The 108,516-nt window shown below is 64.4% G+C and carries 115 protein-coding genes, 1 tRNA gene and 2 pseudogenes (1 of these 118 only partly in view); 68 read left to right on the top strand and 50 right to left on the bottom strand.

The window, feature by feature from the left end; all coding sequences use genetic code 11:
• Together ACIIOY_RS09445 and ACIIOY_RS09440 are read right to left on the bottom strand one after the other, a co-directional pair.
• Positions 1-420, bottom strand: the 5' portion of a protein-coding gene (locus ACIIOY_RS09445; protein ID WP_411034397.1) for a sulfite oxidase-like oxidoreductase. Its footprint begins 231 nt before the window's first position; 420 of the gene's 651 nt are visible here — the first part of the coding sequence; its start codon is at positions 418-420; its stop codon lies beyond the left edge, outside the window.
• A 60-nt stretch (positions 421-480) separates the two neighbouring features.
• Positions 481-1,236, bottom strand: a complete 756-nt coding sequence (locus ACIIOY_RS09440; protein WP_411034396.1) for an IclR family transcriptional regulator — start codon at positions 1,234-1,236, stop codon at positions 481-483.
• Between the two features lie 140 nt (positions 1,237-1,376).
• Here ACIIOY_RS09440 and ACIIOY_RS09435 point away from each other — a divergent pair, with 140 nt between their 5' ends.
• From ACIIOY_RS09435 to ACIIOY_RS09415, 5 genes are all read left to right on the top strand, one after another.
• Entirely contained in the window at positions 1,377-2,084 is a 708-nt protein-coding gene (locus ACIIOY_RS09435) for a 3-oxoacid CoA-transferase subunit A (RefSeq protein ID WP_411034395.1), read from the top strand.
• Positions 2,081-2,770 carry a CoA transferase subunit B gene (locus ACIIOY_RS09430; protein ID WP_411034394.1) on the top strand — a complete coding sequence of 230 codons (690 nt, stop codon included), beginning with the start codon at positions 2,081-2,083 and terminating at the stop codon, positions 2,768-2,770. The genes ACIIOY_RS09435 and ACIIOY_RS09430 overlap by 4 nt, the downstream gene beginning before the upstream one ends.
• Positions 2,771-2,780: 10 nt before the next feature.
• Positions 2,781-3,986, top strand: a complete 1,206-nt coding sequence (gene pcaF, locus ACIIOY_RS09425) for a 3-oxoadipyl-CoA thiolase (protein WP_411034393.1) — start codon at positions 2,781-2,783, stop codon at positions 3,984-3,986.
• Between the two features lie 88 nt (positions 3,987-4,074).
• Entirely contained in the window at positions 4,075-4,548 is a 474-nt protein-coding gene (gene ybaK / locus ACIIOY_RS09420) for a Cys-tRNA(Pro) deacylase (RefSeq protein ID WP_411034392.1), read from the top strand.
• Positions 4,549-4,612: 64 nt separating this feature from the next.
• A complete protein-coding gene (locus ACIIOY_RS09415; RefSeq protein WP_411034391.1) occupies positions 4,613-5,866 on the top strand; it encodes an aminopeptidase in 1,254 nt (417 codons plus the stop codon).
• A gap of 32 nt (positions 5,867-5,898) precedes the next feature.
• Here the strand turns inward: ACIIOY_RS09415 and ACIIOY_RS09410 are convergent, their stop codons facing one another.
• On the bottom strand, positions 5,899-6,807 hold the full coding sequence (locus ACIIOY_RS09410; RefSeq protein WP_411034390.1) for an EamA family transporter: 909 nt from the start codon (positions 6,805-6,807) through the stop codon (positions 5,899-5,901).
• 84 nt (positions 6,808-6,891) lie between these two features.
• On the opposite strand from ACIIOY_RS09410, the gene ACIIOY_RS09405 reads away from it, so the two are divergent.
• The gene (locus tag ACIIOY_RS09405; RefSeq protein WP_411034531.1) at positions 6,892-7,374 is read left to right on the top strand and encodes a MarR family winged helix-turn-helix transcriptional regulator; all 483 of its coding nucleotides are present in this window, start codon (positions 6,892-6,894) and stop codon (positions 7,372-7,374) included.
• A gap of 42 nt (positions 7,375-7,416) precedes the next feature.
• On the opposite strand, the gene ACIIOY_RS09400 is transcribed toward ACIIOY_RS09405, so the two are convergent.
• From ACIIOY_RS09400 to ACIIOY_RS09390, 3 genes are all read right to left on the bottom strand, one after another.
• Positions 7,417-8,007, bottom strand: coding sequence for an NAD(P)H-dependent oxidoreductase (locus tag ACIIOY_RS09400; RefSeq protein ID WP_411034389.1), 591 nt, complete (start codon positions 8,005-8,007; stop codon positions 7,417-7,419).
• 7 nt (positions 8,008-8,014) lie between these two features.
• The gene (gene xseA / locus ACIIOY_RS09395) at positions 8,015-9,595 is read right to left on the bottom strand and encodes an exodeoxyribonuclease VII large subunit (protein ID WP_411034388.1); all 1,581 of its coding nucleotides are present in this window, start codon (positions 9,593-9,595) and stop codon (positions 8,015-8,017) included.
• A 70-nt stretch (positions 9,596-9,665) separates the two neighbouring features.
• Positions 9,666-11,498 (bottom strand): hypothetical protein, encoded by a 1,833-nt coding sequence (locus tag ACIIOY_RS09390; RefSeq protein WP_411034387.1) that lies wholly within the window; start codon positions 11,496-11,498, stop codon positions 9,666-9,668.
• Positions 11,499-11,610: 112 nt separating this feature from the next.
• On the opposite strand from ACIIOY_RS09390, the gene ACIIOY_RS09385 reads away from it, so the two are divergent.
• Together ACIIOY_RS09385 and ACIIOY_RS09380 are read left to right on the top strand one after the other, a co-directional pair.
• The gene (locus ACIIOY_RS09385) at positions 11,611-12,606 is read left to right on the top strand and encodes a glycosyltransferase (RefSeq protein ID WP_411034386.1); all 996 of its coding nucleotides are present in this window, start codon (positions 11,611-11,613) and stop codon (positions 12,604-12,606) included.
• A complete protein-coding gene (locus tag ACIIOY_RS09380; RefSeq protein WP_411034385.1) occupies positions 12,603-12,992 on the top strand; it encodes a GtrA family protein in 390 nt (129 codons plus the stop codon). Before ACIIOY_RS09385 ends, ACIIOY_RS09380 begins: the two co-directional genes overlap by 4 nt.
• Here the strand turns inward: ACIIOY_RS09380 and ACIIOY_RS09375 are convergent.
• Positions 12,950-13,750 carry a helix-turn-helix domain-containing protein gene (locus ACIIOY_RS09375; RefSeq protein WP_411034384.1) on the bottom strand — a complete coding sequence of 267 codons (801 nt, stop codon included), beginning with the start codon at positions 13,748-13,750 and terminating at the stop codon, positions 12,950-12,952. The genes ACIIOY_RS09380 and ACIIOY_RS09375 overlap by 43 nt on opposite strands.
• 129 nt (positions 13,751-13,879) lie before the next feature.
• Here ACIIOY_RS09375 and ACIIOY_RS09370 point away from each other — a divergent pair, with 129 nt between their 5' ends.
• From ACIIOY_RS09370 to ACIIOY_RS09360, 3 genes are all read left to right on the top strand, one after another.
• Positions 13,880-14,290: a hypothetical protein gene (locus ACIIOY_RS09370; RefSeq protein ID WP_411034383.1), complete on the top strand. Its 411-nt coding sequence runs from the start codon at positions 13,880-13,882 to the stop codon at positions 14,288-14,290.
• A 152-nt stretch (positions 14,291-14,442) separates the two neighbouring features.
• On the top strand, positions 14,443-15,468 hold the full coding sequence (locus ACIIOY_RS09365; protein ID WP_411034382.1) for a histone deacetylase family protein: 1,026 nt from the start codon (positions 14,443-14,445) through the stop codon (positions 15,466-15,468).
• Positions 15,469-15,590: 122 nt separating this feature from the next.
• Entirely contained in the window at positions 15,591-16,253 is a 663-nt protein-coding gene (locus ACIIOY_RS09360; RefSeq protein WP_411034381.1) for a YiaD family glycine zipper/OmpA-like lipoprotein, read from the top strand.
• 40 nt (positions 16,254-16,293) lie between these two features.
• On the opposite strand, the gene ACIIOY_RS09355 is transcribed toward ACIIOY_RS09360, so the two are convergent.
• Positions 16,294-17,118 (bottom strand): C40 family peptidase, encoded by an 825-nt coding sequence (locus tag ACIIOY_RS09355; RefSeq protein ID WP_411034380.1) that lies wholly within the window; start codon positions 17,116-17,118, stop codon positions 16,294-16,296.
• A 118-nt stretch (positions 17,119-17,236) separates the two neighbouring features.
• Here ACIIOY_RS09355 and mbfA point away from each other — a divergent pair, with 118 nt between their 5' ends.
• Positions 17,237-18,220: an iron exporter MbfA gene (mbfA, locus tag ACIIOY_RS09350; protein ID WP_411034379.1), complete on the top strand. Its 984-nt coding sequence runs from the start codon at positions 17,237-17,239 to the stop codon at positions 18,218-18,220.
• 235 nt (positions 18,221-18,455) lie between these two features.
• Here the strand turns inward: mbfA and pheT are convergent, their stop codons facing one another.
• The 8 genes from pheT to infC all read right to left on the bottom strand — a co-directional run bounded on the left by pheT (position 18,456) and on the right by infC (position 25,039).
• Positions 18,456-20,882 (bottom strand): phenylalanine--tRNA ligase subunit beta, encoded by a 2,427-nt coding sequence (gene pheT, locus ACIIOY_RS09345; RefSeq protein WP_411034378.1) that lies wholly within the window; start codon positions 20,880-20,882, stop codon positions 18,456-18,458.
• A 74-nt stretch (positions 20,883-20,956) separates the two neighbouring features.
• On the bottom strand, positions 20,957-21,232 hold the full coding sequence (locus ACIIOY_RS09340) for a DUF2442 domain-containing protein (RefSeq protein WP_411034377.1): 276 nt from the start codon (positions 21,230-21,232) through the stop codon (positions 20,957-20,959).
• The gene (locus ACIIOY_RS09335) at positions 21,213-21,449 is read right to left on the bottom strand and encodes a DUF4160 domain-containing protein (protein ID WP_411034376.1); all 237 of its coding nucleotides are present in this window, start codon (positions 21,447-21,449) and stop codon (positions 21,213-21,215) included. The genes ACIIOY_RS09340 and ACIIOY_RS09335 overlap by 20 nt, the downstream gene beginning before the upstream one ends.
• Positions 21,450-21,453: 4 nt before the next feature.
• On the bottom strand, positions 21,454-22,539 hold the full coding sequence (gene pheS / locus ACIIOY_RS09330) for a phenylalanine--tRNA ligase subunit alpha (protein WP_411034375.1): 1,086 nt from the start codon (positions 22,537-22,539) through the stop codon (positions 21,454-21,456).
• Entirely contained in the window at positions 22,532-23,395 is an 864-nt protein-coding gene (locus tag ACIIOY_RS09325) for a BUD32 family EKC/KEOPS complex subunit (RefSeq protein WP_411034374.1), read from the bottom strand. Before ACIIOY_RS09325 ends, pheS begins: the two co-directional genes overlap by 8 nt.
• 85 nt (positions 23,396-23,480) lie before the next feature.
• Positions 23,481-23,885, bottom strand: a complete 405-nt coding sequence (gene rplT / locus ACIIOY_RS09320) for a 50S ribosomal protein L20 (protein ID WP_411034373.1) — start codon at positions 23,883-23,885, stop codon at positions 23,481-23,483.
• 38 nt (positions 23,886-23,923) lie between these two features.
• Positions 23,924-24,127 carry a 50S ribosomal protein L35 gene (gene rpmI, locus ACIIOY_RS09315; protein WP_024270153.1) on the bottom strand — a complete coding sequence of 68 codons (204 nt, stop codon included), beginning with the start codon at positions 24,125-24,127 and terminating at the stop codon, positions 23,924-23,926.
• Positions 24,128-24,502: 375 nt separating this feature from the next.
• The gene (gene infC / locus ACIIOY_RS09310; protein WP_411034530.1) at positions 24,503-25,039 is read right to left on the bottom strand and encodes a translation initiation factor IF-3; all 537 of its coding nucleotides are present in this window, start codon (positions 25,037-25,039) and stop codon (positions 24,503-24,505) included.
• Between the two features lie 232 nt (positions 25,040-25,271).
• Here infC and ACIIOY_RS09305 point away from each other — a divergent pair, with 232 nt between their 5' ends.
• Together ACIIOY_RS09305 and ACIIOY_RS09300 are read left to right on the top strand one after the other, a co-directional pair.
• Entirely contained in the window at positions 25,272-26,090 is an 819-nt protein-coding gene (locus tag ACIIOY_RS09305; protein WP_411034372.1) for an alpha/beta hydrolase, read from the top strand.
• Positions 26,091-26,205: 115 nt separating this feature from the next.
• Entirely contained in the window at positions 26,206-26,820 is a 615-nt protein-coding gene (locus tag ACIIOY_RS09300; protein WP_411034371.1) for a transglutaminase-like cysteine peptidase, read from the top strand.
• A gap of 67 nt (positions 26,821-26,887) precedes the next feature.
• Here ACIIOY_RS09300 and lepA read toward each other — a convergent pair whose 3' ends face one another.
• Complete coding sequence (lepA, locus tag ACIIOY_RS09295) at positions 26,888-28,720, bottom strand: translation elongation factor 4 (protein ID WP_411034370.1); 1,833 nt, start codon at positions 28,718-28,720, stop codon at positions 26,888-26,890.
• Positions 28,721-28,781: 61 nt separating this feature from the next.
• Positions 28,782-30,032 carry an MFS transporter gene (locus ACIIOY_RS09290; protein WP_411034369.1) on the bottom strand — a complete coding sequence of 417 codons (1,251 nt, stop codon included), beginning with the start codon at positions 30,030-30,032 and terminating at the stop codon, positions 28,782-28,784.
• Between the two features lie 152 nt (positions 30,033-30,184).
• Here ACIIOY_RS09290 and ACIIOY_RS09285 point away from each other — a divergent pair, with 152 nt between their 5' ends.
• Positions 30,185-30,748, top strand: a complete 564-nt coding sequence (locus tag ACIIOY_RS09285; protein ID WP_411034368.1) for a helix-turn-helix domain-containing protein — start codon at positions 30,185-30,187, stop codon at positions 30,746-30,748.
• 71 nt (positions 30,749-30,819) lie between these two features.
• Positions 30,820-31,338, top strand: a complete 519-nt coding sequence (locus tag ACIIOY_RS09280; RefSeq protein ID WP_411034367.1) for a GNAT family N-acetyltransferase — start codon at positions 30,820-30,822, stop codon at positions 31,336-31,338.
• 108 nt (positions 31,339-31,446) lie between these two features.
• Here ACIIOY_RS09280 and ACIIOY_RS09275 read toward each other — a convergent pair whose 3' ends face one another.
• Positions 31,447-32,445: an aldo/keto reductase gene (locus ACIIOY_RS09275; RefSeq protein ID WP_411034366.1), complete on the bottom strand. Its 999-nt coding sequence runs from the start codon at positions 32,443-32,445 to the stop codon at positions 31,447-31,449.
• 242 nt (positions 32,446-32,687) lie between these two features.
• On the opposite strand from ACIIOY_RS09275, the pseudogene ACIIOY_RS09270 reads away from it, so the two are divergent.
• Positions 32,688-32,900 (top strand): annotated as a pseudogene (locus ACIIOY_RS09270) (LysR substrate-binding domain-containing protein); the annotation flags it as partial.
• A gap of 20 nt (positions 32,901-32,920) precedes the next feature.
• Here ACIIOY_RS09270 and ACIIOY_RS09265 read toward each other — a convergent pair.
• Positions 32,921-33,871, bottom strand: coding sequence for an aldo/keto reductase (locus ACIIOY_RS09265; RefSeq protein ID WP_411034365.1), 951 nt, complete (start codon positions 33,869-33,871; stop codon positions 32,921-32,923).
• Positions 33,872-34,029: 158 nt separating this feature from the next.
• Here ACIIOY_RS09265 and ACIIOY_RS09260 point away from each other — a divergent pair, with 158 nt between their 5' ends.
• Positions 34,030-35,016: a Gfo/Idh/MocA family protein gene (locus tag ACIIOY_RS09260; protein ID WP_411034364.1), complete on the top strand. Its 987-nt coding sequence runs from the start codon at positions 34,030-34,032 to the stop codon at positions 35,014-35,016.
• A gap of 47 nt (positions 35,017-35,063) precedes the next feature.
• On the opposite strand, the gene ACIIOY_RS09255 is transcribed toward ACIIOY_RS09260, so the two are convergent.
• On the bottom strand, positions 35,064-35,783 hold the full coding sequence (locus ACIIOY_RS09255; protein ID WP_411034363.1) for a pyridoxamine 5'-phosphate oxidase family protein: 720 nt from the start codon (positions 35,781-35,783) through the stop codon (positions 35,064-35,066).
• A gap of 111 nt (positions 35,784-35,894) precedes the next feature.
• Here ACIIOY_RS09255 and pdxR point away from each other — a divergent pair, with 111 nt between their 5' ends.
• Positions 35,895-37,247 carry a MocR-like pyridoxine biosynthesis transcription factor PdxR gene (pdxR, locus tag ACIIOY_RS09250; RefSeq protein ID WP_411034362.1) on the top strand — a complete coding sequence of 451 codons (1,353 nt, stop codon included), beginning with the start codon at positions 35,895-35,897 and terminating at the stop codon, positions 37,245-37,247.
• Between the two features lie 41 nt (positions 37,248-37,288).
• On the opposite strand, the gene ACIIOY_RS09245 is transcribed toward pdxR, so the two are convergent.
• Positions 37,289-37,717 carry an RbsD/FucU family protein gene (locus ACIIOY_RS09245; RefSeq protein ID WP_411034361.1) on the bottom strand — a complete coding sequence of 143 codons (429 nt, stop codon included), beginning with the start codon at positions 37,715-37,717 and terminating at the stop codon, positions 37,289-37,291.
• Positions 37,718-38,947 (bottom strand): ROK family transcriptional regulator, encoded by a 1,230-nt coding sequence (locus tag ACIIOY_RS09240; protein WP_411034360.1) that lies wholly within the window; start codon positions 38,945-38,947, stop codon positions 37,718-37,720.
• Positions 38,948-39,236: 289 nt separating this feature from the next.
• Between ACIIOY_RS09240 and ACIIOY_RS09235 the strand changes: the two genes are divergently transcribed.
• The 5 genes from ACIIOY_RS09235 (at position 39,237) to pyrC (ending at position 44,196) form a co-directional block, all read left to right on the top strand.
• Positions 39,237-40,262, top strand: a complete 1,026-nt coding sequence (locus ACIIOY_RS09235) for a sugar ABC transporter substrate-binding protein (protein WP_411034359.1) — start codon at positions 39,237-39,239, stop codon at positions 40,260-40,262.
• A gap of 345 nt (positions 40,263-40,607) precedes the next feature.
• Entirely contained in the window at positions 40,608-41,690 is a 1,083-nt protein-coding gene (locus ACIIOY_RS09230) for an ABC transporter permease (RefSeq protein WP_411034358.1), read from the top strand.
• Entirely contained in the window at positions 41,690-42,469 is a 780-nt protein-coding gene (locus ACIIOY_RS09225) for an ATP-binding cassette domain-containing protein (protein ID WP_411034357.1), read from the top strand. Before ACIIOY_RS09230 ends, ACIIOY_RS09225 begins: the two co-directional genes overlap by 1 nt.
• Positions 42,466-43,089 (top strand): nucleoside triphosphate hydrolase, encoded by a 624-nt coding sequence (locus ACIIOY_RS09220; protein WP_411034356.1) that lies wholly within the window; start codon positions 42,466-42,468, stop codon positions 43,087-43,089. Before ACIIOY_RS09225 ends, ACIIOY_RS09220 begins: the two co-directional genes overlap by 4 nt.
• Before the next feature lie 60 nt (positions 43,090-43,149).
• Positions 43,150-44,196: a dihydroorotase gene (pyrC, locus tag ACIIOY_RS09215; protein WP_411034355.1), complete on the top strand. Its 1,047-nt coding sequence runs from the start codon at positions 43,150-43,152 to the stop codon at positions 44,194-44,196.
• Here the strand turns inward: pyrC and ACIIOY_RS09210 are convergent.
• A complete protein-coding gene (locus ACIIOY_RS09210) occupies positions 44,193-44,954 on the bottom strand; it encodes a Crp/Fnr family transcriptional regulator (protein ID WP_411034354.1) in 762 nt (253 codons plus the stop codon). The two genes, pyrC and ACIIOY_RS09210, sit on opposite strands and share 4 nt — an antisense overlap.
• 193 nt (positions 44,955-45,147) lie before the next feature.
• Here ACIIOY_RS09210 and ACIIOY_RS09205 point away from each other — a divergent pair, with 193 nt between their 5' ends.
• The gene (locus ACIIOY_RS09205) at positions 45,148-45,546 is read left to right on the top strand and encodes a response regulator (protein ID WP_411034353.1); all 399 of its coding nucleotides are present in this window, start codon (positions 45,148-45,150) and stop codon (positions 45,544-45,546) included.
• On the opposite strand, the gene ACIIOY_RS09200 is transcribed toward ACIIOY_RS09205, so the two are convergent.
• Positions 45,537-45,986, bottom strand: a complete 450-nt coding sequence (locus ACIIOY_RS09200; protein WP_411034352.1) for a DoxX family protein — start codon at positions 45,984-45,986, stop codon at positions 45,537-45,539. The two genes, ACIIOY_RS09205 and ACIIOY_RS09200, sit on opposite strands and share 10 nt — an antisense overlap.
• A gap of 182 nt (positions 45,987-46,168) precedes the next feature.
• Here ACIIOY_RS09200 and ACIIOY_RS09195 point away from each other — a divergent pair, with 182 nt between their 5' ends.
• Positions 46,169-46,468: an Rdx family protein gene (locus ACIIOY_RS09195; protein WP_411034351.1), complete on the top strand. Its 300-nt coding sequence runs from the start codon at positions 46,169-46,171 to the stop codon at positions 46,466-46,468.
• A 58-nt stretch (positions 46,469-46,526) separates the two neighbouring features.
• Here ACIIOY_RS09195 and ACIIOY_RS09190 read toward each other — a convergent pair whose 3' ends face one another.
• Positions 46,527-46,901 (bottom strand): BA14K family protein, encoded by a 375-nt coding sequence (locus ACIIOY_RS09190; RefSeq protein ID WP_411034350.1) that lies wholly within the window; start codon positions 46,899-46,901, stop codon positions 46,527-46,529.
• Between the two features lie 150 nt (positions 46,902-47,051).
• Between ACIIOY_RS09190 and ACIIOY_RS09185 the strand changes: the two genes are divergently transcribed.
• The 4 genes from ACIIOY_RS09185 to ACIIOY_RS09170 all read left to right on the top strand — a co-directional run bounded on the left by ACIIOY_RS09185 (position 47,052) and on the right by ACIIOY_RS09170 (position 50,099).
• Entirely contained in the window at positions 47,052-48,482 is a 1,431-nt protein-coding gene (locus ACIIOY_RS09185; RefSeq protein WP_411034349.1) for a phosphohexomutase domain-containing protein, read from the top strand.
• Between the two features lie 133 nt (positions 48,483-48,615).
• A tRNA-Leu gene (locus tag ACIIOY_RS09180) sits at positions 48,616-48,700 on the top strand.
• Between the two features lie 95 nt (positions 48,701-48,795).
• Positions 48,796-49,221 carry an Arm DNA-binding domain-containing protein gene (locus ACIIOY_RS09175; protein ID WP_411034348.1) on the top strand — a complete coding sequence of 142 codons (426 nt, stop codon included), beginning with the start codon at positions 48,796-48,798 and terminating at the stop codon, positions 49,219-49,221.
• Positions 49,212-50,099 carry a tyrosine-type recombinase/integrase gene (locus ACIIOY_RS09170; protein WP_411034529.1) on the top strand — a complete coding sequence of 296 codons (888 nt, stop codon included), beginning with the start codon at positions 49,212-49,214 and terminating at the stop codon, positions 50,097-50,099. Before ACIIOY_RS09175 ends, ACIIOY_RS09170 begins: the two co-directional genes overlap by 10 nt.
• 145 nt (positions 50,100-50,244) lie before the next feature.
• On the opposite strand, the gene ACIIOY_RS09165 is transcribed toward ACIIOY_RS09170, so the two are convergent.
• The 4 genes from ACIIOY_RS09165 to ACIIOY_RS09150 form a co-directional block, all read right to left on the bottom strand.
• On the bottom strand, positions 50,245-51,120 hold the full coding sequence (locus ACIIOY_RS09165) for a phage integrase N-terminal domain-containing protein (protein ID WP_411034347.1): 876 nt from the start codon (positions 51,118-51,120) through the stop codon (positions 50,245-50,247).
• A 1,042-nt stretch (positions 51,121-52,162) separates the two neighbouring features.
• Positions 52,163-52,723: a DUF2857 domain-containing protein gene (locus ACIIOY_RS09160; protein WP_411034346.1), complete on the bottom strand. Its 561-nt coding sequence runs from the start codon at positions 52,721-52,723 to the stop codon at positions 52,163-52,165.
• Between the two features lie 12 nt (positions 52,724-52,735).
• Positions 52,736-53,062 carry a hypothetical protein gene (locus ACIIOY_RS09155; RefSeq protein ID WP_411034345.1) on the bottom strand — a complete coding sequence of 109 codons (327 nt, stop codon included), beginning with the start codon at positions 53,060-53,062 and terminating at the stop codon, positions 52,736-52,738.
• A gap of 7 nt (positions 53,063-53,069) precedes the next feature.
• Positions 53,070-54,014: an alpha/beta hydrolase family protein gene (locus ACIIOY_RS09150; protein WP_411034344.1), complete on the bottom strand. Its 945-nt coding sequence runs from the start codon at positions 54,012-54,014 to the stop codon at positions 53,070-53,072.
• Between the two features lie 128 nt (positions 54,015-54,142).
• Here ACIIOY_RS09150 and ACIIOY_RS09145 point away from each other — a divergent pair, with 128 nt between their 5' ends.
• The gene (locus tag ACIIOY_RS09145) at positions 54,143-54,511 is read left to right on the top strand and encodes a winged helix-turn-helix transcriptional regulator (protein ID WP_411034343.1); all 369 of its coding nucleotides are present in this window, start codon (positions 54,143-54,145) and stop codon (positions 54,509-54,511) included.
• A gap of 181 nt (positions 54,512-54,692) precedes the next feature.
• On the opposite strand, the gene ACIIOY_RS09140 is transcribed toward ACIIOY_RS09145, so the two are convergent.
• Complete coding sequence (locus tag ACIIOY_RS09140) at positions 54,693-55,451, bottom strand: AraC family transcriptional regulator (protein ID WP_411034342.1); 759 nt, start codon at positions 55,449-55,451, stop codon at positions 54,693-54,695.
• A 95-nt stretch (positions 55,452-55,546) separates the two neighbouring features.
• On the opposite strand from ACIIOY_RS09140, the pseudogene ACIIOY_RS09135 reads away from it, so the two are divergent.
• Both ACIIOY_RS09135 and ACIIOY_RS09130 read left to right on the top strand, forming a co-directional pair.
• Positions 55,547-55,899, top strand: a pseudogene (locus ACIIOY_RS09135) (EamA family transporter); the annotation flags it as partial.
• Positions 55,900-56,016: 117 nt separating this feature from the next.
• Entirely contained in the window at positions 56,017-56,469 is a 453-nt protein-coding gene (locus ACIIOY_RS09130) for a DMT family transporter (RefSeq protein WP_411034528.1), read from the top strand.
• 139 nt (positions 56,470-56,608) lie between these two features.
• Here ACIIOY_RS09130 and ACIIOY_RS09125 read toward each other — a convergent pair whose 3' ends face one another.
• Positions 56,609-57,520, bottom strand: coding sequence for a LysR substrate-binding domain-containing protein (locus ACIIOY_RS09125; RefSeq protein WP_411034341.1), 912 nt, complete (start codon positions 57,518-57,520; stop codon positions 56,609-56,611).
• A 217-nt stretch (positions 57,521-57,737) separates the two neighbouring features.
• Between ACIIOY_RS09125 and ACIIOY_RS09120 the strand changes: the two genes are divergently transcribed.
• A complete protein-coding gene (locus tag ACIIOY_RS09120; protein ID WP_411034340.1) occupies positions 57,738-58,556 on the top strand; it encodes an SDR family oxidoreductase in 819 nt (272 codons plus the stop codon).
• 116 nt (positions 58,557-58,672) lie between these two features.
• Here ACIIOY_RS09120 and ACIIOY_RS09115 read toward each other — a convergent pair whose 3' ends face one another.
• From ACIIOY_RS09115 to ACIIOY_RS09105, 3 genes are all read right to left on the bottom strand, one after another.
• The gene (locus ACIIOY_RS09115) at positions 58,673-59,296 is read right to left on the bottom strand and encodes a glutathione S-transferase family protein (protein ID WP_411034339.1); all 624 of its coding nucleotides are present in this window, start codon (positions 59,294-59,296) and stop codon (positions 58,673-58,675) included.
• A gap of 74 nt (positions 59,297-59,370) precedes the next feature.
• Positions 59,371-60,120, bottom strand: a complete 750-nt coding sequence (locus ACIIOY_RS09110) for an SDR family NAD(P)-dependent oxidoreductase (protein WP_411034338.1) — start codon at positions 60,118-60,120, stop codon at positions 59,371-59,373.
• A gap of 122 nt (positions 60,121-60,242) precedes the next feature.
• Positions 60,243-60,992 carry a glucose 1-dehydrogenase gene (locus ACIIOY_RS09105; protein ID WP_411034337.1) on the bottom strand — a complete coding sequence of 250 codons (750 nt, stop codon included), beginning with the start codon at positions 60,990-60,992 and terminating at the stop codon, positions 60,243-60,245.
• Positions 60,993-61,105: 113 nt separating this feature from the next.
• On the opposite strand from ACIIOY_RS09105, the gene ACIIOY_RS09100 reads away from it, so the two are divergent.
• The gene (locus ACIIOY_RS09100) at positions 61,106-61,393 is read left to right on the top strand and encodes an ArsR/SmtB family transcription factor (protein WP_411034336.1); all 288 of its coding nucleotides are present in this window, start codon (positions 61,106-61,108) and stop codon (positions 61,391-61,393) included.
• Positions 61,394-61,744: 351 nt separating this feature from the next.
• Here ACIIOY_RS09100 and ACIIOY_RS09095 read toward each other — a convergent pair whose 3' ends face one another.
• Complete coding sequence (locus ACIIOY_RS09095) at positions 61,745-62,476, bottom strand: cupin domain-containing protein (protein ID WP_411034335.1); 732 nt, start codon at positions 62,474-62,476, stop codon at positions 61,745-61,747.
• Positions 62,477-62,573: 97 nt separating this feature from the next.
• On the opposite strand from ACIIOY_RS09095, the gene ACIIOY_RS09090 reads away from it, so the two are divergent.
• From ACIIOY_RS09090 to gdhA, 4 genes are all read left to right on the top strand, one after another.
• Positions 62,574-63,326, top strand: coding sequence for an SDR family oxidoreductase (locus ACIIOY_RS09090; RefSeq protein ID WP_411034334.1), 753 nt, complete (start codon positions 62,574-62,576; stop codon positions 63,324-63,326).
• A gap of 738 nt (positions 63,327-64,064) precedes the next feature.
• On the top strand, positions 64,065-64,691 hold the full coding sequence (locus ACIIOY_RS09085; protein ID WP_411034333.1) for an endonuclease III domain-containing protein: 627 nt from the start codon (positions 64,065-64,067) through the stop codon (positions 64,689-64,691).
• Positions 64,692-64,887: 196 nt separating this feature from the next.
• Entirely contained in the window at positions 64,888-66,039 is a 1,152-nt protein-coding gene (locus tag ACIIOY_RS09080) for an HPP family protein (RefSeq protein ID WP_411034527.1), read from the top strand.
• A gap of 90 nt (positions 66,040-66,129) precedes the next feature.
• The gene (gene gdhA / locus ACIIOY_RS09075; RefSeq protein ID WP_411034332.1) at positions 66,130-67,485 is read left to right on the top strand and encodes an NADP-specific glutamate dehydrogenase; all 1,356 of its coding nucleotides are present in this window, start codon (positions 66,130-66,132) and stop codon (positions 67,483-67,485) included.
• Positions 67,486-67,500: 15 nt separating this feature from the next.
• On the opposite strand, the gene ACIIOY_RS09070 is transcribed toward gdhA, so the two are convergent.
• Positions 67,501-68,004, bottom strand: a complete 504-nt coding sequence (locus ACIIOY_RS09070; protein ID WP_411034331.1) for a GreA/GreB family elongation factor — start codon at positions 68,002-68,004, stop codon at positions 67,501-67,503.
• Between the two features lie 182 nt (positions 68,005-68,186).
• On the bottom strand, positions 68,187-68,612 hold the full coding sequence (gene rnk / locus ACIIOY_RS09065; RefSeq protein WP_411034330.1) for a nucleoside diphosphate kinase regulator: 426 nt from the start codon (positions 68,610-68,612) through the stop codon (positions 68,187-68,189).
• 342 nt (positions 68,613-68,954) lie between these two features.
• On the opposite strand from rnk, the gene ACIIOY_RS09060 reads away from it, so the two are divergent.
• The 3 genes from ACIIOY_RS09060 to ACIIOY_RS09050 all read left to right on the top strand — a co-directional run bounded on the left by ACIIOY_RS09060 (position 68,955) and on the right by ACIIOY_RS09050 (position 71,323).
• Positions 68,955-69,302, top strand: a complete 348-nt coding sequence (locus ACIIOY_RS09060; protein WP_411034329.1) for a DUF488 domain-containing protein — start codon at positions 68,955-68,957, stop codon at positions 69,300-69,302.
• A 129-nt stretch (positions 69,303-69,431) separates the two neighbouring features.
• Positions 69,432-70,598 (top strand): cystathionine gamma-synthase, encoded by a 1,167-nt coding sequence (gene metB, locus ACIIOY_RS09055; protein ID WP_411034328.1) that lies wholly within the window; start codon positions 69,432-69,434, stop codon positions 70,596-70,598.
• A 20-nt stretch (positions 70,599-70,618) separates the two neighbouring features.
• Positions 70,619-71,323: a 5-formyltetrahydrofolate cyclo-ligase gene (locus ACIIOY_RS09050; RefSeq protein ID WP_411034327.1), complete on the top strand. Its 705-nt coding sequence runs from the start codon at positions 70,619-70,621 to the stop codon at positions 71,321-71,323.
• Here the strand turns inward: ACIIOY_RS09050 and ACIIOY_RS09045 are convergent.
• From ACIIOY_RS09045 to ACIIOY_RS09035, 3 genes are all read right to left on the bottom strand, one after another.
• Positions 71,287-72,558 (bottom strand): CynX/NimT family MFS transporter, encoded by a 1,272-nt coding sequence (locus tag ACIIOY_RS09045; RefSeq protein WP_411034326.1) that lies wholly within the window; start codon positions 72,556-72,558, stop codon positions 71,287-71,289. The two genes, ACIIOY_RS09050 and ACIIOY_RS09045, sit on opposite strands and share 37 nt — an antisense overlap.
• A complete protein-coding gene (locus ACIIOY_RS09040) occupies positions 72,555-73,232 on the bottom strand; it encodes a FadR/GntR family transcriptional regulator (protein ID WP_411034325.1) in 678 nt (225 codons plus the stop codon). Before ACIIOY_RS09040 ends, ACIIOY_RS09045 begins: the two co-directional genes overlap by 4 nt.
• 116 nt (positions 73,233-73,348) lie before the next feature.
• Positions 73,349-74,380, bottom strand: coding sequence for a trans-3-hydroxy-L-proline dehydratase (locus ACIIOY_RS09035; protein WP_411034324.1), 1,032 nt, complete (start codon positions 74,378-74,380; stop codon positions 73,349-73,351).
• Between the two features lie 190 nt (positions 74,381-74,570).
• On the opposite strand from ACIIOY_RS09035, the gene ACIIOY_RS09030 reads away from it, so the two are divergent.
• The 3 genes from ACIIOY_RS09030 to ACIIOY_RS09020 all read left to right on the top strand — a co-directional run bounded on the left by ACIIOY_RS09030 (position 74,571) and on the right by ACIIOY_RS09020 (position 77,235).
• The gene (locus ACIIOY_RS09030) at positions 74,571-75,236 is read left to right on the top strand and encodes a GntR family transcriptional regulator (protein WP_411034323.1); all 666 of its coding nucleotides are present in this window, start codon (positions 74,571-74,573) and stop codon (positions 75,234-75,236) included.
• Between the two features lie 219 nt (positions 75,237-75,455).
• A complete protein-coding gene (locus ACIIOY_RS09025; RefSeq protein WP_411034322.1) occupies positions 75,456-76,154 on the top strand; it encodes a GntR family transcriptional regulator in 699 nt (232 codons plus the stop codon).
• 118 nt (positions 76,155-76,272) lie between these two features.
• Positions 76,273-77,235 (top strand): dihydrodipicolinate synthase family protein, encoded by a 963-nt coding sequence (locus tag ACIIOY_RS09020; protein WP_411034321.1) that lies wholly within the window; start codon positions 76,273-76,275, stop codon positions 77,233-77,235.
• A 110-nt stretch (positions 77,236-77,345) separates the two neighbouring features.
• Here ACIIOY_RS09020 and ACIIOY_RS09015 read toward each other — a convergent pair whose 3' ends face one another.
• A complete protein-coding gene (locus ACIIOY_RS09015) occupies positions 77,346-78,383 on the bottom strand; it encodes an Ldh family oxidoreductase (RefSeq protein ID WP_411034320.1) in 1,038 nt (345 codons plus the stop codon).
• A 147-nt stretch (positions 78,384-78,530) separates the two neighbouring features.
• Here ACIIOY_RS09015 and ACIIOY_RS09010 point away from each other — a divergent pair, with 147 nt between their 5' ends.
• The 7 genes from ACIIOY_RS09010 to lhpI all read left to right on the top strand — a co-directional run bounded on the left by ACIIOY_RS09010 (position 78,531) and on the right by lhpI (position 86,202).
• Positions 78,531-80,048 carry an aldehyde dehydrogenase (NADP(+)) gene (locus tag ACIIOY_RS09010; RefSeq protein ID WP_411034319.1) on the top strand — a complete coding sequence of 506 codons (1,518 nt, stop codon included), beginning with the start codon at positions 78,531-78,533 and terminating at the stop codon, positions 80,046-80,048.
• Positions 80,049-80,228: 180 nt separating this feature from the next.
• Entirely contained in the window at positions 80,229-81,038 is an 810-nt protein-coding gene (locus tag ACIIOY_RS09005; RefSeq protein ID WP_411034318.1) for an ABC transporter substrate-binding protein, read from the top strand.
• A gap of 68 nt (positions 81,039-81,106) precedes the next feature.
• Positions 81,107-81,772 carry an amino acid ABC transporter permease gene (locus tag ACIIOY_RS09000; protein WP_411034317.1) on the top strand — a complete coding sequence of 222 codons (666 nt, stop codon included), beginning with the start codon at positions 81,107-81,109 and terminating at the stop codon, positions 81,770-81,772.
• 12 nt (positions 81,773-81,784) lie between these two features.
• On the top strand, positions 81,785-82,438 hold the full coding sequence (locus ACIIOY_RS08995) for an amino acid ABC transporter permease (protein WP_411034316.1): 654 nt from the start codon (positions 81,785-81,787) through the stop codon (positions 82,436-82,438).
• On the top strand, positions 82,431-83,153 hold the full coding sequence (locus ACIIOY_RS08990) for an amino acid ABC transporter ATP-binding protein (protein WP_411034315.1): 723 nt from the start codon (positions 82,431-82,433) through the stop codon (positions 83,151-83,153). Before ACIIOY_RS08995 ends, ACIIOY_RS08990 begins: the two co-directional genes overlap by 8 nt.
• 7 nt (positions 83,154-83,160) lie before the next feature.
• The gene (locus tag ACIIOY_RS08985) at positions 83,161-84,411 is read left to right on the top strand and encodes an NAD(P)/FAD-dependent oxidoreductase (protein WP_411034314.1); all 1,251 of its coding nucleotides are present in this window, start codon (positions 83,161-83,163) and stop codon (positions 84,409-84,411) included.
• Positions 84,412-84,519: 108 nt separating this feature from the next.
• A complete protein-coding gene (gene lhpI, locus ACIIOY_RS08980) occupies positions 84,520-86,202 on the top strand; it encodes a cis-3-hydroxy-L-proline dehydratase (protein WP_411034313.1) in 1,683 nt (560 codons plus the stop codon).
• Positions 86,203-86,210: 8 nt separating this feature from the next.
• Here the strand turns inward: lhpI and ACIIOY_RS08975 are convergent, their stop codons facing one another.
• A complete protein-coding gene (locus ACIIOY_RS08975; RefSeq protein WP_411034312.1) occupies positions 86,211-87,380 on the bottom strand; it encodes a nucleotide sugar dehydrogenase in 1,170 nt (389 codons plus the stop codon).
• A gap of 141 nt (positions 87,381-87,521) precedes the next feature.
• Positions 87,522-87,770, bottom strand: a complete 249-nt coding sequence (locus ACIIOY_RS08970) for a hypothetical protein (RefSeq protein ID WP_411034311.1) — start codon at positions 87,768-87,770, stop codon at positions 87,522-87,524.
• A 25-nt stretch (positions 87,771-87,795) separates the two neighbouring features.
• Here ACIIOY_RS08970 and ACIIOY_RS08965 point away from each other — a divergent pair, with 25 nt between their 5' ends.
• Genes ACIIOY_RS08965 through ACIIOY_RS08955 form a run of 3 tightly spaced genes read left to right on the top strand, consistent with a single transcriptional unit; the run spans position 87,796 to position 90,678 of the window.
• Positions 87,796-88,632: a helix-turn-helix domain-containing protein gene (locus ACIIOY_RS08965; protein ID WP_411034310.1), complete on the top strand. Its 837-nt coding sequence runs from the start codon at positions 87,796-87,798 to the stop codon at positions 88,630-88,632.
• Positions 88,625-89,056, top strand: coding sequence for an HNH endonuclease (locus ACIIOY_RS08960; protein WP_411034309.1), 432 nt, complete (start codon positions 88,625-88,627; stop codon positions 89,054-89,056). The genes ACIIOY_RS08965 and ACIIOY_RS08960 overlap by 8 nt, the downstream gene beginning before the upstream one ends.
• A complete protein-coding gene (locus tag ACIIOY_RS08955) occupies positions 89,056-90,678 on the top strand; it encodes a terminase large subunit (RefSeq protein ID WP_411034308.1) in 1,623 nt (540 codons plus the stop codon). Before ACIIOY_RS08960 ends, ACIIOY_RS08955 begins: the two co-directional genes overlap by 1 nt.
• Here the strand turns inward: ACIIOY_RS08955 and ACIIOY_RS08950 are convergent.
• The 4 genes from ACIIOY_RS08950 to ACIIOY_RS08935 all read right to left on the bottom strand — a co-directional run bounded on the left by ACIIOY_RS08950 (position 90,675) and on the right by ACIIOY_RS08935 (position 92,468).
• Complete coding sequence (locus ACIIOY_RS08950; protein WP_411034307.1) at positions 90,675-91,028, bottom strand: hypothetical protein; 354 nt, start codon at positions 91,026-91,028, stop codon at positions 90,675-90,677. The two genes, ACIIOY_RS08955 and ACIIOY_RS08950, sit on opposite strands and share 4 nt — an antisense overlap.
• Positions 91,015-91,545 carry a hypothetical protein gene (locus ACIIOY_RS08945; protein WP_411034306.1) on the bottom strand — a complete coding sequence of 177 codons (531 nt, stop codon included), beginning with the start codon at positions 91,543-91,545 and terminating at the stop codon, positions 91,015-91,017. The genes ACIIOY_RS08950 and ACIIOY_RS08945 overlap by 14 nt, the downstream gene beginning before the upstream one ends.
• Before the next feature lie 56 nt (positions 91,546-91,601).
• Positions 91,602-91,841 (bottom strand): helix-turn-helix domain-containing protein, encoded by a 240-nt coding sequence (locus ACIIOY_RS08940; protein ID WP_411034305.1) that lies wholly within the window; start codon positions 91,839-91,841, stop codon positions 91,602-91,604.
• Positions 91,842-91,907: 66 nt separating this feature from the next.
• Positions 91,908-92,468, bottom strand: a complete 561-nt coding sequence (locus tag ACIIOY_RS08935; protein WP_411034537.1) for a hypothetical protein — start codon at positions 92,466-92,468, stop codon at positions 91,908-91,910.
• On the opposite strand from ACIIOY_RS08935, the gene ACIIOY_RS08930 reads away from it, so the two are divergent.
• The 13 genes from ACIIOY_RS08930 (at position 92,395) to ACIIOY_RS08870 (ending at position 107,280) form a co-directional block, all read left to right on the top strand.
• Entirely contained in the window at positions 92,395-93,054 is a 660-nt protein-coding gene (locus tag ACIIOY_RS08930; RefSeq protein WP_411034304.1) for a phage major capsid protein, read from the top strand. The two genes, ACIIOY_RS08935 and ACIIOY_RS08930, sit on opposite strands and share 74 nt — an antisense overlap.
• A 3-nt stretch (positions 93,055-93,057) precedes the next feature.
• A complete protein-coding gene (locus tag ACIIOY_RS08925; protein WP_411034303.1) occupies positions 93,058-93,333 on the top strand; it encodes a head-tail connector protein in 276 nt (91 codons plus the stop codon).
• Positions 93,330-93,866 (top strand): HK97 family phage prohead protease, encoded by a 537-nt coding sequence (locus ACIIOY_RS08920; RefSeq protein WP_411034302.1) that lies wholly within the window; start codon positions 93,330-93,332, stop codon positions 93,864-93,866. Before ACIIOY_RS08925 ends, ACIIOY_RS08920 begins: the two co-directional genes overlap by 4 nt.
• Complete coding sequence (locus ACIIOY_RS08915) at positions 93,863-95,071, top strand: phage portal protein (protein ID WP_411034301.1); 1,209 nt, start codon at positions 93,863-93,865, stop codon at positions 95,069-95,071. The genes ACIIOY_RS08920 and ACIIOY_RS08915 overlap by 4 nt, the downstream gene beginning before the upstream one ends.
• Positions 95,068-95,400: a phage head closure protein gene (locus ACIIOY_RS08910; protein ID WP_411034300.1), complete on the top strand. Its 333-nt coding sequence runs from the start codon at positions 95,068-95,070 to the stop codon at positions 95,398-95,400. The genes ACIIOY_RS08915 and ACIIOY_RS08910 overlap by 4 nt, the downstream gene beginning before the upstream one ends.
• Before the next feature lie 4 nt (positions 95,401-95,404).
• Positions 95,405-95,593: a hypothetical protein gene (locus ACIIOY_RS08905; RefSeq protein ID WP_411034299.1), complete on the top strand. Its 189-nt coding sequence runs from the start codon at positions 95,405-95,407 to the stop codon at positions 95,591-95,593.
• A 546-nt stretch (positions 95,594-96,139) separates the two neighbouring features.
• A complete protein-coding gene (locus ACIIOY_RS08900; protein ID WP_411034298.1) occupies positions 96,140-96,682 on the top strand; it encodes a tyrosine-type recombinase/integrase in 543 nt (180 codons plus the stop codon).
• A gap of 260 nt (positions 96,683-96,942) precedes the next feature.
• Positions 96,943-97,158 (top strand): helix-turn-helix transcriptional regulator, encoded by a 216-nt coding sequence (locus ACIIOY_RS08895; protein WP_411034297.1) that lies wholly within the window; start codon positions 96,943-96,945, stop codon positions 97,156-97,158.
• A gap of 174 nt (positions 97,159-97,332) precedes the next feature.
• Positions 97,333-98,193 carry a BrxR family helix-turn-helix transcriptional regulator gene (locus tag ACIIOY_RS08890; RefSeq protein WP_411034296.1) on the top strand — a complete coding sequence of 287 codons (861 nt, stop codon included), beginning with the start codon at positions 97,333-97,335 and terminating at the stop codon, positions 98,191-98,193.
• Complete coding sequence (locus tag ACIIOY_RS08885) at positions 98,177-101,449, top strand: helicase-related protein (RefSeq protein ID WP_411034295.1); 3,273 nt, start codon at positions 98,177-98,179, stop codon at positions 101,447-101,449. The genes ACIIOY_RS08890 and ACIIOY_RS08885 overlap by 17 nt, the downstream gene beginning before the upstream one ends.
• On the top strand, positions 101,446-102,198 hold the full coding sequence (locus tag ACIIOY_RS08880) for a DUF4391 domain-containing protein (RefSeq protein WP_411034294.1): 753 nt from the start codon (positions 101,446-101,448) through the stop codon (positions 102,196-102,198). The genes ACIIOY_RS08885 and ACIIOY_RS08880 overlap by 4 nt, the downstream gene beginning before the upstream one ends.
• 10 nt (positions 102,199-102,208) lie before the next feature.
• A complete protein-coding gene (locus ACIIOY_RS08875; protein ID WP_411034293.1) occupies positions 102,209-104,176 on the top strand; it encodes a site-specific DNA-methyltransferase in 1,968 nt (655 codons plus the stop codon).
• Positions 104,177-104,184: 8 nt separating this feature from the next.
• Positions 104,185-107,280 carry a type III restriction-modification system endonuclease gene (locus tag ACIIOY_RS08870; protein WP_411034292.1) on the top strand — a complete coding sequence of 1,032 codons (3,096 nt, stop codon included), beginning with the start codon at positions 104,185-104,187 and terminating at the stop codon, positions 107,278-107,280.
• A gap of 33 nt (positions 107,281-107,313) precedes the next feature.
• On the opposite strand, the gene ACIIOY_RS08865 is transcribed toward ACIIOY_RS08870, so the two are convergent.
• Together ACIIOY_RS08865 and ACIIOY_RS08860 are read right to left on the bottom strand one after the other, a co-directional pair.
• Positions 107,314-108,054, bottom strand: a complete 741-nt coding sequence (locus ACIIOY_RS08865) for a hypothetical protein (RefSeq protein ID WP_411034291.1) — start codon at positions 108,052-108,054, stop codon at positions 107,314-107,316.
• Between the two features lie 261 nt (positions 108,055-108,315).
• Positions 108,316-108,516 (bottom strand): hypothetical protein (locus ACIIOY_RS08860; RefSeq protein ID WP_411034290.1); only part of this gene is annotated, 201 nt, incomplete at its 5' end.

Genomic DNA, 108,516 nt, shown 5'->3' with positions numbered 1-108,516 from the left:
GGCGAGCGGCAGGTTGGTCGTGTAGCCGTCATAGCTCGTCAGCATCACGAAATTCGCTTGCCGGCGCGGCACGACGATCTCGATGAGGTCGCGCGCCGCCACGCCGTCCCAGCGGTTGTCGTAGCGCGACCAGGTGGTCACGCAGTGGATGTCGGAGCGTTTCTGGCTCTGCGGCAGCGCCAGGAACTCCGTCCAGCTGAACGACATCGGGTTCTCCGCGCCGCCTTTGACGTCGAGCCGCCAGCTTTCCGGCCGGATCACCGGCTGCTGGCCGAGGTCGAGCACCGGCCAGTTCTTGACGAGGTGCTGGCCGGGCGGCAGCCGGTCGGTTTGCGACCGCAACGCGCGGCCGGTCAGGAATTTTCCCTGGTCCGCCCATTGGCGCTTGGTACGGATGAGCTTGCTTTCCTCGTCGCTCATGGCGGCCTCCTGGTGCAGTGCAAAAGGTGGGGTCGCCACCCGGTCCCTGTCAAGGAGCGGTCAGGCAAGCACCTGCCTGAGCGCGGCCTGCACCTCGCGCATTGCCGGCAGGTAGCGTTCGACCATGTCGTCCGTTGCCGCATGGGCGGCCGGCGCGCCGATGTTGAGCGCGGCGACGACGCGCCCGCGGGTATTTTCCAGCGGCACGGCGATGGAGCGCAGGCCGATCTCGAGTTCCTGGTCGATCAGCCCATACCCGTTCCGCCGCACACGGGCGAATTCTTCCATCAGCGCATCCGGATCGGTCTTGGTGAAGGGCGTGTTCGCCCGCCGGTCGGAGGCTTCGACGATCGCACGGGCTTCCGCCTCGGGCAGCGCGGCGAGCAGCACGCGGCCCATCGAGGCGCAATAGGCCGGCAGCCGCGAGCCCGGCATCAGGTTGATCGACATGACGCGTTTCTGCGCGGCCCGCGCCACGTAGACGATCTCCGTCCCGTCGAGCACGGAGGCCGACGCGCTCTGCCCGACCTTCTCGGACAATTGGTCGAGATAGGGCTGCACGAGCCGGGGCAGGGGTGTGGCGGAAAGATAGGCATGGCCGAGCCGCAGGATCCTCGGGGTCAGCTCGAAGAACTTTCCGTCATAGGCGGCATAGCCGAGTTCGGCGAGCGTCAGCAGGCAGCGCCGCGCCGTCGCCCGGTCGAGGCCGGTCTCCCTCGAGACGTCCGTGATGGTGAGGCGCGGCTTTGCCTCGCCGAAAGCCTCGATGACCTTCAGCCCCTTGGCGAATCCGCCGATGAAGTCCGTTTCGCGCATCGATGCCTCCAGCCATGCGTGCGGTTCGCCGAGATGCCGCATTTTGTGCGAATATTGAACAAAAGTCAAATAACGCACAAAAGCCGTTGCCGCTTTTCCCATTCGGATTTACCTCTGTGGCCGACAACGGGAGTTTTTGCATGGACAAGACCATCGGAAGCCTTGCGGAGGCCGTCGCGGAGATTGGCGACGGTGCGGTTGTTATGATCGGCGGCTTCGGCGGCTCGGGTGCGCCGATCGAGCTGATCCACGCGCTGATCGACAAGGGTCCGAAGGACCTCACCGTCATCAACAACAATGCCGGCAACGGCCGCATCGGCATCGCCGCGATGATCGACGCCGGCATGGTCAGAAAGATGATCTGCTCCTTCCCGCGCTCCACCGATCCGCGCGCCTTCACCGACCGCTATCTCGCAGGCGAGATCGAGCTGGAGCTGGTGCCGCAGGGCACGCTCGCCGAGCGCATCCGCGCCGGCGGGGCGGGCATTCCCGCCTTCTACACCCCGACGAGCTACGGCACGGAGCTCGCCGAGGGCAAGCCGGTCGCCGAATTCGATGGCCGCATGTATGTGCAGGAGCGCTGGCTGAAGGCGGATGTCGCGCTGATCAAGGCGCATGTCGGCGATACGCACGGCAACCTCACCTACAACAAGGCTGCCCGCAATTTCAGCCCGCTGATGTGCATGGCGGCGGCGAGAACCATCGTGCAGGTCTCGAAGCTGGTGCAGCCGGGCGGCATCGACCCGGAGCATGTCGTCACCCCCGGCATCTTCGTCGACGGCGTGGTGGAAGTCGCCGATCCGAAACAGGAAGAAGACCTCATCCGCGCAGGAGTGGCCTACGCATGACCGTCGACACCAGAGAAGACATAAAACTCTCCAACGCCCAGATCGCCTGGCGCGCCGCGCAGGACATCGCCGACGGCGCCTATGTCAATCTCGGCATCGGTTTTCCGGAGATGGTCGCGCGCTACCAGCCGGAAGGCCGCGAGGCGATCTTCCACACGGAGAACGGCATCCTCGACTTCGGCGAGGCCCCGCCGGAAGGCGAGGAGGACTGGGACCTGATCAATGCCGGCAAGAAGGCCGTGACGCTGAAGCCGGGTTCGGCCTTCTTCCACCATGCCGACAGCTTTGCCATGGTGCGCGGCGGCCATCTCGACGTCGCCATCCTCGGCGCCTACCAGGTGGCGGAGAACGGCGATCTCGCCAACTGGCGCGTCGGCTCCAAGGGCGTGCCGGCCGTCGGCGGGGCGATGGACCTCGTGCACGGCGCAAGGCAGGTCGTCGTCATCACCGAGCACGTCACGAAGAAGGGCGAGCCGAAGCTGGTCGAGCGCTGCACCTTCCCGCTCACCGGCGTCGGCTGCATCACCCGCATCTATACCAGCCATGCCGTCATCGACGTTGCCGACGGCCGCTTCGTGCTGCGCGAGAAGCTGCCGGGCATGACGATCGAGGAACTGCAGGCCATGACCGGCGCGAAGCTGCATCTCGACGGCCCCGTCGCCGATCTCGTCGTGCCGGAACTTTAAAGGAAGACCCATGTCCGAAGCCTATATCTGCGACTATATCCGCACGCCCATCGGCCGCTTCGGCGGTTCGCTTTCCGCCGTGCGCGCCGACGATCTCGGCGCCATCCCGCTGAAGGCGCTGATGGCGCGGAATGCCGGCATCGACTGGGAAGCGGTCGACGACGTCGTCTATGGCTGCGCCAACCAGGCGGGCGAGGACAACCGCAATGTCGCGCGCATGTCGTCCCTCTTGGCGGGCCTGCCCGTTTCCGTATCCGGCACGACGATCAACCGGCTCTGCGGCTCCGGCATGGACGCCGTCATCGCCGCCGCCCGCGCCATCAAGGCGGGCGAGGCGGAGCTGATGATCGCCGGCGGCGTGGAGAGCATGAGCCGCGCGCCCTTCGTTCTGCCGAAGGCGGAGACGGCCTTCTCGCGCAACGCCGAGATCTACGACACGACCATCGGCTGGCGCTTCGTCAATCCGCTGATGAAGACGCAATACGGCGTCGATTCCATGCCCGAGACCGGCGAGAACGTCGCGGAAGATTTTTCCGTCTCGCGCGAGGACCAGGATGCCTTCGCCGTGCGCTCGCAGGCGAAAGCTGCCGCCGCGCAGGCGAACGGACGGCTGGCGAAGGAGATCGTGCCGGTCACCATTCCGCAGCGGAAGGGCGATCCGGTCGTGGTCGATAAGGACGAACATCCGCGTGCGACGACGATCGAAGCGCTCGCCAGGCTGCCGACGCCCTTCAAAAAGGAGGGCGGCACGGTGACGGCGGGCAATGCGTCGGGCGTCAACGACGGGGCGGCGGCGCTGATCATAGCCTCCGAAGCGGCGGTCAAAAAGTACGGCCTCACGCCCATCGCCCGCATCCTCGGCGGCGCGATGGCGGGCGTTCCGCCGCGCATCATGGGCATCGGCCCGGTCGCGGCCACCGAACGCCTGTACGCCCGCCTCGGCCTCACCCCCGCCGACTTCGACGTGATCGAGCTCAACGAGGCCTTCGCCTCCCAGGGCCTGGCGACGCTCCGGCAACTCGGCATCGCCGACGACGCCGAGCACGTCAATCCGAACGGCGGGGCGATTGCACTCGGTCACCCCCTCGGCATGTCCGGCGCCCGCATCACCGGAACCGCCGCCCTGGAGCTCAGCCTCACCGGCAAGAAGCGCTCGCTCTCCACCATGTGCATCGGTGTCGGACAGGGCATCGCCGTCGCGCTCGAACGGGCTTGAAGGCGGGAGGGCAATAAACGCGCATTGACACGTGCCCTGCCCTCCTGCACCCATGCGGGCCGTTAATCTCACTTGTCACGGCCTGCCCATGTCCAAGACTACCCGCGCCACCCAGGCCCTCGCGAAGGCCGGTGTTTCCTTCACCGTCCATGCCTACGACTACGATCCCGGCGCCGACCGCGTCGGCATCCAGGCGGCCGCGGCGCTGGGGGAGGACCCGTCGCGCGTGCTCAAGACGCTGATGGTGGAGGTGGATGGCAAGCCGGTCTGCGTCATCGTGCCCTCGGACCGCGAGGTCAGCATGAAGAAGCTGGCGAGCGCCTTCAAGGGCAAGTCGGCGAACATGATGAAGCCGGCCGATGCCGAGCGGCTGACCGGCTTCGTCGTCGGCGGCATCAGCCCCTTTGGCCAGAGGAAGCAGGTGCCGACGGCGATCGAGGAGACGGCGCTGGCGCACGAGGCGGTCTACATGAACGCCGGCCAGCGCGGGCTCCAGGTGCGCCTTTCCCCGCGCGACGCCGCGGCGGCGCTGAAGGCGACCGCCGCGCCCGTCGTCGCCTGACCTTCTCATCCGCCGTCCGGCGCACTAAGTTCGCCTTATCGTTCGCAAACCAGACAGGCATGCCATGACCCATCCAGCCAACTCCGCCTCCCCCGTCGACGCCGCAAAGCTCGACAAGCTCGCCGAAGTCGCCGTGCGCGTCGGCCTTCAGCTTCAGAAGGGGCAGGATCTCGTGATGACCGCGCCGATTGCCGCGCTCCCCCTCGCGCGCCTCATCACAAAGCACGCCTATAAGGCCGGCGCGGGCCTCGTCAGCACCTTCTATGCCGACGACGAGGCGACGCTGGCGCGCTACCACCATGCGCCGGACGAGAGCTTCGACCGGGCCGCCGGCTGGCTCTACGAGGGCATGGCCAAGGCCTATGCCAATGGCGCGGCGCGCCTTGCCATTGCCGGCGACAATCCCATGCTGCTGTCCGGCGAGGATCCGGTGAAGGTCGCCCGCGCCAACAAGGCGAACTCCACCGCCTACAAGCCGGCGCTGGAGAAGATCGCCAATTTCGATATCAACTGGAACATTGTCTCCTATCCGAATCCCTCCTGGGCAAGGCAGGTCTTCCCGAACGATCCGGAGGATACGGCGGTGGAAAAGCTTGCCAATGCCATCTTCGCCGCCTCGCGCGTCGACGTCGCCGATCCGGTCGCCGCCTGGGCGCAGCACAATGCGAACCTTGCAGCGCGCTCGGCCTGGCTGAACGGCGAGCGCTTCGCCGCCCTGCATTTCAAGGGGCCGGGCACGGACCTGACGGTCGGCCTTGCCGACGGCCACGAATGGCACGGCGGCGCCTCCGTGGCGAAGAACGGCATCACATGCAATCCCAACATCCCGACGGAAGAGGTCTTCACGACGCCCCATGCGCTGCGCGTGGACGGCCATGTCTCCTCCACCAAGCCGCTTTCCCACCAGGGCACGCTGATCGACGACATAAGGGTGCGCTTCGAGGGCGGCCGCATCGTCGAGGCGAAGGCCTCGAAGGGCGAGGCGGTCCTGAACAAGGTGCTGGATACGGACGAGGGTGCGCGCCGGCTCGGCGAGGTGGCGCTGGTGCCGCATTCCTCGCCGATCTCGGCGAGCGGCATCCTCTTCTACAACACGCTGTTCGACGAGAACGCCTCCTGCCACATCGCGCTCGGCCAGTGCTATTCCAAGTGCTTCCTCGACGGCGCGAGCCTGACGCCGGAAGAGATCCGGGCGCGGGGCGGCAACGAAAGCCTCATCCATATCGACTGGATGATCGGCTCCGACAAGGTGGACATCGACGGCATCCGCGCCGATGGAAGCCGCGTGCCGGTCATGCGCGCCGGCGAATGGGCGTGATGCCGAACAAGGCGAGGGGTAGCGGAAGGGCGTCAGCGGCAGGCTGACGGCTGAGCGCCGGAGGGCGTGGGCATGCGCGGCGTAGTCGTCGCCGGGGTCGCCTGCGCCCACTGGCTGAGCCAGACGCTGCCCAGCACCACCACCATGCCGGCGATCTGAAGCGCGCTCAGATCCTGCCCGAGCAGCGCCCAGCCGAGCACGACGGCGACGAGCGGGCTGAGGAAGCCGAGCGGCGAGATCATCGCCGGGCCGAGCCGCGACAGGCCGCGAAACCAGACGATATAGGTGAGCGCCGCGCCGATCACGCCGAGATAGACGAAGCCGAGGAGGTTGTCCGCCGTCGGCGCCGGCAGGGCCGGCTCGAAGACGAGTGCGACGGGCACGAGCAGGAGGCCGCCGGCGGTCAGCTGCCAGGCGGTGAAGGTCAGCGGCGGCACCGGCGGTTGCCAGTGGCGCGAGAGCACCGTGCCGAAGGCCATGGAGACGGCGCCGGCAAGGCCGGCCGCAATGCCGATCGGGTCGAGGCTCGCGGCAGGTGTCAGCACGAGCAGGGCCACCCCGCCGATGCCGGCAAGGCCGGCCAGGACCGAGAGCGGCCGGATCGCCGTTCCCATCACGGCGCGCGACAGGCCCAGCACGATCAGCGGCTGGACGGCGCCGACCGTTGCCGCGACGCCGCCCGGCAGGCGATAGGCGGAGACGAAGAGCATTGCCCAGAAGAACGAAAAGTTGAGCCCTCCCAGCAGGAAGGTGCGCGGCCACCAGATGCCCTCGGGCAGCCGGCGGACGAGGAGCAGCAGCAGAAGCCCGGCCGGGAGTGCGCGCAGCATGGCGACGGTCAGCGGATAGCCGGCAGGCAGGAGCTCCGTGGTGACGATATAGGTGCTGCCCCAGATGGCGGGCGCGGTGGCGGTCAGAAGAGCGTCCGAGGCGCGGGACATGATTTATCTCCATACAAAGAATCTTGAAGTCAAGATATAGCATTTTATCTTGACGTCAAGATGATCTCCGCCTTTAGTTCCGCCATGGATCACGTCGACAGAATTCTCGCCCAATGGAACCGCGAACGGCCGGACCTCGACGTCGCGCCGATGGGCCTGCTCGGGCGTCTCGCGCGGCTGCGCACGCATCTTGCCCGCGAGACCGAGAAGGGCCTGGCCGCGCACGGGCTCAATTCGGCAAGCTTCGACGTGCTGGCGACGCTGCGCCGTTCCGGCCCGCCCTACCGGCTGTCGCCGGGCGATCTGCTCGCCACCACGATGGTCAGCTCCGGCACCATGACCAACCGGCTCGACCAGCTGGAAAAGGCTGGCCTCATCGAGCGCGCGCACAATCCGGACGACCGGCGCAGCGTCATCATCGCGCTGACGCCGAAGGGCTTTGCGCTGGTGGACGAGGCGGTGAGCGCCCATGTCGAGAACCAGCACCGGCTGATCGAGGGATTGAGCGCACAGGAACGGGCGGCGCTGGACGGGCTGCTGCGCAAGTTCCTGAAGGAATTCGAGTGATCGACAGCCGATCTTGCCGAAGGGGACCTGCCGTGTTCTCCCTCAGATCCGGCCGGTGAGCCTTGCGACCCTTGCAAGATGCGCCTTGCGCTTCGCCTCGTCGATGCGGTCCATGTCGTAGAGGTTGACGAGCCTGAAATCGAGGCCCCTTGCGCAGAAGGCCGCGATGCCGCGCTTCAGCAGGCGTTTTACCGGATTGCCCATGTAGAGATGCACCACCCACCAGGGCGAACCCGTCGTGGTGAAGGCCCAGAAAAGGCGGATGTTGCCGAGCCGAGGCCGGATGCGTCCGCCGTCCGGATCGCTCTCGAAGGCGACGCCGGGTGCAAAGACCCGGTCGAAGAAACCTTTCAGGATGGCCGGGAAATTGAACCACCATTGCGGAAAGACGAGCACCAGCCCATCCGCCTGCTTCAGCCGGGAAACGAAGGGCTCCGCCTCGGACGGATCGTAGGCCGGCTCGAAATAGCGCGAGCGCTCGGAACGGCTCAGCCGCGGATCGAAGCCTTCGCGGTAGAGGTCCAGCACGTCGACCGTATGACCGTTTGCCGTGAGGGTCCCGCGCACCGTCTCGGCGACGCTTGCGGCAAAGCCTTCCTCCAGCGGGTGGGCGAGCACGACGAGGATGCGCATGGCGGCCTCAGAACAGCGAGCCCTGGCGCGGCGCGGGCTTTTCCGCTTCCGTCCTGGCTGCCTTCCTGCGCGGCGTTCCGCCGCCCGAGCCGGTGACGGCGTCCACCGTGCCGTCGGCGAATTCTATGGCGATGGTGCGGCCGGGGCCGAGCTCCGTTGCCCCCTTGACCGGCGTCCCCTCCTCGTCGCGCACCAGGGCATAGCCGCGCTTCAGCACGTTCCGGTAGGAGAGCGATTGCAACATGCGGTCCTGCGCCAGAAGCATGGCGCGCCGCCGGGAAAGGTCGCCGGCAAGCGCGCTTTCGGCCCTCAGCGCAAGACCCTTGAGCCGGTCGCGCGAGCGTTCGGTCTGCGCCTTGATGCGGGCTGGTGTCGCGCGCAGCGACACGTCGAAGGCCGAAAGGCGGGCGCCGAGCTGGTCCAGCCGGCGCTCGACGATGCGCTCGGCCCGCTGCAGGCGATCGGCGACGCGCTGGCGGCGCTCGGCGATGCGGGTAAGCAGCATGTCGGGCCGGAGATGCGCCGCCGTGCGCTCGAAGGCGCGGCGCTTGTCCGCCGTGTTCATCTGCAGGCCGCGCCCGAGGCCCGCGGCCGCCTCGTCGAAGCGGCGGCGCGGCAGGGCGAGAAGCTGGTCGAGCGAGGGCAGGGCCCGCGCGAGTGCGCGGACACCCTGCCGGCGGTTGTCCATCTGGCGGGCCGTGGCGCCGCTCAGGCGCGCGGCAAGCGAGGCGATTTCCGCGTCGAGATCGGCCTTCACCGGCACGGCCATTTCGGCCGCGCCCGTCGGCGTCGGCGCGCGCCGGTCGCTCGCGTGGTCGATCAGCGTCCAGTCCGTCTCGTGGCCGACCGCGGAGATCAGCGGGATCTGCGAGGCGGCCGCGGCGCGCACGACGATCTCGTCGTTGAAGCTCCAGAGGTCTTCGAGGCTCCCGCCGCCGCGCGCGACGATCAGCACGTCCGGCCGCGGGATCGGCCCCGCCGGATCCAGCGTATTGAAACCCTCGATGGCCGCCGCCACCTCCTGCCCGGAACCTTCGCCCTGCACCTTGACCGGCCAGACCACGACGTGAACCGGGAAACGGTCGGCGATGCGATGCAGGATGTCGCGGATGACCGCGCCGGTCGGCGAGGTGACGACGCCGATGACTTTCGGCAGGAAGGGCAGGGGCCGCTTGCGCTCCGCATCGAACAGGCCCTCGGCGGCGAGCTTGCGGCGGCGCTCTTCGAGCAGCGCCATCAGCGCGCCGGCGCCGGCCGGCTCCAGCGCCTCGATGACGATCTGGTATTTCGAGGAGCCGGGGAAGGTGGTGACCCTGCCGGTGGCGATCACCTCCATGCCCTCTTCCGGCTTGAAGCGCAGGCGCGAGAAGCTGCCCTTCCAGATCACCGCATCGAGGCGAGCCCGGTCGTCCTTCAGGCAGAAATAGGCGTGGCCGGAGGAATGCGGGCCGCGATAGCCGGAGATCTCGCCGCGCACGCGCACCTGGTCGAAGGCCTGCTCGATCGTGCGCTTGATGGAGCCGGACAGTTCCGACACCGAATATTCGGCAAGGTTCGAGGGCGAATCAGTCTCGGAAAAGAAGCTCATGGGCCAAGTGTAGTGCGTTTCCTCCCGGATGACAGGCCGCGGCAGGCGACATCCCCAGGGTCCGCTCTTCCTATTCCGGCTTCACCCGGTAGAGCCGCAGCGAGGCGTTTTCCATTCCCGCGATCGGTTCAAGATAATCCGGCACCTTGCCCTCGAGGAGGCCGGCATAAAGGCCGCCGGGTTCGGCCTCCGCGAGATCGACGGTCTGGTTGTCGTCCGGGCAGAAGGCGAGCAGCGTCACATGCGCCCCGCGCAGGAAGGCTTCCGCCTGCCGCGGATTGGAAAGGCCGATATGCAGCTCGGTCAGCATGCCGCCCTGGTTGCGGTGATAGGGCGCCGAGAGCACGCGGTGGCCGGTATGGCGGAGGATCGCCGCTCCGAGGTTGGACGGCCCGGCGACCACGCCGGCGGGCTCTGCGGCAAGCGGCATGATCGATGCCTCGGCGCTGCATGAGGGCCGCTCTGCCGCCGCGGCCGAAAGCCCGGCCTGCAGCACGTCCTGCGAGCGGCCGGGCATGAGTGCGCCGGCCAGCGCCCAGACGGCGGGCACCGAGGCGAGCGTCAGGCCGATGAAGGCAAACCCCTTCTTGAGGTTCTTCGGGTCGGCGTTGGAGGCGCGCCGGAGGTCCGCGATGGCAAGGCCGAGCGGCAGCGCGGAAAGCATGTTGGAGAAGATCGCGCCGCGGATCTGGACGAGCGAGACGGCGAAGGCCACGGCAAGCAGGGCGAGGACGACAAGGTGCGCCTCCGCCGCCTGCCGGCGCCGGATACGCCAGAGGCAGGCCAGCATGGCGATGAGGCCGGGCGCGTAGAAGCTGCCGACCGATCCCGGATCGAGCCTGAACTGCGCGACGGCCGACTGCGCCTCGATGACGCCGGCAAGCCAGAACGTCTTCAGCAGCGGATCGAGCGTGTCGAGCGGATTGGCAAGGCAGCCGGGCGCGATGACAAGGACCGATGCGGCGATGACGGCGCCCGCCCCGGCCAAGGCGGCGAGCCGGCCGCGCAGCGACCAGCCGCTCGTCAGCGAGGCCGTGAGGAACAGCGTGCCGCCGCCGAGCGTGGCGAGCGCATAGAAGCCGTAGGAAAGGCTGTCGCAGGTCACTTGCGTGTAGCGCGACGGCGCGACGGTCGCGAAAAAGGAGAGCGTGACCGTCAGCGCCAGCGAAAGGCCGAAGGCCGCGGCCGCCTCCCGGAAGGCCGGCCCGTGCCAGGCCCAGCGCAGCGCGACGACAAGGCAGACGGCGCCGATCAGCGGCGTCGTTTCCGCGCCGATGGCGATGGCGAGGCCGGCGAGCATCCCGGCGACGGCATGGTCGCGCGCCCGCATCCGAGGATCGAGCAGCATGGCCGTAATGCAGGCGACGAGCGCGAGCTGGACATTGTGGTGGTCGATGGAGCCCGGCCGGAAGCGGTTGAGCGCCACGACGAAGACGCAGGCGAGCACCAGCGTGGCATGCATCGCCATGCGCCCGCCCAGCCGGTAGGCCGCAAGGCCCATGCCGAAGAGCACGGGCACGACGAGCAGCACCGGCCATACGGCGAGCGCCAGCGCCTCGGCCTGCCTCTGTTCCGCGAACAGAGAGAAGAAGCCGATCAGGTTGGCGATCGGCAGGTCGATGAAGCGGGACCAGTGCATCGGCGTGCCGCCGGCAAGGCCGAGGCGGTATTGCGTCGTGTCGAACCAGCCCTGGCCGGCAAGAAGATCGCGCACCACCACGAGCCGCATCGTGTCGTCGTTGTCGGACCCGACATAGTCGGCCGCAAACGGCAGCGAGATGGCGAGCAGCAGCGCGATCGCGGTAAGCGCGTAGAGGGCGAGCACGCCGGGCGTCAGGCCCTTGCGGCGATCGGAGGTCTCCGGTTGTGCGAGCGGCAGTGCCGCCGGCAGGGATTTCGGCACGTTTCGCCCTTTCGTCCGCCGTTTGAAGCCAGCCGAAACCTAGCCTTAACCTTCTCAAGAAATAGTAAAACCACAGGTCGCATGCGCGGCCTGCCACGGGAGAACGCGCGCCATGACGGAAGCCTTGCTGGAAGACCTCGACATCGCCGTCCTGCTTCCCTGCTACAACGAGGCGCAGACGATCGGCGACGTCGTCACCGGGTTCCGCACGGCGCTGCCTTCGGCCCGCGTCTATGTCTATGACAACAACTCCACCGATACGACAGCCCTGCGCGCCGCGCTCGCCGGCGCGACGGTCGTGCGCGAACGCCGGCAGGGAAAGGGCAACGTGGTGCGCCGGATGTTCTCCGACATCGAGGCGGACATCTACATCATGGCCGACGGCGACGGCACCTATTCGGCCTGCGATGCGCCGGAGCTCGTCCGCACGCTGATCACCGAGGGCGCCGACATGGTGGTCGGCACGCGCCGCGGGGTGCATGCCGATGCCGGCCGCCAGGGCCACGCCTTCGGCAACCGCATCTTCAACTCGCTGTTCCGCTCGCTCTTCGGAAACGATTTCTCCGACATCTTCTCCGGCTACCGCGCCTTCTCGCGCCGGTTCGCGAAAAGCTTTCCGGCCGTCTCGGGCGGCTTCGAGATCGAGACGGAGATGTCTGTGCACGCCTCGCGGCTGCGCCTGCCCGTCGCCGAACTGGAGCTCGACTACGGCCGGCGGCCGGAGGGCTCGCACTCCAAGCTCTCGACCTTCCGCGACGGCGCGAGAATCCTCTGGATGTTCGCCATGCTGATGAAGGAAACGCGTCCCTTCACCTTCTTCGGCGCGATCAGCGGCGGCTTCATGGTCCTCAGCCTCACCTTCATGGCGCCGGTGCTCGGTGCCTATTTCCAGACCGGCCTGGTCGAGCGCATGCCGACCTGGGTCTTCTCGCTGGCGCTGATGATGATCTCGTTCCTGGTCTTCTCCGCCGGCCTGATCCTCGATTCGCTTGCCCGCGCCCGCGCCGAGCAGCTGCGCATCCATTACATGAGCCTGCCTGCGGGCCACGCCGGTCATCGCCGTGTGCGCGCGTCCGAGGAGACGGCGGTGCGCCCGCGCGCCGCATGAGGCGCGTCCTCCTCTTCGCCATCGTCGGCGGCGCCGGTTTCCTCGTCGATGCCGGCGTGCTGGCGCTCCTGCTCCGGGTCACGCCGCTCGGGCCGCTCGCCGCGCGCGTCATCGCCATCGCGGCCGCCATGCTCTTCACCTTCTGGCTGAACCGCACCTTCACCTTCGGACGAAGCGATCGCGGCCTTGCGGCGGAGGGCGCGCGTTACGGCGGGGTCGGCATCGGCGCCGCGCTCCTGAACTATGCGGTCTATTCGGCGCTGGTCCTCGCCTTCCCGACGCTCTGGCCGGTCCTCGCCGTCGCCATCGCCTCGCTGGCCGCGATGGCCTGGTCCTTCCTCGGCTATTCCCGCTTCGTCTTCGGCGCATCCGCTCCCTCGAAGTGAGCCCGCGTCCCGGCATCGGCCGGGAAGAAGCTCTCGATCAGCACGCCCTGCACCAATGCATCCTGCGCGGAACCGAAGGAGGTGAGGGTGGTGATCCAGTTGAGGCGCTTTGTGCCGATCTTCATTTCGATGGGCAGGATCGGCAGCCGGTCGGTCTCCGGGAAGGCTTCCAGCGCGGCCTTGACGTCCTCAGCCGCGGCCAGCCGCTCGATGCGCTTCAGGAGCGGGCTGCGCGGCCCCTGCAGCCAGGCCTCGGCGCGGATGCGGTGCACGAGGTCGGCGGCCGATTGCGCCCAGTTGACGACGATGGAGCGCAGCGGCGTCGGGCCGAGATAGGCATCGAGGAAATTGTCGCCCGGCGAGACCGCGATGCCCGCCATACCGGCAAGGCCGAGGAACGCCTGGTTGGCGGTCAGCACATTGTATTCGTGGTCAAAGACGACGCCGGGATAGGGATCGTGCCGGGCGAGGATGAGGCCGATCGCCTCGGCCACCGCCGGCGGAAAGGCGTCGAGGCTTGCGGCCGGCGCGGTCGCGAAGCGCGGGCGGAAACCTGCGGCGGAAAACAGCATGCCCTGGTCGCGCGCTGGAATGTCGAGCACGGCGGAAAGCCGGAGGATCATGCCTTCCGAGGGGCGCGAGCGGCCGGTTTCCAGGAACGAAAGATGGCGGGCGGAAATGCCGGCCTCGCTCGCGAGCTCCAGCTGGCTCATGCGCAGGTGGCTGCGCCATTCCTTCAGGTGTTCGCCGAATTCCATTCCTGCCTCCGTCCGTCTCTTCCGCGCAATAAACAGGAGACGCGGCATGATTTCCATTACCTCCAAGGTAGTTGGTTTGCATCGCGGTTCCCCGCAGGATCGGCTCATCGACAACGAAAGGAGCCCATCATGTTCGCCACGCTCGACCGCAACCTGCTGACGTCCGTCATGCTCGCCGACGGCATCTTCTCCCTTGTCACGGCCGCTGCCCTCTTCGGCCTGCCCGGCCCTATCGGCAGCCTCGTCGGCCCTCATGCGACGCCGGCCGTCGTCACCGGATTTGCGGCGTTCTTCGTCCTGTGGGGTGCCTTCCACCTTGCCGTCGCCCGGCAGGCGCGGCCGTCGTCCGCGGCGGTGCGCCTCGCCATCGCCGGCGATGCGCTCTGGGTCCTCGGCAGCCTTGCCCTCCTTCTCTTCGCCCGGGACGGGCTGACGCTCGCCGGCATGGGCCTCGTCGCGGTCGCTGCCGTCGCCGTTGCCGACATCCTGCTCCTCAAGCAGATCGGCCTTTGGCGGCAGCAGCGCGCCGCCCTCGCCTGAGCGGCATCCCCATCGCCCGTCCGCCTCCGCCGCAGGCGGGGGCGGAGGTCGTTTCAGGCCTCATGGCAAAGCCGCCGCCTACCCCAAGGGAGAGATTCCCCATCCATGGAAAATGCACTACCGTGGCGCCCGAACGAAAACGGGAGCCTGTCATGCGCGTTATCTTTTCCGAGGACCACAAGCTCAGGAACGCCCGCAGCGAGCTTTACGGCGGCGAACTCGTGCCGCCCTTCGAGGCGCCGTTCCGCGCGGAATGGATCCTGGCGGCGGTCAAGGATGCGGGTTTCACCGACGTGTCCGCGCCGGAGCGCCATGGCCTCGAAACCGCGCTGAAGGTGCACGACGCCGGCTACCTCGCCTTCCTCGAAACCGCCTGGGACCGGTGGAAGGCCGCCGGCTACCGGGGCGAGGCGATCGCCACCTCCTTTCCCGTGCGCCGCACCTCGCCGCGCATCCCCACCCAGATAGACGGGCTGCTCGGCTATTACTGCAACGCCGCCGAGACGGCGATCTCGCCCGGCACCTGGCAGGCGGCCGTCTCCTCCATGCAGACCGCGCTGACGGCGGCCGACATCGTGGCGGGCGGCGAGAAGGCTGCCTTCGCGCTCTGCCGCCCGCCGGGCCACCATGCCGGCATCGACAGTTTCGGCGGCTACTGCTTCATCAACAACGCGGCCGCCGCCGCCCAGCGCTTCCTCGACAAGGGCGCGAAGAAGGTCGCGGTCCTCGACGTCGACTTCCACCACGGCAACGGCACGCAGGACATCTTCTACGAACGCGGCGACGTCTTCTTCGCCTCGCTGCACGGCGATCCCGCCGAGGCCTTCCCGCATTTCCTCGGCTATGCGGAGGAGACCGGCAAGGGCGCGGGCGAGGGCACCACGCAGAACTATCCGATGCCGCCCGGCACGCCCTATCCGGTCTGGGAGGCGGCCCTTCTCGACGCGCTGAAGCGCATCTCGGCCTTCGGCGCGGAGGTGATCGTGCTGTCGCTCGGCGTCGACACGTTCGAGAAGGACCCGATCTCCTTCTTCAAGCTGACCTCGCCGGACTACATCACGATGGGACGGGCGGTCGCCGCGATCGGCCTTCCCGTGCTCGTCGTCATGGAAGGCGGCTACGGCGTGCCGGAGATCGGCCTCAACGTCGCCAACACGCTGAGGGGCATCGCCGGCTGACGCCGGCACATCGAGCGCAAAGGGCGGGTCGTCAAGCGATTCCGGCAAAAGCGCCGCCCTTTCATGTTCCTGCCGCAATCGCTAGGTTGAAGCAGAATCATCGAAGTCTCCGGGGACCATCCATGTACAAGAAAGTTGCGATTGTCGCGGTTGCCGCGGCCTATCTCTCCGCCTGCACGACGACCGATCCCTATACGGGCGAGCAGAAGATCTCGAACACGGCCGGCGGCGCGGCGATCGGCGCGGGCCTCGGTGCCGCGGCGGGCCTCCTCATCGGCAACAACCCCGTGCAGCGCCGCAACGCGGCCCTCATCGGCGCCGGCGTCGGCGCGCTCGCCGGCGGGGCGATCGGAAACTACATGGACACGCAGGAATCGGAACTGCGCGCGCAGCTCGAGGGCACCGGCGTCTCGGTCACGCGCATGGGCGACCGCATCATCCTCAACATGCCGTCGAACGTCACCTTCGCGACCGGCCAGGACCAGGTCATCCCGCCCTTCTACCCGACGCTCGATTCGGTCGCGCTCGTGCTGCGCAAGTTCGACAAGACGCTGATCGACGTGGACGGCCATACCGACTCGGTCGGCAATGCCGGCTACAACCAGGACCTTTCCGAACGCCGCGCCAACTCGGTCGCCAACTATCTCGCCGCGCGCGGGGTCGATCCGCGGCGCATGTCGGCCGTCGGCTACGGCCTGGAGCGGCCGATCGCCTCCAATGCGACGGAAGCCGGCCGCGCGCAGAACCGCCGCGTCGAAATCGCGATCTCGCCGCTGCGCCAGTGACGGGCGCCCGTCTTCGCTGCGGTGTCGCGAAGGGCCGTTCTCACGGCCCTTCCCTGTTCGGGGCCCATGCCAGCCGCTTGTAGTCGAAGCCGTATTTCAGCGTCGGCTTGACGATCTCGAAATAGGGCGAGAGGTCGAAGTCGCGCGGCGTATAGAGCGAGTGGTGGCGGATGTGCAGGATCTCCTCGCGCGAATAGGTCGAGGTTGCGGCCGCATGGCCGGGCGCGCGCATCACGTCCGGCAGGATCGGATAGCGGATCGCCTCGAAGGCTTCCGCGATCAGCGTCGAGCAGATCGCGCGCGTCGGGTCGCCCGAGCCGAAGGCGATCATGCGGCGGCGCCAGCGCACCGGCACGGGCGGCGTCGGCAGGAAGTAGCGCAGCATGTCCGTGATGTTCTTCAGGTCGTATTTCAGCCCGAGCCGCGAGACCATGAAGGCGATCAGCGTGTCGCGGTCCTCCGGCGTCAGCCCGACCGGGCGGCAGATGCGCGTGTTGTAGGTGCGGTACTTGGTGAGCGGCACGGCGACGCATCCCTCGCCGAGATTGACCTCGATGAGCTGCGGGCGCTCCGCCGAGGGCAAGGCCGCCTGGTCCAGCGTCAGCGGCACCTCGTCGCCCACGAAGAGCGCGGCGTGCGACCAGGTCGATTGCGTCAGGTACTTGATCGCCGCCGAGACCTTCTGGTTGCCCTCGACCAGCAGCACGTCGCCAGGCCGCAGCGTGCGCGCCAGCGTCTCGGGATCGGAGGGCGTATAGGGCTCGTAGCCGGAGGTCTGGCTTTGCAGCCGGTCGGCAAGCCTGCGGCCGAGGCGATCGAGCAGCGTGTCGCGGCTTGCGGAAAGCGGCTTCAGTCCGGCGGTCACGTCTCGTCCCTTACAATCTGCACGATGCCACTCTAGCCTCGCGCGCGACATCCTGTCGAGGTTGACCGCTGCACGTTCCATCCTATATTTAGAATAATTCTAAACTGGATGCCCGCAGATGTTCTCCCGCCTTCTCCACCCCGGCAAACGCAGCCTCGAATCGCTCGGCGAACAGGAAATCCTCGCCCTCGCCATCTCGTCGGAGGAGGACGACGGGCGCATTTACCTCGCCTATGCCGATGCGCTGCGCGACGCCTATCCGCATTCCGCCCGCGTCTTCGAGGAGATGGCGGCGGAGGAAAGCCACCACCGCCAGATGCTGATCGACCGCCACGTCGAGCGCTTCGGCGACCGCATCCCGCTGGTCCGGCGCGAATATGTGCGCGACTTCCCGGAGCGCAAGCCCGACTGGCTGATCCAGAACATGCCGCTCGAGAGGATCCGCGCGCAGGCGGAAGCGATGGAGGAGGCCGCGCACCGCTTCTATCTCACCGCCGCCGCGCGCACGCAGGATGCCGCGACACGCAAGCTGCTCGGCGACCTTGCGCTTGCGGAGAAATCGCACGAATCGCTCGCCAGAAGGCTCGGCGAGGAGCATACGCCCAAGGACGTGAAAGCGGAGGAGGACCAGACCGCGCGGCGGCAGTTCGTGCTGACCTATGTGCAGCCCGGCCTTGCCGGCCTGATGGACGGCTCGGTCTCGACGCTGGCGCCGATCTTCGCCGCCGCCTTCGCCACGCAGGACACCTGGCAGACCTTCCTCGTCGGCCTCTCGGCCTCCGTCGGCGCCGGCATTTCCATGGGCTTCACGGAAGCGGCCCATGACGACGGCAAGCTTTCCGGCCGCGGCTCGCCGGTCAAGCGCGGTCTTGCCTCGGGCATCATGACGGCCATCGGCGGCCTCGGCCATGCGCTTCCCTACCTGATCCCGAACTTCCTGGTGGCGACGGCGATCGCCGTCTTCGTCGTCTTCGTGGAGCTCTGGGCTATCGCCTTCATCCAGAACCGCTACATGGAAACGCCGTTCTTCCGCGCCGTGCTGCAGGTCGTGCTCGGCGGCAGCCTCGTGCTGGCGGCGGGCGTCTTGATCGGCAACGCGTAGAGAAGTTGTTTAGCGCCGCGTCGGACGGTTCATGTCGCGCACCACCCAGCGGAAGAAGAGATAAACGGCGACGCCCATGACGGCGAGCGGCAGGAGATTGGCGATAGAATCCATTTCGACCTCGATACCCTCCCGAAAAGGGAGTTAAGGTCGGGCTAATCGATCCGCAATGCGGGAAACGGCGACGGTCCGTTCACAAAACGCAAGCGGGGCGCTGTCGCCCCGCATCCGGTCATCACGCGCGCAGCGTGCCGCCCGTCGTCTTCACGACATTGCCGACGATCTTGGCCGTCAGCGCCTCGAAATCCTCGTCGGTCAGCGTCTTGTCGGTCGGCTGGATGACGACCTCGATGGCGATGGACTTCTTGCCTTCGCCGAGCGAGGCGCCCTCGAAGACGTCGAAGACGTTGACCGCCGCGATCAGCTTGCGGTCGGCGCCGTTCGCCGCGCGCACGAGGGCGCCGGCTTCCACGGTCCTGTCGACCACGAAGGCGAAGTCGCGCTTGACGGCCTGGAAGGGCGAAAGGTCGAGCGCCGGCTTGGTCCGGGTCGCCTTCTTCTTCGGCTCCGGCATGGCGTCGATGAAGATTTCGAAGCCGCAGAGCGCGCCGGAGACGTCGAGCGCGCCGAGCGTCTTCGGATGGAACTCGCCGAAATGGCCGAGCACGACCTTCGGCCCCATCTTGATCGTGCCGGAGCGGCCGGGATGATACCAGCCTGGAGCGCCCCGCTCGATCTGGACATTGCCCATCGGCAGGCCGCAAGCCTCGATCACGGCGAGCGCATCGGCCTTGGCGTCGTAGACGTCGACCGGCTTGCCGCCGCCCTTGGCGGCGTTCGACCACAGGCGGCCGGCGCCCGCGAGCGAAGCCGTGCCGCGGCGCACGCCCCCGGCCACGCGGCGCTGGCCTTCCGGCCGGTCGTTCTCGTAGGTGCCGGAGACCTCGAAGATCGCAACATCCCCATAACCCTTGTCCGCATTGCGCTGGGCGGCGGCCAGCAGGCCCGGCAGCAGCGAGGGCCGCATGTCGGACATGTCGGCGGCGATGGGGTTGGAAAGCGCCAGCGCCGCCGCGCCGCCGCCGAAGAGTTCGGCATGGGCCTTCGGGATGAACGACCAGGTGACGGCCTCCAGCATGCCGCGTGAGGCGAGCGCGCGCTTGGCGAGCCGCGAGCGGATCTGCAGCGTGGTCAGGATGCGGCCGTTCACCGTGCCGTGGCTTTCGAGCGGCGCCGGGCGGATATTGTCGACGCCGTGGATGCGCATGACCTCTTCCACGAGATCCGCCTTGCCCTCGATGTCCGGACGCCAGGAAGGCACCGCGACCGGGACGCTTTTCCCCGAGCCCGTGACGGTGAAGCCGAGGCGGGTGAGGATGTCCGTGCTTTCGGTTTCCGAGACGTCGAGGCCCGTCAGGCGCTTGACCTCGGAGAAGGGGAAGTCGATCACCTTGGGCGTGTAACCCTTGTAGCCGACGACGTCGGCCTTCGCCGGCGTGCCGCCGCAAAGCTCCAGCACCAGTTCCGTGGCGCGCTCGAGGCCCGGCACCATGTATTCCGGGTCGACGCCGCGCTCGAAGCGGTAGCGCGCATCGGTGATGATGCCGTGCGAACGGCCGGTCTTGGCGATGTTCATCGGGTCCCAGAGCGCCGATTCGATCAGCACGTCGACGGTGTTCTCGTCGCAGCCGGAATGCTCGCCGCCCATGATGCCGCCGATCGATTCCACGCCGTTGTCGTCGGCGATGACGACGTTGGAAGGGTTCAGCGTGTATTCGCGCGTGTCGAGCGCCAGCACCGTCTCGCCGTCCTTCGCGCGGCGCACGACGAGGTTGCCCTTCACCTTGGCCGCATCGAAGACGTGCAGCGGACGGCCCTGGTCGAAGGTCATGTAGTTGGTGATGTCGACGAGCGCGTTGATCGGGCGAAGGCCGATGGCGATGAGCCGCTGCTGCATCCAGCGTGGGCTCGGGCCGTTCTTCACGCCGCGCACGAGGCGGAGCGCGAAACCGGGGCAGAGGTGCTCGTCGCCACCGAGCTCCAGCGTCACCTTAACCGGCGTCTCGCCCTCGACCGTGAAGGACGGCGCCTTCGGCGTCCTGAGCCGGCCGAGGCCGGAGGCGGCAAGATCCCGGGCGATGCCGTGGATGCTCGTGCAGTCGGGACGGTTCGGTGTGAGGTTGATCTCGATGACCGGGTCGTCGAGGCCGGCATAGGCGGCATAGCTCGCGCCGACGGGCGCATCGGCCGGCAGATCGATGATGCCCTCATGGTTTTCGGAGATTTCCAGCTCCTTCTCCGAGCACATCATGCCGCGGCTCTCGACCCCGCGGATGGTGCCGACGGCAAGCGTCACGCCGATGCCGGGGATGTGCATGCCGGGCGCCGCGAAGGCGCCGACGAGGCCGGCGCGGGCGTTCGGCGCGCCGCAGACGACCTGGACCGGATCGCCCCTGCCGGTATCGACCATCAGCACCTTGAGCTTGTCTGCGTTCGGATGCTGCTCTGCCGAGACGACCCTGGCGATGACGAAGGGCCTGAAGGCCGCCTTGTCGTCGACGTCCTCCACTTCGAGCCCGATCGCCGTCAGCCGCGCGCAGATCTCGTCGAGCGAGGCGTCGGTATCGAGATGGTCCTTCAGCCAGGAGAGCGTGAATTTCATGGTTCTTTTCCTTCAGGTCTCCGTGGGGCAGACCGTCTTTCAGATGAATTGAAACGTTTTGCAAACGGGTCGGGTCAGGCGGCCTTCCCAGGGGCTTGGGCGCCGGGCGCCTTCCAGCCAAGCAGGAGGCCCTTAACGGAGATGCCCTCGTCGAGATCCGGCCACCAGACGCCGGAAAATTGCAGCTCCACGCGCGCCCGTTGCTGCGCCGTCGCATGGGCCAGGAAGGGATACCACCAGAGAGGTGCACGAATCTGGCGACCATCCGCGAGTGCGACATAGACGAATTCCGCATCGCAGACGGCAGAGACGGGACGCATCTCTTCGGTCTCAAACTCCAAAGAACTCATTCCACTTCTCCATCCAGTCGTTGCGGTTCTCGGCAATCTTGGCGGAGAACTCGGCAATCTCGCGGCTATTGTAGCCGTGGCTGTAAGCCATTTCCATGCTTTCGAGCCAGACCTTCGCCGATCTCGCATCCTTCACGACATGGACATGTGGCGGTTCCGGGCCATCGGAGGCGTAGAACCGGAACTTGTATCCATGCCAGATCAGCAGGGTCGGCATCGGTTCAAGCGCTCAAACCGCCAAACAGGGTCGGCATGTCGAGCGGGCGGAAGCCGTAGTGGCTGAGCCAGCGCACGTCGGCGTTGAAGAAGTCGCGCAGGTCCGGCATGCCGTATTTCAGCATGGCGATGCGGTCGAGCCCCATGCCCCAGGCAAAGCCCTGGTATTCGTCGGGATCGAGGCCGCCGGCGCGCAGCACGTTCGGATGGACCATGCCGCAGCCGAGGATTTCCATCCAGTCCGTGCCCTCGCCGAACCTGACGATCGGGCCCGACGAGCGGTCGCACTGGATGTCGACCTCGAAGGAGGGCTCGGTGAACGGGAAGAAGGACGGGCGGAAGCGCATGGTGACGCTGTCGACCTCGAAGAAGGCCTTGCAGAATTCCTCCAGCACCCAGCGCATGTTGGCGACGTTCGCGGTCCTGTCGACCACGAGGCCCTCGACCTGGTGGAACATCGGCGAATGGGTCGCGTCACTGTCCTGCCGGTAGGTCTTGCCGGGGATGATGATGCGGATCGGCGGCTTCTGCGCTTCCATCGTGCGCACCTGCACGGGCGAGGTGTGCGTGCGCAGCACCCTGCGCTCGCCGTTCTCGTCCGCGGGGAAGAAGAACGTGTCGTGCATCTCGCGGGCCGGATGGCCCTCGGGGAAGTTCAGCGCCGTGAAGTTGTAGTAGTCCGTCTCGATGTCCGGGCCTTCGGCGATGGAAAAGCCCATGTCGGCGAAGATGGCCGTGATCTCGTCGACGATCTGGCTGATGGGGTGGATGCGGCCGCGTTCGGCCGGCGAGGAGCGGACCTGAAGGCTGACATCCACCGTTTCGGCCGCAAGGCGCGCCTCTATGGCGGCGTCGCGCAGCGCCGCCTTGCGCTCGGCGATCGCCTCTGTCACGCGGGTCTTCAGCGCGTTGATCGCCGCACCGCGCGTCTGGCGTTCTTCCGGCGACATGGTGCCGAGCGTCTTCAGGAGCTCGGAGACGGAGCCCTTCTTGCCCAGCGCGCCGACGCGCACGGCCTCGATCGCCGCCTCGTCGGAGGCCGCGGCGACGTCGGAAAGGAGCTGCTGTTCCAAAGTGTCGAGTTCAGTCATCTTTACCTGCTTTGCTTGCGTCGGCCGGGCGGGGCGGCAGGAGGACCTGCGAGAGATAGCGGGTTGCGGCGAGGAAGCGCCGCAGATCACTACCCATGTGCACGCGCCCGATCAATCGGGTTGGCGACAAAAACTTGCCGAGGAACCTGAGCATTTCGGCCAGCTCCGCCTCGGCGGCGGGCGGCGCTGAAGCGCGCCAGGCGGCATAGGCCTTCTCCGCCGTCGCTTCGCCGAGGCGCGCGCGGTCAACGAGCTGGAGGAAGAGCAGCCAGAGGTCCCGCGCCTGGGCCGTTGGAAGCGGCATGGCCGCTTCCGGCTCCTCCTCGAAATCCATGAAGCCGATTCGCTCGCCGGCCATGAAGAAATCGCGCGGATGCGGCCGTCCATGGCAGAGGCCCTTGCCGTGGAGCGCGCCGAGATCGGCGGCGCAGGCGACGAGCAGCGCATCGTGCGCGGCGGGATCGGCGCCACGCAACGCGTCGAGGCGCGCCATCACGGTCGGCGCGACATCGGAAAGGACGAGCGCGCTGCCCGAGGAATAGAGCACCTCCGGCACGGGCACCCCATGTGCGGCGAAGGTTTCGATGCGGCGGATTTCCCGCGCGATCATGCCCTTGCTGTCGAGGTAGGGCGAGGGGCGCAGGAAGGGCTGGCTGAAGAGACGGGCGAGCATCGCCTGCGCCTTCGTCCAGACCGGCGGGCGCTCGGTGCCGTAGCGCTTGATCCAGACGGCGCCGAAGGAGAGGTCGACGCGCTCGACCCGCCGTGTCTTTCGGGTCAGCGCGGCAAGCAGCGTCTCGACGTCGCCGTCGGTCATCTGGGGGATCGCGTCGAGGTCGCTCAACCTGCCGTCCATGTCCTGTCCCGAGGTCCAAACAAAAACCCGCACCGGTTCCCCGGCGCGGGTTTCACAACGAAGCGAAGATGGTTGTGAGCGCCGGTTAGTTGACGGCGGCCTCAAACTCGTTCTTCGTGCCGGCTTCCTTGAGGTATTCCAGAGCCTTCTTGGCGGCCGCGACGAGCGCGCCGAAAGCTGCGGTCTCATGGATCGCCATGTCCGAAAGCACCTTGCGGTCGACTTCGATGCCGGCCTTGTTCAGGCCGTCGATGAAGCGGCCGTAGGTCAGGCCATGCTCGCGGACGGCGGCGTTGATGCGCTGGATCCAGAGAGCGCGGAAGTTGCGCTTGTTGACCTTGCGGTCGCGGTAGGCGAACTGCTTGGAACGATCGACCGCAGCCTTGGCGGCGCGGATGGTGTTCTTGCGGCGGCCGTAGAAACCCTTGGCTGCCTTGAGCGTCTTCTTGTGCTTGGCGTGGGAGGTTACGCCGCGTTTTACACGTGCCATGTCATGATCTCCTTAACGTATCGGATGCGCGAGTAGTCTCAGAGACCGTTCGGCAGGTAGTTCTTGATGACCTTCTTGCCATCGGGCTCGGCCAGCACCATGGTGCCGCGCGCGTCGCGAATGAACTTGTTGGTACGCTTGATCATGCCGTGGCGCTTGCCGGCAGCGGCAGCGACGACCTTGCCGGTCGCGGTGATCTTGAACCGCTTCTTGGCAGACGACTTCGTCTTCATCTTGGGCATTTTGCTACTCCATTCTTCTTGAATTCGGGACGGCTGACGAGGCGCGTCCCCAGCGTAAAGAACGGCCACGGCATGCCCTGCCGGACCGTTCGGACGGCGGCTTGTAACCGAAGTCCCTCAAAAGCGCAACCGGATTCGGCGAAAGAGCGGCTTGCAGCGGCGGAAATGGAAAAGACGGCTCGGTTTGCCGGCCGCCTCACAGCAGCCGCGACGTCATCCTCGGGCTTGACCCGAGGATCCACCGCCGCGCCCGGAGCGCGGATGGTCGGGTCAAGCCCGACCATGACGATGGAGAAGTTTGCGGCGCCTTGTCAGCCGCCCGGGGCCGCCCCGTAGGGCGGCTTGATCCGTGCGGCGCGGGCGCCGGGAGAGGGCTCACTTCGGTGCGAGCACCATCATCATCTGCCGGCCTTCGAGCTTCGGCTCGGCTTCGACCTTGGCCACGGCCTGCGTGTCTTCCTTGACCTGCATCAGCAGCTTCATGCCGAGTTCCTGGTGGGCCATTTCGCGGCCGCGGAACTTCAGCGTCACCTTGACCTTGTCGCCTTCGTCGAAGAAGCGGTTCATCGCCTTCATCTTCACGTCATAATCATGCGTGTCGATGTTCGGGCGCATCTTGATTTCCTTGATCTCGACGATCTTCTGCTTCTTGCGCGCTTCGGCCGCCTTCTTCTGGTTGGCGTATTTCAGCTTGCCGAGGTCAAGGATCTTGCAGACGGGCGGTTCGGAGTTCGGCGAAATCTCCACGAGATCGAGGCCGGCTTCTTCGGCCATGCGGAGCGCCTGATCGGTGGGAACGATGCCATGGTTGTGGCCTTCGGCATCGATAAGCTGGACGCGGGGAATCCGGATTTCCTTGTTGGAACGCGGGCCGTCTTTGACGGGGGCTTCCGCTTTGAAGGGTCTGCGAATGGTCGTGTTCTCCTCGAACTGTTTCGACTGGGTATGAATCTGTGCGTCGATCGGGCCGTTTGCCCGCCTCGCGGCGTCTGGCGGCAATGTGTTGATCGCGCTTGCGAAGTCAATAGCATGCCGCGCGGAAAAAATCACCACCTGTCCTTGCGCGCGCGAATCTGGTCTAGCTCTCGGCCAAGGGCCGGTAGCGGGCAGGTTTCCGCGGGCCGGGACACGATGGGAGATAGGGATGACGGCGACGAACGGCAACGGCACCGCTGCGCAATTCATCACGGTCGGAGCGGGGGACGATGCCCGGCGGATCGCCGTTTCGCTCCAGCGGCCGGCGGCCGGCAATACGCTCGCCCATTTCGTCTGGCTCGGCGGCTACCGCTCGGACATGACGGGCACCAAGGCGGTGGAACTTGCCGCCCTCGCCGCCCGCCTTGGCACCGGCTGCGTGCGCTTCGACTATTCCGGCCACGGCGCCTCGGGCGGCGCCTTCACCGACGGCACGATCTCGCGATGGCTGGAGGAATCGCTTGCCGTGATCGACCATGCCGCAAGCGAGCTCGGCACCCGCCGCGTCGTGCTCGTCGGCTCGTCCATGGGCGGCTGGATCGCGCTGCGCGCCGTCGCGGAACTCGCCCGTCGGAGCGGCACCGAGGTGACGGGCCTCGTGCTCATCGCTCCCGCGCCGGATTTCACTTCCGAGCTGATCGAGCCCAACCTGACCGAGGCCGAGCGCACGGCGCTCCTGGAGCGCGGCCGGTTCGAGGAACCGGCACCCTATGGCCCCGAACCGAACATCTACACGCTGAAGCTCATCGAGGACGGCCGGAAGAACCGCGTGCTCACCGGCGTCATCGAGACCGGCTGCCCCGTGCATATCCTGCAGGGCATGGCCGATCCCGATGTGCCCTATGCCCATGCGGTGCGCCTGATGGAGCATCTTTCCGGCGACGATGTGGTGCTGACGATGATCCGCGACGGAGACCACCGCCTGTCGCGGCCGCAGGATATCGCAAAAATCCTCGAAGCCGCGGAGGTTTTCGCCCGCGGCGCGTGAGGGCGGGCGTGTCGTCCGGGTTACATTTTAACCATATTACGGCATCGCCAATTCTGATGATTGACGAAGCGCCCTCCTGGTCTTTAACTCTTTGTTAACGATTAGGGGACGTTTCATGGCGCGAATGATTGGTGCGAAGGCTGGGGCTGCGGCGGTTCTCGCTCTCCTCGCTTCTTCTTCCTCGGCTTTCACGGCACCGGCATCGGCGCTATCCATGAAGACAGGCGGCGTCACCTCGCAGCCGATCGGGCACTACGAATTCTGCCAGTCCTACAGGTCCGAATGCCGCGTCGGCGCGCGCAACGCGCCTGCCAAGGTCACGGAGTTCGGCTGGTCCGTGGTTCGCCAGATCAATGCGGGCGTCAACCGCGACATCACCCCGATGACCGACAAGGAACTGCACGGCAGGGACGAGTACTGGTCCTATCCGGACGGCGCCGGCGACTGCGAGGATTTCGTTCTCCTCAAGCGCAAGAAGCTGATGGAGAAGGGCTTTGCCGCCGGGGACCTGCTGATCACCGTCGTGCGCAAGCCGGACGGCGAAGGCCATGCCGTGCTGACGCTGCGCACCACCCAGGGCGACTATGTCCTCGACAACCTCAACAACGAGGTGAAGCTCTGGACGCAGACCCCCTACCGCTACCTGAAGCGCCAGGCTTCCTTCCACGCCGGCCGCTGGGTCTCGATCGAGAACGGCGACGCCGTCATGGTCTCGTCGGTCGGCCAGTAAGCGGCCATATCGCGGATACGAAGAAGGCCGCGGAGCGATCCGCGGCCTTTGCCATTTGGCAGGCGCCCTATTCGTCGCCCATCTTGAGCGCCGCGATGAAGGCTTCCTGCGGGATCTCCACCTTGCCAAACTGACGCATGCGCTTCTTGCCCTCCTTCTGCTTCTCCAACAGCTTGCGCTTGCGGGTGGCGTCGCCGCCGTAGCACTTGGCGGTCACGTCCTTGCGTAGCGCGCGCACCGTCTCGCGGGCGATGATGCGCCCGCCGATGGCGGCCTGGATGGGGATCTGGAACATGTGCTGCGGGATGAGGTCCTTCAGCTTCTCGCACATGACGCGGCCGCGCTTTTCCGCCGCCGAGCGGTGGACCAGCATGGAGAGCGCGTCGACCGGCTCGCCGTTGACGAGGATCGACATCTTGACGAGGTCGCTCTCGCGGTAGCCGTGGAGATTGTAGTCGAAGGAGGCGTAGCCCTTGGAGATCGACTTCAGGCGGTCGTAGAAGTCGAAGACCACCTCGTTGAGCGGCAGCTCGTAGGTCAGCATCGCGCGGTTGCCGACATAGGTCAGCTCCGTCTGGATGCCGCGCCGGTCCTGGCAGAGCTTCAGGATGCCGCCGAGATACTCGTCCGGCGTCAGGATCGTCGCCTTGATCCAAGGTTCGCGGAATTCGGCGATCTTGACGACGTCCGGCATGTCGGCCGGGTTGTGCAGCTCCTTCTCCGTGCCGTCCGTCATCGTCAGCTGGTAGACGACCGAGGGGGCCGTGGCGATGAGGTCGAGGTCGAACTCGCGGGAAAGCCGCTCCTGGATGATCTCCAGGTGCAGCAGGCCGAGGAAGCCGCAGCGGAAGCCGAAGCCGAGCGCCGCCGAGCTTTCCATCTCGAACGAGAACGAGGCGTCGTTGAGGCGTAGCTTGCCCATGGCCGAGCGCAGCTCCTCGAAGTCTGCCGCATCGACCGGGAAGAGGCCGCAGAAGACGACCGGCTGGGCCGGCTTGAAGCCCGGCAGGGCCTTTGCGGTCGGGCGCTTGTCCTCGGTGATCGTATCGCCGACGCGGGTATCGGCCACTTCCTTGATGGAGGCGGTGATGAAGCCGATCTCGCCCGGGCCGAGGCTTTCCATCGCGACCATCTTCGGCGTCAGCACGCCGACGCGCTCGACGGTGTATTTGGCATCCGTGCCCATCATGCGGATGACCTGGCCCTTCGTCAGCCGGCCCTCGATGATGCGCACCAGGACCATGACGCCGAGATAGGTGTCGTACCAGCTGTCGACCAGCAGGGCCTTCAGCGGCGCCTTCTCGCCGCCCTCGCTCTTCGGCGCGGGCAGGCGGTTGACGATGGCTTCCAGGACGTCCGGGATGCCGAGGCCCGTCTTGGCGGAGATCAGCACGGCGTCGGAGGCGTCGATGCCGATCACCTCCTCGATCTGCTCCTTGATGCGGTCCGGCTCGGCGGCCGGCAGGTCGATCTTGTTGAGCACCGTGACGAGCTCGTGGTTGTTGTCGATCGCCTGGTAGACGTTGGCGAGCGTCTGGGCTTCCACCCCTTGCGAGGCGTCGACGACCAGCAGCGAGCCCTCGCAGGCCGACAGCGAGCGCGAGACCTCGTAGGCGAAGTCGACGTGGCCGGGCGTGTCGATGAGGTTCAGCACATAGGTCTCGCCGTCCTTCGCCTTGTAGTGCAGGCGCACGGTCTGGGCCTTGATGGTGATGCCGCGCTCGCGCTCGATCTCCATGTTGTCGAGGACCTGTTCCGACATCTCGCGGTCGGCAAGGCCGCCGGTCGACTGGATCAGCCGGTCGGCGAGCGTCGACTTGCCGTGGTCGATATGGGCCACGATCGAGAAATTGCGGATATGGTCGAGGGGCGTCGAATTGTTGGTGCTCATGCGCGCCATATAGCAGCGAGCAGGATTCCCGCAAAGCGGTAAATGAAGGGTTTCGGGCGCCGGAGAAGCGCTATTCCGGGGCCTTTTCGCCTTCCACCAGCGCGCCGGCATTCGGCACCTGCGCGCTGCGGATCTCGAAGGTTTCGCGCGCCTCGGGCGGCACGGTCTCGCGCAGGCGCAGGCGATGGGCGACGAAGGCGGCGTAGAGCAGCGCCACGGCCATCGCGGCGTAGATGAAGGTCTGCGGGCCGAGGAACGGCGTCAGCGCCGTCACGGCGAGCGGCACGAGCGTCGCCGAGGTCGACCAGGCGACGAGCAGCGTCGAGGCGAGCGGCACGAAATCCTCCGGGTCCGTGCGGTCGTTGGCATGGGCATTGGCGATGGAGTAGACGCTTTCGACGGCCCCCGCCCACAGCGCGAAGACCAGCATCAGGACGACGAAGGCCTGGAAGGAGACGAAGAGGGCGGCGACCGCCGTGCCGGCGATGAGCAGGCACGTGCCTATCAGCACGACGCGCCGGTCGATGCGGTCGGAGAGCATGCCGAGCGGATACTGCACGAAGATGAGGCCGAACTGCATGACGAACATCAGTAACGCCACGTCGGCCTGGCCGACATCGTTGGTGGCGGCGTAGATCGGCGTGAAGCCCTGCACGACCATGGAAAGCCCGCCCGCCGCAAGGACGCCGATGAGCGCGACCGGCGAATTGCGCCAGGCCATCGAAAAATCGAGGCTGACGCGGGCGGGCGGCGGCGGCGTCGGCAGCTTGGTGAGGCCGATGGGCAGCAGCGCGACCGTGGTGACGAAGATGGTGACGAGCGGGGCGAGGTTGCCGTCCGCCGGCATGCGCCCGAAGAGCCAGGCGCCGACGCCGAGGCCGAGCACATAGGCCATGTAGAAGAAGGACATGGCCTTGCCGCGCCAGCGGTTGTCGGCCGCGTGGTTCAGCCAGCTCTGGGCGATGATGAAGTTGGAATTGCCCGCCGCGCCGTAGAGGCCGCGCGCCAGGACCCACAGGATCGGGTTGACGCCGAGCGCGACGAGGAACGCGGCGATGATGACGAGGGCGAGCGAGCAGGAGAAGGCGCGGGCGTGGCCGACGCGGCGGATGACGGGGCCGGCGATGACGCAGCCGATGAGCCCGCCGAAGGCGATGGCCGTGACCGCCGCGCCCGGTGTCCAGGACGGTGCATCGGCCCGGGACAGGACGTAAGGCACATAGGCGAGCATGATGCCGTTGCCGATGGCGACCAGCGTCATCGAGACGACGATGGCGGTGATGGAAAAGAGCGACGATGCCCGCTGCGCCTCACCTGTCATCCAACCGCCCTCCCGATTCCTGGCCCCACCTTACCGGGTCGGCCGGTGTCGCATTGTCGCCGGAGCGGCATGGCGGGAATTTATTTTCGGATGAGGTCATGCCGATTGTCTCTACTATAGGAGATCACTATTCCATGATAATGGAAAATGGAATGGATCTGCTGGAAAGCGCGATCGGTGAGCGGCTGCGGCTGCTGAGGACGGCGCGCAGCCAGACGCTCGAAGACCTTGCAGTCGCCTCGGGCGTCAGCCGGGCGATGATCTCGCGCATCGAGCGCGGCGAGGCCAGCCCGACGGCGCAGCTTCTTGCCAGGCTCTGCGCGGCGCTCGACCTGACGCTTTCGGCCTTCTTCGCCTTCTCCGAAGAGGGGGGCGACCCCCTCTCGCGGCGGGAGGCGCAGCCGGTCTGGCGCGATCCGGAGACCGGCTACCAGCGCCGCGCCGTTTCACCGTCGAACACGCCCTCGCGCGTCGAGGTGGTCGAGGTGACGTTTCCGCCCGGCGCGCGCATCGCCTATCCGCCGGAAACGGCAAGGGCCGGCATGACGCAGCATGTCTGGCTGTTCTCCGGTGTCCTGAGGATGACGATCGCCGGCACGGTGCACGATCTGCGACCCGGAGACTGCCTCTACATGAGCATCACCGAGGGCCACGTCTTCGAAAATCCCGGCGACGAGCCGGCACATTACGCCGTGGTGCTGGACCGCGGGCGCTGACGCAAATCCAGCAAGAGAGCACGCGGCGGTCTGCGGCCGCAATCGCATCATTGAGGAGAGCCGGGGAAACGATGAGTGAAATCAGACTGCTCGACCACAGCGAAACCCTCGCCCGCATCGGCGGGCTTGCCGAGGTGCTGGCCGATTGCGTGACCGACGGCGCGTCCGTCGGCTTCATGGCGCCCTGCGGGCCGGCCGACGCCGTGCCCTTCTGGCAGGGCGTCGCGGCGGCGGTCGGCGAGGATGCGACGCTGCTGTTTGCCGCCGAGCGCGCGGGGCGCGTCGTCGGCACGGTGCAGGTAGGCATCCGCCAGATGCCCAACCAGCCGCACCGGGCGGACGTGAAGAAGCTGCTGGTGCGGGCAAGCGAGCGCGGCCGCGGCATCGCCCGCGCCCTCATGGCGGCTGCGGAGGCGGAAGCCGCACGGCGCGGCAAGACGTTGCTGGTGCTCGACACCGCCACCGGCAGCCCCGCCGAGACCGTCTATCAACGGCTCGGCTGGCAACGCGCCGGCGTCATCCCCGACTACGCGCTCTACCCGGACGGCCGCTACTGCGCGACGACCTTCTTCTACAAGCGGATCGGGTAGCGGTGGCGGCGATATCTTGGCACTCCCATCGCATCAGCCGGCAAGTCGGGACCTCGGCTTTTGCGCGACCTGGATGGCCTTCGAGCGGGCACCCGGAGCGCGCCCGCCTTACCGGTTCGCCATCGAGGCCATCCGCTGCGGATAGCGGCCGCCCGCCACCTTGGCCGGCGAGAGGAGATCGCCGAGCCGCGCGGCCTCCTCCGCCGTCAACGCCACGTCGGCAGCGGCGGCGTTCTGCTCCAGATGCGGCACCTTGCTGGCGCCGGGGATCGGCACGATGAAGTCGCCCTGCGCCAGCACCCAGGCAAGGGCGAGCTGGGCCGGAGCGATACCTTTTTCCTTCGCCATCTCCTCCAAGAGCGCGACAAGCGCGAGGTTGGCGTCGAAATTCTCCGCGTCGAAACGCGGCAGGGAGCGGCGGAAATCGTCGGCGGGAAGGCCGTCGAGCGTTTTCAGCGCGCCGGTGAGCGCCCCGCGGCCGAGCGGGCTGAAGGGCACGAAGCCGATGCCGAGCGCGCGGCAGGTTTCGAGCACGCCGTTCTCCTCCGGATCGCGGGTCCAGAGCGAATATTCGCTCTGGACGGCGGCGATGGGATGCACGGAGTTGGCCTTGCGGATGGTCTCGGCGCTGGCTTCCGACAGGCCGAGCGCCCTCACCTTGCCCGCGCGCACAAGCTCCGCCATGGCGCCTACCGTCTCCTCGATCGGCACGGCGGGGTCGACGCGGTGCTGGTAGAAGAGGTCGATGACCTCGACGCCAAGCCGTTTCAGCGAAGCCTCGGCGACGGCCCTGACGTTTTCCGGCCGGCTGTCCGTGCCGGCGATCATCTCCGCCGACGGCTTGGTCGGGTCGATGCGGAAGCCGAACTTTGTGGCGATCACCACCTTGTCGCGCACCGGCCTCAGCGCCTTGCCGACGAGGATCTCGTTCTTGTACGGGCCGTAGACCTCCGCCGTATCGAACAGGGTGATGCCGAGATCGACCGCGCGGTGCAGCGTCTCGATCGCCGCCGTCTCGTCCTGCGAGGGGCCGTAGGCGTGGCTCATGCCCATGCAGCCGAGCCCGAGGGCGGAGACGTCGAGGCTGCCGAGTTGTCTGTGCTTCATGGCAAAATCCTTCCTTCATGGACCCGGGAGGCAGGTCCGCAAACCGGTAGCGGCCGATCCGCCGTCATCCGGACGAAACCAATCTAGGGCGCGGCGCTTCATCTGAAAATTGCTGCAAAAGCCAACGGCGTGTTCTATCTGTTGGAACAATGAACCGCACCCAGCTCTCCCAACTCGCCGTGCTCGCCATCGTCGCGGATGCGCGCTCCTTCCGCAAGGCGGCGGCCGAGCTCGGTATGCGGCTGATGCGCGCGGCGGCGATGGACGGCGCCGGCCTTGCCTATGTCTTCGACCAGCGCGTTGCGGACGACATCGACGCCGGCCGGCTCATTCCGGTACTGGAAGACTGGTGCCCGCCCTTCGACGGCTTTTCGATCTATTATCCCACGCGCCGGCAGGTGCGCCCGGCGCTGCGCGCCTTCGTCGATTTCTTCCGCTACCGCGGCCAGGCCTGAAGGCCCAGGGTAGGCTGCCGTCAGGCTCCCGCTCCGTCGAGCGCGGCGATCTGTTCGGCCGAGAGCGAAAGCGAGGCCGCCTTCGTCAGGCTCGCGAGCTGTCCGAGGCTGGTGGCGCTGGCGATCGGCGCGGTGACGGCGGGCTTGGCCATCAGCCAGGCAAGCGCGATCTCCGCCGGTTTCGCGCCGGTCTCCGCCGCCACCTGGTCGAGGGCCGAGAGGATGCGCCGGCCTTTCTCGTCGAGATAGCGTGCGACGCCCTCGCCGCGCGCTTTGCCCTCGGTGTCGGCCTTCGTGCGGTATTTTCCGGTCAGAAAGCCGGAGGCGAGGCTGTAATAGGTGATGACGCCGATCTCCTCCTTCCGGCAGAGGTCGGCGAGGGCGCCCTCGAAGCCGGCGCGGTCGTAGAGGTTGTATTCCGGCTGGAGCACGCCGTAGCGCGGCAGGCCCGCCTTGTCGGCGGCGTCGAAGGAGGCCTGCAGCTGGTCCGCGTCGAGGTTCGAGGCGCCGAAGGCGCGCACCTTGCCGGCCTTCACCAGGTGCGCATGGGCTTCCAGCGTTTCCTCATAGGGCGTTTCCGGGTCCGACCAGTGCGACAGGTAGAGGTCGATATGGTCGGTCTGGAGCCGCTTCAACGAGTTCTCGACCGCCTCGACGATCCACGATTTCCGGAGGTCCCGCCGGCCCTGGCCCATGTCGGAGCCGACCTTGGTGACGATCACCACCTTGTCGCGGGCAATGCCCGAGCGCTTCAGCCACTTGCCGATGATCGTCTCGGATTCGCCGCCCTGGTTGCCCGGCACCCAGCGGGAATAGACGTCCGCCGTGTCGATGGCGTTGAAGCCGGCGCCGGTGAAGGCGTCCAGCAGGTCGAACGAGGTCTTCTCGTCGGCCGTCCAGCCGAAGACGTTGCCGCCGAAGACGAGGGGTGCGATCGAAAGGCCGGTCTTGCCGAGGGAGCGGAACTGCATGAGGGTCCTCCAAAGGGTTCGTGCTGAAAAGGGCTTTGGTCAACATAGGGTGCGGGGAGGGGCTTTGCACGCCGGCGCCCGGATTTTTTGCGTGCCGCCGCGCTTGCGAGGAACGTACCTCGCGAATAGTCTCCCGGTGCAAACAGGGAGGGATCACCATGCTGCGTTTCGGAATCCTGTCGACGGCCAAGATCGGCCGCGAGCTCGTCGTGCCGGCCATCCAGGACGCGGAGAACTGCGTCGTCACCGCCATCGCCAGCCGCGATCTTGTCAGGGCCCGCGCCATGGCGAACCGCTTCTCCGTGCCGCATGCCTTCGGCTCCTACGAGGAAATGCTCGCTTCCGACACGATCGACGCCGTCTACATTCCCCTGCCGACCTCGCAGCACGTGGAGTGGTCGATCAAGGCGGCGGATGCGGGCAAGCACGTGCTCTGCGAAAAGCCGATCGCGCTTGATGCCGGCGAGATCGCATCGCTGATCGCCGCGCGCGACCGCAACGGGGTGCTGATCTCGGAAGCCTACATGGTCACCTATAGCCCGGTCTGGCGGAAGGTGCGCTCGCTCATCGCCGAGGGCGCGATCGGCCGGCTGCGCCACGTGCAGGGCGCCTTCACCTATTTCAACCGCGACCCTGGCAACATGCGCAACGTGCCCGCGCTCGGCGGCGGCGGCCTGCCGGATATCGGCGTCTACCCGACGATCACCACGCGTTTCGCCACCGGCAAGGAACCGCTCCGCGTGCAGGCGAGCACGGACCGCGACCCGGATTTCGGCACCGACATCTATTCGAGCGTGCGCGCGGATTTCGGCGATTTCGAACTCACCTTCTACATCTCCACCCAGCTCGCCCATCGCCAGGTCATGGTCTTCCATGGCGACAAGGGCTTCATAGAGGTGAAGTCGCCTTTCAACGCCGACCGCTACGGCGCGGAGGAGATCGAGCTCACCAACCAGAGCCACAGCGAGAGCCAGCACTTCCGCTTCCAGGACGCCCGCCAGTACCGGCGGGAGGTCGAGGCCTTCAGCCGCGCGGCGCGCGGCGAGAACGAAGAGGTCGTGACGCTGGAGAGCTCGGTGAACAACCAGAAGCTCATCGACGCCATCTACCGCGCCAGCGAGAAGGACGGCTGGGAGCCGGTATAGCTGCGGCGGGTGCGAAGCCGGGACGGCAATGTTGCGGGAAGGGCGGCTCAGCCGCCTTCGTAGAGGCGCTGCCCCGCCTGTAGCGCCGCATCCAGGCGGCCGCCGGCGGGGAAGATCGCCAGCGCCTCCGGCTTCTCCACGCCTTCCGCCAGCCGCGGACAGGTCTGCGCCGCGCCGAGCACGGTGGCGACGGGAATGACGCCGGCCCATATGGGCAGGGCGAAATCCGCCTCGTCGTCGCCGACGCCCTTGGCGCGCACCTTGGCGGACGCCTCCTCGATCGGCATGGCGATGATGGTCGTCGCCTTCGCCTCCTGCGCCGTGAGGCGGCGCAGGAGCGCGCTGCGGCCGGGATAGAAGCGGTCGACGACATCGCGCATCGCCTCCGCCTTCTCCGCCGGATCCTCGACCAGCCGCGCCGTGCCGAAGCACATGGCGGAGCGGTAGTTGGCCGAGTGGTTGAAGCCGGAGCGGGCGAGCACCAGCCCGTCGAGATGGGCGACCGTGAGGCAGGCGGGCGTGCCGGCTTTCAGGTGCCGCAGCATGCGGCTGGCCGAGGAGCCGTGCCAGTAGAGCGTGTCGTCCCTGCGCCAGAACAGCGTCGGCGTCGCGTAGGGCTGGCCGTCGATGACATAGGCGACGTGACAGAGCATGGCCGCGTCGAGGACGTGATGGACGGCCGCGCGGTCATAGCTGCCGCGCTCGTGCAGGCGCCTGACGCGGTTGCGCGGGGTGACGGGATAGGAGGAAACGGTCTCTGTGGTCATGCGGCTTGCCTTTCAGGGATTGTGCCGCCATGGTGCGCCATGCCATTGGACCGGAAAAGCACCAATCATCATCAAAAAATCCGGACCAATCCGCCGGATTGGTCATCCCTCATGCCCGTCCTGCCCGCGGCCGGCAGGCGTACGCCGGCGCTCTACCGCGAACTGCGCCGGCTGATCGAGGCGGGCGTCCTTCCGCCCGGCAGCAAGCTGCCGCCCTCGCGCGATCTCGCCCGGCGGCTGAAGACCTCGCGCGGCAGCGTGGTCGCCGCCTTCGAGACGCTGATCGCCGAGGGCTATGCGGTCGCACGCACCGGGGCCGGCACCTTCGTCGCCGACCGGGTGCCGAACGTGAAGCCGGCCGTGCCCGCGGAGCCGGAAGAGGCCGCGCCGAAAATGCCGCTGCCGGGCACGCTCGGCGTCGCCATGGCCGATGCGCGCACGCTGGGGCTTTTCCGCACGCTGCTGGCGCGTCACCTCGCCCGCCCCGGCCCGGAGCACTTCTACTATGGCGATCCGCGCGGTGGCGATGCGTTGCGCCGGGCGGTCGCCGCCTATCTGCGGCAGGCGCGGGGCGTGCGCTGCGAGGCGCGCTCGATCGTCGTCACCACCGGCACGCAGCAGGGCATCGACCTCGTCGTGCGCAGCGCGCTCCTGCCCGGCGACCGGGTGATGATCGAGGATCCCTGCTATCCGAGCGCCCGTGCCGCTTTCGCCGGCAACGGACTTGCCCTGTCCGGCCTCGCGGTGGATGCGGAAGGCGCGGACATAGCGCAGGCCGTACCGGGCGCCCGCGCGGTCTATGTGACGCCTTCGCACCAGTTCCCGCTCGGCGTCACCATGAGCATGCGCCGGCGCCTTGCCCTCATCGACTGGGCGCGGGAGACGGGCGGCTGGATCATCGAGGACGACTACGACAGCGAGTTCCGCTTCGCCGGCCCGCCGCTCGCCGCCATGCAGGGCATGGACGACAGCGGCCGGGTGATTTACCTCGGCACCTTCTCGAAGGTCCTCTTCCCGGGCCTGCGCCTCGGCTATGCGGTGATCCCGGATCCCCTGCTGGAAACCGTGGTGGCGCTGCGCAGCCGCTCCGACCGCAGCCCGCCGACGCTGGCGGAGGCCGCGCTGACCGACCTCATCCGCGAAGGCCATTTCGCCGCGCACCTGCGCCGCGCCCGGCGGCAGGCGCAGGCGGCGCGCGATGCGCTGGTGGCCGGGCTTTCGGCGGCGAAGGGTCTTGCGGTCGAGGTGCCGGACCAGGGCCTCCACCTCGTCGCCGGCCTGCCGTCCCGGCTTGCCGATACGGAAGCGGTCGGGATCGCCCGGAAGGCGGGTCTCGGTGTGCGGGCGCTGTCGGCCATGGCCGTCACCCAACCGCCGCGACAGGGCCTCGTAATCGGGTTTTCCGGCTTTGCGCCGCATGTGCTGCACGATGCGGCAAGACGCTTCGCCGCCGCGATCGGATGAAGAGGCTCCGGCAAAAGCGCACAGCGCCTCCGCCGGGCTCCTTAAGGATGGATCACGCCCTTGCGCAGGATGATGTTCGCATAGAGACGCGGCTCGCCCGTCTGCACCAACACATGGGCGGCGCGCACGCGATCGTAGAAATCGGCGCCGACGAGCGGCACGACCGCGCGGGCCGGCTCGTGGCGGGCGCAGCAGTCGATGATCTCGCGGTGCACCGGCTCCAGCCTGTCGCGGTCCTGGCGATAGGTGGAGCGGAAGATCGCCTCCTCGACGAAATCGTCGATCGGCAGGACCGAGAGCACGGCGTTCAGCACCGGTATCAGCGCCACGCCGTCGAGGCGGATCAGCCGGCGGGCGTGCTCGACGCCCGGATAGTTGCCGTCGACGATGGCGATCTCGTCGCCGTGGCCCATGCCGCGCAGCGTCGCGATGAGCTCCGGGCTCAGGATGGGGTCGATTCCTTTCAGCATTCAGGCAAGCTCCTTGAAGAGGACGCTCTGGTCCGGAAGATAGCGGGAGAAGAGCGGCAGGCTGGCCCCGCCGATCGAGCGGGCACGGCTGCCGACCGCCCCCTCCACGATGTCCGGCATCGTCACGCCCTGCAGGTCGAGCCGGGCGACGGCGGCGCGCGTCGCCGTCACGACCCGCTCGCGCACCCAGGCGGGAAAGCCGCCGTCGATGATGATGGCGGAAAAGTCGATGACGGAGGCCGACGCGACCACCGCCTGGGCCAAAGCCGCGGCCGTGTCCTCGATCCAGATCTGGAGCGGGCTGCCGAAATCGATCCAGTCTTCCGGCGAATACCAGAGCGGCTCGGGATCGATGCCGTGCTCGCGCAGCAGGTTTTCGAGGCGATAGATCGAGGCGATCTTGAGGAGCTGGACGGTCTCGCCGTCGCGGCCCTGCACGGGAAGCGGGCCGATGGCGCCGGCCGTGCCGGTGCGGCCGGTGAACAGCGCGGAATTGAGCACCACGCCGCCGCCGATGAACGAGCCGATGAAGAGATAGAGGAAGTCCGGGTACTGCGGCCCGAGCCCGAAGACGAGCTCGGCGGCGCAGGCGCTCGTCGCGTCGTTCTGCAAGACGACAGGGTAGGGCACGCGCCGGGCGACCTCCGCCGCGAGATCGACGCCGCGCCACTGGTCCATGTCGGCCTGCGGCGCGCCCACCTCGCTCGCCCAGCTCCACAGCTCGAAGGGCGTGGCGACGCCGAAGCCGGCGATGCGGGCGCGCTCCTGCGGCGTGATCGCCGCCTCCAGCTCCGCCAGCCCCTCCTCGACGAAGGAAAGCAGCGGGCCGGGCATGGGATAGGCGAAGGTGCGGCGCACCTGCCGGCGGATGCCGCCGACGAAATCCATCATCACGAGGTCCGCGCTGCGGCGGCCGATCTTGAGGCCGAAGGAATAGACGGCGTCCGGATTGAGCCGCATGGGCACGGAGGGCTGGCCGACCCTGCCGCGCATCGGCTCGCCGCGCACCAGCAGGCCCTCGGCCTCCAGCGCCCGCATGATCACGGTGACCGTCTGGGCGGAAAGGCCGCTGCGCCGCGCGATCTCCGCCTTGGAGAGGCTGCCGTGCCGGCGCACCAGCGACATGACCAGGCGCTCGTTATAGGCCCGCACGCGCACCTGGTTGGCGCCCCCGCTCGAATCGAGGATTTCGGCCGTCGCGGCGGGTGCCGTCGCGGCATTCTTGGTCATCGTCTCCTCCCGTGCCGGTTGAGGCGCAAGGCGCCCTTTCCGGTCCTCTTATCGGCTGGCGTTCCGCTCTTCCACCGGAAACGCGTGGGGCAGGACCCCGAGCCGATTTTCGTCAGAGCATGCCACATCCGATTAATAATTCAATTCGATTTATTTATTGACAGGCATTTCTTTTGGTGCTCTTCTCAAGATCGGAAGCAAGGTCGGCCGGCGGAGGAGCCGTACGGCCACCTGCGACCGGATGGCCCCAGGAGAGGGGCGCATCCCGTTTCGTCCTTGGGAGGATTACATGAAGAAGACGATCGTTTCCGCCGCTCTCGGCGCGCTTGCGCTTGGCGTGGCCTTTTCCTCGCCGGCCGCTGCCGCCGACACCACCGCCTGCCTGATCACCAAGACCGACACCAATCCCTTCTTCGTCAAGATGAAGGAAGGCGCCGAAGCCAAGGCGAAGGAACTCGGCGTCACGCTGAAGGCCTATGCCGGCAAGATCGACGGCGATTCGGAAAGCCAGGTCGCCGCGATCGAGACCTGCATCGCCGATGGCGCGAAGGGCATCCTGCTCACGGCATCCGACACGAAGGGCATCGTTCCTTCGGTGCAGAAGGCGCGCGACGCCGGCCTGCTCGTGATCGCCCTCGACACGCCGCTGGAGCCGCTCGATTCCGCCGACATGACCTTTGCCACCGACAACCTGCTGGCCGGCGAACTGATCGGCAAGTGGGCGGCCGCGACCCTCGGCGATGCCGCCAAGGATGCCCGGGTCGCCTTCCTGAACCTCACGCCGTCCCAGCCCTCGGTCGACGTGCTGCGCAACCAGGGCTTCATGAAGGGCTTCGGCATCGACGTGAAGGACATCAACAAGATCGGCGACGAGGACGACCCGCGCATCGTCGGCCACGACGTGACCAACGGCAACGAGGAGGGCGGGCGCACCGCCATGGAAAACCTCCTGCAGAAGGATCCGTCCATCAACGTCGTGCACACCATCAACGAACCGGCCGCTGCCGGCGCCTATGAGGCGCTGAAGGCCGTCGGCAAGGAGAACGACGTGCTGATCGTTTCGGTCGACGGCGGTTGCCCGGGCGTGCAGAACGTCATCGACGGCGTCATCGGCGCGACCTCGCAGCAGTACCCGCTGATGATGGCCTCCCTCGGCATCGAGGCGATCAAGAAGTTCGCCGACACAGGCGAGAAGCCGAAGGCGACCGAAGGCAAGGACTTCTTCGATACGGGCGTTGCGCTCGTCACGGACAAGCCGGCAGCCGGAGTCGAATCCATCGACACCAAGACCGGCAAGGAAAAGTGCTGGGGCTGATGGCCTAGAGCCGGCCCGGCATGACCGGGCCGGCCTTCCGCTGTGGACGGATCGGGTGGCGCAAGACGCATCCCTGCTTTGACAATCGCAAAGAGACGTGGGCACCTTCTGAAGGTGGAGAGCTTGCCGTTGGCAGGTCCACCAACCCTTCGCCAGGAAGGGAGGGGCTCACACGCGGTTCGCTCCCGGAGGAATCGGGGCCGGGAGCAAGCGTCCTGCTTTCTATCCTTGCGGGCGGGATGCCGGCAGGCAGAGAGGGTTTTCAGGCAACGCGCCGATGCGTCCCACGTACCATTTCATCCGGAAAAGCCGCGACGGTCGGCGAACGGAAGGGAGGACAGGATCATGAGTGAGACAACGACGGCCTCGCAGCCATCGCAGGAATTCGAGAAGGTGCTCAGCGAGAGCGTGACCCAGGTCGCCTCCTTCGACACGCACGACAAGACGCCCATCCAGAAATTCCAGCATTTCCTTCACGGCAATCCCTCTGCCGTGCCGCTCATCGTGCTCGTGCTTTCGGTGGCGATATTCGGCGCCATCCTCGGCGGCAAGTTCTTCTCCGCCTTCACGATGACGCTGATCCTTCAGCAGGTGGCGATCGTCGGCATCGTCGGTGCGGCGCAGACGCTGGTCATCCTGACAGCCGGCATCGACCTTTCGGTCGGCGCCATCATGGTGCTCTCGTCCGTCGTCATGGGCCAGTTCACCTTCCGCTACGGCCTGCCGCCGTCGGTTGCGGTCGTCTGCGGGCTCGCCTGCGGCGCGCTCTGCGGCTACATCAACGGCCAGCTCGTCGCCCGCATGAAGCTGCCGCCCTTCATCGTCACGCTCGGCATGTGGCAGATCATCCTCGCCTCGAACTTCCTCTATTCGGCCAACGAGACGATCCGCTCGCAGGACATTTCCACCCAGGCGCCGCTCCTGCAGTTCTTCGGCAACAACATCCGTTTCGGCGGGGCGGTCTTCACCTACGGCGTCATCGCCATGGTGCTGCTCGTCGCGCTCCTCTGGTATGTGCTCAACCACACCGCCTGGGGCCGGCATGTCTACGCGGTCGGCGACGATCCGGACGCGGCGGAGCTTGCCGGCGTCAACGTCAAGCGCATGCTGGTCTCGGTCTATACGCTCTCCGGCCTCATCTGCGCGCTCGCCGGCTGGGCGCTGATCGGCCGCATCGGCTCCGTCTCGCCGACCGCCGGCCAGTTCGCCAACATCGAATCGATCACCGCCGTGGTGATCGGCGGCCTGTCGCTCTTCGGCGGGCGCGGCTCGATCCTCGGCATGATCTTCGGCGCGCTCATCGTCGGCGTCTTCTCGCTCGGCCTTCGCCTCATCGGCACGGACCCGCAATGGACCTATCTCCTGATCGGCGTCCTCATCATCGCGGCAGTCGCAATCGACCAGTGGATCAGAAAGGTAGCAGGCTGATGGCTCTCGAACCCATTCTCACCGCCCGTGGCCTCGTCAAGCGCTACGGCCGCGTCACCGCCCTCGACCATGCGGATTTCGACCTCTATCCCGGCGAGATCCTCGCCGTGATCGGCGACAACGGCGCAGGGAAATCCTCGATGATCAAGGCGATCTCCGGCGCCATCACGCCGGACGAGGGGGAAATCCGCCTGGAGGGCCAGCCCGTCCACTTCCGCTCGCCCATCGAGGCGCGCAAGGCCGGCATCGAGACGGTCTACCAGAACCTCGCGCTCTCGCCGGCGCTCTCGATCGCGGACAACATGTTCCTCGGCCGTGAACTGCGCAAGCCCGGCGTCATGGGCCGGTGGTTCCGCAAGCTCGACCGCACGGCGATGGAAAAGTTCGCCCGCGACAAGCTCTCCGAACTCGGCCTGATGACGATCCAGAACATCAACCAGGCGGTGGAGACGCTTTCGGGCGGCCAGCGCCAGGGCGTCGCGGTGGCGCGCGCGGCGGCCTTCGGCTCGAAGGTCATCATCCTCGACGAGCCGACGGCGGCCCTCGGCGTCAAGGAGAGCCGGCGCGTGCTGGAACTCATCCTCGACGTACGCCGGCGCGGCATTCCGATCGTGCTCATCTCGCACAACATGCCGCATGTCTTCGAGGTGGCGGACCGCATCCACATCCATCGCCTCGGCCGGCGGCTGACGGTCATCAATCCGAAAGACTATACGATGTCCGACGCCGTTGCCTTCATGACGGGGGCCAAGGTGCCGGCGGAGGCCATCGCGGCATGACGACGATCGATACGATCGTGGACGACCTCCTGCGGCGCGCGGCAGACGCGCGCCGCTTCATGATCGGCATCGCCGGTCCGCCCGGTGCCGGCAAGTCGACGCTGGTCGAGGCGCTGAGGGAAAAGCTCCTCGCCCGCGGCGAGACGGCCGAAATCCTGCCGATGGACGGGTTCCACATGGACAACGGCATCCTTGCCCAACGCGGGCTTCTGCCGCGCAAGGGCGTGCCGGAATCCTTCGACGGCCGCGGCTTCGTCGATGTCGTCGAGGCCCTGCGGCGGGCGGACGGCGAGGTGCTCGTTCCGGTCTTCGACCGCTCGCGCGAGGTCGCCATCAACGCCGCCCGCGCAATCGCCAAGGAAACCCGCTTCATCCTCGCCGAGGGCAACTACCTGCTGTTCAAGGAGGCGCCCTGGGACCGGCTCGACGGCAGGTTCGACTTCACCATCTTCGTCGGCCCGCCCTATCGCGTGCTGGAAGAGCGGCTGCGCCGGCGCTGGCTGCATTACGCGCTGCCGGAGGACCAGATCCACTGGAAGCTCTACGGCAACGACCTGCCGAATGGAAAGCGCATCCTGGAGAACTCGCGCCCCGCCGACCTCACCATCGACATCTTCTGAGGCGATTGTCGTCCGGCCCCGCGGATGCTATCGCAGCCGCAAAGACGGGGAGAAATGCCGATGACCACCGAATTCACCATCCGCCGGCCGGACGACTGGCACCTGCACCTGCGCGACGGCGCCATGCTCGAAGGCGTGATCGGTGACACCAGCCGCCACTTCGCCCGCGCGATCATCATGCCGAACCTCGTGCCGCCGGTCGTCACCACCGCGGACGCCGCCGCCTACCGCGCCCGCATCCTTGCGGCCCTCCCGAAGGGCGACCGGTTCGAGCCGCTGATGACGCTCTACCTCACCGAGCATACGGACCCAGACGATGTGGAAGCCGGCTACGAAAGCGGGCTGATCCGTGCGGTAAAACTCTATCCGGCCGGCGCCACCACCAATTCCCATGGCGGGGTGCGCGACATCGAGAAGGCGATGCCCGTGCTGGAGCGCATGGCGCAGATCGGCCTGACGCTCTGCGTGCACGGCGAGGTCACGACGCCCGAGGTCGACATCTTCGACCGCGAGGCCGTGTTCATCGAGACGGTGCTGGACCCCTTGCGCAAGCGCCTGCCGGAGCTGCGCGTCACGATGGAGCACGTGACGACGAAGGACGGGGTCGACTACATCAAGGCGTCGAAAGCCAACCTCGCCGGTTCCATCACCACGCACCACCTGATCATCAACCGCAACGCCATCCTCGTCGGCGGAATCAAGCCGCATTATTACTGCCTGCCCGTCGCCAAGCGGGAGGAGCACCGGCTGGCGCTGCGCGCCGCCGCCACCTCCGGCGACGCGCGCTTCTTCCTCGGCACGGATTCGGCGCCGCATGTCGATCCGCTCAAGGAGTGCGCCTGCGGCTGCGCCGGCATCTATACCTCGATCAACACGATGAGCTGCCTTGCCCATGTCTTCGAGGAGGAGGGCGCGCTCGACAGGCTGGAAGCCTTCGCCTCGCTGAACGGCCCGGCCTGGTACGGCCTGCCGGCGAACGAGGAGACCATCCGCCTCGTCAGGCGGGCAGAGCCCGTCACCTTCCCGGCAAAGATCGAGACGGGCGCAGGACCGGTGACGGTGTTCGACCCGATGTTCCCGCTGCATTGGGATGTCGTCCAGGGCTAGATGAAGGGCCGCGCTTCACGCGCCAGTCCCTCCCAGCCGGCGAGCGTCTGAAGCCCCTCGGCATCGAGGATTTCGCAGCCGCGGTCCTGCCAGCGCATCAGCTTGCGGTCCGCGAGCTTGCGCAGCGTCTTGTTCGTGTGGACGAGCGAGAGGCCGAGCGTGTCGGCCACGTGCTGCTGGGTGATGGGGATGACGCGCCGCCCGCCGTAGATGCCTGCCGCATGCGCCCGCTGGTGGATGAAGGAGAGCAGATAGGCGGTGCGCTCCAGCGCGGTGCGGCGCCCGACGCTGAGCAGGTGCTCGTCGAGGATGCGTTCCTCGTGCGCGGCGATCCAGGTGAGGTCGTAGGCCAGCGACGCATGGCGCTCGAACAGCCGCTCGAGCTTGGAGCGTTCGAAGACGCAGAGCGTGATGGGCGTGAGCGCCTCGACGGAATGGTCCATCTCGCCCATCAGGCTGCCCTGGAGGCCGATGAGGTCGCCGGGCAGCACATAGTTCATGATCTGCCGGCGCCCGTCGGGCAAGAGCTTGTAGCGGAACGCCCAGCCGGAGAGCACCGTGAAGAGGTGGGCGCTGTGCATGCCTTCGACGAGGATCGTCGCGCCGCGTTCGATCGACAATTCGCCGCTCTTGAACTGCGAGACGAAATCCAGCTCCTTCGCCGAAAAATCCCGGAAGGAACGGAGGCTTCGCAACGGACACTGCTGGCAGGGTGTACGCCATTTGGACTGCTGGTTGGCCGCCGTGCCGCTCGCCATCGCACCTCGTTCCCTTTTGCTTGAGGCCCCCGCCGCCATGCGGCTGGCTTCAGAAACGTTGTGCCCCGATGGTTGTTCCAGCGGGCTGAAGCTATGTCTTTTTTAAATGACACGCCGCATGCCCTGGCCCACAGTCCGCCTCCCGAACCGCCCCGATTCCGGCGGTTTTACATGGAATGAGGAGTGCGGCGCCATGGAACCTTCTATTCCGCACATCTTGATCGCCGAACGCGAATTCCTGATCGCGCTCGATGCGGAATACCTGATCAAGGCGGCGCTCGACTGCCGCATCACGCTGCTCCGGCCGGAGCAGCTCGACCAATGGGATGAGGCGGCGCTGGCGGATGTCGACCTCTGCCTGCTCGACGTTCCGCTCGATGCCACGCGCATCATCGCGCGCATCGAGCGGCTGGTCGAAGCAGGCGTGCCGCTGCTTTTGACGACGGTCGCAGACATCCATGTCGGCGGCGTCGAAGGCTTCGAGATCATTCCCGTCGCCCGCAAGCCCTATGACGGCGAGACGCTGGTCGCGCTCGTCAGGGGACGGCTGCGCCGGCGGCCGCAGCCGGCCGAAGAGCTCGGTCAGAACTGACGGCCGAGCTTCGCGTCGACGGAGTGGCTGTTTGCGCCGCGGATGACGAAGAAGAACATGATCAGCGTCCACAGGATGGACTTTTCCGCGCCCGTCAGACCTTCGCCCTGCACGATGCCGTGGAAATAGACGGTGACGGCAAGCACGATCATCGCCGCGAAGGCGGCGGGGCGTGTGAAGAGGCCGATCGCGATCAGGATGCCGCCGAAGAATTCGGTGGCGGCAAGCAGCGGCGACCAGAAGGCGCCCGGATAGAAGCCGAGGCTCTCGACCATGCCGCTCGCGCCGAAGGGGTTCAGGATCTTGCCGTAGCCGTGGGTGACGAGCAGCAGGCCGGCGGCAACGCGCAGGATCGTTTCCGCGCTCTCATGCAGCGCTGCATAGAGGCTGCCGAGCGAGGGAACGATGAGGCGGGGACGATTGGTGGTCAGTTCTGTCATGGGGTCTCCTGTCGGAAAATGTGGCAGTGGCTCACCTCTCCGACAGGAAAGGGATGGCGGCAAGACGCCCGCCGACAAAACATGATGAATTGAGTTGACATTTCCGTGAGCCGGTCGCGATCAACCGCGTGCCAAGCCGCGGGGCCTGCTATATGCTACCCGCGTCCACGAAGGAGGTTGCCATGTCCGGGGAAAAGCCGCGCGTTTCCATACTCTACTGTACCCAGTGCAACTGGCTGCTCAGGGCCGGCTGGATGGCGCAGGAGCTGTTGTCGACCTTCTCCGATTCGCTCGGGGAGGTGGCGCTCGTCCCCGGCACCGGCGGCAACTTCGAGATCCGTGTCGGCGAGGCGCTCATCTGGGAGCGCAAGCGCGACGGCGGCTTTCCGGGGCCGAAGGAGCTGAAGCAGCGCGTGCGCGACATCATCGAGCCCGGCCGCGATCTCGGCCACACCGACCGGGCGGACAGCACCCACGGCTGAAACGGGAACGGCGGGCCGAAGCCCGCCGTCCGTTCTCTCGTCTTTGCTTACCCCCGGCTTACCGGTAGGGCGAATAGCAGACCCGGTAGATGCCGCCGCCTGCATGGTAGCGGTTGGTGTAGGGGTCGTAGGTGCGGTAGCGGTTGAGGCACCAGTTCACATGCGCACGCCGGCCGCCATAGTAGCGGGGCCGTTCGTAGCGCGGCCGGTAGTAGCGGCGCGGATGATAGTGACGGCGATGGTAGTAGCGTGGCCGCTCCCAGCCGCAGCGATAGCCGACGCAGAACTCCACCTGCGCGCGCGTGACGTCGCTCTTCGTCTGCGCCTTCATGTCCGGCACGGCAAGAGGGACCGCCTGGGCCGCCCCCATGGGCGCTATTGCGGAGGCGATGCCCATCGCGCAACCGAAAACGAGATTTCGAATCTTCGACATGTGATCCTCACTGGTTTCTGGCGGGATATCTCCCTGTCACGTCCCTGCTTTGCATTACGTTCACGCATTTTGTTTTATTCATGGTCGCGACCGTGCAGGCACGGGATGTATCGCCGGATTTTCGATCCGCAAGAGGCATGAGGTGGAAGCATGAGCCTGAAATTCGGAACAAGTGGCCTCAGGGGTCTTTCGGTGGATCTCGAGGGGCCGGCGAGCGCGCTCTATGCCACCGCCTTTGCCCGCCATCTTCTTGCGGCGGGTATCGCCCGGCCGGGCGACGAGGTCCTGGTCGGCCGCGATTTGCGCGCGTCCAGCCCCGCAATCTCGGCCATCGCGATCGCCGCGCTGCGCAAGGCCGGCCTTGCCCCGCGCGATTGCGGCGTGCTGCCGACGCCGGCGCTCGCCCTTCTCGGCCTTGAGCGCAAGGCCGCCGGCCTTATGGTGACGGGCTCGCACATTCCCGCCGACCGCAACGGCATCAAGTTCTATCGGCCGGACGGCGAGATCGACAAGGCGGACGAAGCGGCGATCACCGCCGCGGCGCAGGCCATCCGCGCCGAGGGCGTCGCCTTCGACGCGGCCCGGGAGGATGCCGAAAACCTGCACGAGGCCGCGATGGCGCTCTACGGCGCGCGCAACCGCGCGCTCCTGCCGGAAGGCGGCCTGGCCGGCCTTCGGATCGGCGTCTACCAGCACTCGACGGTGGCGCGCGACCTCTTCGTCTCGGTGCTTGCCCATTACGGCGCGGATGTCGTCGCGCTCGGCCGTTCGGAGACGTTCATTCCGGTCGATACGGAGGCGGTCTCCGCCGAGACCGTGACGCTTCTTCAGGGCTGGGCGGCGCAGCACGGGCTGCACGCGATCATCTCCGCCGACGGCGACGGCGATCGCCCGCTCGTCGCGGACGAGACCGGCACGCCGATCCGCGGCGACCTCGTCGGGCTCGTCGCCAGCCGTTTCCTCGGCGCGCGGGTCATCGCGACGCCCGTCACGTCGAATTCCGGCATCGAGGCGGCCGTCGCCGGCAAAGTGCTGCGCACGAAGGTCGGCTCGCCCTATGTGATCGCCGCGATGAACGAGGCGGTCGCCGCGGGCGAGACCGCCGTCGCGGGGTTCGAGGCGAACGGCGGCACGCTGACGGCGACGCCCTTCACCGTGAACGGCCATGTGCTTGCGCCGCTGCCGACGCGCGACAGCCTGATGCCGGTGCTTGCCGTGCTCGCGCTGCTGGCGGCCGGGGAGCGGCCGTTGTCGCAGGTCGCTGAGGGCTTCGCCCTGCCAGCAGCGGCAAGCGACCGGCTGGAAAACGTCCCGGTCGAGACGAGCGCAGCGCTGATGGCCGAGCTGCGCTCGGGTGCCGGTGCGCTCTCCGCCTTCCTCGCGCCGATCGGCGTGCCGGCGAAGACCAGCGACGTCGACGGCCTGCGCGTGACGCTGGAGGATGCCAGCGTCATCCACTTCCGTCCCTCCGGCAATGCCCCGGAAATGCGCTGCTATGTGGAGGCGGCCGACGAAGCCGCCGCCGCGCGCCTTCTGAAGGCCGGACTCCAGCGCATCCGCGAATGGGCTGTGAGCCGCTGAACGGCTTTCCGCGTATCTTCAACCGCAAGGCCGCTGCCCGCTTCGCGCAACATGCGGTTTTCGCCAAGCTGTTGCGAAAACTTCAAAAAGCCTGTTGACACCGGAGGGCGCTCCTTCTACATGCGTCTCCGTCGCCCAGATGGCGGAATTGGTAGACGCGCAGGTTTCAGGTACCTGTGCCGCGAGGCGTGGAGGTTCGAGTCCTCTTCTGGGCACCATTTCCTAGTTTTTCAACGTCCAAGGACGTCTGAGAAACCCCGAAATTCTCAAGGAGTTTCACCAGCATACGTCCAAGGACGTTTTCTGGCATCCGTTGGCATCTGCAAAATTTGTTGGTATGATCGTTGGCATCGGCATAACGGTACCAACAGGCACCAGCGATACGGCGATCCGATCCATCAAGCCGCGAGACAAGCAATTCAAGCTGACGGACGGCGGCGGCCTGTTCCTGCTCGTAAATCCGAACGGTAGCCGGTTGTGGCGGCTGGCTTATCGTTTCGGAGGTCGCCAGAAGCAGCTCGCTCTCGGTTCATATCCGGCAACGCTGCTTGCCGACGCGCGGGAAGCACGCCGCAGGGCGAAAGGGTTGCTTGAGGCCGGCATCGATCCGGGCGAGGAAAAGAAAGAGCGCAAGGTCGCTGTAAGGCTGCCAAAGAGGCCGCGGAGAACACCTTCGTCACTGTCGCAGAAAAATATCTCACCAAGGCAGAGAAGGAAGGGCGAGCGGCCATCACGATGAGCAAAGCTCGCTGGCTGCTGATCGACCTGGCAAAGGGCTTGGCGGACAAGCCGGTGCATGAGATTGCACCGAAGGATGTTCTAGCGGTGCTTCGCCCCGTCGAAGCTAAGGGCAACCATGAGACCGCCCGACGCATGCGCTCGACAATTGGCCGCGTCCTGCGGTTTGCCGTCGCCAACGGCTGGGCGGAACGGGATGCGACGGCTGATCTCAGGGGAGCGCTGACAGCCCCTAATGTTCAACATCGCGCCGCAATCGTGAGGCCGGAACCGCTTGGCACGCTGATGCGCGCTATCTATTCCTGGGAAGGCGGCCAGCCGACCACGATCGCCGCGCTGAAGCTGATGGCGCTTCTTGCCCTTCGGCCCGACGAAGTCCGTGCCGCACGGTGGGATGAGATCGATTTTGAGAAGCGGACGTGGACAGTTCCGTCAGGGCGCATGAAGATGCGGCGGGTGCACGCTACACCCCTGCCTGATCAGGCGATCGCGATTCTCAAGGAATTGCACCCGCTGACAGATCGGGGCGAATCCTCACTCATTTTCCCGTCCACAACTTCGTCCAAGATTCCGATTTCGGAGAACACCACGACAATTGCCCTGCGTCGGCTGGGCTTCGGCCCGGACCAGATGACCAGCCATGGTTTCCGTGCTGCGTTTGCCACGCTTGCAAACGAAAGCGGCAAATGGTCCGTCGATGCTATCGAGCGACAACTTGCGCACATGGAAGGAAGCGCCGTTCGCCGCGCATATGCGCGTGGTCAATATTGGGATGAGCGTGTTTCAATGATGCAATGGTGGGCGGATTATCTCGATCAGCTTCGGGAGGGCGCAAGAATCATTCCTCTTCAAGACAAGCGAAGGACGAAGCGACGATAGCTCAAATGCTCATTAGGGGGCTCCTTTTGCCTTTTGCCTTTTGCCGCCTTTTCCAGATAGGGCCGTTTCCCTTAGCTCCCATTCCCTTGAGCCATCCTTTCAAACCTTTCCCTGCCATTTTTCAACATGGCCCAATCCAATCGTTTCACCGTCCGAGATAGACGGAGGTGATCTGGATGCGCTCGTGGCCCAACTCACGGCTGATCTGCTGCCGCGCCTCGATGTCGATCGCGCGTTGCTCCGGCGTCAGCTCGCGAACGGCTGGGCCGCCGGCAGCCGGCGATTTCCAGCCGGTCAGCGCCTCGTATCGCATCTGCGCGTAGGCATGGCGCAGTCCATGCATGTTGCTCAAGCCCGCCGCCTTGCACTGGCCGTCATAGACATGGCGCTGCTCAATGTAACTCTTGTGCGCTGGGATCAACGAGCCGGAGCCGGCAAGCGCATGGGCCTGATCCAGCACGGCGCGCTGTTCCATGGTGGTGATTGGAACCATCCGCTCCCGGCCGCCCTTCGTCCACGAGCCCTTGAGCGCGATATGATTGCCGCGGTCGGCATAGGCGGGCTGGAATTTTATACACTCCTCCCGGCGCAGGCCGAACGCCTGCTGCAAGCGAAGGCTCATATGGACATGCACGTCGGTGACACGATCAAGATGGCCGCCGTCGAGGTCCTTCGTCCTGTTGTCGCCGCTCACGCTACCAACCTGCTGGCGCTGCGGAATGCCGAGCGCGGCGTTGCCGGCGGGGATCACGCCGGCCTTGCCGACCTTCCCAGCCCAGTAGCGCAGATGCGACATGCGGTTCCTGATCGTGCCGGCAGACAGGTTCTCGTCGTCCCAGCGTTCCAGCAGCGCGTCGACATGCTTTCCCTTCAGCGAGGTGGCGCGCATGTTGTGGAAGCCCATCTCCTTCAACTGGCTGGCCATCAGCGTCAGCGACTGCATTCGCTGGTGTTGCGTCTGAAAGCTGCCGTCCCTGTTGCGGCGGCAGAGCTGCTTCAACTCGTAGGTCAGATCGTCCATGGTCCATTCTCCGGGCAAAAGGGTCCTCGCACCCCGGCGCGCGTGCGGCGGGGCATTTGCGGTCTTTCTGTCTCCGAGCGGGTGCGTTGGGTCAGTGTTCATGCCATCCCGCGCGAAGCGGAATGCCCCGAAGGGCCCAGGGGCCAGATGCGCTCGATCACCTGTTGCCTCGAATGAGGCGTCCGTCCTCCTTCCTGCGGGAAGGCCAGGCGGAAGTGGCGCGGGGACAAGGCCGCGCGAGGATGATCGAGACGCAAGGGTCGGAAAAAGCCGCGCTTCATGGCGGGCGCGGTGTCGGTGTGCTGCCGCAGCATGACGAGAGGCGCGAAAAGATGCTGTTCTGGTGCATTGGAGAATCTCCTGTGAGACGTGGATGGACGATGATGGCTGCCGCAGGACGGCACGGCCGGGGTCGACGGCGAGGGATGCCGCAGCGAGCTTGAAGCTGGTGGAGACGACGCAGCGGCGAGTGAACGTTGCCGCAGATGAGCAAGGTGGAAGATTGCTGCCGCAGTCCGGCGAGAGCCGGAGACGGCCGAAGATGACGGTTGCCGCAGCGCCGATGAGACGCGCGACGAAAAACCCGCTTTTGCAGCAGGGTCCTGGGAAGATGCGGCCTATGGCGGCTGCGACAGGAGCAGGCTCCACCCTGTTGGCAGGGCCGACACGCGCGAGGGAGCCGGAGCGCGTCTGGGAATGGCCGATTGGGTACGGCCTTGCAGCAGAGATATGCTTGTCAAGCACGACCGCTTGCTGCGCCGGTCTCCGGTGTTCAAACCCGCCGGAAGGTCACTTGCAGAATCAACCTACCACGCCCATCGTCATGAGCCCATCAAATAATTGGATCGGGCGCTACGCCCTGTCGTTGCGGCAGTTGCCCGCGTCGTCACTGCGGCAGACAGCAACAGGAAGTTCATGTTCAACTGACATAATGAGGATTACCGACCTGTCGGTGATTGCGGGTTACTGGTTCGCTGCGCGGCCTCGCCAAACTGATTGTCCGGCAGCAATGGGCTGCCTGATCGGTGTTTGCCTTGCACGGTCAGGTAAGTCCTTCCCTAATCCATCCACGAATGGCGCGCCAGATGACCGAGAGGGGCAGACTCATGGCTTCCGCCAGATCCGCCGCCACAGCGAGCATTGCAGTATCATCGTGAAGGGGTATGCCCTGTTCCTTGATCGTTGCCGACCATGCTTCCCACAGAGCCGCATCCTGTTGCTCGGTCAGGACATGATGCCGCCCCCTCCTCTTGGGCATGCCGAGCGCCGCACAGCGGACGGCGACCTCCTGATGAGATAAGCCGTAAAAGCGGCTGACGAGGCTCGTGCTGGCTTCGAGCCGAAGCAAACGATCGATTTCTCCGATTTCCCTGAAGAGATCGTCCATCTGCCGAAACAGCCGGCGCAACACATTGCGATTGATTGTCACGGAACACCAGGAGATATTGGTATTCGCGAGGATGCTGGCCATTGCCGGGTGCTTCAGGGCTTCGAGGTCCTCGTTCTGAAACCCCATGGCTTTGGCCTTGCGGAGCTGACCGTTGCGCAGATCATGAAGCGCCTGTGCAATCACCGCCTGGTTGAGAGGGTGGGGACCAGACATGGGCAATCCGCCTCATGACTGAGTCATAGCGGGAAGCAATACCCGCTGACTTGGAAAATAAATGAAAAACTGCCTGCTGGCGTCGGTAAATCGCCTGATCTCGTATTCGAGCAACTCGTACTCGGAGAAGAGAAGCATCGTCAGGCGGTGATAGCCCTCGCGGCCCCTATGTTCGCAGTCCGCCCAGGGGATGGCGGCGCGCAGTTCGTCATTGCATGTGCAGGAGACCATAAAACGGAAATCGGTATGTACATAGTCGCAAAAGGTGTCATCCAGATCGCCACAACGTTGTGTCGCGAAGAAGCCTTTTGCGGCTGTGATGTTCGGCTTGTCGGACATGCGGCGGTCAACATTTCTCTTCTATTTTTCCCAAAGGGTTCGACCCTTCCCGAAGGGACGCGCATGCAGTGCTCCATGCGGTGTCTTGTGGGTAAAGCAAGCTGCGCAGAAACGCAGAGGTCATCTGCTGGACGAGGGCCACACGGGCGGGATTCTCGTCGGTGGTCTCGGTCACTTTGTAACCGGATATCCCTCCGAGCATATGTTCCCCGCCGTACAACGTGAGCAAGGCTTTCACTCCCGGGCTCAGGAAATACGGATCGGCAAACCAGTCGGGTCCCCGGACCGTGAGCGGAGAGTGGTCGTTGTCGCCGGCGACGACAAGCGTCGGTGTGCTCATATGAGTAAAAACGGAATTCAGATAGGGTAGATGTTCCCGAGCAAAGTCGCTCAGATCATCACCGCCCTGACCACCTGACGCGAGCAGAATGCCGGCTTTGATCCGCCGGTCGGACATATCCTTTCCGGCACCGTCTCCCGTGCCGAGCATTCTCGCGCCCAGCAGCATACTGGTCGTCTGTCCGCCAAAAGAATGTCCTGCCGCTGCGATCCTGCTGCGATCAAGCCGCCCTTGCAGGCCCGGCAATGACAATTCAACGAGATCAAGATTGTCGAGAATGAGTTCGATATCGGCAACACGTTGCCTCCAGATTCCCGGCCTTCTCGGATCGTCCTCGGCAAGTCCCAGCCGCTTTGCATCAAGATGAGTGGGCTGGATGACGGCAAAGCCTCTCGCCGCCCAATAGTCAACCAACGGGGCATAGCCATCCATCGACGAACCATACCCGTGTGAAAAAACGATGATCGGTAGTTCTTCTTCGGTGGCAGAAGCAGACACCCGGACCTGCAAATCCTCACCGCGCTCGGGCGAAGCTGGCAGCACAACGGAGCGAACGGATGCGACAGGCACCGGCGCATCCATATTCTGGTCTCGAAAGGAGGCCGTGATCATTGGAAATTCTCCTCGTTCATCACACGCGGCATCCACAAATTCTCGCGGAGCTGGTCAGTTTTGTTGACTAGATCTGGATATTGGACGAGATTTGCGTCGTCAAAAGCATATCTTCAGGACCAGGGCAGATGGATATGACCACGCAAATCGATGCGTCGAACGATTGTGCCGGTGTCAGCTCCCTTCTCAATCGGGTTGGCGACAAGTGGACGGTGCAGGTGGTCGTCGCGCTTCAGGACGACGCGCGGCGTTTCAACGAGATCAAGCGACGCGTCGCGGGCATTTCCCAGCAGATGCTAACCCGAACTCTGAAATCGTTGGAACGAGACGGATTGGTCGAACGCTGCGTGAGACCGACCACACCGCCACAGGTCGAGTACAGATTGACTGAACTCGGTCGATCGCTTTCGAAGCCGGTCAAGGAGTTGGCAGAGTGGGCGATCTCACATCGCGCTGCAATTCGTGACAATCAAGTCCGATACGATACAAATCGTTGAAGCCTGACTTTCCTCTCGCGCCATTCATCCAGACGCTCGTCGTGGCCAATTATCCTGGCATCGGATGTGGTGACTGAGGTCCGCCCGCTCCGAAATTTCTCGTGAGCAGGTATGGAGTATCGTTCAGAAACAGTGTCTCTGCTAAAGTTGGCGAGCGTATCGCGGTCAACTATGCGCTGCCTTAAGATAAATGAGTGGGGCTGACGCCAGTCTGCCTCCTGAACATCGCTATGAAAGCAGATGGGCTACTGTAGCCAAGATCGTTAGCGGTTTCCTGTATCGATTTTCCCTTCTCGATTAGCGAGAGAGACGCGACCAGCTTCGACCTTTGCCGCCACTCGTTGAATGGTATGCCAAGGTCGCTTTGGAAACGGCGCGACAGAGTTCTTTCTGTCGTCTGGAGGGTACGCGCCCACTCGGCCAGCGATCGTCTGTCGCCAGGTTTCTTTAAAAGCGCATCGATGATGGGCCGCAGCAGATCGTCGTCGGATACGGGCAAATAGCTTTCCCGGCGTGGTGCCTTCAACAGTTGATCCACGAGAACCAGAGCCAGGCGGATATCGTCCTCCGTCTTCGGCACTGTGATGCGGCGGGCGGCAAAGTCTGCCAGAATGGCCTTTATCAAAGGGCTTAAGGCCAGGGTGCAGGCGGTTTCCGGCATGCCCACGCAAAGATCCTGATTAATGTATATCGAAACAAATTTAACATTCTGTCGGTTGTAGCAGCGATGAAGCGCGTCCGCCGGTATCCATGTCGCGTAGTGAGGCGGACAGAGAAATCGCCGTCCCTCGACACAGGCCTCCATCACCCCTGTAACCGCATAGCCCACTTTGCACCAGGGCTGACGCCGAGATGCAAACTCGCCGCCAGCTTCATAGTTCTCCGTGCGAAATGACAGCGGGGCCGGGTACTCCCCCGCAGGAATTTGACGCTTCATCATGTCCGATCACCACGAGTGTCTGTCTTATTATCGCTATATAATGACAAACAGACATCTGATAGGCAAGCGTAAGTCTGAAAGCTGGAGCGCTATGGATGCCTGTAAAATACCTGTTATTCTCCCTGCTCGCGGTATCGATCTGGGCTGGAAATACAATCGTCAGCAAGTTGGCGGCGGGCGCCATACCGCCCGGCGTGATTGCCTTCGAACGATGGCTGATTGCATTCGTTATCCTGACGCCTTTTGTTGTAAAGGACGCCTGGAGGCATCGGGCCACAATTGGCAAACATCTCCCGAAGCTTGCGATTCTGGGGCTACTGGGCATGGCCATGTGTCAGGGCCTTGGATACTATGCGCCAGTTTTACTTCGGCGACGAACATGGCGATCCTGCTGTCGCTGGTGCCGCTCCTCACATTAATACTGAGCGCTATTTTCCTCAGCGATAAACCCTCGGCCCTTGCGGTCCTTGGCGGTATCATTTCCTTGTGCGGGATTTTCATCGTGCTCGGACAAGGCGACCTGTCTCGCCTTCTGTCGTACGGTGTCGGGCGCGGAGACGCAATCATGCTACTGGCGGTTCTCGCCTACGCGGGCTACGGAATTCTGCTGAAACAGTGGCCGATGCCGCTCGCCGTATGGACATCGATCTATATTCAGATCGGTTTTGCTATTCTCTTTCTGCTTCCAAGCTACCTCATGGAAAGCGCTTCAGCCTTCACAGTGCCGAACCTTGTCATGATCCTTTACGCCGCCATTCCAGGATCCATTCTTGCACCCTTCGTCTGGATGTCAGCAGTCAAGCATCTCGGTGCAGGGCGGACTGCAATCTTCATGAACCTGATACCGATCATGACCGCCGTTGTCGCCGCAATCTTTCTGGGCGAAACGCTGCACATCTATCACCTGGTCGGCGGGGGAATGACCATAGCCGGGATCATTCTTGTTCAAAGAAAACCGCTACACTCCAGGGATGGGCTGAAAAGATCGTCAAACAGCAAAGCCGAAGAAGCTTTATAGGTTAAATTCCTGGGCAAAATAATAACCATCCGCTATCCGGCGACGACATCGCCCTGAGCCTGGGATCGGCACCTTGCCTCCCTGGCAGCGACAATGAAACTCCTTAGTGCCGATAACAATTGCTTAGCAGCGTCGACTTTCAGCCCATCGCCTCATTGGCCTGCGAGTTTTTCACAAGATCAATGAATGCTCTCAGCTTGGGCTGTGTCTGCATTGCGGCAGGGAAATACAAAAACACGCCGTCGTCCTTGCCGATCTGGTCGAGGAACAGGAGTTCGAGTTCCCCCCGCCGGAGCTCCTCGTAAACTTCCAGCTCCTGCACGTAGGCAAGGCCAACGCCGGCTTTCGCCAGGCGGACGAGCGAGAGCCGATCGTCCACGATGAGCTGCTGGGGCACCTTCACACGAACCGTCTTCCCGTCTTGCTCGAATTCCCAGATGTGAAGCGTCCGCGATCTCGGGAAGCGGTATAGAACGGCTTTGTGCTGCGGCAGGTCTTCGAGACGGTCCGGCCTTCCGGCCTTCGCCAGATAGCCGGGGCTTGCCGCGATCCCCCATCTGCCTTCCGGCATCAGCCGCACCGCGATCATGTCCTTGTCGATGGACTCGCCCAGCCGGATTCCCGCGTCGAACCCTTCGGCGACGAGATCGACCAAGGAGTCGTTCACCGATACGTCGAGCGCCACCTTCGGGTAGAGTTCCTGGAAGCGCTCGATGATCGGCTCGACCGCGTATCGCATGGCCGTTCGGGGTATGGTAAGGCGGAGCGTGCCCGTCGGCACCGACTGAGCCGTGCTCAACGCCTGTAGCGCGTCGCCGATCTCGTCGGCCGCGCGGTCGAGGCGCTGGAACAGTTCCGCACCGGCCTCGGTCAGTCTCACATGCCGCGTCGTGCGCTGAAAAAGCTTCGTCTGATAGCGCGCTTCAAGGGTCCGGATCGCTTTGCTCATCGCCGTCGGGCTGATCCCCATCGCCTCGGCGGCAGGCGTGAATCCGCCATGGCGCGCCACGGCCAGGAAGTGCGGAAGTCCGTCGAATAGATCTCGATTCATGGTGTGGGCCAGCTTGGAACGATGGTCTGCGCATCGGTGCGCACTTTACGATAGCGTACAACCACCAATCCATGAACCTGAAGTTCATGGCCCTTGTCGCCAACGCGCGATTATCTCCACAATCGAAATTGCTACATCCTGTTCATCGAAGCGAGTTGAGCGGTCCTTACGGGGCTCGGCAACATTCTGCCGGGCGCCGGCAGAAAAGGAGTAAGCAATGTCGCAGACCGTCCTGATAACGGGCACGTCGACCGGGATCGGTCGCGAAACTGCCAAGCTGTTCCAGTCTCAAGGCTGGAACGTCATCGCCACAATGCGCGCACCGGAGAAGGAGACGGAGCTGAACCAGCTCGAAAACGTCCGTGCGCTCCGTCTCGATGTGACGGACGAAGAGAGCATCCGCGCGGCCGTTGCCCAAGGCACGTCCGAATTCGGATCGATCGATGTCCTGGTGAACAACGCCGGTTTCGGATCCTTCGGCCTGCTCGAAGCCACGTCTCTCGACGCGATCCGCGAGCAGTTCGAGGCCAATGTCGTCGGCCTGCTCGCCACCACCAAGGCGGTTCTGCCGCATATGCGGGAACGCCGGCAGGGCGTCGTCGTGAACATCAGTTCGATGGGCGGCTGTATCGGGTTCCCGCTCGGAACGCTCTATCACGGCAGCAAGTTCGCGGTGGAAGGTCTCTCCGAAGCGCTGTCCTATGAGCTCGCCGCGGTCGGCATCCGGGTGAAGATCGTCGAGCCGGGTATGGTCCGGACCGACTTCTCCGGGCGATCGGTTCGCTTCAGCGACGACGAATCCCTCTCGGAGTATCGCGACGTAGTCGCAAACTTCGCCGACGGCTACGCAGCCATCAGCGATACCCCTCCCGCCGAGCCGGACGAGGTGGCGCGAACGATCTTCGCCGCGGCGACCGACGGCACAGATCGGTTGCGCTACGTCAGCGGCCAAGACGCCGAAAGGCTTCTCGCACGCCGCTTGCGCGAGGATGACAGCACCTTCTTCGTATTCCTGCGAGGCGCTTTCAGAATCTGACCTGGTGGCCTGTTTCCAACGCCTGGTGCCCTCGCCTGATGGCAGCGAAGATCTTTCGGGATCGGCAGTCCAGCGCAAGGACTCCGTCACGACACCGGGGGCAAGCTGCCCCTGATTTATCTTCGGTCGCCTTTGATGGAAATAGCGCGCTGCACCGAAGGACGGTCCAACAGTCGTTCGAAATAGGTAGCCGTCATGGGGAACTGATCAAAGCCGCCTAGTAGTACCTTGATGTATTTCAGGGTGAAGAACAGATGGCAATCAGCGATGGTGAAATCATCTCCATTCACATACCGCAGATCCCCAGCGGCGCGTTCAATGCGCATCAAGAACCGCTCCAGCATCTTTGTGAAGAAGGCCAAAACCTCGGCTTGGGCCGCCTCGGAGGACGTCAACTCCTTACGGCGAAATCCCATGCCGAGCGGCTTTTGCAAGTCGGAGATGCTGTAAGCCAGCCAACTCAGAACATCATAGCGAGACCGTTCACCCGAGGGTGGCAGCAATCGCGAGGCGGGCGCCAGATCCGCGAGGTACGTTAAAATTGCAAGATTCTGCGTAAGAACACTGCCGTCATCCAGAACAAGAGTTCCGACTTGCGAGAGTGGATTGAAGCTCTCAAGGAGATCGATATTGACCTTCTTCGATTTGCTTGTCTCGATCAGCTTGCACTTGATCTGGGCTTCCTCGATAGCAATTAAGCCGGGGACGGAGCTTGTTTCTGTCGAGTAAAAGTACTTCATAGGCCTTCTCCTTAGGCAGATGCTGCCGCCCTTCGGTGACGTTGATCGACGAACCCCACCGCATAGCGCGCGGTTCAACCTTCTGGCGCGAGTTCGGCGTGGCCGCCATCTACCCGCAATTCGGTGCCGGTCGAGAAGCTGCTTTCGCCCGACGCAAGGAACAAGGCCGCTGCGGCGACTTCTTCCGGACGGCCCATCCGCTTCATCGGCACCACGCTTGCGGCATATGCACGAAACTCGGCGACGGCTTCCGGCGTCGGCGCTTGAGTTTCGATGATGGGAGTATCGACAGGACCGGGGCTGAGCGTATTGACGCGGATACCGCGCGGCAGCAACTCGGTCGCAAACGTCCTCACCAGCGAGCGCACCGCCGCCTTCGACGCGTTGTAGACGCTCACGCCGGCGTCGCCGCGAATGTTGAGTGAAGACGATACCATGATGATAGAGCCGCCATCATTCAGGATCGGCAGCGACTTCTGCACGGTGAAGAACGCTGCGCGGACATTGAGATCAAAGATTCTATTGAAGTGGTCGGCATCCACGTCGGGAAGCATCACCCGGTCCACCCGACCGGCGTTGTCCAGCCTGCGACCGTCGACGGCTATGCGCGCATAGACCGCGTCAAGCTCGTCCGTTTTGGTGATATCGGCCTGGATCGCGGCAGCCCCGGCACCGATCTCGGAGACAGTCTCCGCCAACTCCGCTTCGCGGCGGCCCACGACATAGACGAACGCGCCCTCGTCCGCGAACCGCCGGGCTGTGGCGCGACCGATCCCGCTATTTCCGCCGGTGATAATCGCGACCTTGTTCTTCAGTTTTTCCATTTTTGCTCTTCGCTTTCCAAGCTTGTACTGATGATGACGGCCCGATCCCAATCACGGATGCTCGTCGATTGAGTCCACGCGTCGCGGATAGGAGCCGGCGAACGCTCCGAGTTTTGGCAACTTCAGATTTGCGCCATGCCGCCGTCGACGCTGAGCTCGATGCCGTTGACGAAGCTGCTATCGTCGGATGCAAGGAATAGGGCCGCTCTGGCGAGTTCCTCGGCTTCACCGAACCGGCCGAGGGGGATCGCCTGGGACACCATCTCCTCCATCGCTTGGGCCTCTGCTTCATCGAGACCGGCCTTTCCGAGGATTGGCGTCCGGACCGGCCCGGGACTGAGAACATTGACGCGGATCTTGCGGTCGCGCAGGTCCTTGGCCCAACTCCGCGCGAACGAGCGAAGCGCCGCCTTCGTGGCGGCGTAGACATTATGACTGTCGAGCGCGACATAGCTGGCGATCGAGCCGGTCATGATGATCGAGCCGCCATCAGAGATGACCGGCAACGCCTTCTGTATGCCGAAATACGTGCCCCTCACATTGACGGCGAAGGTCTGATCGAACATGTCGACTGACGCGTCCTGGAAGGTGGACAAGGTGATGACGCCAGCATTGGCAAAATAGATATCGATCCTGCCGAAGCGGTCCCTGGCGAGAGCCACGAGCCTGTCGTGATCGTCGAGGTTGGCGATGTCGCCCACGAAACCCACAGCGTCATGACCGGTTTCCCGGACCGCCTCGTCAACGGCCTCGCGTCTACGCCCGGTGAGGATCACCCTGGCGCCCTCTTGGGCGAACAGTTTCGCGGATTCAAGCCCGATGCCGCTGTTGCCACCGGTGATCAGCGCGACCTTGCCGTGGAGTTTGCCCATGCTCGTTTCTCCTTTGCTTCATACAATTCGATAATTATATAAACGTCGAAATGTAAAAGACAAGAGTGTGCTATCCTGGTGGAAACTGGATCCGAATCGTCGAAGAGGGTGGAATGGATGCGACGCTGCTAAGTGAGCGCGAGCTAACGAAGATCGGCAAGGCGCTGGCTGAACCGCGGCGTGTCAGGATTCTTCAGGAACTCGGGGCGGCGGTTGATACAACAATGGCGTGCTCGGCTCTGGTCTCGATCGAAGACGTGAGCGCGTCGACCGCGACGCATCATATGCAGGAGCTGGAAAATGCGGGTCTCGTCGAGATTTCCCGGCAAGGGAAGTTCTCGTTTATCACCTTCAGGCGTGAGAAACTGGCCGCCTACCTGGAGCATCTGGCCCGCATCTAGGCCTCCGATTGCTGCGGCAGTTGGCGTAAGGCAAGCGATCTATCATCGGCTTTGCCCAACCAATGCTCGTGGTGTCGATCAAAAGCCGATCGACGCGGCCGACATGAGGTAGTCGTCCTCTTGCCGAATAGGTAAATGGAGCCGCAGTGCTGGAACATCGCCAGCGCACTACCCATCCGTCCTGCCGCCAAAGCACACGAATGACGCTCCTTGTAGCAACCACGCGACGCATCCGAGCCATGAGTGCACACTATCCAATAGCGGCCGGTTTAGAGTCCGGAGCATCCTGAAAAAACGGAACCAGAGCTGCTATGATCTCGTCCGGGCGGTCCTCCGGCAGAAGATGGCCTCCTATCGTCTCGGTGCCCGTGACATCGTCGGCCCAGCCCTTCCAGATGTCGATCCATTTCGACTGACTCGCCTCTTCCTTGCGGCGCGGCCATAGCACGAAGACAGGGCAATCCAGCTTGCGGCCTGCCGCCCGATCCGTCTGGTCGTGTTCGAGATCCTCTCCCAGCGCAGCACGATAATCCTCGCACATGGCGTGCCGCACCGCCGGATTTCGGAAAGCGGCGCGGTAAGCCGTTCCAGCACGATCTCGCGTGCCGCGCGCTGCTCACGCGTTTCCTCGTCGACCAACTGCATCAGCGTGGCAAGCCGGGGGCGATCGCGAACGAGAACCACATCCGGCAACAGTGAGACAAGCAGGGCCGAATCCGGCGCGCCGAAGCTGCAATGGCCGATCCGCATGCGCAGATCGGCAGGACCGTCGTGGCGTCCGACCCGGAAATGCCCTTCGCCGACCTGTGTCGGGATCATGGCGGACAGATCGGCCGGCGCATCGATGCTCTCGTTGACCAGGTTCCGCATCGCCGGCGCAAGGACAAAGTCGCCTGCCTGGAGGATGAATGATTGATGTTCGTCGAACGTAAGGCGGCAACTCCCCTCCAGGATCGCGCAATAGAAAGGTTCGCCTGTCGCCTCACGATGAATTCGCCACGAGCCCGCGCATTCCACCAGTTTCGAGAAGCGGGCGGCAGGCTGTAGCAGAGTGACGATTTCGGCAAGAGGATCGACGGCCATTGTCAGGACTAACGCTAAAGGAATGCGGACTATAGCCTATATAAAGTCCGTGGTCTGGTCACTACCATAATGACGTTCACCTTACATGGAGATGTCGATGCCTACGATATTGATCACCGGTTGCTCGTCCGGTTTCGGTCTGGAAACCGCAAAACTGTTCCTCGAAAGGGGGTGGGACGTGATCGCGACGATGCGAACACCCAACGAAGATCTGCTGCCGGCCTCCGGGAACCTGCGCGTGCTTGCGCTCGACGTCACCGATTCGACCAGCATCGCTCAGGCAGTGGAAGCGGCAGGCCGCATCGACGTTCTGGTCAACAATGCCGGCTTCGGCGCGCCAACTCCGGTCGAACTGACAGCACCGGAAACGGTGCAGGCATTGTTTCAGACGAACACGATCGGAACACTGGCGATGGTTCAGGCTGTCGTGCCGCAAATGCGGCGGCGCCGGGCCGGAGTCGTCATCAACGTCACTTCCACGATAACGGTCAAGACATTGCCGGTCGTCGGGGTCTACCGCGCGAGCAAGGCGGCGGTAAACGCCTTCACCGAGTCATTGGCGGTGGAAATGGAGCCATTTGGTGTGCGCATCCATATCGTCTTGCCGGGCCGTTCGCCGGAAACGCGCTTTGGCGCCAATGCCCGTCCGCATCTGCGTGGCATGGACGACCCGGACTATGCGCCGCTTCTCCAGCAATTCGTAAAAGGTGTGCAGGAAGACACAGGTCCCATGACCCATGCGCCCGACGTGGCAGAGGCGGTTTGGCGAGCCGCCACCGACCCATCTGCCCCACTGCGTATTCCCGGTGGTGCGGACGCGGAGCTTTGGATGGCCGAGGCAGGTCTTTAACCGGACCTGCGGCGGCCGTAGCGTATGTCGGCGGCTCACTCAGCAGAGGCTATTTCGCCCGATAGAGTGTAGGAGCCTAAAAATTCCACGATAGTTCACTCTAAGTTTGTTGGCACAATCGTTGGCATCATAAAATTAAAGAATATAAATTTATAAATATTTATCAGTAATATATATAAATTTTATTACGCCTCTTCTGGGCACCATTTCCTAGTTTTTCAACGTCCAAGGATGTCTGAGAAACCCGAAATTCTCAAGGAATTTCATCGACATATGTGCAGCTACGTTTGCCGGTATCTTCGGAACCGGAAGAACTCGCTGTATCATTGTTGGTATCGAGATTACGGTACCAAAGACCCACATGCACATGACGACGGACAGGCATCCGTGATGCGGCGCTCCGCTTACAGCGGATCGCTTATCGTCCGTCGGCCGTCAAAGCTGCTCTCTCTCTCTCTCTCTCTCTCTCTCTCGATTCTGAACCGGCAAAATCGCTTTCGGATGCGCGGGGAGTACGACGGAAGCAGTCTTTCCGCCCCGCCTTCTGCCTGTACGACGGGGCCATTTCCAGACACGATTTTCCGTCTTGCAATGTTCTTCATTTGTTCGCATTATTGGGCCATGCAGATGACGTTCAGCTTTTGGGCTACCGAGGATATGGAGTGGGTGAGGGACCGGCTGAGGCTCTGCTTTGGCCGCCCTCGACCGGTCCGTGTCCGAACGCCCGTCGGCCAGCTGGTGAAATCGCTGATCAGCAGCCGCACGCGTGATGAAGTCTCGTTGGGCGCCTATCAGCGCCTCGTTGAGGCCTATCCCGAATGGTCTGGCATCGCGCAGGCGCCGACGGCCGATGTCGAGGGTGTCATCGGCGATGTGACCTTTCCCGACGTGAAGGCGCGGCATCTTGGCGACGCCCTGGCCGCCATAGCGGTGTATCGACCGGATTTCGACCTGACGTTTCTCGGTAGCCTGGGCGTCGTGCGGGCGCTCGCATGGCTGGAACGTCTGCCGGGTGTCGGCCGAAAGGTTTCGGCGTCCACCCTCAACTTCAGCACATTGTACATGCCGGCATTCGTGGTGGACACGCATATCCTGAGGATATTGCGCCGATTCGGGTTTGTCCGAGGCACGGCCGACACGCGAGCCGCCTACGACCTGACGATGGCGGCGTTGCCTGACTGGAGTGCCGATGATCTTGCAGAACTCCATGTCTTGATCAAACGCCTGGGGCAGACCATCTGCTGCGCCGACCGCGCCAATTGTCGAAGCTGCCCGATCAGCCGGCGCTGCCAGGCCGCCGCTGCACGTTCCCGGCATCCGGCGACGGTGATGGCAGATTCTCGGCCTGGGCCGGCCGAGCGTTAGGCAGGAGAGGCGGTCGGCGCTTTTTCGGCTTCCCGTTCGAGAAAACCATATCCGGTTCAGCCGGGCTGTTCGCGCCCGCGGCGTGAGGCTTCCCGTTCTTTTCCGGCAAGGCAGAATCTTCCGGTTGCGCTCTTGCGTCCCCGGCGCGATAGGCACATAAGCCTAGAAAATAATCATCTGCCTTTTTAAGATCAGGATCATCGTGGCTCCACCCCAGCACGATGCCCGCAAATCGGGCATTCTGTCCAAATTCCGGCTTTTTTCTCCTATTCTCGCCGGCGCCACGCTCAAGGAACGCCTCATCGGCTGCCTGGGAGCCCTGATCGGCATTTGCCTGACCGGCCTCGTCTGCGGTCTTGCCATGGGCAATGACCCGCATCTTCCGCTGATCGTCGCGCCCATCGGGGCGTCCGCCGTGCTGCTGTTCGCCGTGCCGGCCAGTCCGCTCGCCCAGCCCTGGTCGATCGTCGGCGGCAACACGATTTCCGCCTTCGTCGGCGTCACCGTCGCGGCGCTCGTCACCGACCCCGCCATCGCGATCGGCCTGGCCGTGGCGCTGGCGATCCTCGTCATGTCGCTGACCCGCTCGCTGCATCCGCCGGGGGGCGCGGCCGCGCTCACCGCCGTCATCGGCGGGGCCGCCGTCACGCGGGCCGGCTTCTGGTTCCCGCTGGTGCCGATCGCGATCAATTCGCTGATCCTGGTGGCCGTCGGCATGCTGTTCCACCGGCTCGCCGGCCGGCAGTATCCGCACCCGCAGACGGTCGCGGCGGTCAACGCGCACAAGACGGCCGATCCGCCGGCCGCCTTCCGCGTCGGCTTCAATACGGAAGACATCGACGCGGCCATCGCCAACCTCAACGAGACGCTCGACATCAGCCGCGCCGACCTCGACACGCTGCTGCGCGAGGTCGAGCTGCAGGCGCTGCTGCGCCAGCGCGGGGAGCTTACCTGCGCCGACATCATGTCCCGCGACGTGGTAACGGTGCCTGCCGATGCGACCGCGGACGCGGCGCGTGCGCTGCTGCTCGACCACGACATCCGCACGCTGCCGGTTATCGACGGCGAGGGCCGGCTTGCCGGGACCGTGGGCCTTAGGGAGCTGGCCGCGGCAGGCCCTGCCGCCCATCTGCCGGTGTCCGAGGCGGCGACGGCCAAGCCCTCCGAACCGGCGATCGGTCTTCTGCCGCGCCTGACGGACGGCTCGATCCACGCCGTCGTGGTGATCGACGGCACGCGCCGCGTCCTCGGCATCATTTCCCAGACCGATCTTCTGGCCACGCTCGCAAAAAGCCTTTCCCGGACCGGGCCTACCGGCCTGATGGGCGGCCACGGGCAGGGCATCTGACAATGCCCGGACGATGTCACCCGGGCCTGCCGGCGCCAGACCGGCGGCCTTCCGAAGAGATGTGAGACCCGAGACGAAAGGAGTGTCGCCATGGCGACCGTCGACGAAAAGCTTGAACCGATCCTGGCCCAGGTGCTGCAGCGCAACCCGGCGGAACCTGAATTCCACCAAGCCGTGCGCGAGGTGCTGGAAAGCCTCGGCCTCGTCGTCTCCAAACATCCGGACTACCTGACGGACGCGCTGATCGAGCGCATCTGCGAGCCGGAACGCCAGATCATCTTCCGCGTGCCGTGGGTCGACGACAAGGGCCAGGTGCATATCAACCGCGGCTTCCGCGTGCAGTTCAACTCGGCGCTGGGGCCGTACAAGGGGGGCCTGCGCTTCCATCCCTCGGTCAATCTCGGCATCATAAAATTCCTCGGCTTTGAGCAGATCTTCAAGAACGCGCTGACCGGCCTGCCGATCGGCGGCGGCAAGGGCGGCTCCGACTTCGACCCGAAAGGCCGGTCCGAGGGCGAGATCATGCGCTTCTGCCAATCCTTCATGACCGAGCTGCACCGCCATCTCGGCGAACACACGGACGTGCCGGCCGGCGACATCGGCGTCAGCGGCCGCGAGATCGGCTGGATGTTCGGCCAGTACAAGCGGCTCACCAACCGCTTCGAGGCCGGTGTCTTCACCGGCAAGGGCCTCAGCTACGGCGGCTCGCTGGTACGCAAGGAGGCGACCGGCTACGGCGCGGTCTATTTCACGCGCGCCATGCTCTCCACCCGGGCCACGGATTTCGCGGGCAAGAAGGTCACCGTCTCCGGTTCCGGCAACGTGGCGGTCTATGCCATGGAGCAGGCGATCAGCTACGGCGCCAGGGTCGTCGCCTGCTCGGACAGCAGCGGCTACATCCTCGACGAGGAGGGCATCGACCTTTCCCTCGTCAAGGAGATCAAGGAAGTGCGCCGCGAGCGGCTTTCGGAATATGCCCGCGCGAAGGCGAAGGGCGTGCATTTCATTCCGTCCGGCAAGGGCTCCATCTGGGATGTGCCCTGCGAGGTGGCGCTGCCATGTGCCACGCAGAACGAGCTTTCGGGCAAGGACGCGCGCACGCTGATCAAGAACGGCGTCATCGCGGTCGCGGAAGGCGCCAACATGCCCTCCACGCCCGAGGCCGTGCGCGCCTTCCAGGAAGCGGGCGTGCTGTTCGGCCCCGGCAAGGCGGCCAATGCCGGCGGCGTCGCCACCTCGGCGCTGGAGATGCAGCAGAACGCCAGCCGCGACAGCTGGAGCTTCGAGCAGGCGCGCGAGCGGCTCGGCCAGATCATGCAGGGCATCCACGACCGCTGCGCCGAGACGGCGGAGGAATACGGCGCCAAGGGCAACTATGTGCTCGGCGCCAACATCGCCGGCTTCACCCGCGTGGCGGAGGCCATGCGCGCGCAGGGCGTGATCTAATCGCCCTTTCCGGTTTCACGCGGCAGACGGCCCCGGCCCCGGTCCGGGGCCGTTTTCGTTGGCGGGCGTGAAGGCGCGCTCTTCCAGGCCGCCGGCGATCAGCCGGAACGGCGGGCGGGCTTGCCGTGAAGGCGCCGGCGTGGCGGTGCCCGCTTCCGGCTGGAAGATCACCCTTTCCAGAAGGACCCAGTCGCGCCGCCCCTCCGGCCGGTCGAACGTCATCGTCTCGCCTTCGCTAAGTCCCACGAGGGCAAGGCCGTAGAAGGTGGTGATCGGCAGGAAGGCGCTGCCCGGCGCGTAGCTGCCGGGAAGGCAGAGCGTGCGGGTATCGGTGAGCCCGCTGGCGCAGCGGAACGTGACGCGTGCGTCGATCGTCGCAAGCCCCCTCGGTGCCGGCGCGTCGGCCGGCAGGCGGCCCGCCGCGAGTTTGCGCCTGAGGAGCGCCAGCCATTCCTCCGTCAGCGGCTGCCAGTCGCGCAGCATCCGTTCCAGCACATAGCCGTCCCTTGCCGTGAGCATTCCGGGTTCCCGTCCCATCGTCATTCTCCATCCTGCCCGCCGTCCAGGGCGGGGCGTCCAAGGTCCATGGTGGAGAAGCCCCCTGGCCGCGCTTGCGGCACAGGGGGTCACGATCCTGCGACGAGGCAGCCTCCGATGCGTCCGGCCTGGGGGAAGGACAGGAATTTCATGGCGAGGCTCGCTCAGGAGGCGCGGGCGGCGTCCGGCGCGCCGTCCCGCACGGCAATCACGCTGAGGCGCCGCACCCGGCCGTCGCGCGCGGCCCATTCGATCGACTGGCCGGCGGAAAGGCCGAGCAGCGCCGCCCCCACCGGCGTCAGCACGGAGATGCGCTGGCGGGAGATGTCGGCGTCCTTCGGGAAGACGAGTTCGGCGGTCTGCGGCGCCTCGTCGTCGATGCGGAATTCGGCGATGGAGCCGATGCGCACCACGCCGGGCGCCATGCGCGCATCGTCGACGACCTTCGCACGGTCGAGCTCTGCCGCAAGCTGCTCGGCGGCGTGCGGGTCGCGCTCGGCCAGCATGTCGGCAAGGTTCGACAGGCGCGCATATTCGGAGCGGGCGATGGTGATGGCAGGCAGGCGGCTGGCCTTGGTCCTGGTGGTCATGGGAACCTCACGGCACGGGTTCTTCGCGGCCCGGCGGGCGCGCGGAAAATCGGGAAACTGGGGGGATCATGTCGCGCTTGTCTTGCGCGGTTCACGTATTTCCACGGAACCGCTATCGCCCCACGGCCGGGGCGCGACGCGACCAAGCCGGGGGCTAGTGTCCTGCGAGAGGAAACAACCGTTTCAGAAATCGGGCAAGGTCGTGCGTGGTCATCATGCGCTTATGATGGGGTGATGGCGCGGGTAAAGTCAAGCCGGCTGCCGGCGGGAGGCTGGCCGGTCTTGCGAACGCCGCGCTTTCCGGTCTCCAATGCGAGGCGAGCGGAAACAGGGAGGATCGCGATGCCGGTAAGGATCAAGCGCATCTATGACGAGCCGGAGGCAGGCGACGGCGAGCGCATCCTCGTCGACCGGCTATGGCCGCGCGGCCTTTCGAAGGAGAAGGCGGCTTTGGACGCGTGGATGAAGGAGGTCGCGCCGACCTCCGGACTGCGCAAATGGTTCGATCACAAGCCGGAGCGCTGGGCGGAATTCCAGAAACGCTACCGCGAGGAACTGCGCGGCAACCCGGCAGTCGAGCCGCTGCGCGCCCGCATCGATGCGGGCACGGTCACGCTGCTCTACGGCGCGCGCAACCGGGAATTCAACCACGCTGCCGTGCTTGCCGATTTCCTCACCCGGAACTCTTGATGGGGTGCGCCTGAGGTTCGACCTGATCCGGACGACTGCAAAATTCTTGCAGTCAGGCAGCAATAGAATTCATTTGTCAGGGCTGGGCATCCCCGCCATTTTCCTCCTGTAGCACGAGGAGCAGCGTCGATGTCCGAGCGAACGGCGATCGAAGTTCAACCGGAAACCGTTGCCGCGGCGCATGGCGTGGCGAGCGATACCGCCTTCGGCGCGGTGGTGCCGCCTCTCTATCTTTCCACCACCTACGAATTCGCCGATTTCGACACGCCGCGCTCCTACGACTACGGCCGGGTCGGCAATCCCACGCGGGACCTGCTGGCCGACGCCATCGCGAAGCTGGAAGGCGGCGCCGGCGCGGTGCTGACGCCGAGCGGCATGGCGGCCGTCGACCTCCTCGTCGGGCGGCTTCCCGCCGGCAGCCTCGTGCTGGCGCCGCACGATTGTTACGGCGGCACGATGCGGCTCTTGAAGGCGCGCGCCGAACTCGGCCAGATAAGGCTCGGGCTGGTGGACCAGTCGGATACCGATGCGTTCAGGACGCGGCTCCGGGAGCAGCCGGGGCTCGTGCTGATCGAAAGCCCGAGCAATCCCTTGATGCGCGTCGTGGACATCGCCGCGCTTTCGGCCCTCGCGAAGGCAGCGGGCGCGCACGTCGCCGTCGACAATACGTTCCTCTCGCCGGCCTTGCAGAGGCCGCTGGCGCTCGGCGCCGATTACGTGCTGCATTCGACGACGAAATTCCTCAACGGCCATTCGGACGTCATCGCCGGCGCCGTGATCGCCGCCGGTGCAGAGGACGCGCGGGCGCTGAGGCACTGGGCCAACGTGACGGGCGCGGTGGCGGCTCCCTTCGATTCCTGGCTGACGCTTCGCGGCCTGAGGACCCTCTTCGCCCGCATGGCGGGGCAGGAGAGGAATGCGATGGCAGTCGCCGGGCTGCTCGTTGCGCATCCGGCGGTCGCGCGCGTGCATTATCCGGGCCTTGCCGATCATCCGGACCATGCGCTTGCCAGGAGGCAGCAGCAGGGCTTTGGTGCCATGATGAGCTTCGAGCTTGCCGGCGGCCTGCCCGCGGTGCGGCGTTTCGTGCGGGCGGTGCGCGCCTTCACGCTCGCCGAATCGCTCGGCGGCGTCGAGAGCCTGGTGGCGCATCCGGCAACGATGACCCATGCCGACATGGGCGCCGACGCCCGCGCCAGGGCCGGCATCGGCGATGGCCTGCTGCGGCTTTCCGTCGGGCTCGAGCATGTCGACGACCTTCTGGCCGGGCTTGAGTCCGGCCTTTCGGCCTGCTGAACAGGATCGGGAGAGGAGCGATGGCAGACGACGACACCCCCGCCACCTTCGCCTCGCCGGCCTGTTTCCTGCATGAGGTCGATCCCGCCTATGCAGGCCTGCCGGGGCCGCTCGACCTTCGGGCCTGGACGGACGTGAACCGCTGGCGCAAGGGCGAGCGCGAGCGCCTGATCGCCGAACGCCTCGCCGTGCCGGCCGGGGTGCGGGCCGCCCAGGGGGAAGCGATCGCAGTAAGCCTCCTGTCGGAGATCGGTGACGTCGAGGGGCGTGTCATCAGCGCTTACTGGCCGTTCCGCGGCGAGCCGGACCTGCGTGCCCTCATGCGGCAGGTCGCCGCGCGCGGCGGGTTGACGGCCCTGCCGGTCGTGGTCGGGAAGGGGCGGCCGTTGGAATTCCATCTCTGGCGGGCGGGCGCGGCGCTCGCGCGCGGCGTCTGGAACATTCCGATACCCGCCGAGCCGCGGCCCTGCGTGCCGGACGTCGTGATCGCCCCGGTCGTCGGCTACGATCCGACGTGCTACCGGCTCGGTTATGGCGGCGGTTTCTTCGACCGGACGCTTGCCGCCCTGCCGGCAAGGCCGCGCGTCATCGGCGTCGGCTCCAGCACGGCGCAGCTTGCGACGATCTATCCGCAACTGCACGACATCCCGATGGACATGATCGTGACCGAGGCCGGCGTGGTCCGTCCTCAGGCGGAGGCCTCCACCGTGCGCGCGTTGACGTAGAGCGCCCGGCCGGCGAACCAGCCGTTTACCGCGGCGCCGAGGCCGAGCGCCACGAAAAGCGCAGCGCTCCAGGCGAAGCTGCCGGTCCAGCCGCGGATGAGGCCGACGATCAGCGGGCCGACGGCGGCGAGCAGATAGCCGACGCATTGCGCCATGCCGGAAAGATGCGCCGCCACGTGCGGATCGCGCGTGCGCAGCACGATGACGGTGAGCGCCACCGCGATCAGCCCGCCCTGGCCGATGCCTTGCAGGATGGCCCAGAACCAGACGGTGGAAAGCGGCGCGAAGAGCAGGCCGAGAAGGGCGACGACGGCGAAGGCGCAGAGCACGACGTTGATCAGCCGCTGGTCCCTGCCGCGCACGGCAAGATGCGGCGCGACAAGGCAGGCGCCCGCTTGCACCATCACCGACACGGAGACGATGGCGCCGGCCGTGACGCCGTCGAGCCCGCGTTCGCGCAGGATCGGCACCAGCCAGCCGAAGACGCAATAGGCAAGCGCCGATTGCAGGCCCATGAACAGCGTGACGTGCCAGGCGAGCCGGTCGCGCCAGAGGCCTTCCACGCGGAAGGCCGCACGCCGGGCCTGCGAGCGCGTGGCAAGAACCTGCGGCAGCCAGAGCAGGGCGACGAGGAGGGCCGGCAGCGCCCAGACGGCCAGCGCCCCGTCGAGCGAGCCGCCGAGCGCATGTTCGATCGGCAGCGTGAGGCCGGCGGCACCCGCCGCGCCGGCGCAGAGCGCCATCGTGTACCAGCCGGTCATCAGCGCCGCCTTGTCCGGGAAGTCGCGCTTGACGAGGCCGGGAAGCAGGACGTTGCCGACGGCGATGGAGGCGCCCGCGAGCGCCGTGCCGAGGAAGAGCAGCGGAATGGAGGAGAGGCCGCGCATGGCGGTGCCGAGCGTGAGCAGGACGACGACGGCGAGCAATGTGCGTTCCGTGCCGATGCGCTGGGCAAGGCGCGGGGCGAGCGGCGAGAACAGGCCGAGGCAGACGACGGGCAGCGTCGTCAGCAGGCTGGCGCCGGTGGCGGAAAGGCCGAGCACGGCGCGGATCTCCGGCAGGAGCGCCGAGGCGCTGGAGAAGACCGGGCGCAGGTTGAAGGCGATGAGCACGAGGCTGGCGCCGAGCAGGAAGCGCGCCACCGTGCTCCTTGGCCGGTGCGGCTCGGGGGCGGGCACGCTGTCCGCCTCCGCGTCGATCAGGTCGATGGCGCCGGGTTCGTCGAGCGCGCTCATGACAGGAGCAGCCGGTCGAGGGCGGCAAGGACGGGCGCCATGAAGCGGCGCACCGCGGCATCGGCCACGACCGGATCGCCGCTCTCGATGGCATCGACGATCGCCGCATGGGCGGCCATGTCCGGCTCCGGCAGGTCCCGGCCGAGAGTCGCCTCGATGGTTTCGGCGATCACGGTGGAGAAGAAGTCGTACATGCCGATCAGCACGGCGTTGCCCGAGGCGGCGATAACCGCCTGGTGGAAGGCGAGGTCGCGGGCGATGAAAGCCGCCTTGTCGCCACCCTCGTAATCGCCGCGCTCGGCAAGCAGGGTGCGCAGCCCGGCGACCACGGCCGGCGTCCGGCGCAGCGCCGCCAGCCGCGCCGCTTGCGCGTCGAGCGCCAGCCGCGCCTCGAACTGGTCGCGCAGGCTCGCGCGGCGGGCCATGGTGAGCGGCCCCGTGGTGTCCGCCGTCGAGCGCACATAGGTGCCGGAGCCCTGCCGGGTCTCGAGGTAGCCTTGAGAGACGAGGACGCGCACCGCCTCGCGCACCGTGCCGCGGCTGACGGAGAGCATGGCCGACAAGGCCGCCTCGTTCGGCAGCTTTTCGCCGATCGTCCAGCGGCGCTTCAGGATTTCCGCGCGGATCGCTTCGACGGCGGTGTCTGCGAGATTGGTCTTGCTGAGGGAATGCATGCCGATAATCACCAAGTCATCAGATGACTTGGTGATTATCGCGTTTTCCCAAGAAGGTCAAAGACTTTTCCGGCCGCCGGCAAGCGTTTGCCACGCAGGCCGTGGAATGGACCGCGTTACTGCTTGCGCGGCCAGGTATCGGCGAGGCGATAGCCGGCCGGCCACGGATCGTCCGGATCGAGCATGACCTGGTGGGTCCCGGTGATCCAGGCGCGGCCGGAGATTTCCGGCACGATGGCCGGGCGGCCGCCGACCGTGGTCTGCCCGACGATGCGGCAGTCGAAGCGCGAATCGATGATCGAATAGCCGCAGAAGCGCTGGCCGACCTTGATCTGGCCGCGCGCATGCAGCACCGCCATGCGCGCCGAGCAGCCGGTGCCGGTGGGCGACCGGTCGAGCTTGGCCGGCTGGATGACGACCGTGTTGCGGCCGTGCAGCGCGCCGTCGCGCTCTTCGACCGGCAGCGTCAGCTGGCAGAAGGAGATGTGGTTCCATTCCGGGTTTTCCGGATGGGTGAATCCGAGCTGCTCGTTGGCCGCCCTGGTGATGCGGATGCCGGTCTCGGCCAGTTCGCGCGCCTCGTCCGGCGTCACGGCAAAACCGAGCGCCCGGGCGTCGGCGAAGACGAAGCTGTCGCCGCCATAGGCGGTGTCGACGGTGAGCGTGCCGAGGCCTTCCACCTCAAGCGTCGCATCCAGCTTGTCGGCGAAGGAGGGCACGTTGGTGACGGCGATGCGCTCGGCCTTGCCGTTGCGGCAGGCGGCGACGACATTGACGAGGCCGCCCGGCGCTTCCAGCACCATATGGGTTTCCGGCTCGACCATCGGCACGATGCCGCTGTCGAGCAGCACGGTGGAGACGCAGATCGAGTTGGAGCCGGACATCGGCGGCGTGTCCTCCGGCTCCATGATGATGAAGCCCATGGTGGCGCGCGGATCCTTCGGCGGCACGAGCAGGTTGATGTGGCGAAAGACGCCGCCGCGCGGCTCGTTCAGCACGAAGTTGCGCAGGGTCTCGTCCCCGGCGATGAAGTTGCGCTGCTCCCACAGCGTGTTGCCCGGCGGCGGGGCGACTCCGCCGACGATGACGTCGCCCACCTCGCCTTCGGCGTGGCAGGAGACGATGTGGATGACCTTGCTGCTGCGCATGGCACTTTCTCCGGTTGCGGGCCCGAATTTGCGGCGAAGCGGACGGGCCGATCGAGGCGAACGGCCTTTCATAGAAAAATTGGATCCAATATACAATCGGGTTTCATGAAATGCCGGCATGGCCCGCTCGGTTGCTCCGCCTGCGGATTCGACCTATGACCATAGCCTTCCTTCACCGGGGTTGGATGTGATGAAATTTGCTGCCGTCGATGTCCGGCAGGCCGCCTCCGCGGCCGACATCGTCTATGAGGCCCTGCGCAAGGCCATCATCGAGGGCGATCTTGCCGAGGGCGAGAACCTCAGGCAGGAAGAGATCGCGCAGATGTTCAACACAAGCCGCATCCCGGTGCGCGAGGCGCTGTCCCGGTTGGAGCAGCACGGCCTCATCACCACCCGGCGCTACAAGGGTGCCGTCGTCGCGGGTCTCTCGATCGGCGAGATCGAGGAGATCTTCGAGTTCCGTGCGCTGATCGAGGCCGAGGTCATGCGCCTCGCCGTGCCCAATCTCGACGCGCCGACGCTGGAGAAGGCGCGGCGCTATTGCGATGCCTTCGACCGGGAGACCGACCCGCACCGCTGGAGCGAGATCAACCGCGATTTCCACTACAGCCTCTACGAAGCCTCGCGCCGGCCCTATTATCTCCAGAGCGTGCGCTCCTCGCTCGACCGCATCGACCGGTATCTTCGCGCCCAGCTCACCTTCACCGACGGCGTGCCGCGCGCCGGCCGGGAGCACGAGGCGATCCTTGCCGCCTGCGAGAAGGGCGACGCCGATCTCGCCTCGCGGCTGACGCGCGCGCATATCCTCGACGCGGGGCGGTCGCTGGTGACGTTCCTGCGCAGGCAGCGGGGCTGAGGCTCCGGTTCCTTTCCCGGAACGAGTCCCGACGGCATCCGTGACGGCCGCGAAGGAAGGCGTCTGCCTGTCCTTTTCATTTTTTTCCGCCGCCAGCCGCCGCAATTCCGGAAATCTTCTCTTCGCAGGCTTGACGGCGCTTTCGTCAAAATGCCCATTTTAACCGATTGATAGCGTCGAAGGAGAATTGTATTTCTTTTGTCGACAAGAGGATTTTCGATGACCGATACCGATTCCCTGCCCGAACGCAAACGAGGCTCCGGCGTGAAGATGGTCTACGACCTCCTGCGCGACGAGATCCTGGACCTCAAGCTCGCTCCCGGCAGCCCCGTCGACGAGGTCCAGCTCGCCGAACGGTTCAAGATGTCGCGCACGCCGATCCGCGAGGCCCTGGTGCGCCTTGCCGGCGAGGGGCTGATCGAGACGCTGCCCAACCGTTCGACCATGGTGTCGAACATCGACTTCCTGAACCTCAACACCTTCTTCGACGCGCTGGTGCTGATGTACCGCGTGACGACGCGGCTCGCCGCGCAGAACCATCGGCCGGACGATCTCGCCGTCATCCGCGGCTTCCACGAGGACTATGCGGCGGCGGTCGAATCGCGCGATGCGCTGGCGATGATCGCCACCAATGCGGCCTTCCACGCGGCGATCGCCGAGGCGGGGCGCAATCCCTATTTCACCAGCCTGTTCCGCCGGCTGCTCGACGAGGGGCGGCGCATCCTGCGCCTCTACTACCAGTCCTACGACGACCAGTTCCCGCAACGCTTCGTCGACGAGCATGCGGAGATCATCGCCGCCATCGAGGCGCGCAACCTCGAGGAAGCCGACCGCCTCGGCAAGGTCCATGCCGAGCAGATCGTCGCGCAGGTACAGAAGCTGTTCAGCCATAACGACAAGCTCGACATCGCCCTATGATATGTATTTTTCTTGTCGACAAATAAAATACAAGCTGCTATAACCGCGTCGAGAGAGGGGAGGCCCCGCGCATTTGTGCCGGCCGGCCGCCCGACCGAACGGCTGAAAGGAGATCGACGTGAAGGCCAAGATTTTTTCCGGTGTCATTCCCGCCCTGATGACCCCCTGCAAGGACGACCGCACGCCGGATTTCGACGCGCTGGTGCGCAAGGGCAGGGAACTGATCGAAAAGGGCATGTCCGCCGTCGTCTATTGCGGCTCGATGGGTGACTGGCCGCTGCTCACGGACGCGCAGCGCATGGAAGGCGTCGAGCGCCTCGTGAAGGCCGGCATCCCGGTCATCGTCGGCACCGGCGCGGTCAACACCGCCTCGGCCGTCGCCCACGCGGCCCATGCCCAGAAGGTCGGCGCACAGGGCCTCATGGTCATCCCGCGCGTCCTCTCGCGCGGCTCGGTCGTCGCCGCCCAGAAGAACCACTTCAAGGCGATCCTGTCGGCCGCCCCGGACCTGCCGGCCGTCATCTACAACAGCCCCTATTACGGCTTCGCCACCCGCGCCGACCTCTTCTTCGCCCTGCGTGCGGAGCACAAGAACCTCGTCGGCTTCAAGGAGTTCGGCGGCGCGGCCGACATGCGCTATGCGGCGGAGAACATCACCAGCCGCGATGACGACGTCTCGCTGATGATCGGCGTCGACACCTGCGTGTTCCACGGCTTCGTCAATTGCGGCGCCGTCGGCGCGATCACCGGCATCGGCTGCGTGCTGCCGAAGGAGGTGCTGCACATGTGCAACCTCGCCCAGGCCGCCGCCAAGGGCGACCCGGACGCCCGCCAGCGCGCGCTGGAGCTGGAATCGGCGCTTGCCGTGCTCTCCTCCTTCGACGAGGGCCCGGACCTCGTGCTCTACTTCAAGCACATGATGGTGCTGAAGGGCGACAAGGAATACACGCTGCACTTCAACGAGACGGACGAGCTCTCCGAAAGCCAGCGCGGCTATGTCGAGGCCCAGCTGAAGCTCTTCGACACCTGGTATGCCGAATGGAGCAAGCTGCCCGGCGCCGTGCAGACGTACAAGGCGTAAGGTTTTACACGCCTCCCGAGCGAAAGGCCCTCCGTCAGGAGGGCCTTTTTCGTTGCGGCACCCGGTGGATGGGCAAACCGTTCGCCGGCTAACGAAAGGTCTTCATGCGGTCAGGCGACCGCATCCAGGCCCTTCTCCAGCAGGCGGTCGAGCTGTTCGATCTCGGCGGCCGTCAGCGTGATGCCGTCGGCCTCGGAGGTCTTGCGGGCGGCGAAGCGGCGCTGGGAGGGCAGGCGCGCGCCCTGGCCGACGATGGCATCGAACAGCACTTCGGCGCGGGCGAAGGGGTCGCCCGGCCGGCCGGCGGCGAAGGCTTCCGGCGACAGGGCGATGATGAGTTCGCCGTGGAAGGGGGCGAGCGTCGTCGTGCCGAGATAGTCGAGCACTTCCGGGCTCGTCAGGTCGCCGATCATGATGCCGGCGAGCAGCTCGATCATCGTGCCGATGGCCGACCCCTTGTGGCCGCCGAAGGGCAGCATGGCGCCGGCGAGCGCGGCCTCCGGATCGGTCGTCGGGTTGCCCGCGGCGTCGATCGCCCAGCCCTCGGGCAGCTGCTTTCCGGCACGGCGGTGCAGCTCGATCTCCCCGCGCGCGGCGACGGAGGTGGCGAAGTCGAAGACATAGGGCGGGGCGTCCCTGCGCGGCCAGCCGAAGGCGAAGGGATTGGTGCCGAGCAGCGGCTTGTTGCCGCCGGTCGGGGCGACGGTGGCGTAGCTCGGGCACATGACGAGGGCGGCAAGGCCCTCCTTCGTCACTGCCTCCACTTCCGGCCAGAGCGCGGAGAAATGGGTGCAGTCGTTGATGACGAGGGCGGCGAGGCCGAGCTTGCGGGCGCGCTCGGCGAGGGCCGGCACGCCAAGCTCGAAGGCCGGGTTGGCGAAACCGCCGTTGGCGTTCACCTTGACGATGGCCGAGCCCGCGTTGAGGTCCAGGACGGGCACGGCGTCCGGCTTCACCTTGCCGGCCTTGACGGTGCGCAGCGCGCCCTCGATGCGGTAGACGCCGTGCGACTTGCAGGCGTCCCGCTCGCCGGCGACGATGACGCGGGCGAGCGCCCCGGCCTGCACGGCGTTGAGGCCGGCCTTCAGGAAGATCGCTTCGACACGCTCATGGAGGGCGGCAATCGTCAAGGTGGAGGGTTGCGTCATCTTTCGTCTCTTCAAGGCTGGGGGCCGACCAGGCAGGTTGGCGATTGAACATTTGCATACATAGAGTATACAAGATTTCGACAAGTGCAATTCGCGCCGCCGACTCCTATATCGGGCGAGCATCATTCCGAAAGAAAGGTACGTCAAATGGCTTTCACCCCCAACGGCAAACACCTCGTCGCAGGCGAATGGCTGGACGGCAACGGCACCTTCACCTCCTCCCCCGCCCATGGTCCCGCCCACGACTTCGCGGTCGGCACGGTGGAGCTGGTGAACAAGGCCGCGGAAGCCGCCGAAGACGCCTTCCTCAGCTACGGCTATTCCTCGCGCGCCGAGCGGGCCGCGTTCCTCAACGCCATCGCCGACGAGATCGAGGCCCGCGCCGAGGCCATCACCGAGATCGGCACCCAGGAGACCGGCCTGCCGGTCGCGCGCCTTCAGGGCGAGCGCGGCCGCACGACCGGCCAGCTCCGCCTCTTCGCCGAGCATATCGGGAAGGGCGACTATCTCGACCGCCGCGTCGACGCGGCCCTGCCGGACCGCCAGCCGGCGCCGCGCCCGGAAATCCGCCTGATCCAGCGGCCGATCGGCCCGGTCGCCGTGTTCGGCGCCTCCAACTTCCCGCTCGCCTTCTCGACGGCCGGCGGCGACACCGCCGCCGCGCTCGCCGCCGGCTGCCCGGTCGTCGTCAAGGGCCATTCGGCCCATCCGGGCACCGGCGAGATCGTCGCCGCGGCGATCGAGGCCGCCATCAAGAAGACCGGCGTGCATCCCGGCGTCTTCTCGCTCATCCAGGGCGGCAACCGCAAGGTCGGCGAGGCGCTGGTGCAGCACCCGCTGATCAAGGCTGTCGGCTTCACCGGCTCGCTCGCCGGCGGGCGCGCCCTCTTCGACCTGTGCGCCGCCCGTCCGGAGCCGATCCCGTTCTTCGGCGAGCTCGGTTCGGTCAACCCGATGTTCCTGCTGCCCGAGGCCGTGAAGGCCCGCGCCGAAGGGCTCGGCCAGGGCTGGGCAGGCTCGCTCACCATGGGCGCCGGCCAGTTCTGCACCAATCCGGGCATCGCCGTCGTTAAGGACGGCCCGGATGCCGACCGCTTCACCGCCGCCGCCGTGGAGGCCCTCGGCAAGGTCGGCCCGCAGGTCATGCTGACCGACGGCATCGCCAAGGCCTACCAGGACGGACAGGCGCGCTTTGCAAGCCGCAACACCGTCAAGCCGCTGTTCACGTCGGAGTCCGCCGGCCGGAATGCTCTGCCGAACCTCTTCGAGATCTCCGGCGAGCAGTTCATGGCCGACCACGCGCTCTCGGAAGAGGTGTTCGGCCCGCTCGGCCTCGTCGTGCGCGTCGGCTCGGTCGACGAGATGGAGAAGCTCGCCCGCAACTTCGAGGGCCAGCTGACGGCGACCATCCACATGGATGAGGGCGACCTCGAGGACGCAAGGCGCCTGCGTCCGATCCTCGAGCGCAAGGCCGGGCGCGTGCTGGTCAACGGCTTCCCGACGGGCGTGGAAGTGGTCGATTCCATGGTCCACGGCGGCCCCTATCCGGCCTCGACCAACTTCGGCGCGACGAGCGTCGGCACCATGTCGATCCGCCGTTTCCTGCGTCCGGTTTCCTACCAGAACATGCCTGAAGAGCTGCTTCCGGAAGATTTCCTCAACTGATTCAAGTCCCTGGCTTGCCTTGGGCGGCGTCTTCTGAAAGGAAGGCGCCGCTTTGCATATTTTCTGCACCCTGGGTATATACTTTTTGTATATTATTTGTATTTTAAGTGCAGGTTTACGCCTTGGCGCAGGACGGACCTCCGCCCGCGTGAATCGACAGATCAATCCAGGGAGAGAGTTATGAAGAAGACCTCGGTCCTCGCCTTCGGCCTCGTGGCCGCCACGCTTCTCGCCAGCCAGGCCAAGGCCGACAAGCTGGACGACATCATTTCGTCCGGCACGCTGCGCTGCGCCGTCGTTCTCGACTTCCCGCCGATGGGCTCGCGCGACGAGAACAACAACCCGATCGGCTTCGACGTCGATTACTGCAACGACCTCGCCAAGGCCCTCGGCGTCACGGCAGAGATCGTCGAGACGCCCTTCCCGGAACGCATCCCGGCCCTGATGTCCGGCCGCGTCGACGTCGGCGTCGCCTCGACCTCCGACACGCTGGAGCGCGCCAAGACGGTCGGCATGACCATCCCCTACTTCGCCTTCGAGATGGCCGTCACCGCCAACGAGAAGTCGGGCGTCAAGTCCTTCGAGGACATGAAGGGCAAGGTCGTCGGCGCCACGGCCGGCACCTACGAGGCGATCGCGCTGGAAAACCAGGTCAAGGAATGGGGCGAGGGCGAGTTCCGTCCGTACCAGACCCAGGCCGACGTCTTCCTCGCGCTGAGCCAGGGCCAGATCGACGCCACGGTCTCCACCTCGACCGTCGCCCAGGCCAACGTGAAGTCCGGCAAGTTCGCGGGCATTTCCGTCGTCGGCAAGGCGCCTTTCGACATCGACTATGTCGCGCTCTTCACCAACCGCGAGGAATACGGCCTGATCAACTACCTGAACCTCTTCATCAACCAGCAGGTTCGCACCGGCCGCTACAAGGAGCTCTATGAGAAGTGGGTCGGCGGCGACGTGCCGGACCTCTCCGTCGGCGGCGTTTACCGCTAAGAGCCGTTTCCAAGGCGGCGCGGGATCATCCTCCCGCGCCGCTCCTCGTTTCCAAAGGTGAGACGGCAATGTTCAGTTACACTTTCCATTGGAACCAGGCGCTGAAGGCGTTGCCTCAGATGCTGGACGGCGCGCTGGTCACGCTGCAGATCGCGCTCCTGTCCATGGCCATCGGCCTTGCGCTCGCCATGGCGCTGACGCTCTTCCGGCTGTCCGGCAACCGAGCCCTGAGCGGCTTCGCCACGGCCTGGGTCGAGATCGCGCGCAACACGCCGGCCCTCTTCCAGATCTACATGGCCCACTTCGGCCTCGGCAATTTCGGCATCCATCTCAGCCCTTATACGGCATTGCTCGTCGGCATCGCCTTCAACAATGCGGGCTATCTCGCCGAGAACTTCCGCGGCGCGTTGAAGGCGATCCCGGACACGCAGACGAGAGCCGGCCGCTCGCTGGGCATGACCTCGCTGCAGGCCTTCCGCTATATCGTGCTGCCGCAGATGCTGCGCGTCGCCTTCCTGCCGGCCACCAACCAGATGGTCTGGGCGATCCTGATGACCTCGCTCGGCGTCACCGTCGGCATGAACACGGACCTTGCCGGCGTCACGCAGGAGCTCAATGCCCGTTCCTTCCGCACCTTCGAGTTCTTCGCGCTGGCGGCCGTCATCTACTACCTCATCGCCAAGGCCGTGACGCTCATCGCGCGCCTCGCCGCCGCGCGCATGTTCCGCTACTGAGAGGGGTAAGCCATGTTCGATACCGCTCTCACCCTGGCCGACCTCGGCTTCCTCGCGCAGGGCGCCGCGATGACGCTCGCCGTCACCGCCGTCTCCGTCTTCGCGGGGACCGTTCTCGGCATCGTCTTCGGCGTCATCCGCAACCAGGCCGGCCCCTACTGGTCGATGCCGCTCACCTTCCTGCTCGACATCTTCCGTTCCGTGCCGCTGCTCATCCAGCTCGTGCTCGGCAATGCGCTGCAATCGATCATGAAGCTCGGCTGGGCGCCGTTCACCACGTCCTGCGTGGTGCTGTCGCTCTATACGGCCGCCTACTGCACCGAGATCGTGCGCGGCGGCATTTCCTCCGTGCCCGCCACCACGCGCCGGGCGGCCCGGTCGCTGGGTCTCACCTGGTGGCAGGACATGCGCTACATCGTGGCCCCGCTCGCCACCCGCGTCTCGCTGCCCGCCTGGATCGGGCTCACGCTCGGCGTCATGAAGGATTCGGCGCTCGTGCTCTGGCTCGGCCTCATCGAGCTCTTGCGCGCCTCGCAGATCCTCGTCACGCGCCTGCAGGAACCACTGTTCATCCTCATCATCTGCGGCGCCATCTACTTCATCATCAGCTTCCCCATCGCCCGGCTTGGCGGGTATCTCGAAAAACGGTGGTCCCCCAATGATTGAGATCGAAAACGTCCGCAAATCCTTCGGCCAGCTCGAGGTCCTGAAGGGGATCAACCTCACCGTCGAGAAGGGCGAGGTGCTGACCATCATCGGCGGCTCGGGCTCGGGCAAGTCGACGCTGCTCACCTGCATCAACGGGCTCGAGACCATCGACGGCGGCCGCATCGTCGTCGACGGCACGGACGTCCACGCCAAGGGCACGGACCTCAACAAGCTGCGCCGCAAGCTCGGCATCGTCTTCCAGCAGTTCAACGCCTTTCCGCACCTGACCGTGCTGGAGAACGTCATGCTGGCGCCGGTCAAGGTGCTCGGCCTTCCCAAGGCGGAGGCCGAGGCCGTCGCCGTCAAGCAGCTCAGCCATGTCGGCCTCGGCGACAAGCTGAAGGTCTACCCGAGCCGCATGTCGGGCGGCCAGCAGCAGCGCATGGCGATCGCCCGCGCGCTCGCCATGTCGCCGGCCTACATGCTGTTCGACGAGGTGACTTCGGCACTCGATCCGCAGCTCGTCGGCGAGGTGCTCGACACGCTGCGCATGCTCGCCTCGGAGGGCATGACGATGATCTGCGTCACGCACGAGATGAAGTTCGCCCGCGAGGTCTCCGACCGCGTCGCCTTCTTCCACAAGGGCGTGATGGCCGAGATCGCCCCGCCGGAAGAGCTGTTCGGCGCACCGAAGAACCCGGAATTGCAGGCGTTCCTCGCCGCGACGCATTGAGGGTGCAATGAACACGGACATCCAGCCCGGCGTCGTCGTGATCGGCGCCGGCGTCGTCGGCCTCTCGGCCGCCATCGCCGCGCAAGCCCGCGGCCTTGCCGTCACCGTCATCGAACGCGAGGCCCCGGCGGCCGGCGCCTCCGCCGGCAATGCGGGCGCCTTCGCCTTCACCGACATCCTGCCGCTCGCCTCGCCCGGTATCCTCAAGAAGGCGCCGAAGTGGCTGCTCGATCCGCTCGGCCCGCTCAGCGTTCCGCCGTCCTATGCACTGCGGATCACGCCGTGGATGGTCCGTTTCTGGCGCGCCTGCTCGCCGAAGCGCGTCGCCCATTCCACCGCCGCGCAGACGGCGCTGATGGACCTTTCCAAGGCGGAACTGGAACCCTTCCTTGCCAAAACCGGCACGGCCGCGATGCTGCGCAAGGACGGCAACCTGCAGGTCTATGAAAGCCGGGCCGAATTCGAGGCTTCGCTTACCGGCTGGAAAGCCCGCGAAGAACACGGCATCGAGTTCCGTCACATGGACGCCGCCGAAATGGCGCAGATCCAGCCCGGCCTCGCGCCGCGTTTCACCCACGGCACCTTCACGCCCGGCTGGTATTCCATCGCCGATCCGAAGCTCTACACGCTGGCGCTGGCCGATCATTTCCGCTCGAAGGGCGGGGCGATCGAGCGCGCCGAGGTTTCCAGCCTGCATCCCATCGAAGGCGGCGTCGAGATCCGCACGACGGACGGACGGACGCTGAGGGCGCGGAAGGTCGTGCTCGCCGCCGGTGCCTTCTCGCATCTTCTCGCCCGTTCGCTGGGCGAGAAGATGCCGCTCGAAACCGAGCGCGGCTACAACACGACGCTGCCGCTTGGCGCCTTCGACCTGCGCACGCAGGTCACCTTCGGCGGCCACGGTTTCGTCGTCTCCCGGCTTTCGACCGGCATCCGCGTTGGCGGCGCGGTGGAGCTCGGCGGGTTGAAGCTGCCCCCGAACTTCCGCCGGTCGGAAGCCATGCTGGAAAAGGCGAGGCGCTTCCTGCCCGGCCTGAAGCCGGAAGGCGGCGTGCAGTGGATGGGCTTCCGTCCGTCGCTGCCGGACAGCCTGCCGGCCATCGGCCGCGCCCGCGCGACGCCGCGCGTCGTCTACGCCTTCGGCCACGGCCATCTCGGCCTCACCCAGTCGGCCGGCACGGCGCGCCTCGTCGCCGACCTCCTTACCGACAGAACGCCGGCCATCGATATAAACCCGTTCTCGCCGCAACGCTTCTAGAGGAATTCCGGCTCACCGGGCTTCCTCCAGATATTGTTTTCGCCGCATTATCCGACGCCGGGCCGAAAACGCTTCGGCTGGAAATGCTCTAGCCGAAGGACCCGTCCCATGGCCGACCTCTCCGCCCGCAGCATTCTTTCCGGAACGGCCTCCGGTCCGGTCATCGCGGCCGGGGAGGCGCTGAGCTTCTGGGGTGGCGTCGATCCGGCGACCGGCCGGGTCATCGACGTGCACCATCCCCTCCATGGCACCACGATCACCGGCGGCATCTTGATGATGCCGTCGAGCCGGGGCTCCTGCACAGGCTCGGGCGTGCTGCTCGATCTCGCGCTGACGGGCCGCGCGCCCGCCGCGCTGATCTTCAGCGAAGCGGAAGACGTGCTGACGCTCGGCGCGCTGATCGCAGCCGAAATGTTCGGCAAATCGCTTCCGGTCCTGCGCCTTCCGCACGATGCCTTCGCCGCGCTCTGTCGCGCGAAGGCGGCACGGATCGGCGAGACGGCCATCGAGGCCGACGGCCTCGTCATCCCCGTTGCGCCGCCGGCAACAGCGGCGCTCGATTTGACGGCCGACGACCGCGCTATGCTGGACGGCCGCGACGGCATCGCCGTACAGCTTGCCATGCGCATCATCACGGCCATGGCCGCGCAGCAGGGGGCCAAGGAGCTCGTCGACGTGGTGCAAGGCCATATCGACGGCTGCATCTATGCCAGTCCCGCCAACCTGACCTTCGCGGAAAAGATGGCCGGGATGGATGCGAAAGTGCGCGTGCCGACCACGATGAATGCCATTTCCGTCGACCGTGCCAACTGGCAGGCGCAGGGCGTGCCGCACGATTTCGGCGATCCCGCCGCCCGCCTTGCCGACGCCTATGTCCGCATGGGCTGCCGGCCGACCTTCACCTGCTCGCCCTACCTCCTCGACAGCGCGCCGAAGGCCGGCGAGGCGATCGCCTGGGCGGAATCCAATGCGGTGATCTTCGCCAACACGGTGCTCGGCGCGCGCACGGCCAAACATCCGGATTTCCTCGACCTCTGCATCGCGCTTACCGGCCGCGCGCCGCTTTCCGGCGTCTATCTCGACGGGCATCGCAGGGCGCGCCGCATCATCGACGTCGAACTGCCGGAGGGGATAGACGATGCCTTCTGGCCGCTCGTCGGCTATCTCGCCGGCCGCGCCGCGCCCGACCGCATCCCGCTCCTCACCGGCCTTGCGGCCGCAAGGCCCTCACGGGACGACCTGAAAGCCCTCTGCGCCGCCTTCGGCACCACCTCCGCCGCGCCGATGCTGCATATCGAGGGCGTGACGCCCGAGGCGGAAGGCGCCGCATCGCCGGACGCCGACCGGACGGCCATCACCCGCGCGGACATGGCCGAGGTCTGGACGATGTTCAACGAGGGACCGGCCAAGGTCGAACTCGTGGCCGTCGGCAGTCCGCACGCCTCGGCCTCGGAGTGCCGGGCACTGGCCGATGCGCTCGGCGGGCGCGAGCGTCATCCGGATGTCAGCGTGATCGTCACGGCAGGCCGCGATGTCATGGCGGAGGCGGGCGACGTACTTGGCCGGCTTAAGGAAAGCGGCGTCGAGGTCCTGCCGGATCTGTGCTGGTGCTCGATCTCCGAACCGGTCTTCCCGCCGAAGACGCGCGCGCTCATCACGAATTCCGGCAAATATGCCCACTACGGCCCGGGCCTTTCCGGCCGCACCGTGCGCTTCGGCAACCTGGCGGACTGCATCGAGGCGGCTCTCACCGGGCGCGTACCCCCGCGCCTGCCGGCCTGGCTCGCCTGACCGGCTGCTCAGTCCCGGCCGAAGACGTCGCGCGTGTAGACCTTGTCCGCGACGTCGTCGAGACTTTCCGAGCGGCGGTTGGCGATGATAATGTCGGCGCGGCGCTTGAAGGCGCCGAGATCGCGCACGATCTCAGCGCCGGAAAACGTCTCTTCCGCGAAATCCGGCTCGTAGACGATGACCGGAATGCCCTTGGCCTGGATGCGCCTCATGATGTCCTGGATGGCGGACTCGCGGAAATTGTCCGAGCCCTTCTTCATGGCGAGACGGTAGACGCCGACGGTGCCGGGGCTGCGCGCGACGATGTCGGCGGCCAGGAAATCCTTGCGTGTCGTGTTGGCCTCGACGATGGCGCGGATGAGGTTCTGCGGCACGTCGCCGAAGTTGGCGAGCAGCTGCTTCGTGTCCTTCGGCAGGCAGTAGCCGCCATAGCCGAAGGAGGGGTTGTTGTAGTGCCTGCCGATGCGCGGATCGAGCCCCACGCCCTCGAGAACCTGGCGCGCATCGATGCCGTGCGCCATCGCATAGGAATCGAGTTCGTTGAAATAGGCGACGCGCATGGCGAGATAGGTGTTGGCGAAGAGCTTGATCGCCTCCGCCTCGCCCGAGCCGGTGAAGAGCACGGGGATGTCCGCCTTCACCGCGCCCTCACGCAGCAGGTCCGCGAACTGGCGCGCCTCCGGCGTGTCCGCCCCCATGACGATGCGCGAGGGATGGAGGTTGTCGTGGAGCGCCTTGCCCTCGCGCAGGAATTCCGGCGAGAAGACGATGCGGTCGTCCTTGTAGGCCTCGCGCACGGATTGCGTGTAGCCGAACGGCACGGTCGACTTGATGACGATCGTGGCCTGCCGGTTGACCTGGCGCACGTCCTCGATCACCGCCTCGACGCTGCCCGTATCGCAGCGGTGGGTTTCGGGGTCGTAGTTGGTCGGCGTCGCGATGACGACGAAGTCCGCTTCCGCAAATGCTTCCGCCTTGTCCGTCGTCGCCCTCAGCCGCAGGGTCCTGGTGCTGAGATAATCCGTGATCTCCGCATCGACGATCGGCGAGATGCGCGCATTGAGCGCCGCCACCCGTTCCTGCCAGATGTCGTAGGCGATGACGTCGTTGTGCTGGGCGAGAAGCACGGCGTTGGACAAGCCGACATAGCCGATGCCGGCGACCGTGATATTGACCATGAATAGACCGTCCAGAATATGCGCTCGATGCTGCATCCGCCGCCCGAAAGTCCGGGCCCGACTGGCATTAGGCAACAATGGGATGCCTGGCAAGTGCGTTTGGTCGGAACGAACCGTCCGTATGGAACTAGCGGGAGAGGATTACAAAAAGATGGCGGACAGAGAGGTTGTGCGAGCAACCTTGAAAATCAGTCCGCTACCTTGTCCAACTCCGGCAAAGGCGGATTTGAAAAGACTGAGGAAATCGACGCAGCGCCCAACCGGATAAAGGTGGCCGCTCTTTGGCTTCATCAGCACCGCGCCACCCTGACGCGCCCGGTTATCCCGGCGCTGCGCGAACGCTTCCAGCTCTCCAACCTTGAAGCCATAGAGGCCACCAAACAGGCGCACGCCGTCGCGTATCCGGGGGCGTGATATGGCGATCCTTGAAGAAAACGACATCCTGTTCGCCCACAAGGCGCTCAACATCATGGCGGGTCTGACCGAGGCAACCAAGCGCGTTGCAGGGGCGATCATCGACCATTTCAACAAACGCACCGGACAATGCGACCCCAGCATTGAGCGGCTTGCAACCATGCTCGGCATCGACCGTGCGACCGTCATTCGCGGCACCGAGAAGCTTCACGAACTCGGCTTCATCGAGAAGATCAGCCATGGCGGCAAGGCCCATCGCGCGGCCTACCTGCCGAACTGGGAGCGCTTCCGTTCCATTGTGGAAGACTGGGATGCACGCATGAAGACTGGTGATGGTCCCGAGAAGACCGTCACATGTGACGTAACGCGTGACGTTCCACCTCCGGCAAAGGTCGCAAGCGTGCGACGTTCAAGGTCGCAGGGATGCGACGTTAAAGGTCGCACGGCTGCGACACAAACCCTTCGAAGTAACCCATCGAATAAACCCATCGAAGGGGAACGCGCGGAAAAACCACCGGAGAAGCCGCAGGCTCACAGCCCGCCGAGAGCGCAGCATGGGCTCTGGAGAGGGAACAAGCCGGGAGCGCAGCGCTCCATGCTCTTGCCGATCAGCGGAGGCGGAAGCCCCAGCCATGCGGATGCGGCGAGAGCAGCGGCCGAACGGCGGTGGTATGCGCAGGTTCATGCTCTCGGCTTGAAGGCAGAAGCCGACGTGCTGGACTGGATGACGTGGGACAGGCAGGAGGCGACGACGCAAGCCGAGATGCAGCGGAAGGGCGGCGGTATAGCCTTCATCGTGGAAGGGATGCAGAACGAAAGGATGCGGGCCTATGGCTGACTGGCCGTACAACACCAGCGCGTGGCAGAAGCTCCGATTGGCGAAGCTGGCGAGCAAGCCGTTGTGCGAGCCCTGCGATGCGAGGGGCGACGTGACCGTTGCCAACGCGGTGGACCATGTGACGCCGATCAACGCCGGAGGCGATCCTTTCCCGCCGCTCGATGGCCTCATGTCCATGTGCGAGCGCTGCCACAACGAGAAGACGGCGGCGAACGACCGGCAGCACAAGAAACCATTCGCCCGGAAGGTCAAAGGTTTCGATGCGAACGGCAATCCATTCGACACTTCGGATGCCTGGCATAGGGGTGGGGGCGGGTCAAATCACGAAAACAGCTCTGGTCCCGGACCGACGTGGGAGAGCGGAATATACTTAGTTTCAGGCACTCAAGCTATTGATGAAGCTGATGATTTGGGGTTTGCATAATGGCGGTTAGAGGCATTGGAGCGAAGGCGCTTTCACAGCGCGGCAAGATCGAAACTCGGCAGGTGAAGCCGTGGGAAGAGCCGGGCTTGTCCCGTGCCGGCCGCGTGATCGCCTTTCTTGAAGATTTGCCGATCACGGCCGGCAAGCTCGCCGGCACCACGATGACGTTGCGGCCGTGGCAGCGCGATTTCATCGAAGCCGTCTATGCCGAGGACGCCGAAGGGCGGCGGCCGGTGCGCACGGCCGTCCTTTCGATGGCCCGCAAGAACGGCAAGACCCAACTCGCCGCGGGCCTTGGCCTCTGCCATCTGATGGGGCCGGAAGCCGAGCCGCGCGGCGAAGTCTATTCCGCAGCGCTGACGCGCGATCAGGCCGCGAAGCTGTTTCAGGAAATGTGCGCCATCCTCGCCGCGCACCCGGAGCTTGATGACCGCGCGAACATCATCCGGTTCAACAAGCAAATCGAGGTGCTGACTGGCGACGGCGCAGGTTCGATCTATGCGGCGCTGTCGGCGGACGCCGGTTCCAAGATGGGCCTTTCGCCGTCGTTCGTCGTCTATGACGAGCTGGGCAGCGCTCCGAACCGCGATCTGTTCGACGCGCTCGACACCGCGACCGGAGCACGCGACAACCCGCTGATGGTCTGCATCTCAACGCAAGCCGCCGCCGACCATCACGTTTTTTCCGAGCTGATAGACTACGGCGAGCGCGTCAACTCCCGCGAGATCGAGGACGCGAGCTTTCACCTGACCCTCTATGCCGCCCCGAAGGATGCGGATCCATGGAGCCGTGAGGCATGGATTGCCGCCAATCCTGCGCTTGCCGATTTCCGCTCGCTCGACGACGTGGAGCGGCAAGCAGCGCAGGCGCGGCTTGTTCCGTCGAAGGAAAGCGCGTTCCGCAACCTGATCCTCAATCAGCGCGTTTCGGCTGTCTCCCGCTTCATTCATAAGGCCGAATGGGATCGCTGCAACGCTGCGCCCGATCTGGCGGCGCTAGCAGGCCGTGAGTGCTATGGCGGGCTGGACCTCTCCGGCTCGCGCGACCTGACCGCATTCGTCCTGGCATTCCCCGGCGAGGACCGCAGTTTCGATATCGTTTGCCAGTTCTTCATGCCGGAGGCGAGCATTGCCGAGCGGTCGAACGAGGACCGCGTGCCTTACGATCTGTGGGCGAAGCAAGGTTTCATCACGCTTATTCCCGGCTCGACCATCGATCCAAGCTTTGTCGCCATGCATGTCTTCAATGCGCAGCAGACCTACGATTTGCGCACCGTCGCATATGACCGCTGGCGCATTGAGGACTTCAAGCGCGAACTGGGAATATTTGGCGGCGGCGTACCGCTGGAACCGTTTGGGCAAGGCTTCAAGGACATGTCACCCGCCGTCGACATGCTGGAGCGTTGCGTTGCGGAACGGCATCTCCGCCACGGTGGCAATCCGGTGCTCAACATGTGTGCGGCGAATGCGGTCATCACGCGCGATCCGGCCGGCAGCCGGAAGCTCGACAAGAGCAAGGCGACGGGCCGAATTGATGGCCTTGTGGCGCTCGCTATGGCATTGCAGGTGAGCGGGCGGCACGAGCCGGAAGATTTGCCTGCCTGTATTGCCGAGCTTCTTTAGTCAAAGAGAGAACCAAACGTCTTGTCCAGCTCAACATCCACATCCTCAATGATCTTATCTATCTTTAGGGCGCTTCGTCGTGCCATTGAATAGAGGTCATCCAACCTTGAGTATCGCGAGGAATAAGTATCATAGTAAACCTTATCTATGAAATCTGTGGCGTTGTCCCCTATCTTCAAGCCGACCGTTATTCCTTCAGTTTCATCTTCATCTTGCCATTGCCATACATCAACCCTGTACTTGCCAAATGTAGTTTTATATCCATCGTTTCCAATCCCTTGGCTCCAAGAAAGCGATCCATCGCGAGTTTTCTCGACCAGCTTCGGAATGAGGTCTTCAAGCGTTTTCATTCTGTATCTCCTTCCGATTTTTGTCAGAGGCGGTGCTTTCCCACAGAGTGAGCTGGGAAAGAAGATCGTCAATCAGTTTGTTCGCTGTTACTTGGCTGTACTTGGAGTGCCCGACCCGCCCCCATTCTATTTGCTTGTCTATTTTTCCGATGGTTCTGTTGAGTGCATCTAAAGTGTCTAAATCCAGCCCTTTAGAATTGGCATGCAGTCGAATTGTTCTCTTGATTGGTGTAAACGTTATCTGCGCAAGACTGTAATCTTGGTTCTGAACAAGATGAGTTATTGTGTTCATCTGCGCACTAACATAGGCGAGATTTACGCCGTCGATGTGCGTCGAAAGCCTCTCAATGGCCGCGGTTGCCTTTTCTGCTGACTTTTTCACACTCATTATCTGAGAAATTGCAATCAATAGCCCGATAGCCGTGGCAATGAAGCCAACCCACGTCAACGCTCCTAGCGCTTCAGGTGACAGGGCATAGCATACCAAATCGAAAGGTTGGCAATATTTGATTTTCATCTAAGCAACTTCACTATTGTCTTGTTGGCTTAGCATATGAGCATAGAAACAGACAACTAAGGCTTGTCTTTTTTGCGCAATCTAACCCCAGGCCCTTCTCCGTTCTCCGCCACGAAGATTACGCCAGCAGCCTCTAGCGCGCGCTGGATTGCGTCAAGCGTCACCTCGCGAGGCTCACGAGCACCTCGCTCAAAATCCACAACAGTTCTGAGCGCTACTTTTGACGCATCTGCGAGCTGATCTCTCGACCATTCGATAAGAGCGCGCGCAGCCCTGCACTGAGCCGGAGTTATCATTAAAAGAACCTAATTGCACTTTTTATGTTGACAATAAAAGCGCAACGTTGCACTTATTTTGCGTACTTAACATAATTGGCAAACTGGAGCAACGCGATGGGCTACCATTTTCGCGAACAGGATAGCTTTGTCCGCATTGTCGAGCTGACGCCCGCGATGCGGAAGCAGATCGAGGCCACGATTGAGCACTTGCTTTCCCTGCTCGATCATTTCGATGGCGACGAGAACCTTGAAGACGACGACCTGGCCGAAGAGGGCGGCGACGATGAACCGTCGCTGGGCTGGACAGGAATGCAGGCCGCATACAACCGGTACGGGATAGGCGACTTGCATCATTACTGGCTGGGTTATGACCGCGAGCTTGACACAGCCGACGAGGAAGACGGCGGAGATAGCGAACCGACCTTGGGTGCACCGGAGCGGCATCCCCCTGCGGCCGGTTTTAGCTATGTGTTTCGGCGCGCATGGGATGCCGGCTCGCAGGAGCATTGGGCGGACGGTCTGCGCGGCGACCACGAACGGGAACCTCGCCGCGAGCGGCACGGCGAACTGGGTGGCGGAAAACGGCAACGCGACCCGCTCGGCCGTCACCTTCGAAAAGGTGTCCATGGCGCCGAAGACGGTCACGGCGGAATACCGCCTGTCCCCCCGTCTCATGCTCCAGTCCAACACGGCTATCGAAGACCTGCTTCGCCGCGATCTGGGTTTCCTTCTGGCGCAGGCTCTCGACCTCGCCGCAATCAACGGCAGCGGGACCGCGCCGGAGCCGCGCGGCATCCTCAACACCGCAGGCGTGGCGAAGGTCACGACGGAAACGGCCTTCTCCGACACCACGGCGAACCTGATTTCCGAACTGGAGCTGGACGATGTCACTGGCACGGCCGCATTCCTCACCAATCCGACGGTGATGAAGGCGGTTCGCAAAATCAAGGATGCCGACGAGCACGTCATCCCCGCCGCCGAGCTGTTCCACAACGGCCGTGTCGAGGTCTCGACGCAGGTTCCGGCCAATATCGGTGACGACGATGACAAGTCCGCCCTGATCTACGGCCAGTGGGGCGAGCTGTACCTGGGCTACTGGAGCGCGGTCGATATCCTGATCAACCCGTACCACCCCGACGTTGCTTCGAACGGCGGTGCTCTTCTCCATGCCTTCCTCGACGCCGACGTTGCTGTGCGTCACCCGAAGGCATTCGCCTACGCGGAGATTTGAGCCATGGTCTCGCTCGCTGATGCGAAGGCGTTTCTTCGCATTGACGCCGATGATGACGACGCGGTGGTTGAACGCCTGATCGCGGCGGCGAGCGACCACCTCGCTTCCATCGGCGTGGACATGGAAGCCGCGCCGCTGCCCCCATCGGTCGAACAGGCCCAATACCTCCTGATCGGCCACTTCTACGAAAACCGCGAAGCAACCGGACCGACCACCAACGCCGCAATCGACTTCGGCGTTGACCGGCTGATTGCCCCTCACCGGGAGCAAGGCATATGAGCAGCTTTGAAAAGCGCGGCTTCACCATCGAAGTCCGCGCAAAAGGCCGTCGTCTCGAAGGATACGCGGCCACCTTCTCCAAGTCCGCCGATATCGGCGGGCGTTTCATTGAGACCATCGCGCCGGGGGCCTTCTCCGGCTCGCTTCGTTCCAAGGCGGACGTGCTGGCGCTGGTCGACCATGATCCGGGCCGCGTGCTCGCCCGCACCCGCTCCGGTACGCTTCGCCTTTCGGAAGATAGCCGGGGGTTCGCCTTCGACCTCGACGTGCCGGATACGGCGGCAGGCCGCGACGTGCTCGCCCTTGCGGAACGTGGCGACCTCGGCGGCATGTCCTTCGGCTTCACGGCGCTGGACGAGAAACGCGACGGCGACCGTCGCGAGCTGCGCGCCGTCGAGCTTCACGAAATCAGCGTCGTGCTTGCGTGGCCCGCCTATGACGGCACGGTCATTCAGGCCCGGGCGCTCTCCTTTCCCTCGCCCTTCCGCTCCTATGCGGATCGCGCCTTGCGCCTGCTGGAGCTGTCCAAATGAGCCTGATTGACCGCATCCTCGGCCGCGAAAAGCGCGCCGCAATCCAGTCCGACGACCCCTATCTTGCTGAATGGTTCGGCCTTCGCGGCGGTATCGGCGGTTATGTCGATCCGGGCCGCGCCAGCGGTATCGCCGTAGCTCATGCCTGCATCTCCATCGTGAGCCAGAACCTCGCCGCGATGCCGTTGAACCTCTACCGCCGCGCCGACAATGGCGGACGCGAGCGTGCCGCCGATCATCCGCTTTACGCTGTGCTGCACGACATGGCGAACCCGACCATGACAGCATTCGAGGCCCGCGAGGCTTTGCTGGCCTCGCTGATGGTCGCAGGCAACGCCTTCGCCCGCCTCGAATGGAACGGGCGCGGGCAGGTATCGGCACTCCATCCCCTCGATCCCAGCAAGGTTGCCGTCGAGCGGCTGGAAAGCGGCCGTCTCCGCTACCGCGTTTCGGGCGACGGCGGCGGCGTTCGCGTCTATCTGCAGGAAGAAATCCTTCATCTGCGCTATCGCCTCGGCCGTGACGGCGTGATGGGGCTTTCCCCGATCCAGATTGCCCGCGAGACGTTCAACCTCGCCCTCACCCAGCAGGATACGGCCGGAAAGCAGGCGGCGAAAAGCTTCCTGCCGGAAGGCGCATTGGTATTCCCCAATGTGATCGGCAAGGATCAGCGCCAGACCGTCCTCGACAAGCTGGAAACCAAGGTCAACTCTGACCTCTCGACGCGCGGCGTCCTCGTCCTCGATGGCGGGACCGATTGGAAATCCTTCTCCTTTTCTTCCAAGGATGCCGAATTTCTCGAAAGCCGGAAGCTCACCAATCTGGATATCTGCCGCATCTGGGGCGTGCCGCCGACCGTAGCGGGCATCACCGACAACGCAACCTATTCGAACAGCGATCAGGAGAGCCGCGCTCTCGTCGTGCGGTGCCTGGCTCCCATGGCACGCCGCGTCGAGCAGGCCATGAACGCCTCGCTGCTGACCGTGGAGAGCAGGAAGACGCTCTTCATCGAGCATGATCTGGCGGGCCTGCTGCGCGGCGACATGAAGGCCCGCTATGACGCCTATAGCGTCGGCCGGAACGGCGGATGGCTCTCGGTCAACGAAATTCGCGGCTGGGAAAACATGCCGAAGATCGAAGGCGGTGACGAATACCTCTCGCCGCTCAACATGACCGAGGCCGGAGCTGGGGAGGTGTCCGAATGACGACGGGCAGCAACCTCGACCGCCGCATTGTCATCGAGCGCTCCACGCGAACTCCTAACGGTTATGGCGGCTTTGTCTATGTCTGGGCGGAACTCGCGACGGTCGCGGCGTCTCGCCACGATGTTTCCGATAGCGAGCGATTTGCCTATGGCGGGATTGTCTCTGACACGCTCCGCCGTTTTGTCATTCGCGCGATCGGGCCACAGGCAGGCGTAAGAAGCGACGACCGGCTGCTTTACGGCGGGATGGTGTGGAACATCGTCGGCGTCAAGGAAACGCGCGACGGCCGCAACCGCTTCCTCGAAATCACGGCGAAGGCGGAGAACTGAGGCCATGGCAAACCGTGTTGCAGCAATTAAGCAGGCTGACGCCAAGCGCCTCTTCAAGGCGGCACTCGAAGCTGGCTTTGAACGCGCCCGCATCACCCTGCATCCCGATGGGCGCATCGAGGCCGACGCCGCCCTTTCTGAAACCGCCGCAAATTCGAACGCCGGCAATACCTGGGATGATGTTTTGAAATGAAGGGTAAGCGGCGCAACGGCCTTCCGAAGCATTGTTCGCTGGTGATCGACCGGCACAAGAAACGGCGCATTCGCTTCCGAGCAAAGGGAGTGGATACCTATCTGCCGTATCCGCCGGTCGGGCCGGACTTCGAGAAGGCATATGCCGCCGCGCTGGCTGGCGTGACGGAGTGGCGGGCAAACATCGGCGCGAGCAAGACGCGCCCGGGATCGTTCGACGCCTTGGCCGTCTCCTATTATCGCTCGCCGCAGTTTCAGGGGCTTCGCGACAGCACGAAGCAGACCTATCGCCGGATCATCGAGAATTTCCGCGAGAACCATGGCAAGCGGATGATGCGCGATCTTCGGCGCGAGCACGTCAAGGCGATCATTGGCGACATGGCGGACCGGCCGCAGGCCGCAAACCGCCTCCTGTCGCTTCTCAAGATCATGCTCGACCACGGTCTAGACAACGGCTGGATTACCGCCAATCCGGCGCAGGGCGTCAAGGGCTTCTCGAAGAAAACGAAGGGCTTCCACACATGGACTGAGGCGGAAATCGCAGCCTATGAGGCGCGGCACCCGGAAGGGAGCAAGGCCCGCCTCGCCCTCGTCTTGCTTCTCTATACTGCGCAGCGCCGGAGCGACGTGGTTGATGGGCTGGGAGAAGATCAAGGGCAAATACATCGAGGTGAAACAGGTCAAGACGGATGCCGAATTGGACCTGTTCATGCTCCCCGCCCTTACCGATGCCATCCGGGCGCTTCCGCGCGACAAACCGACATTCCTCACCACGGAATTTGGGAAACCTTTCACTCCGGCCGGTTTCGGGAACTGGTTCCGTGATCGCTGCAACGAAGCTGACTTGTCCCATTGCTCGGCGCACGGCCTCCGCAAGGCGGCAGCGCGCCGGATGGCAGAGGGCGGGATGAGCGGCGACGTCATCAAGGCCGTGACAGGCCATACCGACCTCAAACAGGTCTCGGTCTACACGGCCGCAGCCAACCAAGCCGCACTCGCAGAAAAGGGCCTCAAGGCCATCGCTGGGAAGAAAAAGCGAACAAATTCTGTCCAACCGAAGCGAAAAGTTGGACAAGAGAAAGGCGAATAAGATGAAAAATCAACATCTTGTTGAATTGGATGGCGGAGGGAGACGACTCTTCGGCAAACTCGCTCGAAGTATGCCCCACATCGCGCCAGCATGCCCTCGTATTCGTAGGTGAATCTTCGCTTTCGAGGAACTTTTCTGCTCAAGACGAGATGCAGCAAAGCCCCGGTTTTGAGGCTCCCGCCAGTATTAACTTGATAGTGTTTTCCGGCCACGCCTTCGTTGTGTCGCAGTCAAACGGGCCTGAGCGAAAGGAAACGGAAATGAAGGCAGCACACATGAACCAAATGGAGTTGGCCGTACGCTGGCGGATTAGCCCTCGTACTCTTGAGCGATGGCGGTGGATTGGGGACGGGCCACGTTTCGTCAAACTCGGCGGCCGGGTCGTCTACCGCTTGTGTGACATCGAGGAATACGAGCAGGCGATGATCCGGTCCAGCACCTCCGGCCCTGGTCATGCTCAGCAAGCGGGCGCCTGACCATAGCTCGAGGATGGCGGTTGGCCGAGGCGCAGCCGCCATTCCGCCCTCTCCCTTGCTTGCAGACCCTACCAATTTCGATTGAACCCGCACAGCTTCTCAGATAGCTTGATCGAAAATCCAGAAACTGGGTGCGCCTAGTTTCTGGACGGATCATGTCACTGGGAGTGCATGGTGGGAACAGAGAAGGCTGATCTTCGGTGGGGCGTCGAGCGACGGCTCGAATTCATCGAGTTCCGCCTGTTTTGGGAGGGGCATGTGAATCGGGGCGATTTGATGGATGCGTTCGGTGTGTCGGTGAACCAGGCGTCCACCGACCTGAACCGCTACATCGGAATGGCTCCGGACAACATGGTCTACGACAAGAGCGCCCGGACCTACATCAGAGGCAGCGAGTTCGGTCCCCTGTTTTTGAAGCCGGATGCCAGCCGTTACCTTTCTCAGCTGCGTTCCGTCGCCGATGGCATCCTCGACCGCGCGGACGCCTGGATTGGCCAGTTCCCTGCCTACGACGCCGCACCGACCCCCGTGCGGGGAGTCAATGCAAAGACCCTGCGGTCGGTGGTCGCCGCAATCCGGCGATCAGAGGCGATCGAGGTCAAGTATCAGTCGCTGTCCCGGCCGGAGCCGCGCTGGCGCTGGATTGCGCCACACGCGATCGGGTTCGACGGTTTCCGCTGGCACACACGGGCCTTCTGTCTCACCGATCAGAGCTTCAAGGATTTCCTGCTCTCGCGGATCATCGAGACCCGCGGCACCAAACCGAGCGAGGTCGATGCCGATGGCGACGCGGACTGGAACGAGCAGGTGACATTGGAGATCGGACCGCACCCAGAGCTGTCCGACACGCAGCAGAAAGTCATTGCCCTCGATTACGGGATGCGTAGCGGTCGAGCGAAGATCCCCGTGCGCAAGGCCCTTCTCTACTATGCGCTCAAGCGGCTGGGGCTGGATACCGACCCCACGGCGCGGAAGCCGATGGATCAGCAAATCATCCTTCTGAACCGAGAGGTTATCGATGAAGCTAATCGATAACACCTCTCATCTTCTCGGGGATGATCTGAAGGACGCCATCGGCCGCGGCACACGTCTGCGCATCGCTGCGTCATGCTTCTCGATCTACGCATTCGAAGCTCTGAAGTCTGAGCTCTCGAAGATCGACAGCCTGCAGTTCATCTTCACCGCGCCCACATTTGTGCCGACCGAGGTTACCGACCGCCTCCGGAAGGAACGTCGGGAGTTTTTCATTCCCAAGGCGCGACGGGAAAGCGGTCTTTACGGCACCGAGTTCGAGATCCAGCTGCGCAATAAGCTCACTCAACGCGCCGTCGCTCGCGAATGCGCTGATTGGATCCGCAAGAAGGCCAGGTTTCGTTCCAACACGACAAAGGCCCCAATGCAGCAATTCATGCATCTGGCTGGGTCCGAAGGCGAAGTGGCCTACATGCCAATCAGCGGCTTCACGGCCGTAGATCTTGGCTACCAAAAGGGCGATGCGGTCTCCAACTTCGTGACCCGCTTCGATGATCCTGCGCACGCCAAGATGTATCTTCACCTATTTGATCAGATCTGGTCGGACCCGGAAAAGGTGAATGACGTCACTGCGGCCATTTGCGAGCACATCGAGTCCGTCTATCAGGAGAATTCGCCCGAGCGCATCTATTTCATGATGCTGTACAACATCTTTCAGGACTTCCTGGAGGACGTTGACGAGGACGTTCTGCCGAACGACCTCACCGGATACCGCGACAGCGTGGTCTGGAACAAGCTCTTCAACTATCAGAAGGACGCGGCGACCGGCATCATCAACAAGCTCGAAACATACAACGGGTGCATCCTCGCGGACAGCGTGGGACTCGGTAAGACCTTCACCGCGCTTGCCGTCATCAAGTACTACGAACTGCGCAACCGCTCCGTCCTCGTTCTATGCCCCAAAAAGCTGGCGGACAACTGGCGGAACTACAATACGAACCTGACCACCAACATCTTCGCAAAGGATAGGTTCAACTACGACGTTCTATGCCACACGGACCTGTCCCGGACATCGGGCGAGTCCTTTGGCATCCCGCTGAACCGGGTCAACTGGGGCAATTACGACCTCGTCGTAATCGACGAATCCCACAATTTCCGTAACAACGACGTCTACAAGGACCGCGAGACGCGCTACCAGAAGCTGATGAACAAGGTCATCCGCGCTGGCGTGAAGACCAAGGTTCTGATGCTCTCGGCAACGCCGGTCAACAATAGGTTCACTGACCTTCGTAATCAGCTTGCGCTTGCATATGAGGGGCAGTCCGAGGCGCTCAGCAAGAATCTGAAGGCCCAGACCAGTGTCGAAGAGATCTTCCGCCGGGCGCAGAAGGCTTTCAATGAATGGTCGTCCCTGCCGCCAGAGGAGAGGACCGCTGCCTCGATCCTGAAGGCGCTCGACTTCGACTTTTTCGAGCTTCTCGACGCCGTGACCATCGCCCGGTCACGAAAGCATATCGAGACTTTCTACGACACGAAGGACATCGGGAAGTTCCCCCAAAGGCGCAAGCCGCTCTCTTATCATCGCCCGATCACCGAGCGGTCCGATGTGATGGGGTTCAACGACATCTTCACGCAGCTTTCGGTGCTGAAGCTCGCGGTCTACGCCCCGATCAGCTACATCCTGCCCAGCCGTCTGCGGAAGTATGAGGAGATCTACGACACGCAGGTCGAGGGCGGGCGCGGCAAGCTCAGGCAGGCTGACCGGGAGCGCAGCCTGCAGGCGCTCATGACGACAAACCTGCTGAAGCGCCTGGAGAGCTCGGTCGCGGCGTTCCGGCTCACACTTCGGTCTCTCGGCACCAACATCTCGCGCACGCTCGACGCGATAGACCAGTTCGAGAAGACTGGTCGCAGCGACAGCGTCAGCGATTACCTTGCAGAAATGAGCGAGTTCGATCCCGAGGATGACGACCTCTCCGGCCTCGACGAGTTCACGGTCGGAAAGAAGGTCCAGATCAGCCTCGCCGACATGGATCTGCCATCATGGAAGCACGACCTGGCTGCGGACCTCGTCCTGATCGAAGATCTGATCGCCTCAATGGAAAAGGTCAAACCGGCGGACGACGCCAAGCTCCAGCACCTGCTCGCCCTCATCAGGCAGAAGGTCGAAGAGCCGCTGAACCCCGGAAACAGGAAGGTTCTGGTCTTCACGGCCTTTGCCGATACAGCCAACTACCTCTTCGACAACCTGGCGCCCTTCGCCGCACAGCTCGGGCTGCATGTCGGCAAGGTCACGGGGTCGGACGCGCCCAAGACCACGCTCAAGAAGTCCTATGACTTCCAGAGCGTCCTGACGCTGTTCTCGCCGCGGTCGAAGGAAAAGGCCATCGTTCTGCCGAACGAGCCAGGAGAGCTGGACATCCTCATCGGTACAGACTGCATCTCGGAGGGCCAGAACCTTCAGGACTGCGACTTCCTGATCAACTACGATATCCACTGGAACCCGGTGCGGATCATTCAGCGGTTCGGCCGGATCGACCGGATCGGATCCCCCAACAGCCAGATCCAGCTGGTCAACTATTGGCCCGACATCACGCTCGACGAGTACATCAACCTTAAGGAACGCGTCGAAAACCGGATGGTGATCACCGACATCACCGCCACTGGCGACGACAACGTGCTCACCGCCAAGTCGAGCGACATCGCCTACCGCAAGGAACAGCTCAAGCGACTCCAGGACGAGGTCATCGAGCTGGAGGACGTGAAGGCCGGCATCTCGATCACCGATCTCGGGCTGAACGACTTCCGGATGGACCTGCTCAACTACGTCAAGGAGCAGGGCGAACTCGACAACGTGCCCTTCGGGATGCACGCGGTCGTGCCAGCGCAGCCGGAGCTGGGGCTTCAGCCTGGCGTCATCTTCGCGCTGAAGAACATCCACGACAGCGTGAACGTCAACCAGCAGAACCGCCTGCATCCCTTCTACCTGGTCTATATCGGCGACGACGGCCTGATCGTCGCCGACCATACCGAGGTCAAGCGCCTGCTCGACCTGATCCGATCCAGCTGCAAGGGGCGGATCGAGCCAATCCACGACGTCTGCCGCATCTTCAACGAGCGCACCGAGGACGGGCGCAAGATGGGCCGCTATTCCGATCTGCTCTCCAGCGCGATCCGCTCAATGATCGAGGTGAAGGAAGAGAAGGATATCGACAGCCTGTTCAGCGGCGGGCGGACGACGGCACTGACCCACACCATCAGGGGGTTGGACGATTTCGAGCTGATCGCCTTCCTGGTCATTGAAGGGGGCGGGCAATGACCGCCTCTGGAACCCTCTACGACTGGCCCCGCGCCGCCGCCTTCGGGCGCGTGATCCCCAAGAACAAGATCTACGAACACGCCGGCGCGAACACGGCGCTGAAGGATCTCTTCGTGCGCGAGGTGGATCAGATCGTCTGGTTGCACAAGCTGGCGCCCGAGACGGTCAATCTGGCGGCCACGAAGCAGGTGGCGGAAATTCAGGTGTTCCGCATCACCGCGCGCACTGCGACGCTGGACGCGCAAGTGCTGCGCGCCATCGACAAGGCCATCCCCTTTCCGCTGATCTTCGAGGTGGTCCATGGTGACCGCGTCAGGCTGGCGGCGGCCTACAAGCGGCCGAGCGAGGCCGACAGCGCCCGCTGGGTGGTGGGCGACTATTTTCAAGGGGAATGGCAGCCCGAGGACGCACCGCGCGCGCCGCTTCCTGTGGCACTGAACATGGGCGCCCTGTACGAGCGGCTGCTCGAGCCTCTCGTAGCAGGGCAGACGGCTAAGCTGGTCTCCGGCATGGTGGAGGCGCCGCAGCCGCCGGCGGAGTCGGAAAAGCCCGTGTCGCTGGAAGAGCGCATCGCGAGGGCCGAGGCGATCAAGGCCCAGGCGCGTGGGGTCGAGCGGATCAAGGCGCGGCTCGCGCGCGAGAAGCAATTCAACAAGCGCGTGGCGATCAATGCCGAGCTGCGCGCGGCCCAGCAGGAACTGGAACGGCTGACGGGAGCATACCCCCGCGCCGCCATGACGAATGAGTGAGAGGATGAGCATGGACAAGCTGAAGATGCACAGCCCCGACCTGAGCCAGGAAAACATCGCGAAGATCCGCGAGCTGTTCCCCGGCTGCGTGACCGAGGCACGGGACGAGGCGACGGGGGCCGTGCGTCTGGCGGTGGATTTCGATCAGCTGCGTCAGGAGTTGAGCGACCACATCGTGGAAGGATCGCAGGAGCGGTATCGGCTGGATTGGCCGGGGAAGCGCGAGGCGCTTGCATTGGCCAATGCGCCCATCGCCATGGCGCTACGCCCTTCGATGGAAGAGAGCGTTGATTTTGAGAGGACGCAGAACCTGTTCATCGAAGGCGATAATCTAGAGGCTATCAAACTTCTTCAAGAAAGCCACCTTGGACAAGTAAAGCTCATATATATAGACCCCCCATACAATACAGGTAGCGATTTCATATATGAGGACGATTTTTGCGAGGATTATTCATCTTATCTGACTCGGAGCGAGCAGATTGATCCGTCAGGAAACAAACTCGTCTCAAACTCTGAGGCAAACGGGCGTTTTCATTCAGACTGGCTGTCTATGATGTATGCTCGGATCCGAGTAGCGCGTAATCTCCTGTCCGAGGATGGCGTCATCGCAGTCCACATGGATGAGAACGAGTATGCGAATCTTGAGAAGCTGCTCACTGAGGTTTTTGGAGAAAAAAATAATCTCGGGACCATAGTTTGGGATAAGCGAAATCCAAAAGGTGATGCGACGCGTGTTGCCCAGCAGCATGAATACATATCTCTATATGCCAAGGACTACGAGTGCTTTAAACACAAGGTGGATTTCCGGCGCCCCAAGGAGAATGCTCAAATTATGCTGGATAAAGCGGCTGCCCTGATTAAGCAGCACGGCGGGATTAATGCTGCCAGCCGCGGAGCTTTCAAAAAGTGGCTTTCCGCTCAAGATTTCTCCGGCGGAGAGAAAGCATATTCATTGATCGATGAGAACGGAGATGTCTACCGTACCGTTTCAATGGCGTGGCCGAACAAAAAGAGAGCGCCTGACGAGTATTTCATTCCGCTAGTTCATCCAGTAACTGGAAGAGAATGCCCTGTCCCAGAAAGAGGGTGGAGAAACCCACCCAAGACAATGAAGTCCCTTCTCGATGCAGGCCAGATCGTTTTCGGCCCCGACGAAAGCACTCAGCCCACCAGAAAGTATCTTCTAAAAGAAAATACAAAGGAAAACATTTCTAGCGTTATGTACTTTGGCGGGAGTGATGATGCGTTATTCTCGCAGCTTGGTCTCGCATTTGACAATCCTAAGCCGGTTCAAGTTGCGCGGCGGATCATCCAATCAGTAGCATCTGGAAACGATATCGTGCTTGACTTCTTTGCAGGATCCGGAACTTGCGCGCACGCCGTCATGGAGCTCAACGCATCTACCGGCTCTAATCTCAGATTCATTCTGGTGCAGCTAGCAGAACAGATTTCCGACAGCAGTGTCGTAGCGAAAACAGGTTGTCGAACAATTGCCGATCTTTGCAAGGAGCGCATCCGCCGCGCTGGCAAGAAAGTCCTAGACGGCGAATGCCACCCTGCCTGGAACCGCGATGTTGGCTTTCGGGTGCTCAAGGTGGACACGTCGAACATGAAGGACGTCTACTACTGTCCCGACGAGCTGAAGCAGTCCGACCTGCTCGACATGGTCGACAACGTGAAAGAGGGCCGCACGGCCGAGGACCTACTGTTCCAGGTGCTGGTCGATTGGGGCGTGGACCTGACACTGCCCATCCGCCGCGAGACGGTGCAGGGCAAGACCGTGTTCTTCGTCGACGACAACGCCCTTGTCGCCTGCTTCGACCGCGGCGTCACCGAGGATCTGGTGAAGGAGCTGGCGGGCCACCAGCCCCTGCGCGTGGTCTTCCGCGACAACGGATTCGTCTCGGACGCGGTGAAGATCAACGTCGAACAGATCTTCCGCCAGCTCTCGCCCACCACCGACGTCAAGTCGATCTGAGGCCGGTCATGAAGCTCAAGTTCAAGGTGCAGCCTTACCAGACCAACGCCGTCAACGACGTGGTCGACTGTTTCGCCGGCCAGCCCATGACCTCTGGCCTAACCTACCGCATCGACCCCGGCCGCAAGGCGCAGACCAGCGCCTTCGAGGAAGGCTTCAAGAACGCCGACCTTGCCCTGACCGACGTGCAGATCCTGGAGAACATCCAGAAGGTCCAGCGGCGCCAGAACCTGCCTGTCTCGCAATCGTTGACAGACTTCACCACCTTCAACGCTCGGGGCGAGCGCCTGCCAGTCGCGGCCACCTACAAGCGCGACGCGCTGGCCGCGACGCGCGTTCACCTCGACGTCGAGATGGAGACCGGCACGGGCAAGACCTACTGCTACATCAAGACCATCTTCGAGATGAACAAGCGGTATGGCTGGTCGAAGTTCATCATCATGGTGCCTTCGATCGCCATTCGCGAAGGTGTCTACAAGTCGCTGCAGATCACCGCGGACCACTTCACCGAGAGCTACGGCAAGAAGGCGCGGTTCTTCATCTACAACTCCAAGCGCCTCCACGAGCTTGAGAGCTTTTCCTCGGACGCCGGCATCAACGTGATGGTGATCAACATCCAGGCGTTCGCGTCGCGCGGGGCCGACAACAAACGCATCTATGACGAGCTGGACGACTTCCAGTCCCGACGCCCCATCGACGTGATCGCCTCTAACCGGCCGATCCTGATCCTCGACGAGCCGCAGAAGATGGAAGGCACAGCGACGATGGAGGCGCTGCCGAAGTTCAAGCCGCTGTTCATCCTGCGCTATTCGGCGACCCACCGAACCCAGCACAACCGCGTGCATCGGCTGGACGCGTTGGACGCCTACAACCAGAAGCTGGTCAAGAAGATCGCGGTGCGCGGCATCCAGACCCGCGGGCTGGCCGGCACCAACGCCTATCTCTACCTCGAAGGCATCGACATCTCGAAGAAGGCACCCGTGGCGAGGATCGAGATGGAGGTGAAGCTGGCATCGGGGGAGATCAAACGGCAGCTGAAGCGCCTTGAGTTCCGCGACGATCTGTTCGTGAAGTCAGGTGAGCTGGACCAGTACCGCGGGTTCACGATCAGCCAGATCGACGCCGTCAACGACACGGTCGAATTCACGAATGGCGAAGTGTTGCGCGCTGGTGAGGCGAATGGCGACGTCTCCGAGCGCGACATCCGCCGCATCCAGATCCGCGAGACGATCAAGGCCCATCTGGACAAGGAAAAGCAGCTGTTCGCACAGGGCATCAAGGTCCTGTCGCTGTTCTTCATCGACGAGGTTGTGAAGTACCGCGACTACGACGAAGCGGACGAGAAGGGCGAGTATGCCCGGGTCTTCGAAGAAGAGTACGAGTTGCTGAAGGCCGAGTACCTCTCGGAGCTCGCAATCGATAATGAGGCGTACCGGAAATATCTTGCGGACATCGATCCCGCCAAGACCCACAACGGCTACTTCTCGATCGACAAGAAGACGAACCGCCTGAAAGACCCCGCCGTTGGCGCCCGGTCGGTCGATTCCGACGACGTGGATGCCTACGACCTGATCCTCAAGGACAAGGAACGCCTGCTTTCCTTCGCCGAACCCACCCGATTCATCTTCTCACACTCGGCGCTGCGGGAGGGGTGGGACAACCCGAACGTCTTCGTCATGTGCATGTTGAAGCACAGCGACAACACCATCTCCCGGCGCCAGGAGGTGGGGCGTGGCCTGCGGCTGAGCGTCGATCAGCACGGGGACAGGATGGACCACCCGGCGGTGGTGCATGACATCAACGTGCTGACCGTAGTGGCGAGCGAGAGCTACAAGGACTTCGTGGCCGGGCTCCAGAAGGAGATCGCGGAGACCCTCTCGTCGCGTCCGCGGCAGGCAACCGAGGAGTACTTCACGGGCAAGACACTCTCGACCGAACATGGCCCGGTTGAGGTGACTGCCTCCATGGCCAAGCAGATCTACCGCTATCTGGTGAAGAATGACTACACCGACGATGCGGACCAGATCGCAGACGCCTACCACGAGGCCAAGGCGACCGGGAAACTTGCCGACTTGCCCGACGAATTGAAGCCGCACGCCGAGCAGGTGTTCCAGCTCATCGACAGCGTCTTCAGCGACGCGCAACTGCCCAAGGTCGATGACGGCCGCAAGCCCAAGACCAATCCCCTCAATGCCAATTTCGAGAAGAAGGAGTTCCAGGAGCTTTGGGCGCGTATTAACCGCAAGGCGGTCTACCGGGTTGAGTTCGACTCGGCCGAGCTGATCCGAAAGTGCGTCAGCGCCCTGGATCGCCAGCTGCGGGTCACCCCCTTGCAGTACACGGTTCAGGTCGGCGTACAGAACGACGGATTGACCGACGGCCAGCTTCGTAGTGGCGACGGCTTCACGGTCACAAACACGACGACCGAACGCGGTGACTCGATCCATTCCCTCGTCAAGTATGATCTCGTCGGGAAGGTTGCCGAGAACGCGCAGCTGACCCGAGACACGGCGGCGACCATCCTCGGCCAGATCGCACCGGCGGTTTTCGAACAGTTCAGGAAGAACCCGGAGCACTTTATCGCCGAGGCCTCGCGTATCATCGCCGAGCAGAAGGCAGCCATGGTGATCGAGCGCTTGGCCTACGACGAAGTGGACGAGCGTTACGATGTCGACATCTTCACTGCGAACCAGACCGGCCAGGATTTCTCCCGAGCCACGGCGAAGCTCAAGAACCACATCTACGACTATGCGATCACCGACTCCGATGTCGAAAGAAATTTCGTGAAGGAGCTGGATACAAGCAGCGAGGTCGTTGTCTACGCCAAGCTGCCACGCGGTTTCTTGATCCCAACGCCTGTCGGCGACTATAACCCCGACTGGGCGATATCCTTCAAGGCTGGCAGCGTAAAGCACATTTACTTCGTCGCTGAGACTAAGGGCACAATGTCCTCGATAAAACTGCGTGAGATCGAGAATACGAAGATTGAATGTGCCAGGAAGTTTTTCGATGAGATCGTGCAAAAAGTGACCGAGGATCCAGTAAAATATGACGTGATCACTGACTACTCGAAGCTCATGGACGTGGTTGGGGTGTCGAGTTGAACCGCACGTGCTTTCGTGGGAGCTACCAGCCGATCAAAGGTAGCTTCCATCGGCAAATCTTTCGAACGGGTAAACCCCAGCGTGAATGGGGCTATTGAATTTGGCGTAGTTAAACACTGAAATCGAGCTAGGGTCGTCGTAAAACGGATTCTTGGTCCGGACATTGTAAGCTATCGTCATCCGGGCCGAACTTAGCTTAGCCGTCGATAGTATTAGGTTAAAATTTGGGTAGTCGGCGGAAAACGGTTGCCACTTATTAAGGTCAATATACGATCTCTTTAGTTCTATTAGCTCGATCGCCCTGCGCTCACCGTCCAATCTAAAGAGATCAATGTCTGAAACCGTTATGCGGCCGAGATTTGCTCTCTGCCAGTTATGATACGCACTGCTCGAAGCGTCATTTATGGCTTTCGAGGCGGCTCCCGACTTCACTGGAAGTCCTAACTCCGAAAAAACTGCACGTAAGTCTTCAAGACTTGTTTCGACCAAACGCGATCCATGTTTTTTAAGGCCAACACTCTCTATTTCTTTAACGGTGTCGTCAAAGTGGATTTCCATAACCAGAAGTCCCGAGACCTCACTGAGGCTTTCCACAAGCGATGTCACCTCACTTTGTGGTTCCCAAGAGCGACCCGCAACAAGCACCAAGGCGACTGGCTCGGAGTGCCCGTTTCCATAGATCAAAATCCAGGCATTGCCGGCTGCCCATATGAATGAATGGTTGTGCAAGCCTTGAATGCGCTCATACACGGCGTTTGTTTGATAGTATCGCATGATGCCCTCCACACTCGAGGGTATCCGCGTGATGCATACATCACAATATGCTTTAGGTCACGTATCGAGAATGCGAAGCCCTTATCGGCATAGCCATCAGTGGACCCGCAAGCGCCGATCTGCTCTCTCATCACGGCATAATCACTCAACATCTCAGCAATAGCCGACTCCTCTGGCAGCAGATCGAGCTCGTCGGCTGCACGCGCCTGGAAGTCGCGGCTATAATCGACAACCGGCGGGCAGACGGTCGCGACGCGGGGGTCAGAAGCGACCGTCGCGCAGCCGGTCAGCAAGCTCGTCGCGATCGCGAGGACGGCGAGCCGCCGTGTCGAGCATCTGGCGTTGGATGTCATTGGTCTTCTCCGAGGTTTCGAGGCGCTCCGCCAGCCGTCCCGCACGCTCGCCGGAGCGCCGGAGTGAGAGCAGGAACAGTAACACCGCGAGTGCGATGGCGCCGTAGCG

The organism is Shinella agrisoli (assembly GCF_046557955.1).
Lineage (GTDB): Bacteria > Pseudomonadota > Alphaproteobacteria > Rhizobiales > Rhizobiaceae > Shinella.
The sequence above is the reverse complement of the archived record's forward strand: the minus strand, read 5'-3'. Positions and strand labels throughout refer to the sequence as shown.

Bases quoted from the DNA above. Each gene is read 5' to 3' on its own strand.
- ACIIOY_RS09050 (WP_411034327.1), top strand. From the start codon at position 70,619: ATGGCAGACGACGACACCCCCGCCACCTTCGCCTCGCCGGCCTGTTTC.
- ACIIOY_RS09370 (WP_411034383.1), top strand. From the start codon at position 13,880: ATGTTCGCCACGCTCGACCGCAACCTGCTGACGTCCGTCATGCTCGCC.
- metB (WP_411034328.1), top strand. From the start codon at position 69,432: ATGTCCGAGCGAACGGCGATCGAAGTTCAACCGGAAACCGTTGCCGCG.
- ACIIOY_RS09205 (WP_411034353.1), top strand. From the start codon at position 45,148: ATGGAACCTTCTATTCCGCACATCTTGATCGCCGAACGCGAATTCCTG.
- ACIIOY_RS09300 (WP_411034371.1), top strand. From the start codon at position 26,206: ATGGCGCGAATGATTGGTGCGAAGGCTGGGGCTGCGGCGGTTCTCGCT.
- ACIIOY_RS08990 (WP_411034315.1), top strand. From the start codon at position 82,431: ATGATTGAGATCGAAAACGTCCGCAAATCCTTCGGCCAGCTCGAGGTC.
- ACIIOY_RS09145 (WP_411034343.1), top strand. From the start codon at position 54,143: ATGGATATGACCACGCAAATCGATGCGTCGAACGATTGTGCCGGTGTC.
- ACIIOY_RS09325 (WP_411034374.1), bottom strand. From the start codon at position 23,395: ATGGACGGCAGGTTGAGCGACCTCGACGCGATCCCCCAGATGACCGAC.
- ACIIOY_RS09210 (WP_411034354.1), bottom strand. From the start codon at position 44,954: ATGGCGAGCGGCACGGCGGCCAACCAGCAGTCCAAATGGCGTACACCC.
- ACIIOY_RS09240 (WP_411034360.1), bottom strand. From the start codon at position 38,947: ATGACCAAGAATGCCGCGACGGCACCCGCCGCGACGGCCGAAATCCTC.
- ACIIOY_RS09140 (WP_411034342.1), bottom strand. From the start codon at position 55,451: ATGATGAAGCGTCAAATTCCTGCGGGGGAGTACCCGGCCCCGCTGTCA.
- ACIIOY_RS09400 (WP_411034389.1), bottom strand. From the start codon at position 8,007: ATGCGCATCCTCGTCGTGCTCGCCCACCCGCTGGAGGAAGGCTTTGCC.
- ACIIOY_RS08995 (WP_411034316.1), top strand. From the start codon at position 81,785: ATGTTCGATACCGCTCTCACCCTGGCCGACCTCGGCTTCCTCGCGCAG.
- ACIIOY_RS08905 (WP_411034299.1), top strand. From the start codon at position 95,405: ATGGCAAACCGTGTTGCAGCAATTAAGCAGGCTGACGCCAAGCGCCTC.
- ACIIOY_RS08880 (WP_411034294.1), top strand. From the start codon at position 101,446: ATGACCGCCTCTGGAACCCTCTACGACTGGCCCCGCGCCGCCGCCTTC.
- pdxR (WP_411034362.1), top strand. From the start codon at position 35,895: ATGCCCGTCCTGCCCGCGGCCGGCAGGCGTACGCCGGCGCTCTACCGC.
- lepA (WP_411034370.1), bottom strand. From the start codon at position 28,720: ATGGCGCGCATGAGCACCAACAATTCGACGCCCCTCGACCATATCCGC.
- ACIIOY_RS09105 (WP_411034337.1), bottom strand. From the start codon at position 60,992: ATGGGCAAACTCCACGGCAAGGTCGCGCTGATCACCGGTGGCAACAGC.
- mbfA (WP_411034379.1), top strand. From the start codon at position 17,237: ATGTTCTCCCGCCTTCTCCACCCCGGCAAACGCAGCCTCGAATCGCTC.
- ACIIOY_RS09025 (WP_411034322.1), top strand. From the start codon at position 75,456: ATGACCGATACCGATTCCCTGCCCGAACGCAAACGAGGCTCCGGCGTG.
- ACIIOY_RS09160 (WP_411034346.1), bottom strand. From the start codon at position 52,723: ATGTCTGGTCCCCACCCTCTCAACCAGGCGGTGATTGCACAGGCGCTT.
- ACIIOY_RS09185 (WP_411034349.1), top strand. From the start codon at position 47,052: ATGAGCCTGAAATTCGGAACAAGTGGCCTCAGGGGTCTTTCGGTGGAT.
- ACIIOY_RS08925 (WP_411034303.1), top strand. From the start codon at position 93,058: ATGGTCTCGCTCGCTGATGCGAAGGCGTTTCTTCGCATTGACGCCGAT.
- ACIIOY_RS09280 (WP_411034367.1), top strand. From the start codon at position 30,820: ATGAGTGAAATCAGACTGCTCGACCACAGCGAAACCCTCGCCCGCATC.
- ACIIOY_RS09380 (WP_411034385.1), top strand. From the start codon at position 12,603: ATGAGGCGCGTCCTCCTCTTCGCCATCGTCGGCGGCGCCGGTTTCCTC.
- ACIIOY_RS08945 (WP_411034306.1), bottom strand. From the start codon at position 91,545: ATGAAAATCAAATATTGCCAACCTTTCGATTTGGTATGCTATGCCCTG.
- ACIIOY_RS08875 (WP_411034293.1), top strand. From the start codon at position 102,209: ATGGACAAGCTGAAGATGCACAGCCCCGACCTGAGCCAGGAAAACATC.
- ACIIOY_RS09195 (WP_411034351.1), top strand. From the start codon at position 46,169: ATGTCCGGGGAAAAGCCGCGCGTTTCCATACTCTACTGTACCCAGTGC.
- ACIIOY_RS09430 (WP_411034394.1), top strand. From the start codon at position 2,081: ATGACCGTCGACACCAGAGAAGACATAAAACTCTCCAACGCCCAGATC.
- gdhA (WP_411034332.1), top strand. From the start codon at position 66,130: ATGGCGACCGTCGACGAAAAGCTTGAACCGATCCTGGCCCAGGTGCTG.
- ACIIOY_RS08915 (WP_411034301.1), top strand. From the start codon at position 93,863: ATGAGCCTGATTGACCGCATCCTCGGCCGCGAAAAGCGCGCCGCAATC.
- pcaF (WP_411034393.1), top strand. From the start codon at position 2,781: ATGTCCGAAGCCTATATCTGCGACTATATCCGCACGCCCATCGGCCGC.
- ACIIOY_RS09090 (WP_411034334.1), top strand. From the start codon at position 62,574: ATGCCTACGATATTGATCACCGGTTGCTCGTCCGGTTTCGGTCTGGAA.
- ACIIOY_RS09415 (WP_411034391.1), top strand. From the start codon at position 4,613: ATGACCCATCCAGCCAACTCCGCCTCCCCCGTCGACGCCGCAAAGCTC.
- ACIIOY_RS09190 (WP_411034350.1), bottom strand. From the start codon at position 46,901: ATGTCGAAGATTCGAAATCTCGTTTTCGGTTGCGCGATGGGCATCGCC.
- ACIIOY_RS08900 (WP_411034298.1), top strand. From the start codon at position 96,140: ATGAGGCGCGGCACCCGGAAGGGAGCAAGGCCCGCCTCGCCCTCGTCT.
- ACIIOY_RS09365 (WP_411034382.1), top strand. From the start codon at position 14,443: ATGCGCGTTATCTTTTCCGAGGACCACAAGCTCAGGAACGCCCGCAGC.
- ACIIOY_RS09385 (WP_411034386.1), top strand. From the start codon at position 11,611: ATGACGGAAGCCTTGCTGGAAGACCTCGACATCGCCGTCCTGCTTCCC.
- ACIIOY_RS09045 (WP_411034326.1), bottom strand. From the start codon at position 72,558: ATGAGCGCGCTCGACGAACCCGGCGCCATCGACCTGATCGACGCGGAG.
- ACIIOY_RS08870 (WP_411034292.1), top strand. From the start codon at position 104,185: ATGAAGCTCAAGTTCAAGGTGCAGCCTTACCAGACCAACGCCGTCAAC.
- pheT (WP_411034378.1), bottom strand. From the start codon at position 20,882: ATGAAATTCACGCTCTCCTGGCTGAAGGACCATCTCGATACCGACGCC.
- rnk (WP_411034330.1), bottom strand. From the start codon at position 68,612: ATGACCACCAGGACCAAGGCCAGCCGCCTGCCTGCCATCACCATCGCC.
- ACIIOY_RS09435 (WP_411034395.1), top strand. From the start codon at position 1,377: ATGGACAAGACCATCGGAAGCCTTGCGGAGGCCGTCGCGGAGATTGGC.
- ybaK (WP_411034392.1), top strand. From the start codon at position 4,075: ATGTCCAAGACTACCCGCGCCACCCAGGCCCTCGCGAAGGCCGGTGTT.
- ACIIOY_RS09225 (WP_411034357.1), top strand. From the start codon at position 41,690: ATGGCTCTCGAACCCATTCTCACCGCCCGTGGCCTCGTCAAGCGCTAC.
- ACIIOY_RS08895 (WP_411034297.1), top strand. From the start codon at position 96,943: ATGAAGGCAGCACACATGAACCAAATGGAGTTGGCCGTACGCTGGCGG.
- xseA (WP_411034388.1), bottom strand. From the start codon at position 9,595: ATGAGCTTCTTTTCCGAGACTGATTCGCCCTCGAACCTTGCCGAATAT.
- ACIIOY_RS09000 (WP_411034317.1), top strand. From the start codon at position 81,107: ATGTTCAGTTACACTTTCCATTGGAACCAGGCGCTGAAGGCGTTGCCT.
- ACIIOY_RS09110 (WP_411034338.1), bottom strand. From the start codon at position 60,120: ATGGAAAAACTGAAGAACAAGGTCGCGATTATCACCGGCGGAAATAGC.
- ACIIOY_RS09285 (WP_411034368.1), top strand. From the start codon at position 30,185: ATGGATCTGCTGGAAAGCGCGATCGGTGAGCGGCTGCGGCTGCTGAGG.
- ACIIOY_RS09375 (WP_411034384.1), bottom strand. From the start codon at position 13,750: ATGGAATTCGGCGAACACCTGAAGGAATGGCGCAGCCACCTGCGCATG.
- ACIIOY_RS09130 (WP_411034528.1), top strand. From the start codon at position 56,017: ATGCTACTGGCGGTTCTCGCCTACGCGGGCTACGGAATTCTGCTGAAA.
- ACIIOY_RS09410 (WP_411034390.1), bottom strand. From the start codon at position 6,807: ATGTCCCGCGCCTCGGACGCTCTTCTGACCGCCACCGCGCCCGCCATC.
- ACIIOY_RS08960 (WP_411034309.1), top strand. From the start codon at position 88,625: ATGGCTGACTGGCCGTACAACACCAGCGCGTGGCAGAAGCTCCGATTG.
- ACIIOY_RS08985 (WP_411034314.1), top strand. From the start codon at position 83,161: ATGAACACGGACATCCAGCCCGGCGTCGTCGTGATCGGCGCCGGCGTC.
- ACIIOY_RS09230 (WP_411034358.1), top strand. From the start codon at position 40,608: ATGAGTGAGACAACGACGGCCTCGCAGCCATCGCAGGAATTCGAGAAG.
- ACIIOY_RS09155 (WP_411034345.1), bottom strand. From the start codon at position 53,062: ATGTCCGACAAGCCGAACATCACAGCCGCAAAAGGCTTCTTCGCGACA.
- pyrC (WP_411034355.1), top strand. From the start codon at position 43,150: ATGACCACCGAATTCACCATCCGCCGGCCGGACGACTGGCACCTGCAC.
- pheS (WP_411034375.1), bottom strand. From the start codon at position 22,539: ATGACTGAACTCGACACTTTGGAACAGCAGCTCCTTTCCGACGTCGCC.
- ACIIOY_RS08910 (WP_411034300.1), top strand. From the start codon at position 95,068: ATGACGACGGGCAGCAACCTCGACCGCCGCATTGTCATCGAGCGCTCC.
- ACIIOY_RS09125 (WP_411034341.1), bottom strand. From the start codon at position 57,520: ATGAATCGAGATCTATTCGACGGACTTCCGCACTTCCTGGCCGTGGCG.
- ACIIOY_RS09115 (WP_411034339.1), bottom strand. From the start codon at position 59,296: ATGAAGTACTTTTACTCGACAGAAACAAGCTCCGTCCCCGGCTTAATT.
- ACIIOY_RS09220 (WP_411034356.1), top strand. From the start codon at position 42,466: ATGACGACGATCGATACGATCGTGGACGACCTCCTGCGGCGCGCGGCA.
- ACIIOY_RS09405 (WP_411034531.1), top strand. From the start codon at position 6,892: ATGGATCACGTCGACAGAATTCTCGCCCAATGGAACCGCGAACGGCCG.
- ACIIOY_RS08885 (WP_411034295.1), top strand. From the start codon at position 98,177: ATGAAGCTAATCGATAACACCTCTCATCTTCTCGGGGATGATCTGAAG.
- ACIIOY_RS08865 (WP_411034291.1), bottom strand. From the start codon at position 108,054: ATGCGATACTATCAAACAAACGCCGTGTATGAGCGCATTCAAGGCTTG.
- ACIIOY_RS08950 (WP_411034307.1), bottom strand. From the start codon at position 91,028: ATGAAAACGCTTGAAGACCTCATTCCGAAGCTGGTCGAGAAAACTCGC.
- rpmI (WP_024270153.1), bottom strand. From the start codon at position 24,127: ATGCCCAAGATGAAGACGAAGTCGTCTGCCAAGAAGCGGTTCAAGATC.
- ACIIOY_RS09265 (WP_411034365.1), bottom strand. From the start codon at position 33,871: ATGCAGTTCCGCTCCCTCGGCAAGACCGGCCTTTCGATCGCACCCCTC.
- ACIIOY_RS09095 (WP_411034335.1), bottom strand. From the start codon at position 62,476: ATGGCCGTCGATCCTCTTGCCGAAATCGTCACTCTGCTACAGCCTGCC.
- ACIIOY_RS09200 (WP_411034352.1), bottom strand. From the start codon at position 45,986: ATGACAGAACTGACCACCAATCGTCCCCGCCTCATCGTTCCCTCGCTC.
- ACIIOY_RS09100 (WP_411034336.1), top strand. From the start codon at position 61,106: ATGGATGCGACGCTGCTAAGTGAGCGCGAGCTAACGAAGATCGGCAAG.
- ACIIOY_RS09005 (WP_411034318.1), top strand. From the start codon at position 80,229: ATGAAGAAGACCTCGGTCCTCGCCTTCGGCCTCGTGGCCGCCACGCTT.
- ACIIOY_RS09360 (WP_411034381.1), top strand. From the start codon at position 15,591: ATGTACAAGAAAGTTGCGATTGTCGCGGTTGCCGCGGCCTATCTCTCC.
- ACIIOY_RS09255 (WP_411034363.1), bottom strand. From the start codon at position 35,783: ATGACCACAGAGACCGTTTCCTCCTATCCCGTCACCCCGCGCAACCGC.
- ACIIOY_RS09440 (WP_411034396.1), bottom strand. From the start codon at position 1,236: ATGCGCGAAACGGACTTCATCGGCGGATTCGCCAAGGGGCTGAAGGTC.
- ACIIOY_RS09015 (WP_411034320.1), bottom strand. From the start codon at position 78,383: ATGACGCAACCCTCCACCTTGACGATTGCCGCCCTCCATGAGCGTGTC.
- ACIIOY_RS09150 (WP_411034344.1), bottom strand. From the start codon at position 54,014: ATGATCACGGCCTCCTTTCGAGACCAGAATATGGATGCGCCGGTGCCT.
- lhpI (WP_411034313.1), top strand. From the start codon at position 84,520: ATGGCCGACCTCTCCGCCCGCAGCATTCTTTCCGGAACGGCCTCCGGT.
- ACIIOY_RS09040 (WP_411034325.1), bottom strand. From the start codon at position 73,232: ATGCATTCCCTCAGCAAGACCAATCTCGCAGACACCGCCGTCGAAGCG.
- ACIIOY_RS09275 (WP_411034366.1), bottom strand. From the start codon at position 32,445: ATGAAGCACAGACAACTCGGCAGCCTCGACGTCTCCGCCCTCGGGCTC.
- ACIIOY_RS09260 (WP_411034364.1), top strand. From the start codon at position 34,030: ATGCTGCGTTTCGGAATCCTGTCGACGGCCAAGATCGGCCGCGAGCTC.
- ACIIOY_RS08975 (WP_411034312.1), bottom strand. From the start codon at position 87,380: ATGGTCAATATCACGGTCGCCGGCATCGGCTATGTCGGCTTGTCCAAC.
- ACIIOY_RS09340 (WP_411034377.1), bottom strand. From the start codon at position 21,232: ATGAGTTCTTTGGAGTTTGAGACCGAAGAGATGCGTCCCGTCTCTGCC.
- ACIIOY_RS09070 (WP_411034331.1), bottom strand. From the start codon at position 68,004: ATGCTCACGGCAAGGGACGGCTATGTGCTGGAACGGATGCTGCGCGAC.
- ACIIOY_RS08940 (WP_411034305.1), bottom strand. From the start codon at position 91,841: ATGATAACTCCGGCTCAGTGCAGGGCTGCGCGCGCTCTTATCGAATGG.
- ACIIOY_RS08955 (WP_411034308.1), top strand. From the start codon at position 89,056: ATGGCGGTTAGAGGCATTGGAGCGAAGGCGCTTTCACAGCGCGGCAAG.
- ACIIOY_RS08965 (WP_411034310.1), top strand. From the start codon at position 87,796: ATGGCGATCCTTGAAGAAAACGACATCCTGTTCGCCCACAAGGCGCTC.
- ACIIOY_RS09165 (WP_411034347.1), bottom strand. From the start codon at position 51,120: ATGGACGATCTGACCTACGAGTTGAAGCAGCTCTGCCGCCGCAACAGG.
- ACIIOY_RS09120 (WP_411034340.1), top strand. From the start codon at position 57,738: ATGTCGCAGACCGTCCTGATAACGGGCACGTCGACCGGGATCGGTCGC.
- ACIIOY_RS09035 (WP_411034324.1), bottom strand. From the start codon at position 74,380: ATGCGCAGCAGCAAGGTCATCCACATCGTCTCCTGCCACGCCGAAGGC.
- ACIIOY_RS09290 (WP_411034369.1), bottom strand. From the start codon at position 30,032: ATGACAGGTGAGGCGCAGCGGGCATCGTCGCTCTTTTCCATCACCGCC.
- ACIIOY_RS09235 (WP_411034359.1), top strand. From the start codon at position 39,237: ATGAAGAAGACGATCGTTTCCGCCGCTCTCGGCGCGCTTGCGCTTGGC.
- ACIIOY_RS09060 (WP_411034329.1), top strand. From the start codon at position 68,955: ATGCCGGTAAGGATCAAGCGCATCTATGACGAGCCGGAGGCAGGCGAC.
- ACIIOY_RS09010 (WP_411034319.1), top strand. From the start codon at position 78,531: ATGGCTTTCACCCCCAACGGCAAACACCTCGTCGCAGGCGAATGGCTG.
- ACIIOY_RS09245 (WP_411034361.1), bottom strand. From the start codon at position 37,717: ATGCTGAAAGGAATCGACCCCATCCTGAGCCCGGAGCTCATCGCGACG.
- ACIIOY_RS09030 (WP_411034323.1), top strand. From the start codon at position 74,571: ATGAAATTTGCTGCCGTCGATGTCCGGCAGGCCGCCTCCGCGGCCGAC.
- ACIIOY_RS09335 (WP_411034376.1), bottom strand. From the start codon at position 21,449: ATGCCGACCCTGCTGATCTGGCATGGATACAAGTTCCGGTTCTACGCC.
- rplT (WP_411034373.1), bottom strand. From the start codon at position 23,885: ATGGCACGTGTAAAACGCGGCGTAACCTCCCACGCCAAGCACAAGAAG.
- ACIIOY_RS09305 (WP_411034372.1), top strand. From the start codon at position 25,272: ATGACGGCGACGAACGGCAACGGCACCGCTGCGCAATTCATCACGGTC.
- ACIIOY_RS08920 (WP_411034302.1), top strand. From the start codon at position 93,330: ATGAGCAGCTTTGAAAAGCGCGGCTTCACCATCGAAGTCCGCGCAAAA.